This is a genomic window from Candidatus Schekmanbacteria bacterium (assembly GCA_016219965.1).
Taxonomy (GTDB): Bacteria; Schekmanbacteria; GWA2-38-11; order GWA2-38-11; family J061; genus JACRJM01.
Window position 1 is genome coordinate 230,686 of sequence record JACRJM010000007.1, and the last position, 115,343, is coordinate 346,028.

Annotated in this window: 99 protein-coding genes (2 of these 99 only partly in view); 38 read left to right on the forward strand and 61 right to left on the reverse strand. The window is 42.3% G+C overall.

What is annotated here, in order from left to right:
• A protein-coding gene (locus HZA77_09545) for an OsmC family protein (protein MBI5375668.1) crosses the window boundary here: on the reverse strand, positions 1-223 show its 5' portion. Its footprint begins 170 nt before the window's first position; the window shows 223 of its 393 coding nt (coding positions 1-223); its start codon is at positions 221-223; its stop codon lies off the left edge, out of view.
• A gap of 25 nt (positions 224-248) precedes the next feature.
• A complete protein-coding gene (locus HZA77_09550; GenBank protein ID MBI5375669.1) occupies positions 249-725 on the reverse strand; it encodes a ferritin family protein in 477 nt (158 codons plus the stop codon).
• A 202-nt stretch (positions 726-927) separates the two neighbouring features.
• Between HZA77_09550 and HZA77_09555 the strand changes: the two genes are divergently transcribed.
• The 3 genes from HZA77_09555 to HZA77_09565 all read left to right on the forward strand — a co-directional run bounded on the left by HZA77_09555 (position 928) and on the right by HZA77_09565 (position 4,776).
• A complete protein-coding gene (locus HZA77_09555) occupies positions 928-1,764 on the forward strand; it encodes a universal stress protein (protein MBI5375670.1) in 837 nt (278 codons plus the stop codon).
• A gap of 28 nt (positions 1,765-1,792) precedes the next feature.
• Positions 1,793-4,405 carry an ATP-dependent chaperone ClpB gene (gene clpB / locus HZA77_09560; protein MBI5375671.1) on the forward strand — a complete coding sequence of 871 codons (2,613 nt, stop codon included), beginning with the start codon at positions 1,793-1,795 and terminating at the stop codon, positions 4,403-4,405.
• Between the two features lie 119 nt (positions 4,406-4,524).
• Positions 4,525-4,776 (forward strand): translation elongation factor-like protein, encoded by a 252-nt coding sequence (locus tag HZA77_09565; protein MBI5375672.1) that lies wholly within the window; start codon positions 4,525-4,527, stop codon positions 4,774-4,776.
• 3 nt (positions 4,777-4,779) lie between these two features.
• On the opposite strand, the gene HZA77_09570 is transcribed toward HZA77_09565, so the two are convergent.
• The gene (locus HZA77_09570; protein ID MBI5375673.1) at positions 4,780-6,987 is read right to left on the reverse strand and encodes a hypothetical protein; all 2,208 of its coding nucleotides are present in this window, start codon (positions 6,985-6,987) and stop codon (positions 4,780-4,782) included.
• A 242-nt stretch (positions 6,988-7,229) separates the two neighbouring features.
• Between HZA77_09570 and HZA77_09575 the strand changes: the two genes are divergently transcribed.
• Entirely contained in the window at positions 7,230-8,924 is a 1,695-nt protein-coding gene (locus tag HZA77_09575) for a YgiQ family radical SAM protein (GenBank protein MBI5375674.1), read from the forward strand.
• Between the two features lie 37 nt (positions 8,925-8,961).
• Here HZA77_09575 and HZA77_09580 read toward each other — a convergent pair whose 3' ends face one another.
• From HZA77_09580 to HZA77_09600, 5 genes are all read right to left on the reverse strand, one after another.
• The gene (locus HZA77_09580; protein MBI5375675.1) at positions 8,962-9,699 is read right to left on the reverse strand and encodes a GGDEF domain-containing protein; all 738 of its coding nucleotides are present in this window, start codon (positions 9,697-9,699) and stop codon (positions 8,962-8,964) included.
• 314 nt (positions 9,700-10,013) lie between these two features.
• Positions 10,014-10,748 carry a twin-arginine translocation signal domain-containing protein gene (locus HZA77_09585; protein MBI5375676.1) on the reverse strand — a complete coding sequence of 245 codons (735 nt, stop codon included), beginning with the start codon at positions 10,746-10,748 and terminating at the stop codon, positions 10,014-10,016.
• 67 nt (positions 10,749-10,815) lie between these two features.
• Positions 10,816-11,523 (reverse strand): hypothetical protein, encoded by a 708-nt coding sequence (locus tag HZA77_09590; GenBank protein MBI5375677.1) that lies wholly within the window; start codon positions 11,521-11,523, stop codon positions 10,816-10,818.
• A gap of 21 nt (positions 11,524-11,544) precedes the next feature.
• Positions 11,545-12,456, reverse strand: a complete 912-nt coding sequence (locus HZA77_09595; GenBank protein MBI5375678.1) for a 4Fe-4S binding protein — start codon at positions 12,454-12,456, stop codon at positions 11,545-11,547.
• A gap of 125 nt (positions 12,457-12,581) precedes the next feature.
• Entirely contained in the window at positions 12,582-13,049 is a 468-nt protein-coding gene (locus HZA77_09600; GenBank protein MBI5375679.1) for a hypothetical protein, read from the reverse strand.
• A gap of 369 nt (positions 13,050-13,418) precedes the next feature.
• Here HZA77_09600 and HZA77_09605 point away from each other — a divergent pair, with 369 nt between their 5' ends.
• Positions 13,419-13,889: a hypothetical protein gene (locus HZA77_09605; protein ID MBI5375680.1), complete on the forward strand. Its 471-nt coding sequence runs from the start codon at positions 13,419-13,421 to the stop codon at positions 13,887-13,889.
• Here the strand turns inward: HZA77_09605 and HZA77_09610 are convergent.
• On the reverse strand, positions 13,886-14,644 hold the full coding sequence (locus HZA77_09610; GenBank protein ID MBI5375681.1) for a glucose 1-dehydrogenase: 759 nt from the start codon (positions 14,642-14,644) through the stop codon (positions 13,886-13,888). The genes HZA77_09605 and HZA77_09610 overlap by 4 nt on opposite strands.
• 184 nt (positions 14,645-14,828) lie before the next feature.
• Here HZA77_09610 and HZA77_09615 point away from each other — a divergent pair, with 184 nt between their 5' ends.
• Entirely contained in the window at positions 14,829-15,173 is a 345-nt protein-coding gene (locus HZA77_09615) for a winged helix-turn-helix transcriptional regulator (GenBank protein ID MBI5375682.1), read from the forward strand.
• A 33-nt stretch (positions 15,174-15,206) separates the two neighbouring features.
• On the forward strand, positions 15,207-15,917 hold the full coding sequence (locus HZA77_09620) for a class I SAM-dependent methyltransferase (GenBank protein ID MBI5375683.1): 711 nt from the start codon (positions 15,207-15,209) through the stop codon (positions 15,915-15,917).
• Positions 15,918-15,931: 14 nt separating this feature from the next.
• Here the strand turns inward: HZA77_09620 and HZA77_09625 are convergent, their stop codons facing one another.
• The 15 genes from HZA77_09625 to pdxA form a co-directional block, all read right to left on the reverse strand.
• Positions 15,932-17,029: an ABC transporter ATP-binding protein gene (locus HZA77_09625; GenBank protein ID MBI5375684.1), complete on the reverse strand. Its 1,098-nt coding sequence runs from the start codon at positions 17,027-17,029 to the stop codon at positions 15,932-15,934.
• Complete coding sequence (locus tag HZA77_09630) at positions 17,026-17,814, reverse strand: ABC transporter permease (GenBank protein ID MBI5375685.1); 789 nt, start codon at positions 17,812-17,814, stop codon at positions 17,026-17,028. The genes HZA77_09625 and HZA77_09630 overlap by 4 nt, the downstream gene beginning before the upstream one ends.
• On the reverse strand, positions 17,814-18,644 hold the full coding sequence (gene modA, locus HZA77_09635; GenBank protein MBI5375686.1) for a molybdate ABC transporter substrate-binding protein: 831 nt from the start codon (positions 18,642-18,644) through the stop codon (positions 17,814-17,816). The genes HZA77_09630 and modA overlap by 1 nt, the downstream gene beginning before the upstream one ends.
• 166 nt (positions 18,645-18,810) lie before the next feature.
• Positions 18,811-21,663 carry a transporter substrate-binding protein gene (locus HZA77_09640; GenBank protein MBI5375687.1) on the reverse strand — a complete coding sequence of 951 codons (2,853 nt, stop codon included), beginning with the start codon at positions 21,661-21,663 and terminating at the stop codon, positions 18,811-18,813.
• A 321-nt stretch (positions 21,664-21,984) separates the two neighbouring features.
• Positions 21,985-23,343 carry a serine dehydratase subunit alpha family protein gene (locus HZA77_09645; GenBank protein ID MBI5375688.1) on the reverse strand — a complete coding sequence of 453 codons (1,359 nt, stop codon included), beginning with the start codon at positions 23,341-23,343 and terminating at the stop codon, positions 21,985-21,987.
• A 34-nt stretch (positions 23,344-23,377) separates the two neighbouring features.
• Positions 23,378-24,556, reverse strand: a complete 1,179-nt coding sequence (gene chrA, locus HZA77_09650) for a chromate efflux transporter (protein ID MBI5375689.1) — start codon at positions 24,554-24,556, stop codon at positions 23,378-23,380.
• Positions 24,546-24,914: a hypothetical protein gene (locus HZA77_09655; GenBank protein MBI5375690.1), complete on the reverse strand. Its 369-nt coding sequence runs from the start codon at positions 24,912-24,914 to the stop codon at positions 24,546-24,548. The genes chrA and HZA77_09655 overlap by 11 nt, the downstream gene beginning before the upstream one ends.
• Before the next feature lie 34 nt (positions 24,915-24,948).
• Positions 24,949-25,881, reverse strand: a complete 933-nt coding sequence (locus tag HZA77_09660; protein ID MBI5375691.1) for a pyruvate ferredoxin oxidoreductase — start codon at positions 25,879-25,881, stop codon at positions 24,949-24,951.
• Between the two features lie 20 nt (positions 25,882-25,901).
• The gene (porA, locus tag HZA77_09665; GenBank protein ID MBI5375692.1) at positions 25,902-27,092 is read right to left on the reverse strand and encodes a pyruvate ferredoxin oxidoreductase; all 1,191 of its coding nucleotides are present in this window, start codon (positions 27,090-27,092) and stop codon (positions 25,902-25,904) included.
• Positions 27,093-27,125: 33 nt separating this feature from the next.
• On the reverse strand, positions 27,126-27,422 hold the full coding sequence (locus HZA77_09670; GenBank protein MBI5375693.1) for a ferredoxin: 297 nt from the start codon (positions 27,420-27,422) through the stop codon (positions 27,126-27,128).
• Positions 27,419-27,991, reverse strand: a complete 573-nt coding sequence (locus tag HZA77_09675; GenBank protein ID MBI5375694.1) for a 2-oxoacid:acceptor oxidoreductase family protein — start codon at positions 27,989-27,991, stop codon at positions 27,419-27,421. Before HZA77_09675 ends, HZA77_09670 begins: the two co-directional genes overlap by 4 nt.
• A 34-nt stretch (positions 27,992-28,025) precedes the next feature.
• Positions 28,026-28,625, reverse strand: coding sequence for a recombination protein RecR (recR, locus tag HZA77_09680; protein MBI5375695.1), 600 nt, complete (start codon positions 28,623-28,625; stop codon positions 28,026-28,028).
• A gap of 10 nt (positions 28,626-28,635) precedes the next feature.
• Positions 28,636-28,950: a YbaB/EbfC family nucleoid-associated protein gene (locus tag HZA77_09685; protein ID MBI5375696.1), complete on the reverse strand. Its 315-nt coding sequence runs from the start codon at positions 28,948-28,950 to the stop codon at positions 28,636-28,638.
• 20 nt (positions 28,951-28,970) lie between these two features.
• The gene (gene dnaX / locus HZA77_09690) at positions 28,971-30,698 is read right to left on the reverse strand and encodes a DNA polymerase III subunit gamma/tau (protein ID MBI5375697.1); all 1,728 of its coding nucleotides are present in this window, start codon (positions 30,696-30,698) and stop codon (positions 28,971-28,973) included.
• A 72-nt stretch (positions 30,699-30,770) separates the two neighbouring features.
• Positions 30,771-31,775, reverse strand: coding sequence for a 4-hydroxythreonine-4-phosphate dehydrogenase PdxA (pdxA, locus tag HZA77_09695; GenBank protein ID MBI5375698.1), 1,005 nt, complete (start codon positions 31,773-31,775; stop codon positions 30,771-30,773).
• A 41-nt stretch (positions 31,776-31,816) separates the two neighbouring features.
• Between pdxA and HZA77_09700 the strand changes: the two genes are divergently transcribed.
• Positions 31,817-32,647 carry an SAM-dependent chlorinase/fluorinase gene (locus HZA77_09700; GenBank protein MBI5375699.1) on the forward strand — a complete coding sequence of 277 codons (831 nt, stop codon included), beginning with the start codon at positions 31,817-31,819 and terminating at the stop codon, positions 32,645-32,647.
• Here the strand turns inward: HZA77_09700 and HZA77_09705 are convergent.
• The 6 genes from HZA77_09705 to HZA77_09730 all read right to left on the reverse strand — a co-directional run bounded on the left by HZA77_09705 (position 32,637) and on the right by HZA77_09730 (position 37,338).
• On the reverse strand, positions 32,637-33,569 hold the full coding sequence (locus HZA77_09705) for a methionyl-tRNA formyltransferase (GenBank protein MBI5375700.1): 933 nt from the start codon (positions 33,567-33,569) through the stop codon (positions 32,637-32,639). The two genes, HZA77_09700 and HZA77_09705, sit on opposite strands and share 11 nt — an antisense overlap.
• Positions 33,566-34,075, reverse strand: coding sequence for a peptide deformylase (def, locus tag HZA77_09710; GenBank protein ID MBI5375701.1), 510 nt, complete (start codon positions 34,073-34,075; stop codon positions 33,566-33,568). The genes HZA77_09705 and def overlap by 4 nt, the downstream gene beginning before the upstream one ends.
• Before the next feature lie 14 nt (positions 34,076-34,089).
• Positions 34,090-34,830: a DUF116 domain-containing protein gene (locus HZA77_09715; protein ID MBI5375702.1), complete on the reverse strand. Its 741-nt coding sequence runs from the start codon at positions 34,828-34,830 to the stop codon at positions 34,090-34,092.
• 279 nt (positions 34,831-35,109) lie between these two features.
• Entirely contained in the window at positions 35,110-35,289 is a 180-nt protein-coding gene (locus HZA77_09720; protein ID MBI5375703.1) for a hypothetical protein, read from the reverse strand.
• Between the two features lie 63 nt (positions 35,290-35,352).
• Positions 35,353-37,092: a carbamoyltransferase gene (locus tag HZA77_09725; GenBank protein MBI5375704.1), complete on the reverse strand. Its 1,740-nt coding sequence runs from the start codon at positions 37,090-37,092 to the stop codon at positions 35,353-35,355.
• Between the two features lie 6 nt (positions 37,093-37,098).
• A complete protein-coding gene (locus HZA77_09730) occupies positions 37,099-37,338 on the reverse strand; it encodes a hypothetical protein (protein MBI5375705.1) in 240 nt (79 codons plus the stop codon).
• A gap of 181 nt (positions 37,339-37,519) precedes the next feature.
• On the opposite strand from HZA77_09730, the gene HZA77_09735 reads away from it, so the two are divergent.
• From HZA77_09735 to HZA77_09760, 6 genes are all read left to right on the forward strand, one after another.
• Positions 37,520-38,833: a thiolase domain-containing protein gene (locus tag HZA77_09735; protein ID MBI5375706.1), complete on the forward strand. Its 1,314-nt coding sequence runs from the start codon at positions 37,520-37,522 to the stop codon at positions 38,831-38,833.
• Between the two features lie 69 nt (positions 38,834-38,902).
• Complete coding sequence (locus HZA77_09740) at positions 38,903-39,334, forward strand: Zn-ribbon domain-containing OB-fold protein (GenBank protein MBI5375707.1); 432 nt, start codon at positions 38,903-38,905, stop codon at positions 39,332-39,334.
• A gap of 102 nt (positions 39,335-39,436) precedes the next feature.
• A complete protein-coding gene (locus tag HZA77_09745; GenBank protein ID MBI5375708.1) occupies positions 39,437-40,393 on the forward strand; it encodes a diguanylate cyclase in 957 nt (318 codons plus the stop codon).
• Positions 40,394-40,458: 65 nt separating this feature from the next.
• A complete protein-coding gene (locus HZA77_09750) occupies positions 40,459-41,937 on the forward strand; it encodes a M48 family metalloprotease (protein MBI5375709.1) in 1,479 nt (492 codons plus the stop codon).
• Complete coding sequence (locus tag HZA77_09755) at positions 41,927-42,694, forward strand: sugar phosphate isomerase/epimerase (protein ID MBI5375710.1); 768 nt, start codon at positions 41,927-41,929, stop codon at positions 42,692-42,694. Before HZA77_09750 ends, HZA77_09755 begins: the two co-directional genes overlap by 11 nt.
• Before the next feature lie 86 nt (positions 42,695-42,780).
• The gene (locus HZA77_09760; protein MBI5375711.1) at positions 42,781-43,398 is read left to right on the forward strand and encodes a peptidylprolyl isomerase; all 618 of its coding nucleotides are present in this window, start codon (positions 42,781-42,783) and stop codon (positions 43,396-43,398) included.
• Between the two features lie 84 nt (positions 43,399-43,482).
• Here HZA77_09760 and dmeF read toward each other — a convergent pair whose 3' ends face one another.
• The 3 genes from dmeF to HZA77_09775 form a co-directional block, all read right to left on the reverse strand.
• Positions 43,483-44,526 carry a CDF family Co(II)/Ni(II) efflux transporter DmeF gene (gene dmeF / locus HZA77_09765; protein MBI5375712.1) on the reverse strand — a complete coding sequence of 348 codons (1,044 nt, stop codon included), beginning with the start codon at positions 44,524-44,526 and terminating at the stop codon, positions 43,483-43,485.
• A gap of 54 nt (positions 44,527-44,580) precedes the next feature.
• On the reverse strand, positions 44,581-45,270 hold the full coding sequence (locus HZA77_09770; GenBank protein MBI5375713.1) for a hypothetical protein: 690 nt from the start codon (positions 45,268-45,270) through the stop codon (positions 44,581-44,583).
• An 80-nt stretch (positions 45,271-45,350) separates the two neighbouring features.
• Positions 45,351-46,352 carry a methyltransferase domain-containing protein gene (locus HZA77_09775; protein MBI5375714.1) on the reverse strand — a complete coding sequence of 334 codons (1,002 nt, stop codon included), beginning with the start codon at positions 46,350-46,352 and terminating at the stop codon, positions 45,351-45,353.
• 148 nt (positions 46,353-46,500) lie between these two features.
• Between HZA77_09775 and HZA77_09780 the strand changes: the two genes are divergently transcribed.
• Together HZA77_09780 and HZA77_09785 are read left to right on the forward strand one after the other, a co-directional pair.
• Positions 46,501-49,449, forward strand: coding sequence for a bifunctional proline dehydrogenase/L-glutamate gamma-semialdehyde dehydrogenase (locus HZA77_09780; protein MBI5375715.1), 2,949 nt, complete (start codon positions 46,501-46,503; stop codon positions 49,447-49,449).
• Between the two features lie 17 nt (positions 49,450-49,466).
• Positions 49,467-50,168 (forward strand): Crp/Fnr family transcriptional regulator, encoded by a 702-nt coding sequence (locus tag HZA77_09785; GenBank protein MBI5375716.1) that lies wholly within the window; start codon positions 49,467-49,469, stop codon positions 50,166-50,168.
• 14 nt (positions 50,169-50,182) lie between these two features.
• On the opposite strand, the gene HZA77_09790 is transcribed toward HZA77_09785, so the two are convergent.
• Entirely contained in the window at positions 50,183-51,115 is a 933-nt protein-coding gene (locus tag HZA77_09790) for an NAD-dependent epimerase/dehydratase family protein (GenBank protein MBI5375717.1), read from the reverse strand.
• A 119-nt stretch (positions 51,116-51,234) separates the two neighbouring features.
• Between HZA77_09790 and HZA77_09795 the strand changes: the two genes are divergently transcribed.
• The gene (locus HZA77_09795; protein MBI5375718.1) at positions 51,235-52,005 is read left to right on the forward strand and encodes an AsmA family protein; all 771 of its coding nucleotides are present in this window, start codon (positions 51,235-51,237) and stop codon (positions 52,003-52,005) included.
• Between the two features lie 69 nt (positions 52,006-52,074).
• On the opposite strand, the gene HZA77_09800 is transcribed toward HZA77_09795, so the two are convergent.
• Positions 52,075-53,109 (reverse strand): uroporphyrinogen decarboxylase, encoded by a 1,035-nt coding sequence (locus HZA77_09800; GenBank protein MBI5375719.1) that lies wholly within the window; start codon positions 53,107-53,109, stop codon positions 52,075-52,077.
• A 58-nt stretch (positions 53,110-53,167) separates the two neighbouring features.
• Positions 53,168-54,787 carry a tetratricopeptide repeat protein gene (locus HZA77_09805; protein MBI5375720.1) on the reverse strand — a complete coding sequence of 540 codons (1,620 nt, stop codon included), beginning with the start codon at positions 54,785-54,787 and terminating at the stop codon, positions 53,168-53,170.
• 133 nt (positions 54,788-54,920) lie between these two features.
• Here HZA77_09805 and HZA77_09810 point away from each other — a divergent pair, with 133 nt between their 5' ends.
• The 4 genes from HZA77_09810 to HZA77_09825 all read left to right on the forward strand — a co-directional run bounded on the left by HZA77_09810 (position 54,921) and on the right by HZA77_09825 (position 60,179).
• Positions 54,921-57,242: a carboxypeptidase regulatory-like domain-containing protein gene (locus HZA77_09810; GenBank protein MBI5375721.1), complete on the forward strand. Its 2,322-nt coding sequence runs from the start codon at positions 54,921-54,923 to the stop codon at positions 57,240-57,242.
• Between the two features lie 258 nt (positions 57,243-57,500).
• Positions 57,501-59,186, forward strand: a complete 1,686-nt coding sequence (leuA, locus tag HZA77_09815) for a 2-isopropylmalate synthase (protein MBI5375722.1) — start codon at positions 57,501-57,503, stop codon at positions 59,184-59,186.
• A gap of 117 nt (positions 59,187-59,303) precedes the next feature.
• Entirely contained in the window at positions 59,304-59,951 is a 648-nt protein-coding gene (locus HZA77_09820) for a MerR family transcriptional regulator (protein ID MBI5375723.1), read from the forward strand.
• The gene (locus HZA77_09825) at positions 59,952-60,179 is read left to right on the forward strand and encodes a type II toxin-antitoxin system HicA family toxin (protein MBI5375724.1); all 228 of its coding nucleotides are present in this window, start codon (positions 59,952-59,954) and stop codon (positions 60,177-60,179) included. It begins immediately after the preceding gene.
• 121 nt (positions 60,180-60,300) lie between these two features.
• On the opposite strand, the gene HZA77_09830 is transcribed toward HZA77_09825, so the two are convergent.
• The 17 genes from HZA77_09830 to HZA77_09910 all read right to left on the reverse strand — a co-directional run bounded on the left by HZA77_09830 (position 60,301) and on the right by HZA77_09910 (position 82,560).
• Positions 60,301-61,716: a hypothetical protein gene (locus HZA77_09830; GenBank protein MBI5375725.1), complete on the reverse strand. Its 1,416-nt coding sequence runs from the start codon at positions 61,714-61,716 to the stop codon at positions 60,301-60,303.
• A 185-nt stretch (positions 61,717-61,901) separates the two neighbouring features.
• Complete coding sequence (locus HZA77_09835; GenBank protein MBI5375726.1) at positions 61,902-64,079, reverse strand: thioredoxin domain-containing protein; 2,178 nt, start codon at positions 64,077-64,079, stop codon at positions 61,902-61,904.
• A 2-nt stretch (positions 64,080-64,081) separates the two neighbouring features.
• Entirely contained in the window at positions 64,082-65,605 is a 1,524-nt protein-coding gene (locus HZA77_09840; protein MBI5375727.1) for a hypothetical protein, read from the reverse strand.
• Positions 65,602-66,207, reverse strand: a complete 606-nt coding sequence (locus HZA77_09845; GenBank protein ID MBI5375728.1) for a 4Fe-4S dicluster domain-containing protein — start codon at positions 66,205-66,207, stop codon at positions 65,602-65,604. Before HZA77_09845 ends, HZA77_09840 begins: the two co-directional genes overlap by 4 nt.
• Complete coding sequence (locus HZA77_09850) at positions 66,204-67,112, reverse strand: 4Fe-4S binding protein (protein ID MBI5375729.1); 909 nt, start codon at positions 67,110-67,112, stop codon at positions 66,204-66,206. Before HZA77_09850 ends, HZA77_09845 begins: the two co-directional genes overlap by 4 nt.
• Positions 67,109-67,669 (reverse strand): hypothetical protein, encoded by a 561-nt coding sequence (locus HZA77_09855; GenBank protein ID MBI5375730.1) that lies wholly within the window; start codon positions 67,667-67,669, stop codon positions 67,109-67,111. The genes HZA77_09850 and HZA77_09855 overlap by 4 nt, the downstream gene beginning before the upstream one ends.
• On the reverse strand, positions 67,653-68,561 hold the full coding sequence (locus HZA77_09860; protein MBI5375731.1) for a 4Fe-4S binding protein: 909 nt from the start codon (positions 68,559-68,561) through the stop codon (positions 67,653-67,655). The genes HZA77_09855 and HZA77_09860 overlap by 17 nt, the downstream gene beginning before the upstream one ends.
• A gap of 1 nt (position 68,562) precedes the next feature.
• Entirely contained in the window at positions 68,563-69,174 is a 612-nt protein-coding gene (locus tag HZA77_09865; GenBank protein ID MBI5375732.1) for a 4Fe-4S dicluster domain-containing protein, read from the reverse strand.
• 132 nt (positions 69,175-69,306) lie between these two features.
• Positions 69,307-71,970: a molybdopterin-dependent oxidoreductase gene (locus HZA77_09870; protein MBI5375733.1), complete on the reverse strand. Its 2,664-nt coding sequence runs from the start codon at positions 71,968-71,970 to the stop codon at positions 69,307-69,309.
• A gap of 27 nt (positions 71,971-71,997) precedes the next feature.
• Positions 71,998-74,562, reverse strand: coding sequence for a c-type cytochrome (locus HZA77_09875; protein ID MBI5375734.1), 2,565 nt, complete (start codon positions 74,560-74,562; stop codon positions 71,998-72,000).
• Between the two features lie 85 nt (positions 74,563-74,647).
• On the reverse strand, positions 74,648-76,204 hold the full coding sequence (locus tag HZA77_09880; protein ID MBI5375735.1) for a cytochrome bc complex cytochrome b subunit: 1,557 nt from the start codon (positions 76,202-76,204) through the stop codon (positions 74,648-74,650).
• 20 nt (positions 76,205-76,224) lie between these two features.
• Positions 76,225-76,683, reverse strand: coding sequence for a ubiquinol-cytochrome c reductase iron-sulfur subunit (locus HZA77_09885; GenBank protein MBI5375736.1), 459 nt, complete (start codon positions 76,681-76,683; stop codon positions 76,225-76,227).
• A 63-nt stretch (positions 76,684-76,746) separates the two neighbouring features.
• Positions 76,747-78,636: an FAD-dependent oxidoreductase gene (locus HZA77_09890; GenBank protein ID MBI5375737.1), complete on the reverse strand. Its 1,890-nt coding sequence runs from the start codon at positions 78,634-78,636 to the stop codon at positions 76,747-76,749.
• 20 nt (positions 78,637-78,656) lie between these two features.
• Positions 78,657-79,964, reverse strand: coding sequence for a hypothetical protein (locus HZA77_09895; protein ID MBI5375738.1), 1,308 nt, complete (start codon positions 79,962-79,964; stop codon positions 78,657-78,659).
• A 178-nt stretch (positions 79,965-80,142) separates the two neighbouring features.
• Positions 80,143-81,147, reverse strand: a complete 1,005-nt coding sequence (locus HZA77_09900) for a 4Fe-4S dicluster domain-containing protein (GenBank protein MBI5375739.1) — start codon at positions 81,145-81,147, stop codon at positions 80,143-80,145.
• Entirely contained in the window at positions 81,147-81,575 is a 429-nt protein-coding gene (locus HZA77_09905) for a CBS domain-containing protein (protein ID MBI5375740.1), read from the reverse strand. Before HZA77_09905 ends, HZA77_09900 begins: the two co-directional genes overlap by 1 nt.
• Positions 81,576-81,804: 229 nt before the next feature.
• Complete coding sequence (locus HZA77_09910) at positions 81,805-82,560, reverse strand: 4Fe-4S binding protein (GenBank protein ID MBI5375741.1); 756 nt, start codon at positions 82,558-82,560, stop codon at positions 81,805-81,807.
• A 299-nt stretch (positions 82,561-82,859) separates the two neighbouring features.
• On the opposite strand from HZA77_09910, the gene HZA77_09915 reads away from it, so the two are divergent.
• The 5 genes from HZA77_09915 to HZA77_09935 all read left to right on the forward strand — a co-directional run bounded on the left by HZA77_09915 (position 82,860) and on the right by HZA77_09935 (position 90,097).
• Positions 82,860-84,425, forward strand: coding sequence for an FAD-binding oxidoreductase (locus HZA77_09915; GenBank protein MBI5375742.1), 1,566 nt, complete (start codon positions 82,860-82,862; stop codon positions 84,423-84,425).
• Positions 84,426-84,455: 30 nt separating this feature from the next.
• Positions 84,456-85,745, forward strand: a complete 1,290-nt coding sequence (locus HZA77_09920) for a (Fe-S)-binding protein (GenBank protein MBI5375743.1) — start codon at positions 84,456-84,458, stop codon at positions 85,743-85,745.
• Positions 85,746-85,767: 22 nt separating this feature from the next.
• On the forward strand, positions 85,768-87,342 hold the full coding sequence (locus HZA77_09925) for an FAD-binding oxidoreductase (protein MBI5375744.1): 1,575 nt from the start codon (positions 85,768-85,770) through the stop codon (positions 87,340-87,342).
• Positions 87,343-87,612: 270 nt separating this feature from the next.
• On the forward strand, positions 87,613-89,133 hold the full coding sequence (locus HZA77_09930) for an Eco57I restriction-modification methylase domain-containing protein (GenBank protein ID MBI5375745.1): 1,521 nt from the start codon (positions 87,613-87,615) through the stop codon (positions 89,131-89,133).
• 10 nt (positions 89,134-89,143) lie between these two features.
• Positions 89,144-90,097, forward strand: a complete 954-nt coding sequence (locus tag HZA77_09935; protein MBI5375746.1) for a restriction endonuclease — start codon at positions 89,144-89,146, stop codon at positions 90,095-90,097.
• Positions 90,098-90,163: 66 nt separating this feature from the next.
• Here HZA77_09935 and HZA77_09940 read toward each other — a convergent pair whose 3' ends face one another.
• Positions 90,164-90,781, reverse strand: a complete 618-nt coding sequence (locus tag HZA77_09940) for a PEP-CTERM sorting domain-containing protein (GenBank protein MBI5375747.1) — start codon at positions 90,779-90,781, stop codon at positions 90,164-90,166.
• A 207-nt stretch (positions 90,782-90,988) separates the two neighbouring features.
• A complete protein-coding gene (locus HZA77_09945) occupies positions 90,989-95,344 on the reverse strand; it encodes a hypothetical protein (protein ID MBI5375748.1) in 4,356 nt (1,451 codons plus the stop codon).
• Positions 95,345-95,942: 598 nt separating this feature from the next.
• Here HZA77_09945 and HZA77_09950 point away from each other — a divergent pair.
• The 3 genes from HZA77_09950 to HZA77_09960 all read left to right on the forward strand — a co-directional run bounded on the left by HZA77_09950 (position 95,943) and on the right by HZA77_09960 (position 98,794).
• Positions 95,943-97,337 carry a hypothetical protein gene (locus HZA77_09950; GenBank protein ID MBI5375749.1) on the forward strand — a complete coding sequence of 465 codons (1,395 nt, stop codon included), beginning with the start codon at positions 95,943-95,945 and terminating at the stop codon, positions 97,335-97,337.
• Between the two features lie 448 nt (positions 97,338-97,785).
• Positions 97,786-98,373, forward strand: coding sequence for a nucleotidyltransferase domain-containing protein (locus HZA77_09955; protein ID MBI5375750.1), 588 nt, complete (start codon positions 97,786-97,788; stop codon positions 98,371-98,373).
• Positions 98,336-98,794, forward strand: a complete 459-nt coding sequence (locus HZA77_09960) for a HEPN domain-containing protein (GenBank protein MBI5375751.1) — start codon at positions 98,336-98,338, stop codon at positions 98,792-98,794. The genes HZA77_09955 and HZA77_09960 overlap by 38 nt, the downstream gene beginning before the upstream one ends.
• A 25-nt stretch (positions 98,795-98,819) precedes the next feature.
• Here the strand turns inward: HZA77_09960 and HZA77_09965 are convergent, their stop codons facing one another.
• The 3 genes from HZA77_09965 to HZA77_09975 all read right to left on the reverse strand — a co-directional run bounded on the left by HZA77_09965 (position 98,820) and on the right by HZA77_09975 (position 102,490).
• On the reverse strand, positions 98,820-99,578 hold the full coding sequence (locus tag HZA77_09965; protein MBI5375752.1) for a sulfite exporter TauE/SafE family protein: 759 nt from the start codon (positions 99,576-99,578) through the stop codon (positions 98,820-98,822).
• A 53-nt stretch (positions 99,579-99,631) separates the two neighbouring features.
• Positions 99,632-100,873: a phospholipid carrier-dependent glycosyltransferase gene (locus HZA77_09970; GenBank protein MBI5375753.1), complete on the reverse strand. Its 1,242-nt coding sequence runs from the start codon at positions 100,871-100,873 to the stop codon at positions 99,632-99,634.
• 117 nt (positions 100,874-100,990) lie between these two features.
• On the reverse strand, positions 100,991-102,490 hold the full coding sequence (locus HZA77_09975; GenBank protein ID MBI5375754.1) for an alginate export family protein: 1,500 nt from the start codon (positions 102,488-102,490) through the stop codon (positions 100,991-100,993).
• Positions 102,491-102,737: 247 nt separating this feature from the next.
• Here HZA77_09975 and HZA77_09980 point away from each other — a divergent pair, with 247 nt between their 5' ends.
• Positions 102,738-103,139, forward strand: a complete 402-nt coding sequence (locus HZA77_09980; protein MBI5375755.1) for a dTDP-4-dehydrorhamnose 3,5-epimerase family protein — start codon at positions 102,738-102,740, stop codon at positions 103,137-103,139.
• Here HZA77_09980 and HZA77_09985 read toward each other — a convergent pair.
• On the reverse strand, positions 103,117-105,048 hold the full coding sequence (locus tag HZA77_09985; GenBank protein MBI5375756.1) for an aldehyde ferredoxin oxidoreductase family protein: 1,932 nt from the start codon (positions 105,046-105,048) through the stop codon (positions 103,117-103,119). The genes HZA77_09980 and HZA77_09985 overlap by 23 nt on opposite strands.
• A 112-nt stretch (positions 105,049-105,160) precedes the next feature.
• Between HZA77_09985 and HZA77_09990 the strand changes: the two genes are divergently transcribed.
• Positions 105,161-106,105: an aldo/keto reductase gene (locus tag HZA77_09990; GenBank protein MBI5375757.1), complete on the forward strand. Its 945-nt coding sequence runs from the start codon at positions 105,161-105,163 to the stop codon at positions 106,103-106,105.
• A gap of 2 nt (positions 106,106-106,107) precedes the next feature.
• Here HZA77_09990 and HZA77_09995 read toward each other — a convergent pair whose 3' ends face one another.
• On the reverse strand, positions 106,108-107,025 hold the full coding sequence (locus HZA77_09995) for an SDR family oxidoreductase (protein ID MBI5375758.1): 918 nt from the start codon (positions 107,023-107,025) through the stop codon (positions 106,108-106,110).
• Positions 107,026-107,191: 166 nt separating this feature from the next.
• Here HZA77_09995 and HZA77_10000 point away from each other — a divergent pair, with 166 nt between their 5' ends.
• The 7 genes from HZA77_10000 (at position 107,192) to thyX (ending at position 113,851) form a co-directional block, all read left to right on the forward strand.
• The gene (locus tag HZA77_10000) at positions 107,192-108,082 is read left to right on the forward strand and encodes a hypothetical protein (GenBank protein ID MBI5375759.1); all 891 of its coding nucleotides are present in this window, start codon (positions 107,192-107,194) and stop codon (positions 108,080-108,082) included.
• A 1-nt stretch (position 108,083) separates the two neighbouring features.
• A complete protein-coding gene (locus tag HZA77_10005; protein ID MBI5375760.1) occupies positions 108,084-109,814 on the forward strand; it encodes a GNAT family N-acetyltransferase in 1,731 nt (576 codons plus the stop codon).
• Positions 109,811-110,380, forward strand: a complete 570-nt coding sequence (locus HZA77_10010) for a flavodoxin family protein (protein MBI5375761.1) — start codon at positions 109,811-109,813, stop codon at positions 110,378-110,380. The genes HZA77_10005 and HZA77_10010 overlap by 4 nt, the downstream gene beginning before the upstream one ends.
• The gene (locus HZA77_10015; protein MBI5375762.1) at positions 110,377-110,754 is read left to right on the forward strand and encodes a hypothetical protein; all 378 of its coding nucleotides are present in this window, start codon (positions 110,377-110,379) and stop codon (positions 110,752-110,754) included. Before HZA77_10010 ends, HZA77_10015 begins: the two co-directional genes overlap by 4 nt.
• Before the next feature lie 196 nt (positions 110,755-110,950).
• On the forward strand, positions 110,951-112,510 hold the full coding sequence (locus HZA77_10020) for a hypothetical protein (protein MBI5375763.1): 1,560 nt from the start codon (positions 110,951-110,953) through the stop codon (positions 112,508-112,510).
• A 157-nt stretch (positions 112,511-112,667) separates the two neighbouring features.
• A complete protein-coding gene (locus HZA77_10025) occupies positions 112,668-113,246 on the forward strand; it encodes a UbiX family flavin prenyltransferase (protein MBI5375764.1) in 579 nt (192 codons plus the stop codon).
• Positions 113,243-113,851 carry an FAD-dependent thymidylate synthase gene (gene thyX, locus HZA77_10030; GenBank protein ID MBI5375765.1) on the forward strand — a complete coding sequence of 203 codons (609 nt, stop codon included), beginning with the start codon at positions 113,243-113,245 and terminating at the stop codon, positions 113,849-113,851. The genes HZA77_10025 and thyX overlap by 4 nt, the downstream gene beginning before the upstream one ends.
• Here thyX and HZA77_10035 read toward each other — a convergent pair.
• Positions 113,848-115,343, reverse strand: partial view of a PAS domain-containing protein gene (locus HZA77_10035; GenBank protein ID MBI5375766.1) — the 3' portion only. The gene runs 685 nt beyond the window's last position; only the last 1,496 of its 2,181 coding nucleotides appear in the window; its start codon lies off the right edge, out of view; the stop codon is at positions 113,848-113,850. The genes thyX and HZA77_10035 overlap by 4 nt on opposite strands.

Here is a 115,343-nt window from a genome sequence, read left to right on the forward strand (position 1 = left end):
CTGACCAGTTTACATCTAAAGAAAGTCCCTTGCAGTTTATCCCTTTGGCATTGCAGTAAGACGTCACGTACACACCGATGCATGTCCCGAGCGAAGCGGCAAAAATCTCAGGAGGCGTAGGCCCCTCGTTCTTCCCCCCTTTTTGTTCCGGCAGATCCACTACAAATTCATGGTCCCGTGTCTTTACAGCGAATTGTTTCTCACCGTTATAAATAATTTTCATAGCGTTTCTCCTATGAATGGGAACATCAGCTTTTAATCTCGCTCAGTTTCTTTTCAAGATTCTTCAGGTGCTCTTTCTCAAAGGATATGAACTGGGTGCAGAAATCCCTTGTTTCCTTATCATAAGATATTGAGTTAAGCGCTTCATAAAACTTCACAGCGCTTTCCTCAAGCTTTATACCCAATGAAATCGCATCTTTTTCAGTCATTGCCCTTTTAAGGAACTCTTCTTTGGAAGGAAGTGTCAATCCCGGGAATTTCTCAGACTTAAAACCTGATATATCCCACTCTTCTCCGGAAATCCTTTCAATCTGCTGCTTAATAAGATTCTGGTGAATCTCTTCTTCTTTTGCGAAGTCTTTGAAAATCTTTTTTACGCTTTCGCTGGATGAGACATCTGACGCCCACCTGAAAAATTCCCATGCATACTTTTCAGCCTGAATAGCCCTGACAAGCTCCTCTATCATTTGTTCACTTTGCATTTGTTCACTTCGCTCTGTCACAAAAGACCCTCCCGCAGTAAATAACACTCTCCACAGTAAGTTCAGAGACATTCGCTCATTAAGCATTTCTAATAAGCATTTCCAATGTCTTCGAGCTTTAATGAAGTATATAATATATCAAACAAAAAAAACTTTACAATGAATATCTCAATGAGTATTGATTAGCAGATAGAAGTATATATTGTTCACTTAAGGAGACTCTATGTTTAAAAATATCCTGATACCTCTTGATAATTCTTCCTACAGCACGACTTCCCGCAAATTTGCACTCTGGTTCGCATCGAAGTTTTCATCAAGGCTTTATGGACAGCATGTTATTGATCTCATAACCCTTGAAGGACCTTTCTTGCATGACCTATCAGGCTCAATGGGATTCGAGCCATATCTTAACCTTTCCATAAAAATGAAAGAGGTTCTCGAATCAAGGGGGAAAGAGATTCTAAATGATTTTAAAGATGAATGTGATAAATCGAATGTGGCATCTGAAAGCTACCTTGACACGGGTATTATCTCTAACGAAATATGCAACAGGGCAAAAATGGCAGACCTTGTCGTGCTTGCCCAGAAGGGGATAAATGCCATGTTCGAAAGGGGGATGCTTGGCTCTATCACAGAAACAGTAGTAAGGAAATGCCCGAAGCCTGTGCTTCTTACTCCGGGAGAATTCAGAGATATAAGAAAAGCTCTCCTTTGCTATGATGGAAGCAACTATGCTGGTCAGGCGATGCAGACAGCAGCCGAGTTCGCTTCACAGACAGGGATTTCGCTTACCATATTAAATGCAGGGAAAGATAAAGAAGAGGGAATGAGAACCCTTAATGAGGCAAAGAAATATTTTGAATCATATAGTATAAATTCTGAGTTTGTCTTTGTAGAAGGACACGCAAATGAAGCAATCGTCGATTATTCGAAGAAAAACGGCATAGACCTCATATTCATGGGAGCATACGGCCATAGCAGGATAATAGAGATGGTCATAGGAAGCACCACAGAATATGTATTGCGCAATACAGATTGTGCTGTCCTCGTAAGGAGATAACGAGAGAAACGAGAAGGAGGGAAGAGAATTGAATTTCGATAAATTCACTATCAAAGCCCAGGAGGCAATAAGAGAAGCCCAGCAAATTGCGGAGAAGAACGAACAACAGCAGATAGAGGTGGAACACCTGCTTGTTGCGCTCCTAACCCAACAGTCCCAGCAGGAAGGAATCGTAATACCCATACTTCAGAGGCTTGGCGCTGACCCGCGGATTGTAATTGAAAGGCTTGAAGAGGAGATAAAGAAATTCCCGAAAGTATATGGCGGTGCCGCAGGACAGGTCTATATCTCGCCAAGACTTAACGCTGTTCTTGAGAATGCCTTTAAAGAAGCAGAGAGGCTGAAAGATGAGTATGTGAGCACTGAACATATCCTGCTCGCCATTGCAGATGAAAAAAACGGTAAGGCTTCAAAAATACTCGCATCCTTAGGCGTAACGAAAGACTCCATATTCAAAGTACTCGTAAACATAAGAGGAACGCAGAGGGTAACAGACCAGAACCCGGAAGACAAATACCAGGCAATAAAAAGATACAGCCGCGACCTGACAGAACTTGCCCGGAAAGGGAAGCTCGACCCTGTAATTGGACGCGATGACGAGATAAGGCGCGTTGTGCAGGTGCTTTCACGGAGGACAAAGAACAATCCCGTGCTCATCGGAGAACCAGGTGTTGGGAAAACTGCGATCGCAGAAGGCCTGGCACGCAGAATAGTCGAAGGCGACATACCTGAAGGGCTAAAGAACAAGACTCTTGTCGCACTCGACATGGGCGCCCTTATCGCAGGAGCAAAATACCGCGGAGAATTTGAAGACAGGTTGAAAGCGGTCTTAAAAGAGATCACCGAAGGCGAAGGAAAGATAATCCTTTTTATAGATGAGCTTCACACTCTTGTCGGAGCAGGGGCAGCGGAGGGAGCAATCGATGCATCTAATATGTTGAAGCCCGCGCTTGCCCGCGGAGAGTTAAAATGCATCGGCGCCACAACCCTTGATGAATACAGGAAATATATAGAGAAAGATGCCGCCCTCGAAAGAAGGTTCCAGCCTGTCCTTATAAAGGAACCAACGGTTGAAGATAGTATCGCTATATTGCGCGGTCTTAAGGAAAGATATGAGATTCATCATGGGGTAAAGATAAAGGACTCCGCCATAGTTGCAGCGGCAACCCTCTCAGACAGGTACATCTCTGACAGATTCCTCCCCGACAAGGCCATAGACCTCATAGATGAGTCTGCGTCAAAACTTCGCATAGAGATAGACAGCATGCCCACCGAGATAGACGAGATAAACCGCCGCATGACGCAGATGGAAATAGAAAGACAGGCGCTTAAAAGAGAGAAGGACCGGGCATCGGAAATAGCGCTTGAAAAACTTGAAAAAGAGCTATCAGAGCTGCGGGAAAAGATCGGGGTAATGAAACTGCACTGGGAAAATGAGAAAAAGAAGATAGGAAAAATAAGAGCGCTCAAAGAAAACATTGAAAGGGTGAAGACAGAGGCTGACAAGGCACAAAGAGAAGGCAACTTAGAAAGAACATCCGAGCTTAGATACGGAGAGCTTGTTAAACTCACAAAAGAGCTTGATGGGGAAAGCAGTGCGCTTGCAAAGCTTCAGGAAACACAGAAATTCCTGAAAGAAGAAGTGGATGAAGAAGATGTGGCGGAAGTCGTATCAAAATGGACAGGGATTCCTGTCTCCAGGATGTTAGAAGGAGAAAAGGCAAAACTCATCCATATGGAGGAGCGTTTAAGACAACGCGTCGTGGGGCAGGACCATGCCATAGAAGCAATATCAAGGGCTGTAAGACGTGCCCGCGCCGGTCTTCAGGACACTAACCGCCCAATCGGCTCATTCATATTCTTAGGACCCACCGGCGTCGGAAAGACAGAGCTTGCGCGGGCGCTTGCAGAATTTCTCTTCGATAATGAACAGAACATGGTACGGATAGACATGTCTGAATATATGGAAAGACATTCTGTCGCCCGTCTTATAGGGGCGCCTCCCGGCTATGTCGGCTACGAAGAGGGAGGAATGCTCACCGAAGCAGTAAGAAGAAAACCATACTCGGTCATTCTATTTGACGAGATCGAGAAGGCCCATCAGGATGTCTTCAATCTCCTTCTTCAGGTGTTGGACGAGGGAAGGCTTACAGACGGTCATGGCAAGACAGTGGATTTCAAGAACACAGTGATAATCATGACATCAAACATCGGAAGCCAGTGGATAGTGGAGCTTGGAGACAAACAATATGAAGAGATGTCGCGCAGGATAAACGAGGCTTTAAAACAGAACTTCAGACCAGAATTTTTAAACAGGATAGATGAGATAGTCATATTCCACTCCCTTACACGTGACAACATCTTGAAGATAGTCGACATCCAGGCAAGTCTACTCAGAAAACATTTGAAAGAAAGAAACATTGATATTGAGATTTCAGATTCTGCAAAGGAATTCCTTCTCTCCGAAGGGTTTGATGAATCCTTTGGCGCAAGACCGTTAAAGCGTGTGATCCAGCGCCGCATACAGGATGCCCTTGCATTAAAGATACTTGAAGGGGAATTCAAGGATGGAGATATTGTCAGCATAGACACTGATAAGAAAAAAGGGGAGTTGATATTTACAAAAACAACCATACAATAATAAATGTAAGGGAAAACCACAGAGTGTTCTGAGATTCTGCTGGTTAAATAATGTATATATTTCTCTCTGTGTCCTCTGTGGTTAAGATTGGTTTTTAACCATTAAAATGGGGGATAGTCATGGAAGAAAAAGAAATCGGATATATCACTGATTATTTCCACAAGATTGATGTTGCAGCAATAAAGATCACAGCAGAAGGGATTGCCGTGGGAGACAGGATTCACATAAAAGGACACACAACTGATTTTGAGCAGACAGTGGATTCAATACAGATCGAGCATGCCGCAGTCCAGAAAGCCAATAAAGGCGATGATGTAGGAATCAAAATCAAAGACCGCGTCAGACAGTATGACAAGGTTTATAAGTTATAAATCTTACTTAACCGTAACCTCCCCCGACACATCTACGTTATTGTTTTCATCTGCTTCGACTATGGCTTCGCCGCTGTCGCAGAAGGCTTTGATATAGTATTTTCCTTTTGCTTCTTTCTTTGGCACTTTCCATTTCAGGGTAATCTTTGCAGACTTTCCGGTTTTAAGAGCTTGTACGGATTTTGTCCCAATCAAAGTATCTGAGCTTAGTGAACCAGCATCTGTGTTATTATTGTCAGACAAATAGAAATTAATATTTGAAGTGCCTGCCTTAGCTTTGACTTTGTTCTTGATAGCAGCCGTTAAGAAATAACTGCTTCCTTTTATCACTGTCTTTGGAGATTTAACATTCGTCACTGTAAGATCAGGAAAACTTGTATCTATATTAGAAACTTCAATTATACGAAGTCCACCGTAACCATCAGCAATATAAACCTTGGAACCAGAGACAAATATTTTCTGTGCAGAATTGGGAGTATTATATGTTCCAAGAAACTTAGGAGAAGACGGATTTGATACATCTATTATGTGAAGCCCTGCTTCTCCGTCAGCTACATATGCCGTAGTGCCGAAAATAAAAATGTCATTAACCCACCAGCCAAGATTATCATACGAACCACGAAACACGAGCAAAGCAGGGTTAGATACATCAATTATCTGAAGACTATCATTACCAGCCACATATGCAGTTGTGCCGGAAACATAGACCGCTTGAGCAGAGCCATGATTACCAAAATATGAACCAAGAGGCAGAGGCGAAGATGAATCTGACACATCTATTATCTGAAGAGCTGATTCACCATCCACCGCATATACAGTTTTACCGGATACATATACGTCGGAAGCGGTCATATTATAGTATGCACTACTAAACACTAAAGATGCAGGTTTCAATACATCTATTATCTCAACCCCTGCATAATCTGCTACATACGCAGTATTACCGGAAACATGCACACTATTAGCCGAGATACGCGTAGGGTATTCCCCAAGAGACACTGGAGAAGATGGATTAGATACGTCTATCATTTGAAGACCGGAATCACCATCAGCTACATATGCTTTATTTCCTTTAACATATACCCCCTGAGCGTAGCCGGGCGTATCATATGAACCAAGTAACTCAGGTAACCTCGGTTTCGATACGTCAATTATATGAAGACCTGTATCTCCATCAGTTACATATGCCTTAGTTCCCGACACATATACATCATTTGCATTAATAGAAGGCTCATTGTATGCCCCAATCAATACTGCTGAAGAAATATCTGATACATCTATTATCTGAAGGCCCCCTGAACCAGCTACATATGTTTTCGTGCCTGATACATATATACCATAAGTCGAGAATGGAGGACCATATGAGCTAAGAAGAACTGGTGCAGCAGGATTTGAAAAGTCTATTATCTCAAGACCTAAATACTCATGAGCTACGTATGCTGTAGTGCCGGAAACGTATATACCATTAGCATAGCTTGCTGGTGTATAGTAGGATCCAAGAATCACTGGGGCGAATGGATCTGACACATCTATTATATAAATACCTTTGTAACTAACTACATATGCTACAGCACCGGATACATATACATTCCGGGCAACATATATATGCAATGAGCTAAGAAGCACAGGAGAAGACGGATTTGATATATCCATTATCATAAGGCCCAAACCGTCATCAGCTACATATGCTGTGTTACCCGATACATATACACCATTAGTCCAGTTGGTATCGTATGAACCGATAATTACCGGAGAAGATGGATTTGATACATCTATTATCTGAAAGCCTGAATAACCATCTGCCACATATGCCGTTGTACCGGAAACATAGACACTATCAGCGTAGCCGGGAGTATCGACTAATCCAAGTAGCTTAGGTGATGAAGGCTTTGATGCATCGATAATTATCAACCCTGCGGTCTGTGCTGCCAAATATACAGTCTTGCCGGAAATAAAAATATCTGCTGTTTCATTTTTGGTTCCATAGCTCCCAACCCTAATAGGTTCCAATGGATTTGAAACATCAAGTACAACGAAGCCGCTTGACGTTGCGACATAGGCATAGTTGTCTTTTACAACTACATCCCTATATGCACCTCCAAAAAAACCCAAATCTTTAAAATTAACCCCAGCACTCGGTGAATTAAATGCAAGAAAAATAAAAACAATCAGAAACAAAAAAAATCTTTTGGTTGGAAAAATTTTCCTCATCTCCTCCCTATTATAAATAATTTTATCACAAAGCAATATTAATAAAAGTTTCAAAACTGCTTAACGTAAAAGTTATTTATAAATACTATAGTTTCACATATACAAGCATAATTCAATAATCAATACAGCTATACCAATTTGTTTTTTTTATGTAGCAGAGAACAAAATTAATTAATATGGAAACAGCAGATAGCACTATTTTTTAAGTAGCATTAATGAGTTTACTGTAATAAAAAAAGTAAATGTTCCTGCCAACAACAAAAGAAGAAGTAAAGAAACTGGGATGGGAAAACCTTGATGTAATCATCGTAACAGGCGACACCTACATAGACAGTCCATTCATAGGCGCGGCTGTTATCGGGAAATGCCTTCTGAAATCCGGATACAGGGTTGGCATAATTGCGCAGCCCGATGCCTATAGTGAAATAGACATTACACGCCTCGGCGAGCCTCAATTGTTCTGGGGAGTGACAGCAGGCTCGCTCGACTCAATGGTAGCCAATTACACTGCCTCAAAGAAAAGAAGAAAGAGCGATGACTTCACGCCGGGAGGGATAAACGACAGAAGACCTGACAGGGCAGGTATTGCTTATACAAATCTTATAAGAAAATATTTCAAGGGCACAAAACCAATAGTGCTTGGCGGCATCGAGGCAAGTTTAAGAAGGATAGCCCACTATGATTACTGGGATAATAAAATCCGCAAATCCATATTGTTCGATGCAAAGGCTGATGTGCTGGTCTATGGAATGGGTGAAAAAGCGGTAATCGAGCTTGCAGAGAAATTAAAGGCAAAGAACGAATTAAAAGATATTCGCGGCATCTGCTATATATCAAAAGAACTTATAGACGGCTATATAGTTCTTCCCTCAGCAGAAGAGGTGAAAAAAGACAAAGATAAATTCACAGAGATGTTCAGCACTTTTTATATTAATAATGATCCAATAACAGGCAAGGGATTATGCCAGAAGCAGGACACAAGATATCTGGTACAGAACCCACCGGCACATTGGCTTACAGAAAAAGAGCTGGATAAAATTTACGGCATGGAATTTGAAAGGGAAGTCCATCCCTATTATCGAAAGCTTGGGAATGTGAGGGCGCAGGATACGATAAAGTTCTCGATCACCACCCACCGCGGATGTTTCGGGGAATGCAATTTCTGTTCAATCTCTGTCCATCAGGGGAAAACCGTAATATCAAGAAGCCCGCAGTCAATTGTAAGAGAAGCGGAGAAAATTGCGAAACTTCCGGATTTCAAAGGATACATACTTGATGTTGGCGGCCCCACTGCAAACATGTACGGCATCGAGTGCAGTAAAAAAATAAAATCAGGAAGCTGTCAGAATAAACGCTGCATGTATCCGAAAATCTGCGCATCATTGAATGTATGCCATAAAGGACAGATAGATTTACTGCGCAAGCTCAAAAAAGTGCAGGGAGTGAAAAAGATTTTCATCGCATCAGGGATAAGGCATGACATGGTGGTAGAAGATGAAAAATACGGAAACGATTATCTTCACGAAATAATCAGCTCACATACATCGGGACAGCTAAAGATCGCCCCTGAACATACAGAGGACAATGTCCTTGCCGCAATGGGGAAGACCGGAAAAAAATACCTCAAGGAATTCAAAGAAAGATTTTATGCCATCAACAGCAAGGCAGGGAAACAACAGTTTCTTACTTATTACATAATCGCCGCCCATCCCGGATGCGATGAAAAGGACATGAGAAAGCTCAAAGATTTCACGGCAAGGGAACTCAAAATAACGCCGGAGCAGGTGCAGATTTTCACTCCAACGCCTTCGACATTCTCGACACTCATGTATTACACAGGCAAAGATCCATTCACAGGTAAAACAATATTCGTTGAAAGAGATATCAAGAGGAAAGAAAGACAGAAAGAAATTATTGTCACCGGAAGAGCGAACTGATATTTGCGCGATTTCTTTTTACTGCGCACATTTACGGTCAACCGATATTTTCATCGATGTATGAGCCAAGAGCAATTTTTCTCAGTTCATGAAGGCTTGATGTATCATTAGGGTAATTAACGGTAGTCACTTTAAAATCTATCTCCCCCACGCCAGCGACATTTATTTTCGATAATTTTTCTTTTATCTGATATTTGAGGCTTTTTGTACCTTTCTCATCAACGGATGGAATGATGCATACATAGGTTTCAGGCGTATAGCGGAAAACAGTGTTGTTGCCTGTAATAAACTCCCTGAAAACTTTTGTTGCAGCACAGATTATTTCATTGCCGGTTTTATACCCAAATTCCTTATCTGTTTCGAGCAGGTCTTTTATCTCTACCACTACTATTGAAAAAGGAGCTGAAGAAGCCTGTGCTCTTTTAAACTGCATTGCAAGACAGTCTTCAAAATGTTCTCTGGCACCAAAAGAAAGAAGACTTTCCCTGATGGATTCTTCTTTAAACTGTTCAGCTACAGATCTTTCTTCAAGCACTTTCCTGCGGAATTTCTTTAGCATTGAGCGTGTTTCCGCAACGTAACCAACAAAAAGAACAGAGAGTATCAGAAATGAATAGAAATAAACTTTGCCGTAAGGAAGACCAAGTATGAGGGTATATTGATAAATTGTTATAAGTGAAAAGAACATGAAAAAGACAAGGAGGAAAAGCATCAAAGACAGAAGCTGCCAACTTCTTTTTTCTATGTCTTCAATCTTTTCTTCTTTTTTTGCCATCTCTCCCAATCTTAAAAAATATAAGGAGACTGCAAGATGAAGCTGCTCTATCTCAAATTATAAATAATTCTAACCTGACAGATGGCTTACAAGCAATAGATTCTTGAAGGATTGCAAAAAGCAGATGAGATCGCCACGCTCCCTGCGGTCTCTCGCGATGACAAAAAGTATGGGCAGTTTTTGCGAATGAGGGATTTGGATGTCAGGCGAGGAAGCGGAGGATTAGCATACCGGAGCGTACTTTTTGTACGTGAGGATTGCTAACCGAACGCTGACAAAGCATCACGCCAAATCCCTCATTCGCTACAAACTACTTAAATTCTTGCGTAGCAAGTCTCCCCCGGTGTCATCTTAATATCCACACCCATCTCTTTCCCAAATCCTGAGTAGAGAGGTATGCAGAGGTTATTGCAGACATCTTTCCACTCGATGCTGAACATCTTAAGAGGTTTGCAGACTTCAAGAATCCCTACATATGGGCAGGGGAAACTTCTCTCACCCGGCTTTACAGTTATTTCTTCAAAAAGCTGGACAGAACACATTGTTCCGTCAAACGTTGTCGTAAGCGCCAACTCAGGCCCAAAAGATGCTATCTGGACTTTTGCCCTGTGGAGTATGGGCATCATTGTGTTTATGTAGTGAGTAATAAACTCTTTCTGTATTCCTTTCTGAACGGCAAAATCTATGGAATTAAGCCATGATTTTGTTAGCGCATCATTGAACTTGTGCTGATATGGTCTTTGGTTCGCATATGTCTTGAAAAGAACTTTTAAGGCTTTCCCTATCTGCTCGGAATCAAATTGCGGGAGAGGGAGTCTCTCTCCTCCTTTGCCTCCACCCATTCCGGTTCCTGCTCCGGCGCCCATTCCTGTTCCCATACCTTCAGGCTTCTGTCCGCCACCCTGAGGCATTCCGCCTGCCTCTCCGACAGCCATAGCCAGAATAGGGTTTGTAAGAATGGCCGCACTTCCCAGTACACCAGAATACTTCAGAAAATCCCTGCGGGTACTATTTTTTTCTGAAGCCGTTTCATTTAACTCTTTTTTCATAACGTCTCCTTTTTATTAGTAACTGTTGTACGAGTAACCGTTAAAAAAGTTTTAAAGCTGTTCAATGTCAGAATAAAAGAGAAAATACAAACTCTGCTGTCTCATCGCCAAAGGCTTTCCTCAACGGACCTTCTCCGGGATCATTCTCGCGAAGCGTTGCAAACATGGCTTTTTTCCTGCCAGTCAAAAGCTCCATGTATTTTGGATCCTGTTTTTGAGCATCAGCCCAAAACTTTGTATAGAGATTTAGATAATCCGCTGTGATCTCAAGAGACTTGTCTTCTATGCCTTCCTGTTCATATTTGAATTTCCCGCTGGTGTAAAATGGAGACAACATTGCCCTGAACCAGAGATAGTTCTCCCGGCACATTCCATGAATATCCTTATACTTTTCCCACAAAGACTCCATTGGTTCCGCATACTTTGTGAGATAACCTAAATCGCGCCCGCAATCAGCAGTCGGAATAAGGTCAACCCTCAAGCTTACATGACTCGCAGCCTGGACAAGTTCGGAAGAGAATACGGGAAGGTCATACTCATCTTTGGGCACAACAGTTGTCGCCCATACGATAAGTTTCCCGCCGAGAATCGTAGCTTTCATCATTATGATCTTTTCAATCTTCTCAGCCTCGTAACAACGGATCTCCTCTTTCATCATATCTGATTCTATGTTTTCAAGGAATGTGATGTCTTTGCCTTTGAAGGTAGTCATCCGTTTCGGGTTTATGAGCTTTAGCCCCTCAAGCAATGTTTCAAAATAAGGAATATTTTTCATCTGAGTCTCCGGTAAAAAGATCTAACATTTGCATTTGTGCGGCGGGCTGGCAAAAACACGTCTTGTTATATAGTCAAGCCCCACCTTGTCAACGACCTGAGCAAGAAAATGCTCATCGCCCATTTTTTCCTTTATAAGGTTTACTACTGCATCAAGAGTTTTGAATATATCCTCTTTCTGCCCTATCCTGAATACTTCTTTGCCTACAGTCTGCATCCTGCCGAATGTGCCTCCAACAAGTATCCTGTATCCTTTTTCTTTTGATGATATCGTACCCGTTGGACATGCTTTGATGCACATACCGCAAAGAACGCAAAGCCTCTCATTGATAACAGGCTTTGCCTGCTCTTCGAAGCTGACTGCTCCGTCCCAGCAGACATGGTAACATTTCTTGCAGTTGATACATTCCACATTTTCATTCACCTGCGGTCTTTCTACTCCATGAATCCCGAAGTCCTTGGCTTCAGGGGCAGAGCACCCGCTGGCACAGCTTGAGATTGATACCGTGAACTTATTATGCGAAATTAATGGACCATGCGCCTTATCCGCCATTATCTCGGTAATCCCATATTCTTCCAGCTTCTCAATGATAGGGACAACCAGCTCTCTTACATCTATTATCTGGGCAGGACATCCGAAATATTTGGAATGGCAGGCTTCAACCTGATAGAGACAGTCTTTCCCTTCCTTTTCCGTAGGAGGGATTTCAGGCATGTCCCCGCTTGCCATGCAGGCGCAAAGCTTATCAACAAACTTCTTTCCGAAGAACTCGTCATAGTCTTTTATTGTCTGCTTCACATCTTCAACTATTACCTTTGCATGCTTTTCCCGACGGGCGATCTTTTCAGCATAGATTCTCCTCATAGGTATCTGAGGAGGACCTGCGACAATGTTATTATCAAAATATTCTACCGCTTCTTTTTCCCACTCCATTTAAAACCTCCAATATAATTTAAAAGCCTGTTTCTGTTGGTTACACACAATTTTCAACGTTAGTAAAAAACATGGCAAAAGTCCAAAACAGAAAAGCAGTGTAGCGCAACCGCTCAAAATACTTACTAATTGCTTTTCCTCTGGGCCAAAATAATTCCGGCACAGGCAATAAACGAGATCAGTGGGAATAGAAATTCAGGAACGTAAACACCGGGAATAAGCCTTCCTTCCGTTGAAAACCTCGCAAAGTTTTCAGCAAGTATATAGACCAGCGTGAAAAGGAAATTGGACATGAATGCCCAAAACTTTTTTAGTGCTGAAGTCTTTAATGGTTTAACAAGCACATAATAATAAAGGACTATGAATGCGACTGTATAAGTATTGATCAGGATACTGTAAAAAGGCGCCTTAAGAAAATAATGATTTATGATATAAAAACTTGCGCCAACAAGGGTTACAAGAGAATACCTCCATCCATCTAATTCAACCTTAAACCACTTTTTATACATATAAATTAGGAAGAGATAAGCAATCCAGGTACCGAAAGCCAGCTCATAAAACTGCACCTTCCCTTCCCAGCTTTTGTCTATCATATATGCATCCCGCTATATAAATTAATCATTCCGTAATCAATATGCTTTTGGCTTGTCAGTTCCCACGGCAGGCACCTGCTCTTCAGTGCCAGAGTGGGACTGGCAAGCCAACCTTCACACATCACGCCATATTAACCATACTCCGGAATGCCATTTAAGTATCAGGGTGAATAGACCATGTCAATGATATTCTGAATGATATTATTGTTTGTTCAATGTTTTTTATTTGTTTTTTGTTGCTTTTCTTTAAAAGGCATTTTAAAAACGACAAATTTATTAAATAAACCTTGAAGAGGTATATATTAATTAATATACATGTTTATGTTGAACACTTATCCTATATATCTGACTAAATTTCTGAGAAAAACGATGAACAATGAAAGCGGAAAAGTCAGTTATACTCTAAAAGAAAAGCAACCTTCCTCAAAAAAACTATTGCCTTTTCACGGAAAAAATTACATTCGCATTTCGCTTTACGCATTAATTGTACTTTTCCTTGGCAACCTTAATGCTATCGTTGATGCAGTATTGCATCCGGAGATTGAATATTTCGATCATGAACACCTGATAGTAGGCGGTATTGTAATGGTAGTAACGGCAGTTCTCTTTGGCGTTGCCTCTGTTTATCTTCTTCGCCTTGAGAAAACCATAGAAACACTTAACACGCTTAAAGGATTGCTTCCAATCTGCAGCAACTGCAAAAAAATCCGCGATCCTGAAAATGCGTGGCATGCACTTGAAAACTACCTCAGCGAAAGAAGCGATATTTTATTCACTCACAGCATCTGTCCCGAGTGCTACAAAAAACTCTACGGAGATTTACAGAAAAAGTTATTTTAAAGCCGTGCGCCGCCAGTCACCTCGATAACCTGTCCAGTAATAAACGAAGATTCTTCTGATGCCAGAAACAATGCACAGTTAGCAATATCTATCGGCTGACCCACTCTGCCGAGCGGATAACGGAATTCGCAGTCTGCCTTTAGAGCTTCCCATTCATCCTTTGATACATTGGATTTTATTGTCTCTGTCTCAACAAGAGAAGGGGCAATGGCATTCACATTGATCCCGTAAGGTCCGAGATACTGGGCAACAGACCTTGTAAAACCTTCCATTGCAGCCTTAGTGGCTGAATATGTGAGCTGTATGGGGTTCCCCCTCCTTGCGATAGATGACATATTTATGATTTTTCCATAGCGTTTTTCCATCATATACTTGCCTGCCTCGCGGGTACAAACAAACATTGATTTGATGTTAAGGTCAATGCTCTTGTTCCAGTTCTCCGAAGAGATCTCATCAAGCCCTTTCATTATTTCAAAATCATAACCTACATTGTTTACAAGAATATCAATTCTCCCGAGCTTTTCAATGCTTGCGCTTATGAGCTTTATAAGCTCCTCTTCCTTAAAAGCATCTGCATAGACAAAGAGTGCGCGTCCCCCTTTATCTTTAATGTATTTTACGCGCTTTTCCCCTGCTTCAGTGTTGATGTCGGAAAGTAAAACTATTGCCCCTTCCTCTGCAAACCTTTCTGCAATGGCACCTCCGATAGCACCGGCTGCGCCGGTTACAACTGCCGTCTTATCTTTAAGTCTCATAATCTCCATACCCCCATAATATTTAATTCTACCGAACCTTTTTAATAATAGTTCAGGAATCCTAAGCGACATTAACCCAGAAATCAAGCCATCATTTCAGATGATTACTTTCTTTTTTTAAATTGACTCTGTCTGCCAACCTAAAATACTATCTTTTACAACTTAACCGGTTTATTTATCGCATATGAAAAGATTGGTTGAAACATTCAAAGTCATTTCTGAGGAAACAAGGCTGAGGCTTTATAATCTACTTATAATTACTGAAAAAGAACTAAACGGGACAATACTTGCAGAGGCGATTCAAAAGCCTCAGTACGCTGTTTCAAAGCATATAAACTTCCTTGTGAGAAGCGGACTGGTAAATGCAAGGAGAGAAAGCCAGAAGATTTTTTATTCCATCTCTCCGCTTACAAAAAATGCACGTATAGATATTTTAAAGCTTTTTGATTCTCTCTGTGATGATGCATCGATTTTCAGGGAGGACCTTTCCCGCCTTAAAAATCTTGATGAAAAAACTGAGAGAAGTTAACCTTTCCGGAAAAAGACAAGAGAGAAAATATAAATGGCTAAAAATCCTGAGAACATCAATGCTTCAAATCCAGACCGTTTCAACATTGAGTCAGATGTATTTGACATAAAAATCCGCCAGGTCATCCCTGATTACGACAAGCTTATTGCTGAGATTATCAACGCCATACCTTTTAAACCTGACTCATCTATTTCTGCTCTCGATATAGGGATTGGAACCGGAGCAGTTACAGAAAAATTCTTCCGCAAGTTTGCCAATTCACAGGTGACCGGCATCGACTTGTCCCTTAGAATGCTGGGGAAAGCGGCAAACAGGCTCCGCAATAACATAGACAGGGTGAAACTTTTCAGGGAGTCCGTCGAAGGGTTCGAAGTTAATAAAAAATATGACTGCATCTATTCAAACCTCGTCCTTCATCATCTTAAAACAGATGAAGAAAAAATATCATGCTACCGGAAGATATACAGCTCTCTCAATGAAGGCGGATTCTTTGTTAATGGAGATATTATCCTTGGCAAAAACAATGAGGAGAACTCTGAATTAATTAAAAGATGGAAAGATTTTCTTTCCCGTACTTTCGGAGGCCCTGAGGAAGCACAATGGTGGATAGACAGACATTTTGAGGAAGATTTTCCGGCAACAGTTGAAAATCATATTCTCTGGCTCAAAGAGGCGGGCTTTAAAAACGTAAAAACATATTGGACCAATCTTAACTTCGCAGTCATTGGCGGGTTGAAAGAATAATCAAATATACAATTTTATCCTGCATGGGCAAAAACATTTATAGCATTCTTTCTTAAGGCAACCCTTATATCGGAACCATTAGTAAGGCTCAGTTTCATGAAATTAGCGGAAGGAATATTTATTTCAAAGTCAAATTCTTCCTCCCCGCCTAACGGCCTGATGATTTTAAAATAAAGCGTAAAGCTCACACCATGGGGAATAACATTGACAATTTTTCCCTCAAAGACATTATCCTCCAGCGATTTTCTTATCTCACGCCAGGATTTGATTATCTTGATTTCCTGCGGGAATACGCAAAATTCAATCTTCATCCCTTCTCTTATTCCCTCTCTCCAGGGGGTAACAATATCATAGGGACACTCTACTACTATCCTGTCAGTATTTTTATCAGCGCTTTTTACGGTACCTGTAAAGATATTCCTGATGCCGAGAAAGCCTGCAACCTGTTTATTCGCAGGACTATAAAAAATAGACTCCCTTGAACCGCACTGCGCAATTTTTCCGTCAATGAGAACAGCCATTTTATTGCTAAGTGTAAATGCCTCTTCAAGGTCATGGGTAATATGTATCACTGTTGTTGATAAGTCTTTGTGAATCTCTCTCATGTCAATCCAGAGCTTTTTCCTTAAACCTTCGTCAATTGAGGAATAAGGTTCATCGAGAAGAAGAATGGCTGGATTCCGAACAAGCGCCCTGACAAGGGAAACCCTCTGCTTTTCTCCTCCGCTTAACTGCTGCGGCATACGCTCTAAAATCCCTTCAATCCTGAAAAGTTTAGAAAGTTCATCAAGCTTTTTTATATTTTCAGAAGTTATATTGCCGCAGCCAAAAAAAATATTGTCCCGCACATTATGAAACGGGAATAAGACGTGATCCTGCGGGACATATCCGAATTTTCTCTGCTCAGGAGGCTTGTTGCTTATGTCATCACCATTTACCATTATCCTGCCGCTCTGAGTTTCTCTCAACCCTGCTATGCATTCAAGGAGCATGGTTTTGCCGGCACCTGTCGGACCCAGTATGGTAAAATACTCGCCGTCATTGACGGTAAAGCTCACGTCAGATATTGAATGTTGACCCGCCCGGCAGGAAACTTTATCAATTGCTATCATGAGATTTTTTCAGCGGTTAATTTCCGTATGAGGAGCAAAACAGAGAGCGCCATGGCAACAAGTATAAAAACCACTGCCATTGCCCTTTCAATATCAGCATTGGCAAAGCTTAAATAAATGGCAACCGGCAATGTCTCGGTTTTCATTGGCATTGCGCCGGCAAGCGTGACAGTGGCTCCGAATTCCCCTATAGCCCGTGCCCATGTCAGAATTGCAGATGCGATAAGTCCGTTCTTCGCAAGTGGTACTACTACCTTGAAAAAAGAGGCAGATGAGCTTAACCCCAAAGTGCGGCTTACTTTTTCGTATCTTGTATCAATGCTGTCAAAAGTTGATTTAAGAAGTCTCACTGCAAGAGCGCAGACAACTGTGAACTGGGCAAGTATGATTCCAGGAACTTCAAAAACAAATGGAATGGTAAATTTTTCAACTGTCTTTCCAGCATTGGTATTGAAGAAGATAAGGAGCATGGCGCCTATTGCTATGGGGGAAAGGATTATAGGCACGTCAAGTAACATATCTATAATTCCTTTACCGCGAAACTGAAATCTTGAAAGGGCAAATGATGCAGGAACAGCTACAAGCATTGAGAGTATGGTAGATACGGTTGCAGTAAAAATGCTGAGCTTTATGGCAAAGAGTATCTTTTCTGAAAACAGAATTGCTGTGAATCTTTGGAGGCCAACTGTCGCCGCTCCGCACACAAGAAGGATTATAAAATAAAGGAAAAGAGAGATAAGCAGACCGACGGCCCCTGTCTTAAATGCCCTGTCACTAAAATACATCAGTAATCTCCAACCTTATATTCTCCTCCAATGTTGGCGTATGGAGCTATTGCCTTGACATCTTCCAGCGTCGGACTGTACCCCATTTTTCGCAGTATGTTCAAAGAGTGATCGATAGAAAGGAAGTTTATAAATCTTAAGGCACTGTTTTTTTTCTCTGTAAAGGTAGTCAGTGCCGCAGGCACAAAGGCAAGCCTTTTTATATCTGCCTGCTTAAGCGGGATAGATTTTATTTTTTCATGATTCCACTTTTCAAAAACCGACCACCCTATTGCGGCATCTACGTTCCCCATGGCGACAATAGATGCCACTTTCTCGCAGCTTTCAGCATAGGTTATTATATTGGGTTTAACCTTTTCATAGATTCCGTTTTCTTTGAGTATTTCCAAAGCATAAACACCAAGACAGACTGATTCAGGGTTTCCGATGAGCACTTTGATTCCGGGACGTGCAAGGTCTTTAAGGCTTTCAACTTTTTGCGGATTTAGAGATGGAACAACAATTGACGGAATAAGATAGGTAATAACTTTGAAATTACCCTTTTCAACAACACCGTCTCTTTCAGCCTTCAGAAGAAAATCATTGGAGCCGGGAATATAAATATCGCCGCGCTTTGCAAGCTTTAACTCTGAGAGCATTACCCCGGAGCTTCCTATGTGCAGATTTACTGCAATGCCTGTATCTTCCTTAAATTTTGCCGCAATCTCTTCTATGGCAGGCTTTACTGCCGACCCGCAGAAGACTTCAATGTACGAATCATCAGCAGAAACCAGGAAAGGTATTGAGGAACAAAGTATAAAGAAGATTAAAATAGATATTTTAAACTTCATTTCTTTTCCTTTCTTCTCCTTAAAAAAATTGAAATCCTTAAATCTCGCATCAACTGACTTATTTATGCCTTTAGAAAGATTTTCAAACATCCTGATAAGACGCCTTGCATTATCTGTAAGAACCGTGCCTCCGCAGTTTGCTCCCCCCTTTGTCTTTTCAACGAGCTTATGTATCTAAAACTTCTCTTATCTTCTTCAGCAGATCTGATGGATTGGAGGGTTTCTGTATAAAATGCATGTCTTTGTCGAGGACACCATTCTGGCTGATAACATCAGCAGAATATCCGCTCATAAAGAGTGCCTTTATTCCCGGTTTGATCTTTTTTACTTCTCCGAACATTTCCCTACCATTTTTCTTAGGCATAATGATATCTGAGATAATAAGGTTGATTTTCTCCCGGTATTCAGAAAATACTCTTATGGATTCATCTCCATCTGTCGCCTCAAAAACTTTATACCCAAACTCTTCAAGCAATAATCTTATAACGTTTCTGACAGCTTCATTGTCTTCAACTAAAAGGATTGTCTCATTGCCTGAAGGAATGGCAGTAGGTGCTTTATCTTCCCTGTGGTGAAAACTTGATTCTGACAAGGGAAGATATATTCTGAATATCGTTCCCTCACCGGTTTCGCTGTAAACATTAATAAAACCGTCATGCTGTTTGATTGTCCCATAAACCATGGACAGTCCAAGTCCGGTGCCTTTGCCAACCTCCTTTGTAGTATAGAAGGGCTCAAAAATCTGCTCTCTTGTTTTTTCATCCATACCCACACCGGTATCCGTAACCGAAAGAACTGCATATTTGCCGGCTTCACCGTAATGATGGGCCTTAATAAACTGCTCGTCTATTTCAACTTCACCAGTAGCTATTATTAACCTTCCTCCGTTGGGCATTGCATCACGCGCGTTTGTTGCCAGATTAATAATTACCTGCTCTATCTGGTTTCTGTCAGCTTTTACTATTAAGTCAGTCCCGGTTGTGATGACTTTGATTTCAATATTTTCAGTAATGACTCTGTTTAAAATATTCTGAAGTCCAAATACTATATCATTCATATTGACAGGCTGTAGATCTATCATCTGCTTCCTGCTGAAGGCAAGAAGACTATGGGTCAGGCTGGCAGCCTTTTCAGATGAGACAAGTATATGGTTAACGTGCGCATGTAAAGGATCAGATACAGGTATCTTGTTTTTCAGAATGCTTCCGTAACCGATTATTGCTGTGAGGATATTATTGAAATCATGCGCCACTCCCCCGGCAAGATGCCCTATCCCTTCCATTTTCTGAGCCTGACGGAGTTGTTCCTCAATCTTCTTACGCTCAGTAATGTCAAGTATAGTCCCTGTAGTTGCAGGCTTCCCGTTATAAATTACTGTAGATCCGTAAACCTCAAGATTGATTATTTCTTTGTTTTTCTTTACCCCTCTGAAGCTGTAATTAACGAATTTGATTTTACCAGACATTCGCTTCCTCACCTGTTCTTCTACCATAGCTATGTCTTCCGGGTATATCAGGTCCAGAAACGATATTTTGTTCAGGCATTCCTCGACAGTATAACCGAAGATATCTGCGAACTTCGGATTTACATATTTGATAGATTTACCCTGTGCGAGATAAACACCGACAAACGCTTGCTCTGAAAAGCTCCGAAACTTGCCCTCCGATTCATGGAGTGCTTCCTCTATCCGTTTGTGGTCGTCAAGTTTGCTTATCAATTGTTCATTGACTCTTTCTAATTCGGCGGTCCGCTCTTTGATTTTTTTCTCCAAATTTTCATTGAGTCGTTGTAAAGCAATCTCGGCTTGTTTTCGTACAAAAGCCTCCCGATTCAGGTTTACATTGTAATCTACCATGTCCGGATAAGCGGCAAGAATCTCCTTGACCACTCCAGAGGCAGGAATATCAATCTCTTCAATACCTAGCCAGGGAAGAGGTTGTATAGTTCCGTTACTATCCCATAAAATCTCAAATTCTCCATCATTCCTTAACCGTCCGATATATGCAGGAAGCGGAACATGCCGGTTTGGACCGATTTTTAGAAGACCAGCCGGGCTCTCGAATTCACACCCAGAAACTCGTTGACTGATTAATGATGCATCGAAACTGCGTTCTGCCTGCACCAAATTTTTCCAAAGATAAATCTGGCTATAAGCTAAAACACCTGACGCTGAGCAGATACAATTCACACCGTACCGTTTTCTAAATTCGGTAAGAAACTTTTTATTTTCTTTGTTATCAAGGCTCTGGAAATAGTTCCAGCAGGCAAGGTGGCCTGTAGCCATTGATACTACAGGCTTTAACTCCAGTTCAGCAACACTTACCGCAAGAATCGGAATTTTATCAGAGGTAATCCCGGCTTCATGATACTGTCCATAAAAAATACTATTGCTTTCTCCGTTTATGGTATTGAAAACTGCATCTGGCTTTGCTTTTTGTATTTTAGCGATGACACCGGTAAAATCCATGCAGTCAAGTGAAATATACTCCTCACCTACTATGGTTGTTGAATTATTCCGTCGAGCCGTAAGGGCTCGGATAAGTTTATTGGCAGTGCGGGGAAATACGTAGTCAGAACCGACAAGGAATATCCGGCGTCCAATATTCCTGATAAGCCAGTCCAGTGCAGGTTCTATCTGCTGATTAACACAAGTGCCGGTATATACAATATTTGGAGACTCTTCGAGACCTTCGTATTGGACCGGATACCACAGGAGATGATTGTTGGATTCTACAACCGGCTTTACCGCCTTGCGTGATGCAGATGTCCAGCAGCCAAAAATGGAACTTACTCCTGCCGAAATCAGCTCATTTGCTTTCCGGGCAAATGTAGATGGAACTGAAGCGCCGTCAGCTATTAAAGGTTCTATTCTGCAGTCAAGTACTCCGCCTGAGGAATTGATCTCGTCTATGGCCATCAGCTCGGCATCCAGAAGCATGCGCTCGCTTACAGACATATTACCGGTAAGTGAGTGTAATAGCCCAATAGTAACTGTTCTGTGTTTATGACCAGCAGTCATAAGCTACTCTAACATATTTCATTATTAATTATTTTTAAAAATTAACATTTCTACCTACTAGTGTATATTTTATTCCAGTAAATTGGGAAATGCATCAAAAAGAAAAGTTTTGAAAAAACTGAGACATATTTCTAACAAACTATTGCCAAAATGTGAGGAAAAACAAGATTTTCATACAACTGCAGAGCAGCAATAATCCTGAAGCTCCGCTTTCCATGAATGAATATGATCAGTAAGTGCAATCCCCATAGTTCTCTATGAGGTTCGCGAGCGAATATAATAAAATGATGAGAAACCTTACATATTAAGAATCTCCTAAGCTCATGCCGGTGGAGCTTTAATCCTGCGTGTGCGATCCCCGCTGGAAACAGCTTTATTGGAGAGCTTATCCATCATTATCCCAAGCATTGTATTATCCACAAGCGACATTCCCTGTTTACTGATAGCGCTCAGATTCCAGATAGTTTCCTCAGCCGTGTTTCCAACAAAACCTTCTGCATGAGTAATCCCATGATTGTTCAAAGCCATATAGGCTGAACGAATCGCAGAATTGGTAGAACTTCCTACTTTCAGGGCACATCCTGCCTTTGCTCCGTCACAAAGCATTCCGCCCAAATCGCTTATCAGGTTATTCACTGCCAGTGTCATCTTTGGAATGTCTTTTCCTGCCTGCTGGTAAACTATGGCAGCAGCAGCGCCGACTCCTGCCGCAATCGCACAGCCGCAAAGGGGAGATAACTCTCCGGTAAAACATTTTATATAACTGTTAACCAGATGTGAAAGCGCAATGCTTTGAACGATCGTCTTATCTGCAATATCATAGCGTTTGCCTACAGCATAAGGAACAAGGATAGCAACAATCCCCTGGTTTCCGCTGCCTCCGCTTGACATTACAGGATAATTAAGCCCTGCCATTCTTGCATCTGCTGCCGAAGTGGTCAGCACTTCGCAGGTTGAAATCACATCATTCACAAGATACCCTTTAGTCACTAACTCTGAAACATAATGACCGACCTTCTTCAGCTTCTGACCCGCCTTTGCAATACGGAGATTCATGGCAACGCCCTGTTTGATGTATTTATAATCCTCTCTGTCCATATTTTGAGCCAGGTCAATAAGATCAGCTATAGTCAACTTTCTTAAGAGAGGCTTTAAATCCTCATGAGCCTTGCCTGACGTATGCGCTGCCATCGGCAGTTTCTTATTATTGTGCTCGAGACAAATCAGATTAGTATGGGAACCTTCAATAACCGACATGGAACTTTCTTTTCCTGCTTTAATGGAAACCTCTATATAGAATCTTTTCCGCGTTCTGTCGCAAATGATATGAGCTTTCTCCATCCTGATAAGCTCTTTAGCGCGCTTAAGAATATCCTGATTTACAGATTTCAGAATTTCCATCTTCAATTCAGGCTTTCGTATTAACGCCCCGAGGACTCCGGCAATGAGATTGCCATGCTCTCCGTCTGTGTTCGGGACCATTACGGCAAAACCGTTCTTGTAAATTCCCGGGTCAACCTTTATCTGTATTTCCGTAATCTCACGTTTGAGCACTTTGCCGGCAATGCTCGCAGCATAGGCAACTGCAATCGGCTCGGTGCATCCTACCGCAGGAAAAACCTCATGCTTTAAGACCGCCTTAAGAAGGTTGAAGTTCTTAGTCCTATGATTTTTTTTCATAAGTGTTTTATGTATCATTTTTATGTATAGTTGACTATCTAAATGCAAGTACTGAGATGACCGTTCCTGCCATGACTACCCAGAGAATATCCACCTTCATCAGGAGGGCGAAAAATGCTGTACAGGCAAGTATAATGTGAAATAAATCCCAGTGTACGTTTCCGGCAAAATTAAAAGTGACCGTGAGAAGTAGCCCTACAAAGGAACATAAGATGCCGCCGATGACTTTATTGAAATATGTTAAACTGCGTAATCTGTCAAAGTAGGGTGCTAACCCGACAACCAGCATAAACGAGGGCAGAAACACACTGATAGATGCAACCAGAGCCCCGGCAAATCCGTATAACCAATAACCTGCAAAGGTTGCTGTAATAACAATAGGACCCGGGGTCACCTGTCCTAAAAGAATTCCGTTAAGAAATGTCTTTCCATCCATCCAACTCCGCACGCCGACAATTTCGTGATACATGAGAGGAACCGAGGCGAACCCGCCGCCAAAGGCAAAGAGATCAATCCTGGACATGAGCACGGCAAGATCGAATAACCCCGGATGGACTAAGAACAGAAGAAGAAACCAGATGGCAGCAGCAGTGATGAGAAACAACAAAGGACGCATGGAATGAGGTGCTTTTTTCAGCTCTTTACCAGCTACTTCAATAGAAGTAACAGAAATTTGTCTGTCTCCAATAAGCGCGATTCCCAAAAGCGCAGCTATCAGGATCACAGCAATAGGATTTACTCCAAGCCCGAAAAGTATCGCAGCAATACCGGCAATAATAACCTGCTTCCATGTTTTAAGATATGCTCTGCCGAAAGACAGAGCCGCATTGGCCACAATAGCTACAATGACAGCCTGCAATCCGCTAAAAGCTGAAACAACTGTGGATAGATTATGTGTGTACCCATATAGCGCCGACAGAATTACCATCAGGAAAAAGGCGGGAAGACCAAAGCCGATAAAACTTGCGGCTGCACCTGCTGCTCCTCTTGTCTTTAATCCTACGTATGCCGCAGTCTGCATGGCAGTCGCGCCGGGGATTGCCTGACAGAGGGCAACGCCATTGCGGAAACTATCTTCATCAAGCCACTGTTTCTTCTCTACTGCCATTCTTCGGATATAATCCACCATGGATGGCCCGCCAAATGCAGTGGATCCTAACCGTAGAAAGGAAATGAACAAACCGCCTATTGAAGGTTGCTGATTAGATGGCATTATTCGCTGATTGCTCTTCTCTATCTTTTTTCTTTCCGGCAATATAGGCATCAACTATAGCAAAAATCCAACAGACAATGAGGAACAAAAATGCGAGATTGGACATTATGCTGTCTGAAGCAGAGGTTGCATCGGTTGCCGCTTTCGTAATTTCATTGATATCAATCCCGCCATCAGCGGTCTTGATTTTATCGAGAATGACAAGGGCTTTTTGAACTGCCTTTACTACAATTACCAGCAGGCTGATTGAAACCAAAATAATTAAGGCAGTCCCGCGCTTATACTTCTTCAATAAAACCTGACCCAGTCCCGGGAAAACCAACCCCGATAGGAGCGTCGCCTTTATGGAGTTTTTCATAGTTAACTCCATTCTTATTTTTTATGGTTGGAACCTAAGCTTCCAGCTTCTCCAGAGCAAGAAGATGTTCCCAATCATGGTCAACCATATGCTGGAGTTCTTCGACAACATGCTGGTTTTCCGGACGTTTGAGATGTGCGAACCTTCCCTGGTCTTTTATAAATTCCGTTATTGGCTTTTTTTCTTTCGGCTTCAAGTTGATCTTGAGCTTTCCGTTTTCGACCTCATACAATGGCCAGTAGCAGGTCTGCACTGCAAGCCTGCACATTTCAACAGCCTTGCCTGTGTCGTTCCTCCATCCGCGGTTGCAGTTTGCTATGACATTCATAAAGCTTGCTCCGCCGCAGTTAAGAGCTTTCCTCACCTTGGTCACAAGGTCATTCCAGTGGCTCGGAGATGCCTGTGCTGCGTATGGAATTTTGTGTGCAATCGCTATCTGGGTGAGGTCTTTTCTGTCCACGCTCTTTCCGAAGCTTTTCTTTCCTACCGGTCTTGTTGTTGTATTCGCTCCGTAAGGTGTAGCACTGGAGCGCTGAATACCTGTATTCATATATGCTTCGTTATTGTAACAGACATAAAGGAACCTGTGGCCGCGTTCAAGTGCGCCTGAAAGAGACTGAAGCCCTATGTCGTAAGTCCCGCCGTCACCGCCGAAAGCTATAAAATCTATTTTCTTCCCTTCAGGTATTTTCCCCTGCCTCTGAAGTGATTTGTACATCGCCTCGACACCGGATATTGTTGCCGCTGAGTTTTCAAAAGCGCTGTGAATGAAGCTCGGTTTCCATGCAGTATAGGGAAAAATCGTAGTTGCCACTTCAAGGCACCCGGTCGCAGATGAAACCACAACAGGATTTTCAGCGGCAAGAAGTATCTGCCTTACGGCTATGGAAACACCGCATCCTGAACAAAGCCTGTGCCCGGACGTAAGAAGGTCTTTCTTTTTTGATAGTTCTTTTAGACTTGCCATTTATATTTTATCTCCCTTTGTTATCTCTTGTTATCTTCTCTGACACCAATCCATTGATAGACGTTTCCAACTTTGCCTGTTCTCACTACATCATCAAGTGAGCAGAATATATCCTCAATCTCCTCGATGCTTATATCCCTTCCGCCAAGACCATAAATAATATTTTTCAATTTAGGACGTGAAGGAGAATCATAAAGCGCTGCAGTAATCTCAGGGAATAACGGCCCCTGCGCACCGTAAGATACTGCCCTGTCCATCACTGCCACAGCTTTTACATTCTTCAACGCATCTCTTATCTCTTCATAAGGGAACGGGCGGTAAAGTCTTATCCTCAGCAACCCTGCCTTTACCCCTTTTTCCCTAAGCTTGTTTACAACATGCTTGCCAGTCCCTGCGGCAGAATTAAGAACGACTATTGCCACTTCAGCATCATCAAGCTTGTATTTATCTATCAATCCATAGTCGTAGCCAAATTCTTTTTTAAACTCCTTTGCCACTTCGATGACTGTTTCTTTGGAATTCCTCAAAGCATCATCAAACTGCTTTTTGTGCTCCATGTAATAATCCTGAAGATCAAGCGGCCCATATGTCACAGGGTGATCCAGATCAAGGAGCGGAAGACGCGGTTTAAATTCGCCAATAAAGTCCTTAACTTTTTCATCTTCAAGAAGCTCGATGGACTCAATGGAATGGCTGATGATAAATCCATCAACACAGACCATTATAGGAAGCCACACGCCTTCCCTCTGGCTTATCTTTATTGCCTGTATGACATTATGGTAAACCTCCTGAGCATTCTCGGAATAGATTTGTATCCAGCCCGAATCCCTGCACCCCATACTGTCTGAGTGGTCGCAGTGGATGTTGATTGGCGCAGAAAGCGCGCGGTTTACGACTGTCATAACTATCGGGAGCCTCATCACCGATGCGATTGGAAGCATCTCCCACATAAGTGCGAGCCCGCATGCAGAAGTCGCCGTCATGACCCTACCTCCCGCCGCCGCCGCACCTATACAGGCGCTCATTGCACTGTGCTCGCTTTCAACAGTCACGAGCTCAGTATCAACAGCACCGTCAGCCACAAACTCCGAGAATATCTGCATTATCTCCGTTGAAGGAGTTATAGGATAGGCAGCAACTACATCCGGGTTTATCTGCCTCATACATTCAGCTACAGCCTGATTCCCTGTCATTGAAACAAGTTTTGCCATTTTATGCTCCTGAAATATCTGAAAAACAGTTTATTACTTATGGAATGTTACTTCCTCTACCATCGTAATTGCATTTATCTTCGTTGGACATTCATTGGCACAGACCCCGCATCCTTTGCAGAATCTCATATCTGCGCCTTTTACTTTTTCATTCTCAACTATTATGCAGGAATCAGGACAGCTAATCCAGCATGTAAGGCAATGGGTACATTTGTTGAAATCCCATATAGGCCTGTATGTCCTCCAACCCCCTGTCTCATATCCTTCAGCATTCCCTGCTTCCTCAATAGCACCGCCAAGAGCAAGCTCTTCTTTATTTTTTAATGTCATGCCACTTTTACCTCCGCATATGCTCTGTCAACTGCTTTAATGTTTGCCTCAACCACACTGCGTCCAAATTTTTTCCCGAAGCTCTTTTCCACCTGATACTTGACGCTGTCAACGGTTATAATATCTGTTGCACGGGCGACAACACCAAGAATGGGCATGTTCGGTATGGATCTTCCTATGGTTTCAATGGATATTTTGGTCGCATCCACTGCGTAAACCTTAGCCTTTGGCACACCGAGTTTCTTCTTAAGCTCTTCAGGGCTTTTTTCAGTATTTATTATATATATCCCTTCGTCAGCAACCCCTTCTGTGACATTCACTGTTGCAATCAGAGTCTGGTCAATTATTATCACAATGCTCGGTGATGTCACCTGGCAGTGTATCAGGATGGGATTCTCTGAAACTCTGTTATAGGCTTTTAATGGCGCCCCCATCCTTTCCGGCCCATACTCCGGGAATGCCTGAACATACTTGCCGCCGGCTGTTGCTGCGTCGGCAAGAGCTTTCGCCGCCGTAACAGCTCCTTGTCCTGCACGCGCGTGCCATCGGATCTCTACAAACTCGCTCATTTATCTCCTCCTCGCTATTTTTCCAAAAGAATTCTTAAAGAGCTCTTCTTCCTTCAAGAGCCCTCGATATAGTTATCTCATCTGCATATTCTAAATCACTGCCCACCGGAAGCCCGTGGGCAATTCGTGTAATCTTAATGTTAAGAGGCTTTAAAATCTTGGCAAGATACATCGCCGTGGCTTCACCCTCAGAATTAAAATTAGTAGCCACAACAATCTCCTCCGGGCAGAGCTTTTTTATCCGCTCAACTAACTCCTTTATCTTTAGGTCCGCAGGGCCTACTCCGTCAAGAGGAGATATTGCCCCGCCAAGGACATGATAAAGTCCCTTAAATTCCCCTGTCTGCTCTATTGCCACAAGGTCAAGATAATTTTCAACCACGCAGATCTCCTTTGACTTCCTCTCTCCGCAACTGCATATAACACATACTTCCTCTTCAGTTATATTAAAACATTCCCTGCAAAATTTTATGTTCTTCTTTACTGCCTTTATACTCTCAGAAAGTCTTTCTGCTTCCTCATCGCTCATCTTCAGTATATGAAATACCAGACGGTTGGCGCTTTTCCTTCCAATACCCGGAAGTCTCATAAGGGCTGAAACAAGCTTTTCAAGAGATGGAGAACCATATTTCATGGACACTTAATCAGAATCCAGGCATGTTAAAGCCCAGTCCTCCGGTAATCTTTTTCATCTCCTCCTCCATGAGCTCCTTTGATTTGCGCAGGGCTTCATTTACGGCTGCTGTGACAAGATCCTGCAACATTTCCTGTTCTTCAGATTTTATAACATCAGGCTCAATTTTTATACTAAGTATCTCCTGTCTTCCATTAGCCTGGACAGTCACCATCCCGCCTCCGGCAGTCGCCTCCACAGTCTTATGCACAAGCTCTTCCTGGACCTTGGCCATCTGAGCCTGCATCTTCTGTGCCTGTTTTACAATCTGGTTAAAATTCTTCATATTATAATGCCCCCGTATAATTATTTGTTAGCTAAACTTACGTCTGTTATTCTTGCCGGAAGGAGTTCAAGAATCTCGCTGACAACCTCGTCTTTCATAGCACGCTTAAGGAGAGCTTCCCTCTCGTCGCTTGTAATCGTTTCTTTTTTATAACTACCATTTTCATCATCTTTTTCAAGCTCTACTTTTAGCTCAATATCTTTCCCGAAAGATTCTGTCACAGATTCCTTAAGGATATTCAGGTTGTCACCCATCCGTACCATGCTTAAAGTGAATTCATCGCCAAGAAAAACTTGCAGTACTTTTCCATCTATAGTTTTCCTGCAGCCATTTGCAAATATGCTTTTTAGAAGAATGGATTTTTCATCCAGAACTTTTAAAAATTCATTCCAGCGGCCTTCAAAGTTTTCACCGCCAGATTTTATCCCTTTAGATGTATAGGCAGACGCAGCTGTCTTTTCTTTCACTTCTTTCGCTGAAAAATCCTTCTGCTCCGGGCTTGGATAATCTGAAGTTTTTTTAGAAAGTGCGGAGTGCTCTGATGTGCCAATTGATGCACCAGTTGTTATTGCTGAAGAACGAAATTCTCCTCCACCCGTACTTCCGCTAAACTTATTAATTTTATCAATTATATCATCCAGAGGAATAAGAAACTTTGCTCTCATGCACTTTAGAAGAGAAACTTCAAGGATCAGCGAGGGATTGTCTGCGCGCTTTACGCTCTTACAGCAGTCAAAGAAAAGGTTAAATAACATAAGCCATTCATCAAAATTTCTTTTTGCTGAGAGCTCCAGCTTTCTCTCATATCCCGGCAGATCGGATGTAGTTTTACCCTTCTCTGCAGATATGACCATGAGATCCCTTAAATACTGAAGCAGGGATTCGCAGAAAAAATTAACATCATATCCCCTTAAAATAAGTTCAGAGGAAAGTTTCACTATCCCTGTCGCATTCCCCTCAATGATTGCTTCAACCACATCACTGATAAATTTCGTATCAACTATCCCTAAAATCTCCTGGACTCCTGCAGCCGTTATCTTTTTATCTTCCGAGAAGGAGATTATGCTTTCAAAAACTGAGAGTGCATCACGTACACTTCCGGCAGCAACACGGGAAAGGAGCTTTAATCCTTCTTCGTCGATACTGATCTTCTCTTCTCCTGCAATCTTTGAAAGAAAAGCTATTATGGCATCATCGGAGAGTGTCCTGAAATCATAGCGCTGGCACCTTGAAAGTATGGTGGCAGGCAGTTTGTGCGGCTCTGTTGTGGCAAGGATGAATTTCACATGTGGCGGCGGCTCTTCAAGCGTTTTAAGAAGCGCATTGAAAGCTTCGGTCGTAAGCATGTGGACTTCGTCTATAATGTAAACCTTGAAGCGCGATGAAGTGGGGGAGAACCCGACTTTCTCACGAAGCTCCCTTATTTCCCCTATCCTTCTGTTAGAGGCTCCGTCAATCTCTATAACATCAAGAGCATTCCCTGCAGAAATGGACACACAGTTAGGGCAGACATTGCATGGCTCCTCTGCCGGGCCATTGTCACAGTTTAAAGCCTTTGCAAGGATGCGGGCACAGGTGGTCTTTCCAACACCCCGCGTTCCTGAAAAGAGAAAGGCATGTGCTATCCTTCCCGACTTCAGTGCATTTTTAATGGTGTTGGTTATATGCTCCTGCCCAACTACATCTGCAAATTTTTGGGGTCTTTTTTTCCTTGCAAGAACAAGGTAACTTTTCTCTGATATATCCATTTATAATAAGTTAATAAGAGGTGAATTATGCTTTCACAGCAGATGAAAAAATGCAAGCAGAAAAGCTTTTTTTTACCTGTTGTTCCTTGCCCACTTTCGAGCAAGTTTGATTGCAAAAAGCAGACTTCCCGGATCTGCCTTCCCCTTGCCTGCAATATCAAAGGCAGTGCCATGGTCAACGGATGTCCTGATGATTGGAAGACCGAGCGAGATGTTTACCCCTTTCCCAAAACAGTGAAGTTTAAGAGGCCCCATCCCCTGATCATGATACATTGCCACAACCACATCAAACTCACCTCCAACTGTGCGGGCAAAAAGTGTGTCAGCGCTGTAAGGCCCGAAAACTTTTTGACCTGATTTAACCGCCTCATCTACGGCAGGCTTGATTTCTTTTCCCTCTTCATCACCGAATATTCCCCCTTCTCCGCCGTGGGGGTTTAAAGAGCAGACTGCTATCCTTGGTTTACGTCCTTCGTAGCCTTTTAAATCATCAGAAATTATTCTGAAAGTTTCAACAAGCTTTTCTTTCTTAATCTTTGAAGGCACATCTTTCAGTCTCACATGAGTTGTCGCAAGGGCTACTTTTAATTTTCCTCCTGCAAGCATCATGACAACGCTTTTGCTCCCTGTAAGCTCCATCAAAAGCTCCGTATGCCCCGGATAATGATGGCCGGCAAGGTTTAATGACTCTTTATTTATGGGCGCAGTTACAATTGCCCCTGCTTTTCCATTCATGCAAAGTTCCACTGCTTTTTTAATATAGCGGTAAACTGCCTCGCCGTATTCCTTCTTCACAATGCCCGGGATAAGTTTGCCTGAAAGCGGAGATTCAACGTCCAGCACGTAGATGCTTCCTTTGCATGGTTTAATCTTTGCAATTTCATCTTCATTGATACTGCAAATATCTGCGCCAGTCCTGATTTTCTTATTGTAAAATCGGAGCACATCAGCACTTCCCGCAACAAAGGCAGGCAAAGCCTCTATCTTAGCAGCCTTCAATATTATCTCAGGCCCTATCCCTGCCGGATCCCCCATTGTGATGACAAGCGGTTTTTTCTTTGAAGTTTTAAGCTTCATTTTTTACCTCATGGTATGTAAAATAGTTTATAACATAAATCATGGAAAAGTTTAAACATAAGCTTAAGAGCCCGGTAATTTCTCTTCTCACTGACTTTGGCACCCGCGATTACTTTGTCGGGACAATGAAGGGGGTAATACTTTCAATCTACCCTGAAGCGAAAATTGTAGATATCACCCACGAAGTTTCGCCATTCAATATCATGGAAGCAGCTTTCATTCTCAAGAATTCTTATAATTATTTTCCTGAAGGTACTGTGCATCTTGTTGTGGTTGATCCGGGTGTGGGCTCTGAGAGAGGGATAGTGATTGTCAAAAGCAGAAAATATACTTTCGTTGCACCTGACAACGGAGTGTTGACCTACATCTATTTCACCGAAGAAGAATTTTCAATTTACCGCCTTAACGAGAAAAAAATTCTTTCAGAACAACCTGCAAGCAGAACATTCCATGGCAGAGACATAATGGCACCCATTGCGGCAAGGCTTGCTAAAGGAGAGACCCCTGAAGAATTTGGCGACCCAATAGATCGCTTCAAGGTTTTTAATTTTTATCCCTCATCCTTTCAGAAAGGCACAATAAACGGCGCAATAATATACATAGACAAGTTCGGAAACCTCATATCGAACATATCTGAAGATTTCTTTGACCGGATGTGCACAAGAACCGGCAGAAAAAAAATTAAAATAAAATGCGGCGATCATGAAGTTTCTGATACAGTCCCTTCCTATTCTAAAGGAAAAAAGAATGCCATCTCAGCCATCTGGGCAAGTCACGGGAATCTTGAGATTTTCGTAAGAGAAGGGAATGCTTCAAAAAAACTTAAAATAAAGACAGGCGATAAAGTTACAATAAGTTTTATCAGGAATTAAATCTTGCAGGTAGTTTATAACCTCTCAGATACTCTCTAGCTATCATCCTTCTTTTGTTCTCAGGCTGGACTTCAATGAGTTCAACCGCGCCGGACGATGCCTTTACGAATAGTCTTTCTTTTTCTATTAATATTTTCCCCGGCTCGCCGGCAATATCTATTTGAGCAGATGCTGCCATCCAGATTTTGAGTTTCTCTCCATTCTCTGATCCAAACTCAGCATAAGCTCCGGGCCAGGGATTTGTACCGCGCACAAGATTCACAATATCAGTTGCATTTTTATTCCAGTCAATTTTTCCGTCTTCTTTTTTCATGATAGGTGCGAATGTAACAAGGCTCTCATCCTGCGGGACCGGATTTATTTTTCCTTCATCCCAGAGCTTCACAGTATCAGCAAGAAGTATTGCACCTTTTATTATAAGCTTTTCAAGAAGTGAACCTGTAGTATCATTTTCAAGTATCACCTCTTTTTCCTGCATTAATATATCGCCAGCATCAAGCTTTTTTACCATCAGCTGCGTTGTAATGCCTGTCTCCTTTTCACCATTTATTATCGCCCAGTTTACAGGAGCAGCCCCCCTGTACTTAGGAAGAAGAGAGGCATGAAGATTTATGCATCCTTTAGGTGGAAGCTTAAGAACGCTTTCAGGAAGTATTTTACCATAAGCTACAACAACTATCAGGTCAGGGGAAAGTGCGGCAAGCTGACTTATAAGTGCATCGTCTTTTAACGTTTCAGGCTGGAAAACCGGTATATTATTTTCTACTGCATAAGCTTTTACCGGAGGGGCTGATACTTTCATTCCACGTCCGGCAGGCTTATCAGTCTGTGTTACAACTGCCGCTATATCAAATCCTTTCTTGCAAAGTTCTTTAAGACAGAAAAGGGAGCCTTCTGTGCTCCCCATGAAGATTATCTTCATTTATCCTGAAGGCCTTTTCTCAGTTTCATCTTGATGAGTTCTTTCTTTATTTTGCTCACCCGGTCTATGAACAATATTCCTTCAAGATGATCGAACTCATGCTGGATTACGCGGCTCAGCAGTCCTGATGTTTCAAACTCTATCTTTTTCCCTTCAGGTGAAGTGGCTGTTACAAGTATCCTGTCAGGACGTTTTACCGCCTCAGTTATCCCCGGAACGCTTAAGCAACCTTCTTCAATAATTTCCTCACCATCTATCATTTTAATAGAAGGATTTATAAGCTTGATAAGCTCACCCTCCTCTTCATCCCTTTTGCCTATATCGATTACCGCAACCCTGATATTTTTCCCTATCTGGGGAGCCGCAAGTCCTATACCCGGGGCATCATACATGGTTTCAGCCATATCATCGAGAAGCTTTAAAACTTCATCGGTTATATCTTTTATCTCCACCGATGGCTTCCTGAGTTTTGGCTCCGGGTATTTCAATATTTCTATTAAAGACATTTCCTGCTCACTCTTTAATTTAAGAACAAATCAATCCCTTCTTTTATATTCTGTACATTGATGCATGTATCCTTGCAATAACCAAAAGGCCGCTCATTTACAATACCGTAAACCGAAAGAGGGTAGCTGTCAATTATTCCTGAAATCAAATCCCTTTCGCATGCGACTGCAACAACCGCCCTCGGGTGAAGGCTGTTAATCACATTCCTTGCTTCAGTCCCTCCCCTCGCCATGGCAAACCTGACCTCGTCACAGATTCCAAGCGATAAAAGTTCGTTTATCACGCACCCTCCGCACCTTATGCAGTTATCAAGACGATAAGTAAGTTTTTTGTCACATTCAGACCTCTGGAGACAGTGAGGTAAAAGTATGAGGAGCTCATGGGGAGCAACTTTGATTTTTTTTGATAGAACAAGTTTATTATTTATTTCAATCAGAACCTGCTCAAGACGCTCCTTGGAAACCTTGAACAGTTTTCCGCACATCATTAGCATAGGAAATAAAAGCTTTATATAAATTTTCCTGAAGGCTGATGCAAAGGGGATATTGGTATCCAGAAAAATACCTGCGAGTAAGAACAACGTCATAATGCAAACGAATGTAATTCCTGATATCAACAGCATATTCAATGCAGCAAAATATTTTTCAAATGCAGGTGATGTAGAAAACTTAAAAATTCCCAGCGAAAGCAAAACAAGAGCAGATATCACTCCAATGCATAGCCATGAAAATAATCCTTTATTGCTAAGCTTCATATCGATCTTCCGAACCTCATTTGCAATACCTGCAATCCTTGTTGTTAATCCTTATACTCATCAGTTATTCAAATCATTGAGGCAAGTCAAGGAATTGCCTATACACTGCTTCTTAAAAAAACATAAAATTAATATCTAAATATCTATATGTTAAACAATCAGTCAGCAGATATGAAGGAAAATAAAGAAATTTTTAAAAAAGTGGCAAGAAAAAAATTAAGGGGTACAACGCATAACTATTATGCATTAGTACCCCTTTAAACTTAAAATCCCTCTAACTTAAAACAAAGCGTATATAAACGGAGCTACAGCAGAGCCTTCTGTAAAAACTATAAGAAGACCAAGCAGTATTAGAACAAAGACTATTGGTCCAAGCCACCATTTCTTACGCTCTTTCATAAAATACCAGAACTCAGATACTATCGATACGTTAGATTTGGCTTTTTTTACAAAATCCATTTTCATCACCTCACATTAAAAATTCATACCACATAATAATAATCGGTACAAATAATAAATAAATCAATCTGGTGCAAATATTTTTTTCCAGTCAACATCCCCTTCAAGGACTTTCATCTCTTTTTTATCAAGAAGGAAATCCCCCATGACAAGATAATCCATGTTGGTTCTCATAAAACACATATACGCATCATGAGGAGTGCACACAATAGGTTCTCCCCGAACATTGAAAGAAGTATTTATTATAACTGGAACTCCAGAAATTTTTTCATATTCAGAAATAAGATCATAAAAGATTTTATTTTCTTCCCTGTTAACTGTCTGAATCCTTGCTGAATTATCCACATGTGTGACAGCAGGTATCATCCTCTTGTTTTCCCTTACCTGTGCAACCAGCAGCATATAAGGGCTCGGACAATCAAGTTCAAAATATTCTGCACTTTTCTCTTCAAGCACAGATGGGGCAAATGGCCTGAAGCTTTCTCTGAATTTTATCTTGAGATTCACTACATCCCTGTTCGCTGCATTTGTAGCATCAGCAATAATACTCCTGTTGCCTAATGACCTGGGGCCAAACTCCATCCTTCCCTGAAACCATCCAATTACATTCTGCTCTGTAATAAGCCTTGCAGTTTTCTGGATGAGATCTTCAGTCTTAAGCTCATGATATTTGACATTTCTTGAATCAAGATAATTTCGGATTTCATCATTGCTAAACTCAGGCCCATAGTAGGCATGCTTCATGACATATTTTCTAGGATTCCCAAGCAATGAATGATAAATATAAGATGCTACTCCAACTGCTCCGCCAGCATCACCTGCTGCAGGCTGAACAAATATATTCTTAAACGGCGTTTCCCTAAGAATCCTTCCATTGGCTACACAGTTTAGAGCAACACCGCCAGCCATGCATAAATTGCTTAGTCCTGTTTCCTTGTATAAGTGTCTTGCCATACGAAGAACTATTTCTTCAGTGACCTTCTGTACGCTCGCAGCAATATCCTTATGTTTCTGCTCAAGCTTGCTTTCAGATTCACGCGGAGGACCGCCAAAGAGTTTATCAAATTTCCCGTTTGTCATGGTAAGCCCGTAATCGTAAGCAAAATACTTCATATTCATCATAAAGCTTCCATCATCTCTTAGATCCACAAGCTCTTTGAGTATAAGGTCGTAATACGTAGGATTCCCGTATGGTGCGAGTCCCATGACTTTATATTCCGCACTGTTTACCTTAAAACCAAGGTAATAGGTGAAAGCGCTGTATAGAAGTCCAAGCGAATGAGGGAAATTTATTTCTTTTTTAATTTCAATCTTGTTTCCCCTGCCAACACCGTAAGTTGCTGTTGCCCATTCTCCCACTCCATCGACTGTGAGAATTGCCGCCTCTTCGAAAGGAGAAACCAGAAAAGAGCTTGCTGCATGGGACTGATGATGCTGTATAAAAAGGATGTCTCCTTCGAAGCCTGTTTTTTCCTGTATCACACGTTTAGTCCAGAGCTTTTCCTTTAACCATACCGGAAGTGCCTTGCTGAAAGAGGGAAATGATTTGGGGAAAGTTGCTATGTATGTAAGAAGTATTCTCTCAAATTTAATGAATGGCTTGTCATAAAAACCTACGTGATCAAGGTCGGAAATCGTTATCCCGCCCTTCTCCAGGCAGTATTTTACTGCATTTTCAGGAAAATCAGGATCATGTCTTTTCCTTGTAAAACGTTCTTCCTGTGCCGCAGCAATAAGCTCGCCATCTTTTAGAAGGCATGCTGCTGAATCATGATAAAAACAGGATATGCCAAGAATATACATAGGATATTAGAATTGTCTCCTTGCTTCATCCATTGTAGTCGTAAAATGGGCTCCATCTTTCCAAAAAGAGGGGTTTTTTGATTTCTTCCTTGAAAGAAGATCTTTACCCATAATGAAACTTATAAGAGCAGATATCAAAAAAATAGTAAAATAGATAACAAACAATATAATGACAGTCTGCACCGCAGCAATCTTGCCTGCCACTATCTTCCATTTTTCAAGTAACTTTTTAAAAAAATCTTTCATTTGTCAAGCCAATTATAGAAGGTTAAGAGTAGCGCCCATTTCGAAACATTAAACATATACTTTATTTTTTTTCAATTTACACTTCTTTTATTATATGAGTAAACTATCTATTAATTAAAACATAGTCTTTATAATAATTATTTCAAATAGACAAAAATATTCCGGAGGTTATGATGCTGCCATGAAAAATGTTTATGCCATATCAGGAGGTGTAAGTAAATTCCGGAAATCCCGCACTGATATCACTTTTCAGGCAATGGTTAAAGAGTGTTTTGATTACATTCTGAAGGATCTTAATCTTGAATTCAAGCAGGCATATGAGCTGATAGATGGGAGCGTTGCTTCCTATTTTTCAGATCATTTCCAGAGACAACTGATGGCCGGAATAATGGTACAGGATTTTTTGGGGCTTTGTCCCAAGCCAGGGCACAGGGTCGAAGGAGGAGGGGCGACAGGAGGTATATGCTTTCAGGAAGCTTATAAAGCTGTAGCAAGCGGATACATGGATGTATGCCTTGCATTCGGTTTTGAAACAATGTCCCATGTCAAGACATGGAAAGGGAATGAATTCATCGCGCTTGCATCGGACACTAATTTTGATTATCCCGTTGGAGGGTTTTATTCAGGCTACTATGCCATGATGGTAATGCGGCATATGCATGAATTCGGAACTACAACAGATCAAATGGCTATGGTATCAGTAAAAAATCACAGGAATGCCTGTTTTAACCCATATGCACAACAGCCTGCGGAAATAACTGTCAAAGATGTCAGGGATTCAGAAATGGTAGCCTATCCTCTGACGCGGCTTGATATATGCGCAATGTCTGACGGAGCTGCCGCAGTACTCATAGCATCAGAAAAAGGATTAAAAAAAATTGAAAAAGCATCAGGAAAAAAATTATCTCCGATTCTTATAAAAGGTATAGGGAGAGGAACTGATGCAATGCGTATGTCAGACAGGCCGCATGGGAAAGTAATGCTTCTCCCCCATGAATCTGCTTCTGACTACAAGAAATTGAAATATCCGGGAGTCCACTCATTCAGGGCAGGAAGGGCAGCGGCAGCAGAAGCATACAGAAATGCGGGGATAAAAAATCCGATTGATGAGATTGATTTCGTTGAGCTTCATGATGCTTATACGTCAAGCGAGATACAGACCTATGAAGACCTGGGGCTTTGTAAGTATGGTGAGGGCGGAAAGTTTGTTGAAAAAGGCATCCCATTTATGCCCGGGATAAATTATGGCTTCAAACTTAAAGAACATGGAAAACTTCCGGTAAATCCTTCAGGAGGCCTCCTCGCATGCGGTCATCCTGTAGGTGCAACCGGACTTATGCAGGCAGTCTTCGCTTTATGGCAGCTTCAGGGCACAATAGGCAAACACTTTGGTTCAACTCAACTTCAGCTCAAATCACCGCGCAGGGGACTTATACACAGCCATGCCGGTACAGGCACTTATGTAACCGTATCAATTATGGAACGGGAGGAATAACCTGTGAAGAAAGACGAAACCATAATTTATGGAATACCTTTCCCTGATGAGCTTTCCAAGCTCAAGGGTATGTCTCCGATAATAATCAAATCCCCGTACCATATTGATTACATCTATAGCTATGGACAGGATTCCCCATTTTTTGCAGGACTTGCAAACAAAAAACTTCTTGGGACGAAATGTCCTGAGTGCGGTTACTCATACGCTACACCAAAAGCATACTGCATGTATTGCGGGACCTCTTGTGACTGGATAGAACTTCCAGCCAAAGGAAAAGTTCATACATATACAACTTGTTATTATGGAGGTGAAAGTTTCCTTGACGAGACACCTTTTAATCTCGTCCTCGTTGAGTTTGAGGGATTAGATACATTATTTCTTTCAAGACTTACCGGCGTAAAGGCAGAGGAAATTCAAATAGGCATGCAAGTAAAGCCGCAATTTGCGAAATTACCGAGAATAAGCCCTACTGATGTATGGTTCGTTCCTGTTAGAAAATAACAGCATTAATATAGCGTTAATAATTGATTGAATAAAAACCATATGTTAGCTTTAAAAATTATGAACAGAGGGAATTCACCCTATATTTGGGACATAATATAAATGTATATGCAGCCATCAAATATTCTATTGCTTGAAAACGATGAAAAATGGCGCGATTACATCAGTCGTGTTCTGGATAAAGATAAGTTTATAATAGAGCCTGCAATTGATTTAGAGTCTGCCCTCAAGTTTATGAGGATCAATATATACGACCTTATCATTTTTTCTGCTGACCTTCCCTGTTCAAATGATATGGAAGCACTCACATGTATAAAGAATGCAAATCCCGGATGTGATCTGATTATAACTACGTCTGCATCAAACGTTAATTCTGCAATAGATGCCATGAAGGAAGGCGTATACGATTTTCTCGTTAAACCCTTAAATCCTGAGCTTACAAAGATCATAATTAATAAAGCGATAGAAAAGCGTATTCTACATAAAAAAGCAGTAGAAGCGGAATACTACAAGAACCTTTCACGTAAAGATGGCCTTACCGAAGTTTACAATTATCGTTTTTTCAATCAGCTTCTGGAAACTGAAATATCAAGGGCTACCCGTTATAATAAGGAAATAGCACTCATGATGGTTGATCTTGATAATTTCAAAGAAATAAATGATATAGAAGGTCATCAGGCCGGTGACAGGATACTTAAGCATGTTGCAAATATCCTTATTAAGTCAACCCGGGATTGCGACCAGATAGCTAGATATGGAGGCGATGAGTTCACTATAATTATGCCGGAAACAAAAAAAGATAGCTGCTTGCCTATTGCAAACAGAATAAAGAAGGAAATCAGCCGGTATAAACTTGAATTAAAAAACCTCCATAGCTTTCATTTGACACTAAGCATAGGGGTCTCGGGATTCCCGGAGGATGGGGAAACAAGACCGGAACTGATAAAAAAGGCTGATAAGGCATTATATTTTGCAAAAAGCTCCGGGAAAAATACCATAAAGATTTATTCAAATGACTGCGAAAAAATTCCGGAGAACAAAGAGCAATCTGATAAATAATATTTCTGCCTTCACCTTTGTCAGTTCTCAGGGAATTCCTTCAAATGATCATGGGAGACAATAAATTGAGAAAAACAGTAGCAAAAAAACCGTTACTTCTATTGGCAGTAATAGCATCGCTGGTTTCCCTTCAATGCGCAATCAACCCTGTCACAAAGCAGTATGAATTCATGCTTATCAGCACCGAACAGGAAGTTGCTTATGGCAGGGAAGCAGATCCTGAGATAACAGAAAAATACGGATATTATGATGATAAAAAGATTCAGGACTATATAAACCGCGTAGGAGAAAAATTAGTATCCGTATGCGACAGGAAAGATATCGCATATCATTTCACTGTCGTTGACTCTCCAGAGATCAATGCCTTTGCGCTGCCCGGCGGCTATGTTTATGTAACAAGAGGTATCTTATCCCAGATAAACAGCGAGGCTGAGTTGGCTTCAGTGATGGGACATGAAATTGGACATGTAACAGCAAGGCACAGCGCACGCCAAATAAGCAGCTCAATGAGCTATCAGACAGTGGCTTCCGTAGCATCTATGATATATCCCCAGATTCAGCAATGGTCGCAGATTATGGACACTATATTCATGGGTATAGAAAATGGTTACGGGAGAAGCTATGAGCTTCAGGCTGATGATCTGGGAATTAAATACAGCTCAAATGCCGGTTATAACCCCACAGCATCCGCTTCATTCCTGCAGCACCTTGAGATGAATGAAAAAGGGGAGAATGTACTGCACGGACTTATGTCAACTCATCCAGAAACTGTAGAAAGGGTAGAAAAGGCAAAAGCTGAAGCAGAGCTGATTCTAAAGCAGAACCCGGGAAAACAATTCATTGATAACCGTGATTTCTATCTTACCCAGGCTGACGGGCTTGTCTATGGTCCGGGAGAAAAAAACGGGGTTTTTGACGGCAATACCTATAATAATGGTTTTTACAGATTTTCTGTCTCCATACCTGAAGGATGGAAGAAATTTGCAAGTCGTTATGTTTTTGCGTTCAAACATCCCGAACGTGAAATGTATGCAACTCTTCAGAGAATAAACCTGAGAAGCAATATAACAGCAGAACAGCTTGCTCAGAAATGGGAGAACAACAAGAAACTGAAAAGAATATATGGAAAAAGTCTGACGACCGGCTCAATCAATACATTTCGCGCTCTATATTCGGCAAATACAAGCAAGGGGAAAGTCACCTTGGATGTGATGTTCTTTGTCCGGCAGGGAAAAGGATTTGCCATTCTAACCTCAGCCCTTGATAGTGAATACAGACAGGGAAGCATTTATTTTAATAATATATTTAACAGTCTGAGGGAATTATCGGAAAAGGAGGCTTCCCTTTTTGGAAGCAGAACAATAAGGATTTACACAGTAAAAAGCGGAGATACAGTCCAGTCCCTGGCTGAAAGCTATTTCAGGGACAAAACTAAAGATGAAGAAATAGCTTTAATAAATGGTTTCGATAAAAACCGGAAACTCACTGCCGGAGAAAAAATAAAGATACCAATGCTAAAAGGAGGAACGAGCATTGGGTTTTAGAACTTTTTATCATGTCCCTTTCCAGTTCATAGAAAGATTTTTACACATCATAATCGAAAGGCGCTTAAATCTTGAAATCTATTTTAACGCTGAAATTTTAGATTCTACCCCACCGCACATATACGAAACAACAGCACGGAAACTTTCAGATGCAGGGATAGAAACAACCATCCATTCCCCTTTCATGGACTTAAGCCCGGGAGGCATAGATAAAAAAATAAGAGAGATAAGCCTTGAACGGATGAAACAGCTCATGGCCGCTGCTTCATTCTTTAATCCTGCATCAATAGTAGTGCACCCGGGTTTTGACAAGTGGAGATTTGGAGGAGCTGAAGATAAGTGGCTTGAAAACAGTATTTCCACATGGCAGGAAGTTTTGAATTTCATCCCGGGAGGAAGAACTATTGTCTGCCTTGAAAATGTATTTGAGGAATATCCTGACCCGCTAATAACGCTTTGCAAGTCATTGGGAAACCGCAAGTTTAAAATATGCTTTGACACCGGGCATTTTAATCTTTTTGCAAAGATTGCAATGGATGAATGGATTGAACAAATAATCGGCTACATAGGAGAAATACACCTTCACGATAACTCCGGAATAAATGACGAACACAATGCCATTGGCAGCGGCACAGTGAACTTCCAGAGGCTCTTTGAACTTATCAAAGGCAGGGAAGATATCATCCTTACAGTTGAAGCACACACCAGCGATAACGCCGTAAAAAGCATGGAACGTCTCAAAGAGCTCCTTCAATAGGTTCTTGCCTTAATATTACAGAAATAATAGTATAAAAATCTCAGTTTATAAAAACTTAACAAGTAAATTAAAAGGAGATGAATGACATGACTTTGAGCAACAGCAGCAGTATATCAGTTTACTTTACCGTCGCTTTATTTCTTATAATATTTGTTCCTGTTCTGCTATGTGCGGCTGACAGCGAAAAAAAAGCATCAGGAAATCCTATAGTAACAATGAAGACAACCATGGGGGACATTGAAATTGAACTTTATGCTGATAAGGCCCCTGAAAGTGTAAAAAATTTCCTTTCCTATGTTAACTCAAACTATTACAGCGGTCTTATATTCCACAGGGTCATACCCAATTTTATGGTACAGGGGGGCGGTTTCACTGCAAAAATGTTAAAGAAGGAAACCAAAGAACCAATAAAGAATGAGGCCGGCAACGGACTTACCAATGAACGGGGAACTTTAGCTATGGCAAGAACTTCGGAAGTAAATAGCGCCACAGCTCAGTTTTTCATAAACCTTGTAAACAACGATTTTCTTAATCACAAAGATGAATCTTCCCAGGGTTTCGGCTATGCAGTTTTTGGAAAAGTCATAAAGGGGCTTGATGTGGTTGACAAGATCGCAGAGGTAAAAACAACAAACATGGGACCCTATCAGAATGTTCCCGTTGAGCCGGTAACAATAATCTCCGTAACACAGCTGAAAAAATAAATAGAATTCTCCGAGCTATATCAGGATAGCCACAAAAAAACCCCCTAGCAAAAGCTGGGGGGGTTTTAATTTGTAAGGTTTTTGTTATTGATTTAAAACAATGCATGGTTCATCACCGGCGGGAATGACCTCGATTGTAACATGAGTAATGTCTTCGAAGCCGGAAAGCAGGCTTTTATAATACTCAGGCGGTTTCTCGTAGTGTGTAACAAGAGATATTATAGTGGCATAATGAGCAGGACCGACTTTCCATATATGAATGTCCACGATGCGGTTATCTGAATCAGCTTCTATCACTTTTTTTATTTTTTCCCGCGTCTTGCTTCCTATGCACTGGTCAAGGAGGATTGTGCTTGTGTCCTTTACCAGACCGTAAGCCCACTTCGTTATCACTGTAGCTCCGACTAATCCCATTATTGGATCAAGCCAGTTCCAGCCAAGGTACTTGCCGGAAAAAAGTGCGATTATGGCAAGCACTGAGGTGAAGGCATCGGCAAGAACATGCATATAAGCGGCCCTTATATTATGGTCCTGATGTTGGCCTTTATGAGTGCCATGATCATCGTGAGCATCATGCTCGTGCTCCTCATGCTCGTGCTCGTGGTCATGATCGTCATGGTCGTCGCCATCGTCGTGATCATGAGCGCCATGCGAATGGTCGTGGTCATGATCATGGTGATCCTGCAGGAGAAATGCGCTTACAAGATTAATCACCAAACCTGAGATAGCAACTATGATGGCTTCATTAAATCGTATTTCTGCAGGGCTTATGAGACGTCCTATAGATTCAAATGCCATAACAAGAGCTACAACAGATAATGCAATGGCGCTTGCAAATCCCCCGAGGACGCTCACTTTTCCTGTCCCAAAGCTGAATTCAGGATCGGATGAATGCCGTCTGGCATACCTGTAGGCAAAAATGGAAATTGCGAATGCCGCAACATGGGTGCCCATATGCCAACCGTCGGCAAGCAATGCCATGGAGCCGAAAATATTACCGGCTATGACTTCAACAATCATTGTTAGCAAGGTAAGAACAAGCACCTGCATTGTCCTGCTCTCACCCTTTTCATAAATAATCATGAAATCATGATTGTGCTGCCATCGCTCAAGATTATATATATGCATTCTTTCCTCCCCTGCTTCCGGCCTTAATGATTCTAAAATACCATTTTAGAAAAATTAAAACAATATGCTCAGGTGCCTTTCAGCCCAGTCTTTACCAAAAAGTTTAACAGTATGAACTGCACCCGGATCCTTTTCTTTGTAAACCTCGGTGTAGTGTTCCATGAATTTCTTAATGGCATCCCTGGTTTCAACTGATACCGGTTCAGCCTTTTCAGCAAAATCAAGATAGAGGTCCAGATGTTTCAGAAAAACCTCCTTTACACGCCCTTCATTTTTCATCTCGGTAATACAATGTATGCCGTAACCTGAACGGAATTCGGCAGTCCATGTTGATTTAAGGGGAGTTGCCGTCATATCATTATAAGAATCGAATAGCGGCTTTAAAGGTTCTATGTATTTTTTCTTATACTCAGGAGTTTGAAGTACGGGTTTAATATCCAGGACTATCAATATCCTTCCCCTCATCTCTCTTATGTCGTAGGCAAAGATCGGGAGATCATATTTTTCATCAGAGAAGATAGTGCCGGCGTAACCGTAGCCTTCGATGTCATTCCCCCCTTTGCCAAGACATATTTTCCTGAATTTTTCACTCTTCTTCAGATATGTATAGCTCGTATAATTCCCGCCTTCTGGCTGAGGAACGGTCTTTTCGAGAAGATCCGGGTCAATGCCTTTTATATCTTCAAGCTTAATCCCCCTTTTCCCCAACATTGACTTCACAAGTTCTGTACAATCATAATCCATAAATAATCCTCCTTAATTTTTTGTCGAGCAATTACTCGGATTTATACTAATAAAAAAATAAATTGCAATACAGCAAACAATTATTTTACCGCAGTTACAAGTTGAGACCACATGGGAGGGCCAGGTTCAATTAGAGATACTTTTTTAAACCCTGCCTGCTGGAGCCAGTCCTTCACTTCAATAAATTTATAACAGTTCCCCTTTGTAAAGAGGAGCATGGTAACTGCAAAGACCGCTCCATCGGAAGGCATAGTGCCGGTTTTGTCGAGGATATGATCTTTTATCATAATCATACCGCCGGGGTTCAATGAACTATAGATTTTCTTCATAAGTGCGCAATTATCTTTTTCATTTTCTGCATGGATTATATTTGAAAGAAAAGCGACATCATATCCTTCAGGGATTTCATCGTTGTTGTAATCGCCTGGAATCATCTTTATTCTTTTCTTCATTCTGAACTGCTCAATTACTTCTGCCGTAATTTTAAGGGTAGCGGGTAGGTCAAACACGGCTGCTTCAAGATCCGGGTTAGCAATGCAGAACTGAATCGCAAAAGTCCCGGGTCCGCCGCCGATATCAATAAGCTTCTTATGACCTTTTAGTTTAATCTTTTTTGCAAGATGCACAGCATCCCCTCTTGCCATTGCAATACTGTGCATCCCCATTATGAATTTTCTCACTTGCTCGGGATCAGCCTGAAACATGTCAGGGATTTTCGCGGATGTTCCGCTTACTACCGATTCTTCAAGCATCCCCCAGTACGGCCATTGCATTGCATCGAACTCAACCATATGCCCATAATATCGTTTTTTCCCCTTAACAAGGAACTCTTCAGAGCTAGGCGAATTGAAGAATTTTTCTCTCTTCTTTTTAATGAGCCCCATTCCGGCAAGCGCATGAAGCAAAATTGACGTGCCGCGTCTGCTGGCTTTTATCTTTCTTGCAAGGTCGTAAACTGTAGCGGGTTTTGAGGAAAGTTTTGAGAAAATGTCCAGATTCACTGCTGTATGGAGAATGGCAGACCGGCCATAATCATCTGAAAGTTCCATTATATAAGATGCATCAATTTTCTCTTTTTTCATAGTCCCTCTCCTGTTTTCTGGTCCGGTATCTCGCACTTTAAACTCTCCCCGCCTATTTGCTTGATTTGGATATATAAAAACAATTAGACTGAAAGTGTATATTATACACAAGACATTTTTTTATTATACAGAACTTAAGGGAAAATAGATGCAGGAGTTTATAAGAAAAATCGAGCCAGACATAAAAAGGCACGGTGAGCTGCTTTTTAAAAGGGTCAAGGAACATGCCTCTCATTCACATCGCGCCGAGATATGGGAAAACGAAATAATGGAATGGTGCATGAAGGATGAATATCTTAAAAAACAGGTACTCACTTTCATTGATGTCTATCCTTCCCTTAAAACTCCGGCACAGCTTGTAAAGCACATGAAAGAATATTTTCCCACCGGAGAACATCGCCTGCCGGTAAATCTCCGCCTTGCCTCAACTGCAGCAAAGGGGGGAGTTATAACATCAGGTTTTATTTCAGCGGCCACCCATTGGAGCATTGAAAGGATGGCAAGGAAGTTTATCGCAGGAGACAATATAGAGCATGCCCTTAATGCCATAAAATCCATAGAGGCAGAGGGAATGACCTTTACCTTCGATATCCTCGGCGAGGCGACAACAAGCGAGGAGCAGGCTGAACGCTATGTGAATTCCTACATAAACCTGATTGAAGGACTTTCAACGCACAATGAGTTCAGCACCGTAGAAAACAGGATAAATGTATCAGTAAAGATCTCATCACTCTATTCACAGTTTGATCCTCTAAACAGTACCGGTACATCATTGATTGTACGAAGCAGGCTGAAGAAGATTCTCGATTGTGCTCTAAGATTCTCCGCTGATGTCACCATAGATATGGAGCAATACTCTTACAGGGACCTCACATTGCGAATCATAGAAGATATGTTTGAAAATGGAGAAATTCCTGATTCATGCATTATCGGGATTGTCCTCCAGGCATATCTTAAAGATTCGAAATCCCAGCTTCAAAGGACGCTTGCATGGCTTAAGCGCAAGGGAAAAAAGCTCAATATAAGACTTGTCAAAGGTGCTTACTGGGACTATGAAACCATAATCTCAAAGGCTAACCGGTGGGAGTCTCCTGTTTTTGAAAATAAAGACATGACTGATGCGAATTTTGAGATCCTTTCTGCCATGCTGTTTGAAAACAGTGATTGTGTAAATGCAGCTTTTGCAAGCCATAATATTAGAAGCATTGCAACAGCCATAGCACTTGCTGAAGAAATGGGCGTTAATAAAGATGCATTTGAATTCCAGCTTCTCTACGGAATGGGCGACCCAATAAAAAAAGCTCTAGTTGATGGAGGATACAGGGTAAGAGTCTATGCTCCCTTCGGAGAAATCATTCCGGGCATGGGATATCTTGTAAGAAGGATACTGGAAAATACTTCAAACAATTCCTTCCTGATGAAAAGCTTCTTTCATGAAGAACCGGTTGCCAGCCTCCTTGAAAGCCCGCATGAAATTATTACTCCACAGACAGTCTATTCTAAAAAAGAAGAATCAACAGGCTTTCAAATAGAACCCCTTGCTGATTTCTCGATTCTACAAAACCGGGAAGAAATCTTAAAAGAAATCGGGCATGTAAAATCAAAAACAGGCAGGCACTATCCACTTATAATCGGAGGCAAAAGGAAGGAGACATCAGAGTGGATTTCCTCCTTAAATCCTTCTGACCCTGATATGGTTGTAGGATTTTCAGCAAAAGCATCCCGCGAAGATGCCGGGAGAGCTGTTGAAGAAGCGTCAAAAGCATTTGAGAGATGGAAAAAAGTTCCCCATGACAGGCGCTGCGAATATCTTTTTAACGCAGCCAAAATAATGCGCAGAAACCGTTTTGAGCTTGCAGCTCTTGAGATGATAGAATGCGGAAAGCCTGCAAGGGAAGCAGATGCTGATGTCTGCGAGGCGGTAGATTATTTAAATTATTATGCCTATGAGATTATGAGGCTTGGTTCTCCGCGCATCCTCGATCCTATACATGGCGAGACAAACACCTATTCCTATATTCCAAGAGGGGTGGCAGTTGTAATATCTCCCTGGAATTTTCCTCTTGCTATCCTTACAGGAATGGCATCAGCCGCTATTGCGGCCGGAAATACAGTCATCATGAAACCCGCAGAGCAGTCTCCAGTGATCGCATACAGGCTTATGGAAATTTTTGAAGAAGCAGGTATCCCGGATGGCGTCGTAAATTTGATTTCAGGTAAAGGTGAAGAAGCGGGCGCATATCTTGTAAGTCATCCGGGAATCGACCTCATAGCATTTACCGGTTCAATGGAAGTCGGGCTTAAAATAAATGAGACTGCCGCACAAACCGGAAAATTTCAGAAAAATATTAAAAAGGTCATTGCCGAGATGGGCGGGAAAAATGCCCTTATCATTGACAGTGATGCAGACATGGACGAAGCGGTAAAAGCCACAGTAGCGTCGGCCTTCGGTTACTCCGGGCAGAAATGTTCAGCCTGCTCGCGTGTCATAGTATTAAAAGACATATATGATCATTTTGTGATGAGATTAAAAGAAAGCACGGCAGGTATAAAAATCGGGTCTGCTGAAGAACCTTCAACATTTATAGGGCCCCTTATCGACGGCAATGCCCTCGACAAGGTCAGGAAATACATTGAGCTTGGAAAGAAAGAAGCGGAGACTATTTACGAAACCCCTTCAATATTTCTTCCTGAAAAGGGATATTTTGCAGGGCCTGCCATATTCGCATGCAGCGGCAATACATGTGCTATAGCAGGAGACGAGATATTCGGGCCAGTACTTTCAGTTTTCCGTGCAGACAACATAGAAGAAGCAATAAAGCTTGCAAACGGAAGCAGGTATGCGCTCACAGGGGGTATATTATCCAGAAGTCCTGCAAACATCCAAAAAGTAAAACAGGAACTGAATGCAGGCAACATCTATATAAACAGGAAGATAACAGGCGCTATCGTTGGAAGGCAGCCATTCGGGGGATATAAAATGTCCGGCACAGGTTCAAAGGCCGGCGGACCGGATTATCTGCTTCAGTTCATGATACCGGTATCTGTAACTGAAAATATTATGAGACATGGCTACGCACCAATTGAAGAAGAGTGATTTAAGGGGATAAACATATGGAAATCAAAGATGCCAATTTAATAAGCAGTATTCCTCTTTTTAAAGACCTTGACGGAGAGATACTTAAAATACTGCTAAGTATCATAACAAAGAAAACTTTTGATAAGGGTGAAATTGTTTTCAATGACGGCGATGATGCTGATGGTTTTTACATTGTGGAATCAGGGCTTGTTAAAGTCTTTAAACTTTCAAATGACGGGAAAGAGCAGATTCTGCATATTATTGAAAAAGGAGGAAGTTTCGGCGAAGCTGCAATATTCTCGAAAGAACCCTATCCTGCATATGCTGAAGCGATTAAACACTCAACGCTTATTTATATTGGAAGAGATAGGTTCATGACATTGCTCAAAAAATATCCGGAGCTTAGCCTGAAGATGCTGGCGTCAATGTCAAGATATCTGATGCAGTTTAACAGGATGATCGAGGAGCTTTCTCTTAAAGAAGTATCCTCGAGACTTGCAAGTTTCATATTAAAGGAAATGAAAAAGGCAAGGCACTTGAAAAAAAGCAATGTAACAGAGTTTGAAATAGAAATAAGCAAGGTACAGCTTGCCCGCCAGCTTGGCACAGTGAATGAAACCCTTTACAGAACATTCAAGAAATTAAAAGAACGAAAAATAATAGACTTTAAAGGGAAAAAGGTACTGGTTAAGAATATCGATGCGCTTCAGTCACTGGCAGAAGGGAATAAAGATTAGAGACATGATTAACATCAGCCGTTAACTATATCATCTATAATCTGACGAACAGTATATGCTGGTTTGCCGAGAACATTAACCGTTTTTTTAATGTCTCTGGTAATATCATAACCCAGCATTTTCACAAAAAGCGGAGGTATTGGAGAGATGCCAAGCTTCCAGAGAAGCCAGAGTATTGCAACAGCAGGCTTTTCCGGGAGAGTAATCGGAAATGGTTTTCGCCCGCCAAGCATTGCTGCCTCGGAAAATATTTCAGAAAGCGTCATCTTATCTTTTGCATAAACATCAAAAATCCCTTCCTTACCAACTGCATTCATAGATGCATTAATCACGTCATTTATATGAACAAGAGGGATTGGCGGATTCTTGCCTGAAAGTCTTATAAATCTACCGTTCTCTGATGTATTTTTAATCATGCCACCTATTCCTTCTCTTCCTCCGGGCAAGCACACTGCGCCAAGCCTCAAGATCGCAAGCCGAAACCCGTATTTTGCAGCAGCCTCTATAAAGATATTTTCCGCCTTGATTTTGTCATTCGCATAAAGGTCATCTCCGGGGTTTAAGTAATTGCCTTCCTTATCATAAATACCGCCCTTCTCTGCAGAGTTTCCGTAAACACGGCAGCTGCTTATGAAAACGATATTTTTCACGCCATTTTTTCCTGCGCACGCTGCTATATTTTTTGAACCATTAATATCAATGTCATACCTTGTTTTTGCATCCATCTTGGGTTTGGTGGAAAATGCCATATGGATTACTGAGCTAACCTTATTCTCTTTAATAAGGTCAAAAATGCTCCTGTCACGGACATCCATCTTTCTGCATTTATAAAGAGGAAGTTCAGGATTACACATATAGTCAATACCGATAAAATCGATACCATCATTAATAAGCCTCTCTGACAGCCTTTTCCCGATATGTCCTGCTGATCCTGTTACAAGAATCATGGAATCTCCAAATTACATAAAAAAACCTATTTTAAACTCGCTCAAACATACTATCTTAAGTATGTGATATAGTTTTTTTTACCATAAAAAACAATAATGATTAAAAGAGGAAATTTATCATGAAAAAATGGTTGATTATCTTCGGAATAATTGTAGTTGTCGTAATTGCCCTCATTTTTGCAGGACTCTCTAATCTTGGTCTAATTATCAAAAACGCCATTAACTCATACGGGCCCGGAATAACCAAAACTGATTTAAGCGTCGGAGATGTAAGTGTCTCTCTTTTTTCCGGAAAGGCAAAGCTAAAAGACTTCTATCTTGGCAATCCTGGAGGTTTCAAATCTCCTCAGGCAGTGAAGGTAAAATCCATAGCAGTTGATGTTGATGAAAAGTCCATAAATAAGGATGTGATAGTCATTGACCGGATTGAAATTCTCCAGCCTGAAATAAGTTATGAGATGAAAAACGGTACAGATAATTTCAAGAAGATATTAGACAACATGAAAAGGGATAATGCCCCGAAAGAAAAATCGTCAGAGATAAAAGATGGGAAAAAAGGTAAAGAACAAAAAATTATTATAAAAGACCTGCTCATAACTGATGGGAAGGTAAATGTTACAACTCAATTCCTTGCAGAAAAAAACATAAGTATACCATTGCCGGAAATCCATCTTGCCAATATAGGCAACGCTGAAAATGGTACAACACCGGAAGAGATAGCAAAACAAATTTTACAATCTTTGCAAGAGAACTTAACGTCAGCTGCAGTCACCGATGCCATCAACAGCCAGTTAAAAGATTTGGGAATCAATGTTGATGTTTTCGGGAAGAGAGGGCAAAAAGACCTCGATAAATTGACAAACAAGTTAAAAGGGTTGCTCGGTAAATAACTTGCTTCAACCCGCTTCACTTTATGGAAAGAGAAGCGGGTTGCAAATCTACTTTGCAGTTAAAAAAGCCTACAAGCTGTGCACAAGATCTACCAGAAACTTTGCCTTTTCAAATGGTGTGCTTCTGATTATCCATCCGCCAAGGCTAAAGATATGTGCAGGTGCGGCTTTTCCGGCTTCTACTATAGCCTTAACCTTCTTTTCTATGACTTTTTCCGGCGCAAAAAGGACATGGGGCTCCAGGTTTCCTTGAACAACCTGTTTTCCCCCAAATCTTTTTATTACCTGTGTTATATCAATAACCCAGCTTACACCAAGCACATCTGCCTTTAATTCTTCAACAGGTGAATCAAGAAAGCTTGTTCCGTCTGATGCAAAAAGAACAGGCAGACCGGTAGCTTTGGCAGCATCAGCCATTCTCTTCATATAAGGATAAGAGAACTCCCTGTAATCTTCAGGGGACATCACTGCCGGGGCATGAAGGTCAAGGAGCATCATTACATCCGCACCCGCTTTTGCCTGTGCAGAGATTGATTTAACGTAAAAATCAGTAAGCTTTGTAAGAAGCCCGTGAAGTGTTTCAGGCTCTGCATGCATCATCAGTTTCATCAGGTGATAGGCATTGATACCGGGCATTCTCCCCTCGATTATAAACGATGATGTGCTTAAAGGACCTCCTACCCATCCTATGAGCGGGACTTTCCCTGTAAGTTCTTTCTTCGCTATCCTCATTGCCTCGAGCCAGACGGTCATAGATTCTTCAGGTTCAGGAACTCTGAGTTTTTTTACGTCTTCCATGGTTCTGACAGCATTTTTAACGGTCGGGCCTCCCTGCTCTGAAACAGTAATATCAAGCCCCATTGCTTCGAGAGGAAGAAGAAGGTCTGAAACATGGATTGCCGCATCATAACCAACTTCTAAAATTGGGTTTACCGTGCATTGTGCGCTGAGTTCCGGATTCCTCATGACACCTTCAAATCCATACTTCTCTCTTATCTTCTTATTGGTCGGTGAAGTGACACTCTGGATTTCAACGACTATAGGAATAGTCTTGGGTCTCTTTCCTCTTGCTGCCTGCACATAAATCATTTCTTCGTTCTTCATATGGTATCCTTTCTTTTTTCAAAATCTGATAACTGAATAGTTGATCTTTTTTTAACGTTCATCTGCCAGCTTGTAAAGCTCTTAAATTTTCTTTTGCAGAAGATAAATCAGGGTTTAACCGCAGTGCTGCCTTGAAATGCTCTATCGCTTTATCCTTAAGCCCCATATCCCTGTAGGCAACTGCAAGATTATTATGGATGTAGAGATCATCTGGTTTTAATTTAAGCGCGATTTCGTACTCCTCTATTGCTTTATCCGTAAAACCTCTGATCTGATATGCAACGGCGAGGTTATAGTGGGCATTGCTGTCGCGAGGTCTCAATTCTATCGCCGCATGATACTCCTCTATGGATTTATCAAACATTCCTCTGCTTCTTAACGCAATAGCCAGATTATTATGAGGAGCTTCAGCGTCAGGCGATTTTTTAACAGCATCTGTCCAGAGTGTGAACTCATCCTTCCAGGCAGAATTTCTTTTGACCGTATCCAGAGAATAGAGTCCTGAAATGACAAAGAGCAATATTATGGGAATTATATTTTCTTTTCCGGGAAGCCGGAGACTGCGTAAATTCTTTATTCCTACGGAAAACAAGATCGCAAATCCAGCAGAGGGGAGATAAAGATATCTCTCTGAGAATACATTCTCCCCCACCGCAGGGATGTAAAGAGCTGGAAGAAGGGGAACGGCAATCAATAACATGCCAGTAAATACCGCACTGTTACGTCTCTTCGCAATATATGCAAGACAGACAAATGCGATGACTGCCATAATCCCTATCACGCTTTGCCATTTAAAGAGCGACATGACCGGATGGAAAACATGATAGACGTTAAGATTTACCGGCATGATGAGCTTTACAATATATTGCGTAAAAAGCGGGAATATATTTATAAAATATTCATAAGTATTAAGCTCCGGGTGATTCTTTAAAGGTGAATAACCGCTAAGAGCATACGCCCTCAAAATGAAATAGAGCACTGCAACTGTTAGATATGGAAAATATCTTTTAAGCAAATACCCAAAAGTCTTAATAGAGATAACAGGACTCGGGAGCTTATCTAGCGAGTAATCATAGAAGAATAAAAACAGAGGAAGCGTAAGAGCAGGTTCCTTGCAAAGAGAAGCGAAAAAAAAGAAAATAAAAGACAAAACATATTTGAAGTTCCAAGTCCCTCCTGCTTTCGCATAGAGATAAAAAGAAAGAAGATAAAAAAATGAAAATGACAGCTCCGGAAGCCCCCCTATCCATGCTACAGCTTCAGTGTGGATAGGATGAACGGCAAAGACAATGCCAGAAGCAAAAGCAGGCAGATATAATTGCTTACTTCCCATCAGCATCAAAACTATTAAAAAAACAAGCAGCGCAGTACCGGCATGAAACATGATATTAGTGATATGAAACCCCCATGGATTCATACCAAAGACATGATAGTCAGCCATATAGATAATGTACATCAGCGGACGGTAATAGCTTGAAGCATCCTGTCCCAGAATCCTCCAGACATCAGAAGTGAATATCCCGGGGATATATTTAATGTCCTTCACTAAGGAATTCTCAACAATAAGGGCCTTATCATCATAGACAAAATCATTTTGCAGGGAATTGAGATAGACCGCTGAAGAAATAAGCAGTATGGAAAACAGGAATACATATTTTAAATTTAATATCTTTTTCACAGCACTAGAAAATATATAAACTGTGACACAATGCAATACTTAAAAATAGCTTGACTCTTTAGATGCGACTTCTTAGGATTCACCTCAAAATCTGCCTGCTTAAACGAAGTGAACGATAAAGAGGAGGCTCCTCATGAAAATGAAAATTGCAGGTCTTGCACTTCTGATTTTATTGATTTTAACATCCACATTTACTTTTGCCTCAGACCCCATTGATACTTGGTATTGGAGAAGCGCCTTCCCCGACCCCGAGATTACATTCAAGGGAGTCGTCTATGGCAATGGCTTATTCGTTGCAGTCGGCAATGGAATTGCCTCATCCCCTGATGGAATAACATGGACATCAAGAGTATCGGGCGATGACGGCAGTATGCAATTCTATGGAGTCGCCTTTGGGAACAGCACATTTGCAGCAGTAGGAAGCTCCGGTCTTGTCATGATATCGGGAGACGGTTTAACATGGAATTCAGCTGACCCCGGGACAAGCAACTCCCTCTACGCAGTAACATTCGGGAATAATATATTTATAGCCGTAGGCTGGAACGGTACAATCAGGACATCTTCTAACGGCACTGAATGGTCTTCGGCTGTGTCAGATACAACCAATATGCTTGATGGCATAACCTTCGGGAACAGCACATTCATTATAGTAGGCCAGGGAGGCACAATCCTGTCATCTTCAGATGGAACAACATGGAATTCTAAAACATCAGGTACGAATAACCTTCTCTATGCAGCAGCCTATGGGAGCGGTAAATTCGTTGTAACAGGACTTGGAGGCACAATATTGACTTCTCCAACCGGGGAGACATGGACGCCGCAAACATCAAACACATCAAACCAGCTTTATGCGGTAACTTTCGGGAACAGTCTCTTTGTTGTGACAGGACAGTCAGGAGACATCTTTACATCATCTAACGGAGAGACATGGACGCCAACTTCTGCAGGAGTCTCGGAATTATTTTACGGCATAATCTACTCAAACGGAATCTTCGTGGCAGTCGGAGGCAATGCAAAGATAATAACTTCTTCTGATGGAAATATATGGACAGAAAGGACTTCCGGGAGAAACACAACCAATCTCAGCACAATTGCTTATATTAACAATGCTTTTATTTCAGTGGCACCTGACTCAACATTCACTTCACCCGATGGCGTGTTATGGACTGTCACCACGGACAACAACGTCAATAACGACTACGTCACAGGTCTTGCTTATGGCAGCGGCAAGTTTGTCGTTACTGCCGGAGAACAGGCAATAAATGTAGAGAATTATTCCAATACCATTTTCACCTCATCCGACGGCGTTACATGGGCGGATAACACACCTGAGGCAGGGACTAGGTTCTTATACAACATAACCTACGGGAATGGCTTGTTCGTTGCCGTCGGACGTGATGGAGAAATCCTCACCTCTCCAAACGGGGAAACATGGACTGACAGAGATCCGGGAACAACAGAAACTTTCAGGGCAATAGCTTACGGGAATAACACTTTTGTTGCAGTCGGGAATTCCGGGCTTGTCTATACTTCTCCCGATGGAATGGAACCATGGACAAGCAGTGATTCCGGAACAGGCAAAGACCTGCTTGCCATAACATTTGGAGGAGGAGTATTTGCCGCAGTAGGGACTGACGGAACTATAATCACTTCAGGAGACGGAATAACATGGACTGATAGAACATCGGAAATCAATTCATGGCTGAATGGAATAACCTATGGCAACAATACATTTGTTGCAGTCGGAAGGGATGGAATAATACTCACTTCATCTGACGGAGAAATATGGACGGAAAGGGATTCAGGAAGCAGTTCGTCATGGCTTAATTCTGTAATTTATTCCGGAGATAGTTTCGTCATTGTCGGCGACCAGGGAGATATTGTCCAGTCTGCCTCGACAAGCGCTGAGCAGACTTACAGCATTTCAGGTAAAGTCACATTGAATGGAAACGGGTTTTCAGGAGTAATAATAATAGCAGGCTCCAAATCTGATGTAACAGACATTGACGGCAATTTCAGCATCGATGACCTTCCGGCAGGAAGTTATACAGTAACACCAAGTAAATCAGGTTATACATTCTCTCCGGGCTCCCAGCCTATAAATATTACAAATTCAAATCAAACAGGAATAGATTTCACGGCGGCTATAAAAAAAGGGATAATCATCATATCTCCTTCTGATGGAGAATCCTTCACAGCAGGAGAGAAAAACACTATACGCTGGACAGTATCTTCCAAGATGCACCATTTCGTAATTGAGTATTCTGTAAACGGCGGAAAGAAATGGAAGAAAATTGCAAAGTCAGTAACCGGCAAAAAAACAAGCTATGAATGGTCTGTGCCAAAATCTAATACAGCTAAGACAAACTGTAAAATAAGAATCACAGGTTTTAAGACAGCAAAGAAAAAGACATACATGTCAACGAGCAAGGTTTTCACCATAGAACCTTTGTAACAAACTGAAGAATAACATATTGCTGTTGACATTCAGGGAAAAAATGATTTAGTAGTATCCATGACAATGAATAGAACTATAATTTCAGACGAACGACTTACAAACCTGCTATGGCATTTACAAGCCGTGGCTGGTGAAGGAAAGTACTATCTTATAGAAAAATAAAAACCTGAACCACTTATAAAAATAGAACTTATTTAAAAAGCCACGGACAAAAATCCGTGGCTTTTTCTTTTTGAGAAAGGAAAGAATATGAAAATGCCGGTTAACAAATACAAAGCATATATGTCCATTGATATGCCGGACCGCAAATGGCCTTCAAAAGTGATAACGCATGCTCCCCGCTGGTGCAGTGTTGATTTGAGGGACGGCAATCAGGCGCTTGTAATCCCGATGAGCGTCGATGAAAAAAAGGAGATGTTTAATCTTCTCGTTGAAATCGGCTTTAAGGAAATAGAGGTTGGATTCCCTTCGGCATCGCAGACAGAATATGACTTTTTGCGCTCTCTTATAGAAGGAAACTCAATCCCGGAAGATGTTACTATACAGGTGCTCACACAGGCGCGGGACCATCTTATCAAAAGGACATTTGAGGCACTCAGCGGAGCAAAGCGTGCGATAGTGCATCTCTACAATTCCACTTCAGAGCTTCAGAGACGTGTTGTGTTCCGCATGGGAAAAAATGAGACTATCGAGCTTGCAGTGCGCGGTGCCTCACTTGTCAGGGAAGAAGCTCAAAAAATCAGCGGAACTGAAATCATCTATGAATACTCGCCTGAAAGCTTCACAGGCACTGAACTCGATTTTGCAGTTGAGATTTCAGAGGCTGTGATGGATGTATGGGAACCTGCATCTGAAAGGAAGATGATAATCAATCTTCCGGCAACAGTTGAAATGGCAACACCCAACATTTACGCAGACCAGATCGAGTGGTTCTGCAGACATATAAAAGACAGGAAGAACGTCATCATCAGCTCTCATGCCCATAATGACAGAGGGACTGCCGTTGCTGCCACGGAATTTGCCATCATGGCAGGAGCCGAACGCGTTGAAGGAACCCTTTTCGGAAACGGAGAACGCACAGGGAACGTTGATATCATAACCCTTGCGCTCAACATGTTCTCGCAGGGGATAGACCCTGAGCTTGATTTGAATGATATAAACAGGGTCATAGGCATCTATGAGAAGTGCTCAAGGATTCCTGTTCACATGCGCCACCCTTATGCAGGAGAGCTTGTTTACACAGCTTTTTCAGGGTCCCATCAGGATGCCATAAACAAAGGCATGAGGGCTTACTATGGGGATAAACCTCAATGCTGGGAAGTCCCATATCTGCCCATTGACCCTTCTGATGTTGGAAGAACTTACGAATCTATCATCCGGATAAACAGCCAGTCGGGGAAAGGCGGCATTGCCTATATAATGGAAAAAGAATATGGTTTCAGCATTCCAAAGGAGATGCAGCCTGAGTTCGGTATGATAATCCAGAAAATATCAGATGAAAAAGGAAGCGAGATATTCCCTGAGACGATCAGTGAAGCTTTTTACAATGAATATCTCCACCCTGACTCACCATTCAAATTTAAAAGCTTCAGGGAAGAAGAAAGCGCATACGAGAACGGGAGTTCTGATAAATCAGGAAGTGAAATAAAAGCTGTAATAAATGTTGATGGAATTAAAAAGGAGATTTCCGGAACAGGAAACGGGCCTATTGATGCATTCAGCAATGCCGTAAAAAATGAGATGAAGATTAACTTCAGAATCATTTCCTACTATGAACATGCCCTTGAGCAGGGTTCTGACTCAAAGGCAGTGGCATATATCAGAATAGATGTTGATGGGAATAAATTCTGGGGAGCAGGCATTGATACCAACATAGATGTCGCTTCCTTCAAGGCAATACTGTCAGCTCTTAACAGAGCACAGATGGGGAAGAATGTATGATAATCTGTGTATGCAGCAATTAGAGTCTTTTTTTTAAAGTCAAATTACACTTGACAGTAACCTATATATATTTTTATAAATACATTAATGTAATTAAAATTTCTTTTAGGGGTTATTATGAATAACTTCAATTCAAAAACTGTATGCAAAATAATTGATATAACAAAGAGACAGATTGATCACTGGGACAGGACGCATCTTATAAAACCTTCTGTACAGGAAGCTTCCGGCTATGGCTCAGTCAGGCTTTATTCTTTTCAAGACCTGATTCAGTTTAAGGTAGTAAAAACATTAACTGACAAAGGGGTAAGTATCCAGAAGATCAGGAAGAGTTTAAACTATTTAAGAAAGCATCTTCCGGCAGTTAATAAACCATTAGCAGAACTAAGGTTCCTGACTGATGGAGAAACAATCTTTGTATTAACAGGAAATAACAAACAAATCATAGACACATTGAAGAGCGGACAACTGGTGTTTTCAATCGCAATAGGTGAATTGGTAGAGGAATTAAAAGATAAGATTGAAGTCGTTGTGAAAGAGAAAGGCTATTCTGTTTCAGTTTGCGGGAAGAAGTTTGATGTTGTCCTTCATCCTGATACAGAAGACGGAGGTTTCTGGATAGAATGCCCCTCTCTTTCAGGCTGTGCTTCTCAGGGTGAGACAGTTGAGGATGCCCTCAGTATGATAACGGATGCTATCGAGGGGCATTTAGAGATTGCAAAAGAGGATAATCTGAAACAGACAAGGAAGACAAAGGCTGCCTAAATGTCTGGGCTCAACAATCTTAAACCTGAAAGAGTTGTAAGAGCCTTTGAGAAAGCAGGATGGAAAGTAAGAGGACAAAAAGGAAGTCATGTCCACCTCACCAAAGAAGGCAATCCAAATATTCTCTCAATACCGGTCCACAAAGGGAGACCACTAAAACAAGGCTTGCTTCTTAATCAGATAAAAAAAGCAGGATTGACAATTAAAGAATTTATGGAACTTCTATAAACATCATAACCAAAGTTAGTGATTGCGAAGAAACTATTAAGTTTAGAATGAAATAATTAAATATGGCGCCCCGGAATCCTCCCAGCAGGGATTTACAATTTTAATACTTTGACTTTATATCTTAATCACTGCCTCTTTTAACCTGAAATGAACCTTCAATAGTGTGCTGCTCATTTGGATTATCACTTGATACAAGCACTCCATTAAACTTGCCTTTTATATATCCTCCGATAGCTCCATAACTTGTTACAGTTATTTCTCCACCTCCAGAACTGAGAGAATAATATGAATGATCTTTGTAACCTGAGGTAACAACTATTCTATTATTGGGATAACTTACATTTATAGGGTAATTCCTTTCCGATTGTCCTTTGAATGAGATAGATATAGATGGTTTGATAACAACAGGAAACTCTGGATCAGGCGATGTTTTGTCAGTCCCGGACAATTCTGTGTAACCACCCGAAGAAACCCATTTACCTACAACTCTATCAATTTTAAAATTAGAAAGTTTGTATGACTTGCCATCAAATTTAAAAGAAATATATGTCTCTGCAGCAGGCACTTCTATCTTTTTAGGAGATACTCGGTTACGATTTGTTAGTCCATCACCCAACTCACCCCATCTATTCTGTCCCCAAGTCCATAATGTCCCATCCTTTTTTATAGCTATGGAATGAGACCCTCCTGCAGCAACCTCTACCCAGTTTTTAGATTTACCTATCTGGACTGGAGAAAATCTATTTTCAAATGTTCCATCGCCTAATTGACCATTTGCATTATCTCCCCAAGCCCATAATGTACCATCTGTTTTTAAAGCCATAGTGAAACTGAAATTGTTTCCTGCACTAATTTTAGCCCACTTTCTGCTATTGCCTATCTGAACCGGCGAGGATTTATTCTCAAATGTCCCATTACCTAATTCACCGAACTCATTATTCCCCCATGCCCACAATGTACCATCTGTTTTTAAAGCTATACTGTGAAGACTTCCGGCTGCAACCTCTGCCCAGTCTGTATCTGTACCTATCTGAACTGGGGAATGTCGATCAGTTGTGTCTCCTGTTCCTAATTCACCATATTCATTAAATCCCCAGGCCCATAATGTTCCATCCTTTTTTATGGCAATGCCATCAGCATATCCTGCTGAAATTTTATCCCAATCTCTATCTGTTCCTATCTGAACCGGAAAGGATTTATTCTCAAATGTTCCATCACCTAATTCGCCTGCCTCATTATCTCCCCAAGCCCATAATGTTCCATTTGTTTTTAAAGCTATGGTATTTGACCTCCCAGCTTTAACATCCGCCCACTTCTTGCTCTTTCCTATCTGAACGGGAAAATATCTGATAGTTGTTTTTCCATCGCCTAATTCACCATTTGCATTGGCTCCCCATGCCCACAATGTGCCATCTGTTTTTATAACTATTGTATGGTCACCTCCTCCTGCAATCTGGAAGTCAAAAGCTTGCGCTTCAGGAGATATAACTAAAAACAAAATAAATGCAAAAAAGGATATAAATAGCTTTCTATTCATACCTGCGCTCCTGATAAGGATTAAAAATTTGGTTTAGTTATTTTTAATTTGATTAATACTATTTCCATAAGAACAAATAGTCAATGCAAAGTACATTGTGAAAAATATAGAATAGTATTGGAGTCAGGTATTTATTCTTGTCTCGTTATATTACAGACAGTTCCATCAAAGACTATTTTAATTTTTTATTTCTTTATTATCTCTTTGATTGAATCAGCAACCTTTGCCGCATCTGTCACAGACTTATAGCATGTAGTCCCTATGCATGGATACAGTATCGCTTTCTTATCAGGCGGGAGAATATACGTTTTTCCTGAAGCACCGCTTTCAATATAATTAATGAGCGTGCCCGGATAGTTGAATTTCAGAACCTCCTTCGCCAGGGCATCTCTTGCCGCAATGGAAGGACTATCTCCCTTTCTGTAAACAATCACTGCTTTTAATGGCGGAAATTCGTAATCATAGAGTGCGCTTGCCAACCCCGCTGTCTGAAAAGCATTGTCTCTTATTGCACCTTTTGTTGCGGAAAGAGCTTCTTTTACGATATTGGAATACTTTTCATCTTCAGTGAGAAGATAGATTTTATCAAGAAATGCGATTGCAGCAGCATTGCCTGATGGTCCTTCAATATCATCAATATCAACCGATGGCGCAGAGTAGAGTTGAGTCACATTTTGTATCTTAGATGAGATCTCAGAATAAAAAGATAAGAAGCCAGGCGGTTTTTTGCTGTAGAAGCGCTTAATAAGAATATTCGCAGTCTCCACCGCACGGTCCAGATATTTCCTGTCTGCCGTCACTCCATAACAATCAATGAGGGCAATTCCTGAAAGCGCCTGGTCTTTTAAAAAATATTTCCTTTCCGTTCCTGATGGTAATGGGAAATGGGAAAATCCTTTCCCTGCAATGAATGATTTTGAGATGAGGAAATCCATAGCCTTTAATGCCGACGATTTATATTCCTCTTTTCCTGTTCCCCTGTAACCATCAAGAAGCGCCAGAACTGCAAGCGCATTCGAATCAGTGTAAAATGACCTGTCAATATCCGGTTTGGCAAAAGTGTTTCTGAGAAGTTTAAGTTTGATCATGACCTTGCTTTCAAGTTCCGGCAATTCTGTGGATGAAGCATCATTATTTGCAAGCAAAAATCTTTTTCCATGTCCATCAACTTCAATAGGTATGAGTTTAAATCTCTTATTGAAATAATCTATTTCTTTTGGCGAGAGGGCTTTTTTTATGAGCTCTTCATCAAATGAATAATAGTCCCCTTCGGATTCGTTTCCTCTCACTGCTGCAATGCTCGAATAATACGCGCTAGTCTTGCTGTCTTTCATAAAAGATTCCATGAAATCTAATATTGTAACTCCAATCTTCATAAAATCATTCTTGCCGGAAATTCTGTAGGCGCGGAGATAAATTGAGGCAAGCATTGCGTTGTCAGTTAACATTTTCTCAAAGTGCGGTCTTGACCAGTCTGCTTTCTCGCTATATCTGAAAAAACCTCCCTCAGCATGGTCGTAAAGTGTGCTGTTAAACATCTTCTTAAGGGAAAGTGTCACAGCATCCATGCACTCGCTTTTCCCGGTTGCCATATAATGGCGCATAAGAAAGGCAAGTACTGTTTCTTGTGGGAACTTCGCACTCCCTGATGTGACAAATCCGCCATGTTCTTTGTCAAAACTTAAGAGTATCTCGCTTGCTGCATTATTTAATATTTCATCAGATTTAACCTTAGTGTCACCAGCTTCTGATTTAACTATCCTGTCAAAGAAAAATGCGGTCTGCGATTTTAGCTCCTTCCGGTTCTGTCTGTAAAAACTTGCTCCTTTGTTCAAAACTCCCTTTAATCCCTGGAGCTTATCCGTGTCATCGGGAGGTAAATAAGTTGCACCATAGAATGGAAGACCGTCTGGTGCCATGACAACAGTAAGAGGCCAGCCGACAGGAAACCCGAGCATGCTCATAAGCTCCTGATAGCGCGAGTCAATATCAGGCCTTTCATCGCGGTCAACTTTTATTGCAATGAAGTTTTCTTTTATTATCTTTGCAATCTCCGGATTTGAGTAAGTGTCATTATCCATTCTCCTGCACCAGTAACACCAGTATGCACCTATATCGAGGAGCACCGGCCGGTCAAGGCGCTTTGCCTCGGCAAGAGTTTCTTCGCTCCATTCCTGCCAGGGAACAGGCTCTGATGCAGCTTCGCGCAGATAAGGGCTTCGCGCATTTTTAAGATTGTTTGTTAAGAATTTGCTTTCAGCAGAAAAAGCAGGAGCAGGAATATATGTCAAAAACAGCAATGAAATAAATAAAGCAGCAATGTGCTGCTTTCGCGAATGCAAGATTTCATATATTTTATTCACTCTCACATTCGAGTCCTCATAGTCATACTTACCCCAAGAAGTCCGAGTGAGATTACTGTGAACAATGTTATAATTATGAGAAATGGCAATGCAATCAAAAATCTCCTTCTCTTTTCCTTCTCAAACCCGGCTGCTGTAAAAAGCGCAAGCCTTAATCCCCAGTACTGACCGATGGCAATCAGAGTTATCTGAAGAAACCATATGAGAGGCTGTGAAACAAAAGGTTTGAATGTCACCGCAGCAGTCCCGAATATGTCCGCTCCGCGTCCCAATGGGTCTGATACCAATGTGAGAACATTCTGCCCTTCAGTGAGAAGATGAGATATATTGTGGGCAAGGTGATAAAAGAGCGCTACAGGAAGAAGGGAATAGGAAAATTTTATGAAAATATCGCTAAAAGCCCTATCCTTGTTTCTTAAAAAAAACTTTGACGCAAAAGCACCTCCTGCCTGAACAAGAAAAGGTATGAGCAGAATAAAGATCATTCCAACAGTGAATGAAAGCACGCGGTTGTTATTTAACAGACTTTCGATAAAGCCCAAAACAGTGTTTTTTGAATCAGAGCGTTCCCATAAAGTTGTCATCGTAAGACCATGGAAAATTGTCATGGCAAGCATCACAATGGCAAGATAGGCTTCATCAGGTTTTCCGGTAATAGTTTTTTCAATATCTGCGCCAAATGGTCGGATGTTTACTGCAACATTATCATGGGGACAGCTTTTTATGCACTCCGTACACATTATGCAGTATGTATTATCCTCAAGCGTAGTGAGGTTTAAAGAAGTAGGGCACGGCATACCATTTTCATTCCCATTATAGCAGTCTTTTGTTCTGCATCCTAAGCAGACATTCCTGTCTTTGCTTCTCACTTCAACAGGTGAAAAAAGTGCATATAACCCTGATATCCTCCCTACAAGACAGGCATGTCTGCAATAAGGCTTCTTTTCAAAGATTATGGCAGGAACTGCAGAAAGAAATATCATAGCAATGGCAATGTAGGCTGTTGCACGGGGAGAAGATGTGACATTAAAGCCAAGCTCAAACCATGTAAGGGCAAGGAACAATAAAATAGCAGGATAAATGTTTTTTAATTTCACTGGCCATTTCCAGCCGAGTGTCAGCGGATTACGGGAAACTCCATAGGGCTTTAGCCTGACAAATAAACCCGCTATAAAATCCCAGGGGCAGACATAACACCAGGCTTTTCCTCCGATGGCGACAAGGAAGATAAGACCTGCCCACCAGATAGTCCATGTAAGAATCGGAGCGATGTTAATGATATAATGGCCTACAAGACCAGCATAAATTATAAAGGCAAATATGAGAAAAACCGGAAGCTGGAAACAAAACTGGATATATGGTTTTTTTAGAAATCTATTTAGCCATCCGGAAGAAAGAAGGTTAAAACGAAAAAAGCTTTTTTCTTTCTCAGTGACAAACCAGAAATAAATCTGCCCCATAGAAAAATATAGGATAAGGACGCCTGATGCTGTGAGAAGTTCAATAGGGATTTGAGGCATGTTCATGCGGGCGTTACTCTTATTGCCTTTCCGTCAACAGGACATATCTCTTCACATATTCCGCATCCGACACATTTTTTTTCATCAAGCTTCGGCCTGAGCTTAAACCCCTGTTCAATAGCATGGACAGGGCATATAACTATGCAGGCGCCGCAATATCCTCTGTCTATAAATGGAAGACACATGTTCTCTATTATCCGCGCCTTTCCCATATTGACTTTTTCAGGTTCAACATCGCAAAGTGCGCCTGTAGGACATACTTTAACACAATCCATGCAAAGATCGCATCCTTTTGCACCCGGCAGAATATAAGGAATCCCTGCCCGTACCCCTTCTTCCTTTCCATAAAACCTTACCGCGCTTCTCGGACACACTTCCCCGCAAAGAAAACATCTGATGCAGCGGCTTAAAAACTCCTCCTTATTTTCTGCCCCGGGGAGCATGACCGGAATGGGCTGGTAATAGGTCATAGCCACAGGATCAATCTTCCTGTCCGGAATCAGAAAATAATTTTTTACAATCATCCCTGCCGCAGAAGGGGCAACTCCTGCGAGTATGAGCTTATTTATTGCTTCCCTGATGAATTCCCGCCGCGATTCTTTTTTCATTGCCTGAACTTCCGCTTAAAATTAAGCGCATCTTTGGGGCAGTCAATGATACATTTCCCGCAGTTGTCACATTCCCCGACATGGTTTTTTGCAGGCGGATAAAACTCCATACCGCATGAATCAAGGCACACTGTACAGCCTTCCTTTTGAGTACAGAGATTCTTATCTGCGGAAATACCTATAAGCCTGTATTTTCCGAAAAACGAATATAGCGCACCGCCGGGACAGAAATACCGGCACCAACTTCTGGGGGAAATAAAAAACTCAAATATGATTATGCCAAATATGATAGTAAGCCCTGTAACAGGAAGCGAATAGACATACAGAAAAACCTCCTTTGAAAGAAGAAGCGGAGGATAAAAAACTGAAAAAACTGGCGCACCCGAAAAAAATGAAAATACTACCCCGAAGGCGAGGAGGTAATATTTTAAATCATAGGAGAAAGTTATCTTCTTAAACTTAACTCCAATTCTTTCAAGAAAAGCTCTCAACATCTGGACAATTTCAAAAATAAAATTGGCAGGGCAGAGCCAACTGCAAAAAACCCTTCCCATGAGCAGTGTAAGGAGTAAAAAGGGTATAGCAGAAAAAAGAAAAATAGCCGGCAGTTTCAACGCTGAAGCAAAAGCCTCAACTGCAGCAAGTGGCTCTGAGATCCTGTAACCTTTTATATCAAGGCTCCAGAGAGACCCTTTAATACCCGCAAGCTTTTCTTCAGAAATCCATCCATTTTCAACTGCAGAATGATAAAACCTGGTCAGAAAATTGCTGTCGAAATTTCCGATATCGCTGCCAACCTGCGACCTGATACTTACTTCAAGGGAATTAAGAGGTATGGCAATGAGAAAAAAAACTACCGTTAACTGGATTATCCTTCTTGATACTCTGAGGACAACTTTCTTCATTTCATATCCGCTCTCTTTTTTAAAACAACGATGCAGAAAAGCAAAAGAAAAGCACCTCCGGTAATTGCTATCCATTTCCAGTTTGTTCCTACTTCACCTATCTGCATTTTAAATTCTTCATTTATTATGCTGCCATCCTCATCAGCAAAGGAAACCCTCATAAAATATATTCCATCAATCTCGTATTTCCATCCTGCCCTGTATGTATTCCCCGTGGCAATATTCGACACATAGGGGTCTGTGTCTTCCGGATGCTGAGCTTCACTGTAAACAATAAATGTTACATTGCTCCCGCTATAAGGTTTCCCGGTTTTAATGTTTTTTATATAGACAACAAGTTCAACTGTATTTGTATTGTATATTTTGTAGTATGAGAAGGTGATCTCGTAATCCCCGGAGGTCCTTTTCTCCTCAACCTTGGAATACTTGGGATAGTTTTCCTGATATCCGTAATGTGGAAGTCCAGCCAGATGATGAGCTAAAACCTCCCTCTCCGCAGATACAAAAGCTGCCAATGCAATAAAAATTATCATGTATTTATTAAACCGTCTGCTCACTCTTACTCCCCGCTCTATTTAATTTATAGTCCAGAATTTTTTTGTCACATGCGCTTATGCACAAGCCGCATCTGTCGCATGTTCCGTCAAGATTACCATTATCAGGTGAAAGCGCATAGGGGCATACCTTCCTGCAGTCAAGGCAGTTATTGCATCCATCCCTCACAGGTTCAACATTGAGAAGAGCTTTGTTCCCGAAATAGGAATAAAGAGTCCCTCCCGGACAAATATTGCGGCACCAGAGGCGTCTTGAGAAAAGAAATTCAAAAGCAGTAATCGCTACTATAAACCAGACGCCGTATGTCAAAACAGACCCGAAAAGGATATCATGAATGACCATTGAAAAAAGACGTGGGGGATAGATGAACTGGAAATATTCTATGCCCGCAAAGATGCCGAGCAGTACGCCTCCTCCAAGAATAATATGCCTTGTAATCAGCGGAACGCCTATATCATAAGTGGGCAGTCCGATGCGGGAAAGAAACATCTTGAACTTGTCTGCAATCTCAAGAAGCAGATGCATAGGACAGAGCCAGCCGCAAAAAAACCTTCCCAGCAGCACTGTAAAAAAAACAGGAATGAGAAGCGAAAGAAAAAAAACAATATTCGCCTTCTTGGATTTTATAAAGTAACTGAGCACTGCAAGGGGATCTGATATTGCAAACCCCTTGACTTTCAATGACCATATATTGCCGTTAAAGAAATTGGTAATGGTGCTTCTGTCTTCCCTTTGCCCGAGATATTTATCAATGTGTAACAAAATAGCTGATTTTTTGATTTCCCAGTCGCCGTCCCGTTTCACCTTTGCCCCTTCATAGAGGTTAAGCGACAGCACAACTGCAAGAAAAATTATGACGAGGGCCTGAACCGTTCTTCTTGTGATCTGGAGCATGCTAAACCCTTTGTATTCCTGCAGGTTTGACCCTGATTGCCTGCGGTGCATGAATGCATATCTGCTCGCAAAGACCGCACCCCACGCAGGCTGCTACATTGACTACAGGCCTTTCCCATGTTTCAGCAGAAAGGGCTATGCCTGAATATGGGCAGGCTCTTACGCAAACACCGCAGGCGATCCCGTTGTAGGAGTTGCAGATATTCTTATCAACCTCGGCTGTCCCGATTTTCACTACTTTTGAAATAACATCTCCGTCATCGCTCTCAACCTTTACGAGCGCACCGCTGGGGCATATCTGGGTGCACTTCATGCAAAGCATGCAAGCTTTCTCTCTTGGGATAAAATAAGGGGTGCCTACCAGGGCAGGTGATGAGATCTCGTCAAAAAAATTAAGCGTATCATTTGGGCAGACTTCGCCGCATCTGCCGCATTTAATGCATGTGGAAATGAACTCTTTTTCAGGGAGTGCGCCCGGAGGACGCAAATATACCCTTCCTCTTGAATCAGTGATATCAGAAAGTTTTTCTAACCTGTCATTAACAAGCCATCCTGAAAGTCCAATAAAAGGCAGACATAATAACCCTGCTTTTACAAACTCTCTTCTTTCCATTTCGTGGCTTCCTTTATCAGCATCCGTGAAAAAAGATTTTTTTTACTACTATTACTCTAAAAACAGTTCCCCGCCTGAATGCATGAAGAGCCTTAAAACTCTCATTCACCGGGGCGGGGAACCCTTTAATAATTAGATTTTTTCTATTCTTGCCGCAAGCTTTTTATAATCCACCTGTCCTGAAACCGGATCAAATGCCCGGTGAGAAACTGCATTAACAAGCCATCTGTTTTTTGCAGGATCGGCAGAGTCTGCAACTGAAAGGTTCCACGGCGAGAATAAGTATCCTTTTGGAACTTCAGATCTTGCAGGTTTCACCTTGCTCCTTATGCCGCCTACACTTGCCCGTCCTTCATATGAGCCGCGTTTTGTAATAATCCTGATTTTATCGCCGTCCTGTATCCCGTTTTCCCTGGCATCTTCGGGGTGCATCTCAACATATTGTTCAGGCACAAGTCTTCTTGTCGTTGCACCGCGTATTGTCTTTGCCGTGTGAAAATGTTCATAAACAATCCCCAGTCCGAGCCAGAAAGGATATTTGTCCTTCGAAATTTTGCTCCAGTGCTTGCCCCTCACTTCAAAATCAGGAAGTTCCGGCGTCAGCGCCATGTCGCGTGCTTTTTCTATGACATCCATATGGTCGATCGCATAATAGCCCTTTTCCGTACCAAGCTTTGCGAGCTCCTTGTTTACTTCCTTTCTTTTCGAGTAGTCCTGGCGGCAAAGCTTCATAATCATCTTGCCATCCTTGTTCCTGAACATTCCGTAAGGTTTCCCGGGCCAGTCGCCTTCCTGTCCCATATAACGGCGCAGCGTGCCCCCTGCTTTTGCCGCTTCGTATGTCGGCGCAGGCCATTGAATTCCGCGCAGCATCCTTAACTGGTCATACAAGCCTATGCCATCCTTTTCTCTCACTTCAAGCATCCCGGAAAGATCAGCATCAGTCCCCTTTGATGCCTTCACTATCTCTTCAAAAACTTCTTCAGAATCATAAAGCTCCTGTCCTTTGGGATGGAATTTCTTCTTCTTATAAGGGAATATTTTCTTTCCATCGAGACCGAGAAGGTTTGCAAGCTTTATCCCCTTGTCTATTGCCATATCAAGGTCAGGCTTGCATTGTTCAAGTCCCTCTATCCCTTTTCCAACACCATCACAGATATCGAATCTTCTTTCCGAGCTTATGTATGTTCCTCCCTGCCACTCGCCCCACGTCAGAGCAGGCAGGACTACATCCGCAAATGCGAGATTAGGCGCGTGCCTGTATATGTCCTGGACAACAACAAACATCTTTTTCATTGCTGGCCTTATGAGATTGTTGACATCTGGCTGGTGAATATGGGTCGTATAGATGTAAAACATAGCTTTAACATCACCCTTTAGCGCTCTTTCAAAGAGCCCTATCATCATGCCGGGATTTTTCAATTCCGATGTTTTTAAAAGCCTTTCCTTTGGCAGGTTCCAGCACTGTGCTATCCAGTCCCGGTGCTTTTCATTGGGAAGTCCTTCGTTAAAGGGAAGCCTGTTGGTCAGGCCGCCCATAAGTCTTTCCCCCATAGCATTGGGCTGGCCTGTCATCGAGAATGGTCCTGCCCCTGGTCTGCAAATGTTCCCTGTAAGTGCATGGAGGTTGATTATACTGATGACATTATGCTGGCCGTGGATATGCTGATTATAGCCTATCCCCCAGAAGGAGATAACTCCGCCTTTTCCGCGCGCTCTTCCTTTCATTGTGGCATCAGCCCATTCTGAAGCTGTTTTCCTTATAAGCGCAGGCTCGATCATTGTCCTGTCTTTCACCTGTTCCGGAGAATACTCCTTCTTTATTACATCTATGTACTCCTGCCATCCGTTCACATTGTCTTTGAGGAACTTGTAATCGATAACCTGCGGATGTTCCGTTATAAGGCAGTGAGCTATCGCATTGAGGCAGGATATGTCGCCGTTGATCGTAGGGAAATGATAGCTGTTCCTTGGATTGACTGCCTCAAAAGCCTGTACAGTACCGGTTCTCCTCGGATCTGAAACAAGCGTGGGGATATTGTTCTTCTTCTTATGGTCAGCCACACGCCAGAACACTATAGGATGCGACTCGCGGGGATTATGCCCCCAGAAAGTAATCATGTCAGCCTGCTCGATATCATCATAGCAGAGTGGCGGAGTATCAGAGCCAAGTGTTGCTATGTATGCAGTGACTGCGCTTGTCATGCACATACGCGCATTCGCTTCGATGGAATTTGATTGAACAACTCCTTTCATCAGCTTGTTTTCCATCCACTGGGATTCCACTGTAAGCTGGCCGGAGCCGTATAAACCTATGGAGTTGCCTCCATATTTTTTGATTAGCGCAGCGGTTTTCTGCGCCACCAGTTCCTCTGCTTCCTCGTATGTCGCCTCTCGCCATACATCGTCGTCAAACCTCCCTTTTGTGGTTGACTCGTATCCTTTTTCAGGATCAGACATGTCTTTCCTTATGAGAACCTTTGTAAGCCTGTCAACGTAAGTGGGCTCGTCTGCATTAAGACCCTTTATGCACTGGACGCCTTTATTAGTGGGGTGCTGTTTGTCCGGCACTACACCCAATATCTTTCCTGTCGCAGGATCTGCCTTGATCACTGTTCCGCATCCCACTCCGCAATAGGGGCACTGGGAAAGCTTTTCAATCAACCCTGTGGCGCCTTTTTCTTCTGCAAGGATTTTCGTAGGGGAAAAAAGCATCCCGTCAAGCCCGAGGCCCACTCCCACAGCTGCCGTACCCTTAATAAAATTTCTTCGAGTTATGCTTCCCTTGTTTCCCATTTTATTATTCTCCTCTATTTATTTTATTTATTTGTTCAGTGTTCTTAAATACGAGATTATGTCATTTACCTCATGGGAGGTGAGCTCAACCACGCCTGACCCGCCTCTTATCATGGGCTTCATGAGGGTCTGATGTCTTCCAAGTGCCATTGTTGCCTGGAGATAACTGTCAGATGCTGCCGCAAGGAACTTGGCATTGCCAAGCTCAGGGGCAAAGCTGTTTCTTCCTTCTTCGCCGTGACACTGGGCACAGTTCCTTTCAAAGAGCATCTTTCCTGTAATCGGTGTCCCTACAAGGAGCTTTGGCTTCGGGTCTGTCAGCACTGCTGATCTTCGAAGATAGGCGATTATGTTGGCAAGCTCCTTTTCCTCAAGGCGTGCAAGTTCATCACCTGTTGCGGATGTCCCTGTAAAGGAACGCATCTCGGTACCGTCCCTTCCCCTTACTGCCATTGCCTCTATAAATCCGTCAGTCACGCTGTTAAGGAATCCGGATTTCCCTATGGCAGGACCGATACCTCCTTCTCCGCTTCTGCCGTGGCACTGTCCGCATACCCTTTCAAATCTTTCTTTTCCAAACTGCGCATCGCCGTCAATGAATGCCGGATTTAAGCTCTCTTCATCATCGAGGAAGGTTCTGATATAGGCGATTGTATCTTCAATATCTATTTCTGAAATTTCCACAAGTCCGCCTTTCCCCACAAGGTTCGCCCTCATCTGAGTGCCGCTCCTGCCGTAGATTGCCATTTCCTTTATAAATGCTTCAGATGTCTGCTTCCAGAAACCATTTCTTCCGATTCCGGGCCCCACACCCCCTTGCCCACGTATCCCATGGCATTGGGCGCAGATGCGTTTATAAATTTTCTCTCCGTTATATTCAGAGCCTCTGATCTTAATATATGGAAGCTGCTTTTCAGGACCTGCATAAAAAGACTTTATGTAAGACACTATATCCGAAATCACCTGCGGCTGGAGATAACTGAAAGCAGGCATTGCTGTTTCTTCGCGCCCTTCTGTTATTACCTTTTTAAGATAACCCCTGCTTGCGACTCTCAGGAATTCAGGTGATTTCAGGCTTGGCCCGATTTTTCCTTCGGCATTGATCCCATGACAGCCGGCGCAGTTCATCTTGAAATATTCTTTCCCGTTTGCAACAGAAGTTCCTGCCCCTCCCCTTCCGTTCGCTTTGCCGGCTTCATAGAGCTCTGCTTTCCATGAATTCAGATAACTTATAATATCAGCAAGCTGTTCCCCTCCGAGGAAGCTCCAGGCGGGCATAGCAGTTCCTTCCCTGCCTTTTGTAAGAGTGTCGTACCAGAAGCGCGGTGTCGACATAGACAGAAGCTGTGCATTGTTCAATGTAGGGCCAATAAGATCTATCTCGTGTTTGCCGTCGAATCCATGGCAACCGGAACAGTTTGCCATGAACAGCTCTGCGCCGTATTGCGGATTGCCTCCGGCTTCGATTATTTCCTGATAGGTTGGAGAAGGCACTCTCAATGACTTTATGTAATTTATGATTTTTTCTATCCTCTCCCTGTCCAATCCTCCGGCGGTCCCCCATGCAGGCATAGACCCGCTCCCCTTGGAGTTTGTGATTATATATTCAAGCATTGCCCTGTCTGCTATTGCGAGGAACTGCTGGTTGCCTATGGCAGGGCCTATCTTGTTCCCAAGTTCGGGAAGCTTTGTACCCTCGCCGTCCCTGCCGTGGCAGACCGAACAGAACTCCATGAAGAGCTCGCGTCCTGTCTCCTCTTTTTGTGCTTCAACAGGAATATACGAAGAAGGAACATTCGATTTTGTCATCCCTTTCAGATAAACAGTGACGGGAAATGCTTCTGCTTCTGTGAGATGAAAATCCACCATTGCTGAATCCGGAGGCTGTGCCTTAGGCAGAAGAACCGACTCATAGATAAAAGCCGTGTTGTAATTTCCTTTAAATCTCTTGAGATACTCATGCAGATTTGGCTCGGTAGCGTGTTTAAGATATATGCTTGCATCAGAAATTAAAGTGAGGTCAGGACCTAGATGACCTCCCACCCCTTTTATCTTATGGCAGTTCTGACATCCTTTTTCTCTGAATATTTTTTCTCCCCTTGCCGCAACATCTGCGCCTATGTCTCTAAGGTTCTCGTGGCACTTAAGGCATGATGACTGGACAAATGGCCCCGTGAGCATTGGTCGCTCAACATAAGGAACCCCTATGCCATGGGCATCTCTGGTTTTTGTCGCGATTCCCTGCCCTTCATGGCAGACGGTGCATCCGTATTTTTCTGTCGGATGTATCTTTAACAGATTTCCGGGATGGGCTGTGAAAGGCTGTGGAGCGTCCGACATAAAAGGATTTTCAATCCCAAGATGGCAGGCAACACACCTGTCCACTTTGCCGAATGATGATATGTAATTCTGTTCAAGGGAAATATCTTTATCGAGAATGATCTTTAAGATTGCCTCATCCTTGATTTTTTCCCTGGCAACTTTCTTATACTGCCTCTGATAATATTTCCATTCCGGACGGATATTAATAAAGGCAGCTATAAGCAGGAGAAGCAGTGCCGCAATACTTGATATTGCAAAAAATTTCCTCATTCTGTTAGCCCTTATCTCTTTTTATGATTTAGAGTCCGCATAGCTTTAAAAATAAATTCCCCTGAGATTTTTTAATAAACTGTTATCAGTCAAAATGTATCCCGGGCCACTGGGATTGAAGCCAGAAAAACTCCCAGTTAGGTCCTCTTAAGAAAGTACCAACATAAGTCAGCACTGCAAAACCTATTACAAAAAGTGTAAACGCCGCAATTGACGCCAGGCGCATAGACCCCGTTTCCTTTAATATTTTGAAATACCAGAGGGCAAAGAGCCCTATGATCACCGTTGCAGGATTGATGGCTATTATCACGATCTGGGGAACTCCGGGAAACCAGCTCCTGAGCCAGCCGAACTTTATTGTAAACGCTATGAGTACGACGAGCGAGAAGAATCCATAAGCAGCCGAGCGCTTTACAACGGAAATGCCCTTTGAACCTGAAAACCATACCCCTACGTCATGAAGCTCTCTGTCAAGGAATGGAATAAGCATAAGCCCCAGCACTGTAATGCTTGGAACAAGGATACCTCCCACAAATGCAGAGTAGCTTACAAGCTCCTGCAGACCGAGGAAATACCATGGAGCCTTGGCCGGATTCTCCGGGACAGACGGGTTTGCAAGCTCCTTGAGAGGAGCATCAAAGAACAAAGATAAAAGACTCATTGCCGCAAGGCAGAAAATAAATACCGCCCCTTCTGCAAGCAACACATTTGGCCATGTGGGCACTGTGTCGTCGGAGTAATTGCCTACCTGCGGAGTATTCCCCCGGATAAGCGACATGAGACCATAAGTCTTGTCCGGATTGGGGCTCTTTTCATCATCCGGGTTTACGGACTCTGTAAACTGCTTGTTGTCAAGCGGCTTTGAAAGCCCGCCATCCTTTGTAATCCTCCAGAGATGTACGCCTATGAAAATGCTGATGACAATGGGAAGAAATATTACATGGAGGAAATAAAATCTTATAAGAGAAGGTTCTCCTATGGTGTTGCCGCCTATGATGAGCTGTTTTTGAAGTTTTCCGGGATCAAAGAATTTTGTCACTCCGATTGCGTCAGTCAGCTCAGTAAGAGAGCCCGCTATGTTAGCGCCTATAGTCATTGCCCAGTATGCAAGCTGGTCATAGGGAAGAAGATAGCCGGTAAAACTCAAAGCAAGTGTAAGGGAAAGTAGTACCACTCCGATCATCCAGTTAAATTCCCGGGGTGCTTTGTATGAGCCTGTATAGAATACGCGCATCATGTGAAGGAGGACCACAAGAACCATGCCGTGAGCTGACCATCTGTGAACATTTATTACGAACTTGCCGCCGGTAACCGCATACCTTATGTTCTTTACAGAAGCATAGGCTCCGTCAACGTGGGGGATGTAATATATCATCAGCACCACACCGGTAACACCAAGTATAAGAAAAAGGAAAACACACATCAGTCCCAGCCCCAGCGTATATGTGGGCTTAACCACATGAGAGCTTACACGCGTCGGGTGAAGATGAAGAAAGAAATTCGAGAAAACCGCGGCAGCCTTTTCCCTTTCAGATTCCGGCGGAATATCATGGCGCGAAAAAGCGTCCCTGAAAGAAAAAGGTATGCGCTTAAAGTTCTCAATAAAAACCGATGCAGCTCCCTTCTTATCTGAAGTTGACATGGCCATTGCTCCTAACGTAATTATATTTTGAACTTCTCCCCGATGGTCACAGTAGCCGCTGTATCAACCATCAGGTATCCTTCAGGCGATAAATATATCTTGAACCAGGGGAGATTGCGGGGAGCAGGGCCTCCAGCCACAATTCCTTGCTTATCGAACCTGCTGCCGTGACAGGGACATGCAAACCCTGCTGGCGTTTCTCCCACTATACATCCAAGATGCGTGCATATGGCAGATATGGCATAAAGCCCTTCAGGATCTTTGAAAATCATGAGGTTCTTGTCTTCGAGCCTTGTCCCGCCGTCTTTTGTGAACTCTTCAGGCTTGCCAAGCCTGAAAGACGTTGACGGCTCGTCAAAAACATCGGGCATAAGGAATTTAACAACCCCTGCAACGCTTGCCGCCAGTGTGAGCCAGAATGAATAGAATCCCGCCTTCTCAATAAAAGTGCGGCGGTCTATCTTTTCTCCGTCATCCATTTTGCAGACTCCCTTTTTCAAAATTTATACGATAATTTTTAAAACAGCTTGGCTGTTCCAGACCTAATATTCTTTTACTGCAAGTTTTTCCTCGAATTTGAACTGCTCCATAGTGATAGCAAGAGCAGGGCACCTTTTGGCGCATAGCCCGCACCTGATACACTCTGTTTCATCTTTTATGACTGCACTCCCCTTCCTGGGAGCGTCTTCCCCGTATCTCTTTTTAAGAAGTGATCCCAGTTTCTCGTCTCCCTTTATCATCTCTACGCGCACTACCCGAAGGCACCTGCGCGGACAGACATCCTCGCAACCCGCGCAGAGTATGCACCTTTCGCTATGAAATATTGTCTGGATATCGCAGGAATAACAGCGGACTCCCTCAGATACCGCTATGGGAACATCAAAGCTTTTTTCAACAGATATCTTGGTAGATTTTTTCCTCTCGTCAGGATGTTCAGAAGGAGGATGTACACGCTTTATTTTGTCATAGGTTTTGTCGCGGTAATAATTTTCAAGAATGGTAAAAGAGGCTTTCCTTTCAAGGAGGAGTTTCTTCCCTGTTACATATTCAAAGATAGACCTTGCAGCCTTTTTCCCGCTTGCAATGGCATCTATCATGAGCTTTGTTCCATGGGCAACATCGCCTGCAACAAAAACATCAGGGGCTGAAGACTGAAGGGTGTCGGGGTCAACGATTATCTGTCCCCTTTCTGTGAGCTTTATATTGTCCCTTTCAGGACTTATGAATGAAAGGTCTGCCCTTTGTCCTATGGCAAGTATTACCGTATCAGCTTCAAGCGTGGTAAGCTGAGCTTCGTCATAAACAGGAGAGAACCTCTTGTTCTCATCATATACGGAAAGCACTTTTTTGAATACAACACCTTTTGCCCTGCCGTTCTCGGTTAATATCTCTTTCGGTCCCATGCTGTTGTAACGGCTTACCCCCTCTTCTTCGCCTTCCCTTATCTCCACGTCATCGGCAGGCATCTCGCAAAGGGACTCCAGACAGCAGAGCATCACTTCCTTTACCTGCGGCTGGCGCAGGGCAGTTCTGGATATGTCATATTCTTCCTGCCTAAGCACAGTCCGCGCAACGTCATAAGCAACATTGCCGCCCCCTATTACAACGACTCTCGCCCCAAGTTTTATAGGCTCTCCCAATGACACTGACCTTAAGAAATCAACTCCTCCGATGACTCCTTCCGCATCAACTCCGGGCAGAGGTATCTTGGCAGATTTCTTGGCGCCTACTGCGATTAAAGTCGCCTTGTGGAGCTGTCTTAATCCTTCAAGAGTTACATTTTTACCAACCTGCATATTGCATATGATGTCTGCTCCGAGCGCTTTAATCACCTCGACTTCAGCTTCTATAATATTCCGCGGAAGCCTGTATTCAGGAACACCAAGATAGAGCATCCCTGCAGGGACAGATTCCATCTCATATATCACAGGCCTTAATCCAAGGAGACATAGGTCATGGGCTGCAGCAAGTCCGGCGGGGCCTGCGCCTATGATGCCGATTTTCTCCCCCTGCGGTTTTGGTATCTCTTTTCCGCTTAAAAAACTTCTGAGCGAACTTAGTTCCTCTTCAGCCGTACAATCCTGCGGTGAAAGGAAATTTCTGACCCGGTGGAAGAATTTTTCTGCAAGGTTCCTGTCCGCTTCAAGGTTAAGGCTTTCGATCACAAACCTCTTCAATGCCCTTATGGAAACCGACTCATCAACAGAGCCCCTGCGGCATGCAGCCTCGCATGGAGCGCCGCAGATTCTGCCGCAAATGGATGCAAGAGGATTCGGTCCCCTTGCTATGAGATAAGCCTGCTCATAATTGCCTGCGGCGATTGCGCGGACATAACCGCCTGAGTCGGTATGCACCGGACATGCCTGCTGGCATTTTATCTGGTTTTTCCAGTATGAATAGTCTGGTATCTCTACCTTGTATGTATTCGCCATGCTCTTTAAGATTTAAATTTTTACTGGCCGTATCTTTCCTGATAGTATTTTTTAATCTTGTCTCTTTCTTCTTTTGAAATTCCCTTCTTCCATGCGTTAAAATCCATATCCATTACATCTTTCGTCACTCCGGGAAAAAGCGCTTCAGCGTCAGGGATAAACTCTGTATAGAACCTCTCGGCCACCTCGAAGAACCCGTGCCACTGCGTATAATCAGGCCCCATCATGGCAGCGCCATGCCTTGCCCTTCTTCCCTCATGGTGCCAGAGAAGATAATAAGTCCATTCTATCTTTTCATCGAACTGCGTCGGAGTTAGCTTTTTTGATTCTCTGAGCTTTTCCATTATGCTCTTTGCAGGGATCGCAAATTTGTTGTTGTAAAGATTTACAACCTCATCAAACTGGGTATAAAAGCCATCCACATATTTTGGAGAATGGCATTCGCCGCAAACCTTTTTCATATTGCCTCTTCTTACTTCCCAGTTATCAAGCTTCTTTGATACTTCAGGCCTTAAGGTCCAGCTTATCCTCATACCTATGTCGTGGCTCACAGGAAGCTCAGGTGTCGCGCTCATGTGGCAGGTCGCGCAGGTCGGGGCTGCCGAGTAATCTTTGCTCAGCACCCAGGGTTGCGCCTTGAGATTCATTCTGTCTTCGTTCGCATAAAATGCTATGCCGTGCTTTGATTCATCGTAGATTTCTTTCTGCGGATGGTCAGGTCCGAGATGGCATTTGCCGCAGTTGTCGGGGCGCCTTGCAATCTCTACTGAAAAGCTGTGCCTTGAATGACAGGCAGAGCATGAGCCCCTGCTTCCATCCGGGTTTATCCTTCCGATGCCGGTATTTGGCCAAGTTGCAGGGTCAAGCCTTCCCCCTTCAAGAACTTTTACTTCTGAACCATGGCACTGTTTGCAGCCGCTGTTTACCGCTGCAATCCCCTCTATTGATTCTCCAAGAAGATTGTCCAGGGAACCAAGTATATCCGCTCCTTTGGCATGATGGCTGTTCCCGAATTCTGCCGCCTCTCTCTGATGGCATCCGCCGCAATCCTTGGGACTTACGATAACTGATATGGTCTTGCCGTAATGGCTTACAGCATCAGGGTCAGTAGCTTCCGCTCTGTGGCAGTCATAGCAACCGACACTGTTTAGTGAATGGCGGCTCTGCATCCACTCATCGATAGTGGCACGCGCTACCTTCTCTTTTGTGTGGCATTCAATGCAGTCTTTGCTGTCTTGCGGGATATCTATAGCAAAGATTAATACTGAAGATGAAATAAAAAGGACAATAAACAACGGCAGGATCAAGGAACACAACTTTGGTCTCATAACTACGCCCCCCAACGGTTTAATATTTAGTTCTACTCAACTAATCTACTAACCTTAACAAAAAAGACTATGACCTAAGTCATAGTTTCTATTAGTTTTTTATAAGGACGTATTTCTTTGTTATTCTATATTAAGATTCTCCTGCTTAAATAAAAATCAACGGTTGTGTTCTTATTTTTTATTTTTTCTCAAAGTGGATTTCCACCGGAGTAGGCGGCAGCGGCGATAGAACCGCATTTTCCCCAAGCACAGGTTTCATAAAAGATATAAAATCTTCCCATGCGCTATCCTGTAAAAGAAGCGTGCATATCCTTTTTCTCCCTTTCCCCTTGCCGGCTTTTTTATACCATTCGAGTGTCCTGTCTATAATCGGTGCAAGCTTCTCATCAGAAACAAACTCAGCGATTTTTCTTCCAACAACAGGATGGCGTCCGTGCTTTCCTCCTACACGCACCATCCAGCCGCTTATCTCGCCCGCCCATGCGTCGGTAGGACATGTCCTTATGCAGTCACCGCAGTAAAGACACTTTTCTTTTTTATATATTGGATGACCTGTTTCTGCATCTGCTTCGATTGCGCCTTCAAGGCATGTAAAAGAGCAGAGCCTGCATCCTGTGCAGATGTCTTCAGTCCAAACAGGTTTCACAGCACCCTGAAACCCCATGTCCATCTCGGTGGTGCGCGCGCAGTCTATGGGGCATCCGGAAAAGGATATCTTGAATTTATGGTTTAACTCCCTGCCGAAGAAAGTGTCATTTACCATCTTTGCCATCTTCTGCGTGTCTGTCACGCCATTGGGATTATACTCGCATCCTGAGCAGGCTGTCGGGACCCTTACCCTTGGCCCGCAGGAGGCGATCTCCTGCCCGATTGCATCAAGGTCTTTTTTTAGCGCTGCAAAATCATGGAAATTCACATAGGTTATTTCAATAGATTGCCTTACAGATATATGGACATAATCACCGCCGTATTTCTTCGCTACCTGTGCAATCTTTTCAAGCCTGTCTAAAGGCACCCGCCCACCGGGACAGCGAAGCCTCACTGTGAAAAGGTCCTTCTGCCGCTGTTTTATAACACCGCCGGATTTAAGCGTATTGAAATCAAGCTCTCCGGTCTTGCCGTCTATGACAGCATCTATCTTTACCTTGTTTTCCTTGTCTTCTATATATTTGTCAGGCGCCATTAAATTCCCTCCAACTCCTCTAACTGGTTAACTAATGCTCTAAGGATATCTCTCCAGCTCACCAGTCCTATAGGTTTATAGTCATTGTCCACAACAGGAATACAGGATATGTTGTGCTTACTAAACAAATCTACTGCATCAATTATTGTGGCATCGGGTAGCAATGTAATAAGCGGTTTCCGGCTCATGATATGATGCACCTTTTTATTGAGCGTTGCCTCATCATCAGGAGTTTCCAACACGGTCCCGATTCTGGGGCTTAGCGCTTTTAGCAAATCCCGGTCTGACACAATCCCAAAAAGCTCATCTGAATCAACTACAAGCAAATGATGGAATTTCAGGTGATCAAATATCTCTTTCACTGTTGATAGATTGTCATCAAACCCTACAGTGACAATTTTTTTGGTCATTATCTGCTGGATAGTTATGATCTTTTTTTTCAAGCTCACATTCCTTTCCATTATTATTATACTCGCCTGCCAACCATATTTATAAAAAAACTCTGTAATTGATAAGAATTTATCAATGCAAAATAAAAAATTTGTGAAGAAAAAATATAGTTTATTATTTCATATGTAAATGAGAAGTTTCATTAAAAAGGGGAGGCGAGGTCAGCATATACATAACTGTCCCCGCTTCGGGGATAATTGATTTTCTTTACTGTCTTATATTTCCATCAACAGAGACAATGACCCTTTCAAAGGGAACGTCTTTCCCTGACTCCTGTATGGCGTTTTTTACTGCTGATTCAAGACCAAAACAGCAGGGAACTTCCATGTGGACGATTGAAACCTTTTTTATATTGCTATGCTTGAATATCTCAGTAAGTTTCTCCCTGTAAAATTCAATGTCATCAAGCTTTGGACATCCTATAAGAAGCGCCTTGTCCTTTAAAAACTTCTGGTGAAAATTCGCATAGGCAAAGGGAACACAATCGGCAGCTATCAAAAGATGCGAGTTCTGGAGGAACGGCGCTGAGGGAGCAACAAGACAAAGCTGAACAGGCCAGTGCATGAGTTCTGACTTTATCTCAGCAGTTGGAGCACTGGACGCGGCACTCTCCGACTCCCTGTTGAAAGTCCTTGTTGCTGAAGAGGGACATCCGCCGAAAGCATGGCCGCCCGCATGATGAGGCCGCACCTGCTCTGCCACAGGTACAAACTTCTTCCCCTGGCTCTCAAGAAGTTTCTTTACAGCCTTCTCATCGAAATCTTCAGAGACTTCCATTTCCTCAACTATTATCGCATCCATGGGGCATGTGCCCAAACATGCGCCAAGTCCATCACAGTATTTTTCCGCAAGAAGCTTCGCTTTTCCGCCTATAAGCTGAATTGCACCTTCCTGACAATTAGGTATGCACTCTCCGCAACCATTGCATTTGTTTTCATCTATTATAACTATCTTTCTTTTCATTTTTTCTCCCTTATGTAAGAAAATTTTGTTTTACTCTTTTTCATTATTCTATTCCTAATATAGGTAATTTAAACCTTCCCTTCTATGACTTAGGTCATAAGGTCATAATAAAAATTATATGCTTGCTTTGATATAGGTTCTTAACCTAAAAAAGACGGGACAAAGAGGAAAAATCAAGGTGGAAGTTTTGCTTGACAAATCCCCATTATTCGGACAATAGAACTTTGTGTTCGAAGATTAGAAACAGGCATACAGCAACTAAATAAAATAAATATAAGATATAACCCAGGAGGTAACAAATGCCCGCGAAGAATTTGAATCCTGCCAAAGTAGATTACATCAAGCCTTTAGAGGACAAGCCTTACAAAGAGGTTGTCGCCGAAAAGCAGAATTACAATGCAGAATTAAAGAAGAAACTCTCGGCAATTGTAGGAGACCAGAACGTAAAGAACGATCCTGAAACAATTGCCAGGTACTCGAAGGACAGAAGCCTCGAGCCGGAAGGGAGGCCGACCTTTGTCGTCCATCCCCGCAATACCGATGAAGTAGTAAAGCTTGTAAAGCTTGCCAATGAAACTCTTCTTCCTTTAATACCCGCAAGCTCAGGCACTCATAATTATGGATGTACCATACCGAGGATAGGCGGAGTTATCGTTGACCTGTCAGGATGGAAACAGATTTTCAAGGTTGACTACAGGAACCGTGCCACCCGCATTCAGCCCGGCGTCAATTACAACGAACTGCAGGAAGCACTTGAAAAGGAAGGTTTGCGCGCCATGATGCCCCTTCTTCCGCGCAAAGACCAGTCAGTGCTCACAGCTCATCTTGAAGCACATCCGATGGCTGTTGCAGAATTCGTATACAGCGAACCTATGTACACCGCAGAGATAATAATGCCCAAGGGGGACATATTCAGAACAGGCTCTGCCGCACCTGCGCCTCCAGAACTCATGGACACAACAAAAGACATTGGCACAGACCTTGTAGGTCCCTGGGGACCGGGCTTTGACTGGAACAGGCTTTACACGCGCGCACAGGGGACACTCGGGATAATCACATGGGCAAACATAATGGCAGAACCTCTCCCTGTAAAAGAAAGAATATACTTCACTTCTTTTGACTGCATAAAAGAAGCCAGCAATTTTACGCAAAAAGTCCTTCGCAAATGGATTGGCTATGAATGCTTCGTATTAAACCGCGCAAATCTCGCCGCAATACTGGCGGACAACATGCCTGATGATTTCCAATCCTTGAAAAGGAATCTTCCAAAGTATGTACAGGTCTTCGTAATAGGCGGATTAAAGAGACGCCCTGAAGAAAGGATCGCATATCAGGAAGCGGATTTTCTCGACACAGCACAGGATTTCGGAGTAAGGCCTACGCTTGATATAAAAGGCGCAGCCAAGGCCGCTCCGTTCTTTGCAAAGAATCTTAGACGCTGCTGGGATAAGGAAGTTTACTGGAAGGAAGCTTATAAGGGAGGAAGTTCAGACATATTCTTCCTCACCACGCTGGACAGGACAGTTGACTTTGTTGATGTCATGAAAGCAGAAGCAAACAGGCTCGATTATCCGGCCTCAGACATTGGCATCTACGTCCAGCCCATTGAAACAGGAAGGGTGGCGTACGTTGAATTCAGCATCCCCTTTAACCCCAATGATGCTGACGAATGCGCACAGGTAAAGAAACTTCACGAAGCAGCAAGCGAGGCGATGTACACAGAGGGCGCTTTATACACAAGGGCGTACGGGAAATGGGCCCAGATAGTTCATGGCAGAAACACCATTCAGTATAAGACGGCAAAAACATTAAAAGATTACCTCGATCCTAACAATGTAATGAATCCCGGGAAACTAGGATTCTAATTCTAAAAAAGAACAGGAGGAAAAGAGATAATGGGCTCCGAAGGACATAATAAATTAGAAGGACTTGAAAAATACAGATGGGATTTAGTCAACTGCGAAAGGTGTTCGACCTGCAAATGGGTCCATGCCTGGAGCGTAAAGAGCAAGGACAGAGCAAAGATCTGCCCCTCAAGCGGAATGTATCTCTATGATGCATATTCAGCACAGGGACGCTTCGATGTGGCAAGGGGGCTTCTCGAAGGTGAGATAGAGCTTACCGACAAGGCGCTTGAAGTTATTTACACCTGCACCCTCTGCGGCGGATGCGACGTTACATGCAAATTCTCAAGGGACATGGAACCTCTTGAGATATTCCATGAACTCAGGAAATATGTTGTAGAGATGGGGAAAGGACCTCTCCCCGCGCATATGCCTGCAGTCGAGAGCATACAGAAGAATGACAACCCCTGGCAGCAGCCCAAGAACAGAAGGGGGAACTGGGCAAGGAAGATGAAGGTAAAGGACTTGAATAAAGAAAAGGCTGAAGTCCTTTATTTTGCAGGATGCACATACTCATTTAACGCTGACCTCCAGAAGGTTGCACAGTCAACACTTCGTATAATGCAGTCAGCCGGAGTGGATGTAGGCATTCTCGGCAACAACGAGAGATGCTGCGCAAGCCCGGTTTTAAAGGTCGGCATGGAAGATGTTTTCAATGAATATGCAGTAGACAACGTGAATACATTCAACAAGCTTGGCGTAAAAAAGGTCATAACCTCATGTTCAGGATGCTACGGAGCATTTGAGGGACATTATCCGGGCGTGGCTAAGAGGAATTATGATGTCATGCAGAGCATGATGTTCATGGACCAGCTCATACAAGAGGGGAAACTCAAATTCAATAAAAAGGTCAACATGAGAGTCACCTGGCATGATCCATGCCATCTTGGAAGAGGCGGAGAAAAACAAGACCTCTGGAAGGGCGAAAGGGAAAAGTGGGGTGTTTCAAATCCTCCGAGGAAGAGAAACTTCGGCGCAGGCGGAATCTATGATGCTCCGCGCAATGTGCTGAATGCCATCCCCGGACTTGAGTTCGTTGAGATGGAAAGGATAAGGGAGTTCTCATGGTGCTGCGGAGCAGGCGGCGGCGTAAGGTCGGCATATCCTGAGTTTGCGGCATACTCGGCAAAGGAAAGGGTAGACGAAGCAAAGGATACAGGTGCTGAAGCGCTTGTCTCTTCATGTCCGTGGTGCGAATCAAACCTTGGCGATGCAATAAAGGCTGACGGCAGCAAGATAAAGATGCTGAGTCTCGTTGAACTAATCGAAATGGCTTTATAATAAAGCGGGGAGGATAAGGAAAATGAGTTTACCATTAGGCGCATATCAGGCTCTTGAAGATGCTTTAGGGCCAAAGAATGTTTGCGATGATCCGGCAGTAACAACTGCATACAGCTACATGTGGCTTCTTTACAGCACCCATGTCCAGTCAGGAAGATACAGGCCTGCGGCTGTGGCGCTCCCAAGCAGCACGGAGGAGATACAGGCCATAATCCAGCTTGCCAACAGATACGGTTTCAACTACATCCCGGTAGGAACAAATCTTCTTCCTCCTACAATCCCGGTTCGTCCTGACACGGTAATCATCGATCCCAAAAGGATGAACAGGATTCTGAAATTGGATGAAAAGAACATGTATGCAGTCGTTGAGCCCTACGTTACTTACGCACAGCTACAGGCAGAAGCGCACAAGGTCGGGCTTTCAATAACCACACCGGAAGCCGGCTCACAGGTTTCCGTAATGGCAAACAACCTGTTCCAGGGTATGGGAGGCATGGGGCACAAGTATGGTTTCAACAGAGGCATACTTGCCTGCGACTGGGTTCTACCCAACGGAGACCTATTAAAACTAGGTTCAAGGGGAAACAATGCAGCCGGCTGGTTCTGGGGCGACTGCGCAGGGGTGAATCTCAAAGGATTGGTACGGGCAGACACAGGGCACTGCGGCGGACTGGGAATGGTAACAACAATGTCAGTAAAGTTGTTTCCCTATCCGGGACCGAGAATATACCCTGTTAAGGGAGCAAATCCGGACTTCCATATGGATCTCCCGAAAGATCGTTTCTGCCTGAAGCTCATACAGTTTAAATCCAAGCATCAGCTTGGCGACGCAATGTATGACATCGGACACTCAGAGATTGCAGGCGCTGTCCATGAGGAAGGTGCAAACTGGATACTTGCAGACAACTGTCTGTCCGTTGAAGAGTTCTGGGAAAGATGGCCCAAATTCCAGCACCAGTGGAAAAATATTATGGCTGTATCGTTGATGGGTTTCTCATCACCACGTCAGCTTGAATATGAGAAGAAGGTTCTTGACGACATTGTAAATGACCATGAAGGGACTTACCTTGACGAAAACTCCGATCTTTACAAGACCGGCTCCCATGCAATAGGCGAAGCTTTGAGATGTGGAATGTCAAACAGACTTTACAGACCTGCGGGAGACTTCTTCGTACTCGGCGGTTTCGGCTTCGACTCCATAGACCACACCATCAGGACAAGCGAATTCATGTGGCCAATAATCGAAGACGCATACAAGAAAGGACATTTCGTCGAAGACTTGAGCCACAGCGACTGGGTGAACTCCTATCAGATGTGCCACTTCTCCGAGGTTGAGCCTATAATCTACTTCGAGCATGACATAGAAGCGGGTGCAACATTTATAAACGGTTATGTTGGAACAATCGTCGAGGCGGTAAAAAGAAAGATGATGCCGACATGGCCATTAGGACCGATGACATGGATAACCGGCCCTGCAATGTGCAACTATCATGAACTGGTAATCGGCATGAAGAAGCTGCTCGATCCGAGAACAACATCCAATCCGGGTTATCCGCTTCCGGAAGTAAACCCGTTCCCGCCACCGCCGGCACAGTAAGGTGTAAAGCGGCAGCAATCAGAAAATACAAGGGGGAAAGCAATATGCTTTTCCCCTTTTTTTATTTCCCAATATATCTCATTAACAAATGGTTTGGCAGTCCCGTGCAGGCTTAAAACTTCATGCGCCTGTTACGGAATTTGCCAAACCATTTATCAAAAGAGCTTTCAAAGTAAATTATCATTCGCTATACTAAATATTATTAAAATATAAACCATTTTAAAAAATAAAAATTTAGGAACTATAATTGCTTATTTACATAAATTAATTATGAAAGCTGAACTATCAAACACATTAGACATTACACGTAAACACATAAACGGCAATAGCTGTCGACAGGAACGGTCGAGAATTGGACAGTTCTTAACACCCGCTAAAATTGCACAGTTTATGGCATCATTATTTAAGCAGGATAGAGAGCATGTTAGGATTTTGGATTCTGGAGCCGGCGTAGGTGTTCTGTTTGCTGCTTGCATTGAAATGTTACTTTTGAGGAAACAGCGTCCACTTTCGATTAAGGTAGTTGCATACGAAAATGATAAATCTGTTTTGCCACATTTGAATGAAACAATGTTGAGATGTAAATCTATATGTAAAGAAGCAGACATTCCATTTTTAGGAGAAATACGCACGGAAGATTTTTTAACAAGCGCCATAGCACAAACAGAGGATGGACTTTTTGCAGTTCAGTGTGAACGGTTTACTCATGCAATTCTGAATCCACCGTATAAAAAAATCTCTGAGCAATCAGCGACACGCAGATTGCTCGATGCAGCCGGAGTTGAGGTATCTAACCTATATGCTGCTTTCGTATGGTTATCAGCCCAAATGTTAGAGTCTACAGGTGAATTAGTAGCAATTACTCCCCGGAGTTTTTGTAATGGTCCATATTTCCGCCGATTCCGCATTGCACTGCTGGATATGATGAGTCTGCAACATATTCACTCGTTTAAATCCCGCAAAAAAGCATTCGGAGATGATAATGTTTTACAGGAAAATGTGATTTATTATGCCATCAGAGGAGAGCGAAAACCTGATTGCTTGATAATCTCTTCATCTGAAGCCATGGATTTTGAAAAAGCAACGGAAAGATCTGTGCCATATGAGCATGTGATTTTACCGGGTGATCGCGATGCCTTTATTTATCTTATAATGAGCAATGGAGATGACAGAATAATGGAGCAAATGAGAAATTTTGCAACATCACTCGATGAGCTAGACTTGGATGTTTCCACAGGTCGTGTTGTGGATTTTCGAGCAGAGGATCATCTTCGTTTTCTACCAGAACATGGTACTGCGCCACTCATCTATCCATGTCATTTCGAAGATGGTTTTGTAAATTGGCCTGCTAAATCAGGAAAGAAATCGAATGCGATTATTATCACAGAGCGTACAGAAGATTTATTGATAGACAATAGATATTATGTCCTCACCAAGCGTTTTTCATCAAAAGAAGAGAGGCGACGCATTGTTGCTGCGGTATATGATCCCCACAAGATTAAAACTTCGCTTGTTGGGTTTGAGAACCACCTGAATTATTTTCATTCACGAGGTAAGGAGTTATCTGCAAACATGGCCAATGGTTTAGCCTTGTACCTTAATTCTTCGCTCTGTGACCAATATTTTAGACTGTTTAGCGGACATACACAGGTCAATGCCACTGATCTTAGGAAAATGCGTTATCCTACCCGCCAGCAGTTGTTACAGCTAGGGGCACACATAAAGCATCGAATGCCTGATCAGGAAACAGTGGATCTTCTTTTGAAAAAAATATGCAAAAATGATTGCTAAAAAAGCTGAGATAGAAAAAACAAAGCGTAAGATTAGGGAAGCTCTAAAGATTTTGGAACTGCTTGGTTTTCCTAAACAGCAACTGAATGAACGATCTGCTCTAACACTGCTTTCTTTATTAGACCTCAAACCTAACGAGAAGTGGGAATCAGCAAAAGATAAATTAATTGGAATTACACCAATGATGGAATTCTTTGCTAAATATTATGGTAAACAATATGCCCCTAATAGTAGAGAAACAGTCCGTCGCCAGACAGTTCATCAATTTGTACAGGCGGCGCTGATTGTTCCTAACCCGGATAACCCCTCCAGACCAACAAACAGCGGGAAAACAGTTTATCAAATTGAGCCGGCTGCTTTAAAACTTCTTCGAGAGTTTGGTAAACCAAGTTGGAATAAATATTTACGCGAGTATCTACGCACAGTAAAAACACTCAAACAACTCTATGCGCGGGAACGAGATATAAATCGCATCCCTGTGAAAATATCAAATGTTTTGGATATTAAGCTTTCACCGGGTGGTCAAAACGTATTGGTGAAAAAAATTATTGATGATTTTTGTCCGATTTTTACACCAGGAGGTTACGTCATATATGTAGGTGACACACAGTCTAAATGGGCATTTTTTGATTCACATGCACTTAAAAAGTTAGGGGTTGAGATAGAAGAGCATGGCAAGATGCCCGATGTCGTAGTGCATTACGTAGAAAAGAACTGGCTCGTTCTGATTGAAGCAGTTACCAGTCACGGGCCAGTAAATCCCAAAAGACGACAGGAATTACAAAAATTATTTTCAGGCTCTAAAGCTGGACTAGTATATGTAACTGCTTTTATTGATCGCCGGACAATGGTAAAATATCTTGATGATATATCCTGGGAAACTGAAGTCTGGATAGCTGACTCGGCTACACATCTAATTCACTTCAATGGGGAACGATTCCTCGGCCCCTATGAAGATTCTTGAATATATTTGAACATATTATATGCGCGCTGCATATAAGAAATAATCCATTAAAAAAACAAAAAAATATTATTTTTTTCTTATAGCAAAACCCATTCCTAAAAGTCCGGCTCCAACCAGAAGCATAGTCGATGGCTCAGGTGCAGGAACAGAGATAGGAATAATTTTTGTAGAAAAATAAGACTTGTTAGCAAAATACGAATTCCCGCTTGGGTCCCAGATCCATTCTGCAGTTGAGGATATAGGTGGATGATAACCCCATGGGCTCACACCGTTTAACCCGTAACTTACAGGGGCATTATATGCGTTGCCGAAACCGGTCGTATTTACATCCCAGTTGACCGTATCGGTGTTCAATGTATTAGTCCCGTTTTCAAACACGAAATTTGCATCATCTAATGTAAAAGTCCCAAGCAGTCCCTGGGGTCCACCCCAGTCAATACCATAGATGTGGATATAATTGGTAACGTTAGCTGTCAGCAGTGAGCCATAGCTGTAAGTTGCACCCCAATTACTGCCATAACCTACAAGTGTACCTGGTATTAAATCATTGGTACTGATATAGAGATAAAACTCGTTATCAGTTGTAAGGCTCGAATTAAGGACTGTTGCATTAAGCTGTGAAGAGGTAAAAAGGAATAACGCAACGCAACATAATAATATTAAAAGATTAACTTTAAACTTCATACTACCCCCTTTAAACAAAATAATTAATGCTACCCGGTTTATTTTTTCAGACGAGAACCATGCAATTATTATGCCTAGCTAATGGACAGACTTAACATATTGAAATATTTAAAATAGCAAAAAACCTGATACTTTCAATTTGTTCAGAATTTCGACACAATGTCGGTTTTTTGGACAAATTGGAAGTTATTTTCCACATCAAAACCATCACTTCAAAAAATGCAGATATGGGCGCAGAACCCTGTTCTTGTCTGATGTAGTTCCATCATAGGTGATAGACACGATGGGAATCCCTATATCCTTTTCCACCTTCTTGTATATTGCCTCGCTGATAAGGCCGGGACAGCAGAAAATCGGATTAACATTGACTATAAATTTCAGATCAGAACAGTTTTCATAAAGATAATAAGCCTTGAGAAGGTTTTCTGCGGTCTCTCCTCCGTGTCTTACGTTAAACCCGTATTTAATAAGATATTCCAGCGGGTCACGTTTCAACTGGCAGGTGCCATTCTGTAAAATCGGCGCCGCAATGCTGATTATCTTTTTACTGAAAAGCTGCAATGTATTGTAAGCGACCTTGTCCCTAAGCAGTTCAAAATACCATCCCCTGGTCCACTGGATTTTAAAATGATTTCCTACTACCAGATTGATGGAATCAACTAAAGGAACAGTGACTGCTTCTGCACCGGCTTTTTCAAGCACCCTGATGAGACCCTGATTGAATGTATCATTATCGCGCACATAGAGATCACCCACTACACCGACACCAGGGAGAGAACTTCTTTCAATTTCGACATTGAGAAAATCATCCACTATTGCTTTGAAAACATCCTCCTTTGATGCACCTCCTGCAAAACAATCAAATAGTTTGTCCAAAGATTTTCGGTAAATCCTGTCGGTCATACCATCATGCTTTTCACGGGGTCTGATCTTATGAGTTATCTTCTGCACCAGTCCTGCAATAAGATATGACATGTATATCTCATACACTAACTCGATGGAGAGGTCAGTGGGAGGAAACCTGCTTACCAGCACATCCACTTTTTCCATCCCTCCGGACAGCCTTTCGAGCATCTTCTTTATCATCACCGGGTATTGCGGAAGGTTGCATGATACCTGAGATTCAGTGTTGCTGAACAACGCTGTCTTTGCCGGGTCAAGACCATGTTTCTTTATGGTATGCTGGATACCCAGTGCCATTATGCTAACAGGAAGGCATTGCCCGTCATTGATCCTGAGGCTTCTCTGAAATATCTCCGGAGTCTCTTCAATCAGCATGGAATCGATACCGGCATTGATAAGTGCTCCCTGTATCAGCCTGCCGCTCAAAGGGTCATAGGATGGAATCAGATAGGTTTTCTTTTCAAATGTTTTTTTCAATCTGATCACAGGCCGCTTCGCTTTTAAATTAGAAACCGAATAATTACGAAAGGTCTCAATGGCAGCCTCAAGCCTTGTGTCATATCCTTCGCCTGCTTCATGGTCATCGATCTGCAAAATCAGATAAGGCTTCCCGTAATAATCCATAATCTCCCTGAAGTATGAGATAATAAATGAATCAGGGGAACATTTAAAGGCAGTGAGATAAATGGGAAAAAGCCCGGGAGTCTGCGCCACAATCTCAGCAGTCCTGATAATAAGGTTCCCGTAATACCAGTGATTAAACCGGAGAAAATCCTTTGCTAGATCCAGGCGCTCCTCTTCAACAGGAACCATGTCCATCGAAAACGACTGGATTCCCATCCCTGCAAGCTTGTCCGGAATTTTTTTATTGAGAGCATTATTGAGCACCAGATAAGGTCGTCCCATGAGGACTATGCCAATATCATTTGAAGCTCCAAGCTGGCTCCGAAATAAATCCCGCAAGTCTGCCCTGCGCTCCCGGAACCAGTCCCAGGCAAGCTGGAATGCTTCTTCCACGAGATTAAACGATGTTCTTTCCTTCATCTCTTCCGGAAAACTGAGATATAGCTCCCGGATAGTCTCGTCAATATTTCCATTCATTTTCAGAACAGGCGCAATGAGTTTGCCTTCAAGGTCAAACCCCGGAATGCTACGAATAATGGGTATTGCGTAGCTTGAATAATAGCAGTATGACTTTGGCTCCTCTTCCTGTTTATTGTCGGGCATCTGTGTTGTATTTTCAAAAAGCTGTGGATAGAAAATAAAATCTGCCTCTCCTTCAAGCTCTCTTACATGGCCATGGAATTCAGTGAGCGGTGCACAGTATTCAGCGCCGCTTATTTCTTTTCCCTCTGAGATGCGTGATGTATCAGCGGTACTGACAATGAAAGTAAAACCAAGGCTTTTAAAGAACAACTGCCATAGAGGAAGATATTCAATCATATTAAGAGTTGACGGCAATCCGATTTTGATTTGGGATGTGCTCTCTCCATTCTGATGTCTTTGCACTATGCCTGATGAAAACAATTCATTACGGATTTCAATTGCATTGAACTGTATCCGGTTTCGCAGGCGTGAAAGAGAAAATTCCGGTCTTCTTATAACTGCACGTATCCCCCCTTTCTGAAACTCACCAAAGATGCTCACATCAGCATGTTCATAATGAGAGCTAGACTTTCCGGAAACATCAAAAACCCTTCGATGATTCCGCAAAAGATCAAAGCCCGAAACCTCTTTTTTCCTGTATTCTATGTCATGCTCGACACGGCCGCACATATAGCCCCATCCAAGGGTTTCATCATCGAGCACAATGCTGTTTATTTTGCAGTGGTTCTTGCAGTAATCGCAGACATATTCATCAACAACAATCTGTTCTTTGTGAAGATCTCTCCTGAAACGGGAATCAAGCGAAAGTCCTGCATCTGCCATTTTCAGGCATACTCCAAGCGCACCTGTAAGATGGCAGAATTTCGAGACATAAATGGGTTTCCGGAGCTTTTGTTCAAATGCCATCACCAGTGCGTGATTTTTTGCTGTTGCGCCCTGGAAAGCAATGTGACTGCCGATCTTGTTTACATGGGCTACTTTTGAAAGATAATTATCTCTCACTGAATGAAGGGCTGCTGCCAGCAGCTCTTCACGGCTGTAACCGAGGCTAAGCATATGATTGAGATCTCTTTCCATGAACACCGTGCACCTGTCACTGATAAGCGGAGCCGGCGCATTCATGGCAAGTCCGGAATAATACTTAAGGTCAACTCCGAGGCGCCTTGCCTGTTCTTCGATGAAACTTCCCGTGCCTGCAGCACAGACATAATTCATCACAGAAAAAGTCACATTCCCTTTTTGCATCACCGTAAATTTTGCATCCTGCCCGCCGATTTCAATGATAGTGTCAATGTCGGGATTCAAATGATATGCTGCGCGGGCATGGGCAGTAATCTCATCAACAGCAAAATCTGCGCGGGTCACACGCTGGATAAACTTACGTCCGGAGCCGGTTGTCCCTGTTCCTGTAATACTGAACTTGACTGAAAGTCTTTTCTCAATTTCCTTTAAAGCCCGGGTAAGTTTCTGGACTGCGGGAATGGGTTGGCTCATAGTGCGGGTATAGAACCCTGCAAGCACTCTCTTATCCATACCCATAAGAATTGCTTTTGTGCTTGTTGAGCCGATGTCAAGCCCCAGATAACAGTCAATAGCCATCTGACTTTCAAGCTTTTCATATATATCAATCTCAACATCATTACTGATAAACGACTGCCAGCTTGAAAAATCTGTGAGAGATGTCTTTCCCTCTGCTAAGGGAGGATAAAAATATGACCTCGAAACCATTGCACCGGATAGAAGACTGCTCACCTCAATTAACGGCTCGCTGTCCTGGACAGGCTGATTTTCAGCCGCAGACAGGGCAGCACCGATTGCACCGGCGTATTCGCTGTCAGGAAATATTGTTAAAGGCTGATTCAGCGCTTCTTCCAGATACTGGACCACTTTCTTGTTCTTGCTGACACCACCTACTGCAAGAACTGGCTGAAGAATCTCGATGCTGTGGAAAAGAGTGTCACAGATATTCTGAGCTACACCATGGCAAAGGCCAGCGGCTATTGCCGGAAGGTCATAGCCCTGCTGCTGCATATGGACAAGGTCTGTTTTTGCGAATACTGCACAGCGGGTTGCAATCTTAGGAGGCTCTCCATGATATTTTTCAGCAAGGGCTGAAAGCTCCGTACTTCCTCTAAGCCCAAGACGTGATGCCTGCTGGTCTAAAAATGAGCCGGTGCCAGCGGCACAGGCAGAATTGGATATGTATTTTTTATATCTGCCATTTCCATCAAAGAGTATGAGTCCGAAAGTTTCTCCACCGATTGTAATGATCGAGCGTGCTTCCGGGCAAACGTTTTTTACGCCTGCGATGATTGCAACCTGTTCATTAACCTCAATGCCGGAAGTAAAGAACTCACGTCCTTTTTCAGCAATAACCCCGAAACTGGCAAGCTTTCGAACAGGGAGGCTCCCAAGCATTTCTTCGAGGACTGCATATATTTTTCCGTTGTGGGGGCGGTAATCTTTGTATGCGACTGCTCTTCCATGATCAAGAAGAACAAGTGCGATTGAAACAGAGCCAATATCTATTCCTGCTGATCTGCATTCCTTCACGTCTAACCACCATCACATTAATGTGGAATGTCTGAACATGGAACAGTATATATTTTTCAGAATTTATTTCTAACTTCTGTTTACTCCTATGAGCTAAATTTTAGATATAGGCAATAGAAAAAGATATTGAAAAGAGTCAAAAAATATATTCAGAGATTCCATATTTGTCATTGCGAGCAACGCGAAGCAATCTCGTAGTTACTGTCATTTCCTTATTTCTTCTTGTCATTCCCGTGCAAACGGGAATCCAGTCTTTTTTCTGTTCATTCTTTTGCGTGCCCAAAAGAATGAACCAAGAAAAGGGCACCCCAGAAAATTTCCGGACGGTTAGCTCAGTCGTCCTTCAGTAAATTTTTTCAACTCGCACGTCCTGCGCTCAAACAAGAAAAAATTTCTAACCTTCAGGACTTCCCTCGCTCACCTGAAATTTTCAATGGGGTTAAAAAAAAGAAGTAAGATGTCTCCAGAATTTAATATTGATATATGTAATAAAGCTAAGATATATTTAAAATACAAATAAATCATATCATAAATGAAAATACAGATTAACATCTATAAGCAACACCTAACCTAGATTGATGACTAAGGATTTGTTTCGATGACAGATTGGGTTCGCGTTACTAATGCCGAATCAAGCCAAGAACGTGAAAAGTGGCTTATAGTTCAAAGACAAGATATTCAATATTTTTGTAAGCCACAAAAAGAAGGAAGTTGTGACATTCACGATAAAGAATTTTGCTATGATTGCTATAAATATGCGACAGCCAATGAGGCAGTTTGCACAATTTTGGCTAAGCATATAGGATTGGCATCCCTCGAATATAAATGGATTGATTATTCTGGTTTACAATATTTCGCCATTGAATATCTTGGTGTCAATGCAAAGCTCCGCGATTACCTTAGAAGAGAGGGCAATGCAAATTCCCAAAAATTAATATTTATAAATGGAGTAGAGGTTGCTGCACAATCAGCCTGTTTCGATTTATTTGTAAATAACACAGACCGTACTTGTGGAAATTTCGTTTACCGAAGATTTTCTGAAAATGAAGCTAAACTTTACTCAATTGATTATGATGATGCGTTACTTGGGAAAGATATCAAATGTAAAGAGATGAAAAAAAGAATTGCTGCATTGGAAAATGGAAAAATTTATAAGCAGAAGTGTAAAAAGCTCTTAGAAGTTTTTAACTCGCCTGAATTGAAAGATATTATTGATAGTACCGTGGACTCAATCAAAAACATTCCAAATGAAGTTATTAAAAATGCGGTAAACGAAGTCCCTAAAGATTGGTGGATAGATGAAACAATACCAAAACAATTGGTTAATGCCTTAATAAACCGCAGGGATAGTTTTAATCAACATTTTAATATCAAAGCCAAATGCAACCCATGTATAACTGATAATTATCAGAAGACGTGTGAAGAATATAAATTCCCAGAAATGTTTCAAGGAGAGCAATATAATTTAAGCGCCACTATAGATACAAAGGATCAATCAATGATCACTTCAAAAGAAGATAAATTTGAAGCCATTAAGTTATCTTATGATTCCTTGTGGAAGGAAATAATGTTTAGAAGAGAAAAAGAACATCGGTCTACAAGGGATATACTTATTTTTTTTGGCGCTTTAGCTGTGTTCATTAACAATTATGAAAGCATAATTCCAATAAATTTTTTTATCGGTCTAATTGTTTTAATTATTGTTATTGGCTATTGTGGAATATTTTTTATATATGAAAATGCGATGCGTCACAATAAAGCAGCCCAGGTTATTGCAAAAATTAATAGAATTCTTGGTTTTCATGATAACAATATGTATGTACTAGACGGAAGGCTTTTCCCTGATAAATGGAGAAATTGGGGGAAAGAAAAAAACTTATTTAATACAATAAATCGTGGATGGGCATGGTTGTACCATATAATTTTTTTATTAATCGGTGGGTTGTTATTAATTGGGTTTGCTACAATGAAATATATAAGCAAGCTTCCATAACTACACAGATAAAATTTTAGGTGATTATAAAAGCGTGAGACTTTACTAATGGATGTGAAAGCGTATTAACTTAAAAAAGCAATAAATAGTACAGCTTTCAATCTTTATTTTTCATTTTTTTAGCCCCTTGAAAATTTGTATATTTCCACGCAGGAGTGTTGAAAATCTCCATATGTAATGTTTTGTCATTTTATTATATTCGCTCACTCACCTCGCAATCAAATTGCATGGTTGCACTCGCTATCATATTCAGGTGAGAGATGGAAAGTCTGAGGGTTAAAATTTCTGACTGTCTGAGCCCGAAGGTCGAGTTGAAAAAATTACCGAAGACTGACCGAAACGAGCCACATGGAATTTTTCAGAGGGCACCCAAAATCTAATATAAATTCCTTGAACACTATATGCACTTTGCATATAATTGTATGCAGTTTGCATATAAGGAATAGAAATGAAAGAACTGACAAAAAACAGGGCTGGGCTTTTAAGACTCTTCTACACGAATCCGGAAAGAGAATTTTATATTCAGGAAATCGGGAGAATCTTAGGGAAAAAACCGGGTGTTTTTCAGAGAATGCTGAATAACATGGAAAAAGAAAAGATTATATCCAGCGAATACAGGGCTAATGCCCGGTATTTCAGGGCAAACAAAACCTATCCGCTGTACAAAGAACTAAAAAGTATTGTTTTTAAAACAGTAGGTATCACGGGAAGTATAAAAGAAGTTTTAGATAAAATCGGGAATATAAAGTTGTCATTTATATATGGCTCATTTGCCAAAGAAAAAGAAACTATCCTTTCTGATATTGACCTTGTCATAATAGGCAAACCTGATGAAGATAAGCTTATTAAGCAGTTCGATAAATTGGAAGATACACTCAGGCGTGAAATTAATTATAAACTTTTCAGCCCTGCTGAATTTAGAAAAAATGTAGAAAAAGAGGAACCATTTCTGATAGAAATTATAAGAGAAAAAAAAATAATGATCACAGGGACTGAGGATGAGTTACGAAAAATTCTTGAAGTCAAACCTCATTAAGAAACAGCAGCCAGATTTTAAACAGATCAAATATCAGTTAAAACGTACAGAAAAGGACCTGAAAACTGCAGAGTCCCTATTATCAATCGACCTTACATGGGCATTTGCTGTTGCCTACCATGCTATGATGAGGGCAAGCAAAGCCCTCATGTTTTCCAAGGGATTTCTCCCCACATCAAAACAGTCTCATAAAACCATAATAGAGTTTACAAGGCTAATCATGGGCGATGAATACGAAAATATAATTAGCCGCTTTAACCGTATGCGCAGGAAACGCCATGATTTTATCTACGACTCACAAAACCACATAACAACGCAAGAAGCTGAAACCGCAATAGACACGGCAAAAAAATTAATCGAAAAAATAAAAGATTTTGTCACCAAAGAAAACCCTCAGAAGGAACTGTTCCGAAAAAAATAGTAAGAGGAAACCTCCATCTTTCCTTTTATCTAACCAAGTATATTATTCCTACAGCTACCCCGACACTAACCACAACCCAGCGAAGCGATGATGGTCTGACACGGCCGGCAAGTCTACCGCCCAATGACCCACCTATGATGGCTCCTGCTGCCATAACAAAAGCGGCAGGCCAGACAACCTGCCCTGAAAAAAGGAAGAATATGGAAGCTGAAACATTTACGCTGAAGGTGAATGTCTGCTTTAGTGCATTTAGCCTTGTAAGCGAATCTTCAAGTGCAAGACCGAGAACTGCAAGCGTAATGACACCAAGCCCTGCACCAAAATATCCGCCATAGATCCCTGCAATACCGACAGGCAGGATCACCCATTTATGCGATATTACGGAGCTTCCTTTATTGGCAGTCCTTAGTATAAGCCACCTTCGCAAAGGTTCCTGAACTGCAAGCAATCCTGATGCAATGAGGATGAGAAAAGGAACGAGTGAGCGGAAAAGTTTTTCTCCCGAATTTATGAGCAACACACCGCCAATTACTCCGCTTATGATGCCTGTCGGAAGGAAGAGCCAAAACCTCTCCTTCTGCCCGCGCAAATCATTTGACTGAGCAAAAGCTCCGCCAAGTTGTCCCGGACACAAAGCTATAGTGTTGGTAACGTTTGCAGCTATCGGAGGAATCCCTGCCGCAAGGAGCATTGGGAATGAAATAAGTGTGCCTCCTCCGGCAAGTGCATTCATTATGCCCGCTATCACACCGGCCAATCCTAAAAGTAAATATTCAAAAATCATATTCTTTATTTAACACAGCATATCAGTTGGCACAAAATAAATTGAAAAACAGATTAAGACCTTACAAGATTCCGCAACCCGCTAACAACCCAGCATATTCCATAGGCCTGAAGAAAGGCATTGCATGGCTGTAAAGGCAGATAGTAGCGCGGCCAGTCATGGGGCAGCCAGAGGATTATTCCTGCATAGGAGATAACAATCCATAAGAGTATGAGATCGAGTCCGCAGTAACGAAGCCTTTTATACCCCTGCCGGAATGACATAATACAGAATGCAACAATTCCCAGCAAAAGGATAACGCGGTCCACTGGAAGTCCAATATTGGCGAAAGGGGCAAATACACCTGTGTTTTTCCAGAGCGCGGAAATCCTCTCCGGCAATGTGCTAAGTGACTGGTAAGGAATATCAAAGACAATATCATTCATTTCGAGCATATGCTTAAATCCAGCCAGAGGCGCATGATAAAGAAATGGATTTGAAAGATAAAAAACCATACCTGCAACTCCAAGCACAATGAACATACACAGAAAAGCGGCATATGCTTTGATCCGACTTGAATAAATCGAAAGCAATGCTTCACCTGCAATTGAGATGATACACACAAGAAGTATAAGCAGTGCATTAAGCTTGGTACCGACAGCAGCGCCGGCAGCAAGCCCGGTGAGTATTGCACAATACACAGCGCTCCCTGTGTGATTGTCCCGCAGTGAACGCAGAAGATAAACCATTCCAATCAGAGTGAGCAATCCAAAAGTAAAAGCAGGAGTGTCAATCATTGCTCGGCGGCTCAAATCAAGCAGAAGCCTTGCACCAAGAAGATTGGCAAGGGCAAGGAGTCCGCACCATTGATTCGTTACAAGTGTAACAAGCCAGTAAAAAGAAAGACAAGCGATAACACCCATAATTGCTACAGGGAATCGGGCACGGGCAACAACTTTAGCAGGCGGCACAGTATGTCCCATATTCCATTCGCGGCTTTTTGACCACTGCCAGAGATATTCCCGGGGATCACCCCTAAAATCAGTTGTCACGGCACCAAGACCAATCAAGTATTTCCCTATCTGAGGCTGGCGTGAGCCAAAGGTGTTGAATTCCTTATACCAGTCCGGATCGCTAAAATTGCGCTCAAGCGCATAGAGACGGAAAAGCCTTTCCGATACCGTAATCCATGTAGATTCATCACCCTGGTAGTTGCCGAGGTCGTCAAGGTCTGAGAGAAAGATAAAACAGAGGAAAGGCAAAAGCACCAATCCGGCAAGGATCGACACAATCTTCTGTTTATTCTGGCAGGGCATTAAAAAGTCTGTTATTATTCATATGATTGCGGAAAATATCATACCCTTCAGATAAAATCAATTTAGAAGCCGGTGGCTGAATGATTTGTCTGAAAAAGTCAGTTTCCCTTAAAAAGCTCAGAAATGAAAATTCGCCTCCATGTAGAAATAATCCGCATCGCTCTTGCCAAGAAAAAGGTCGTTCATCACATCGCCTCCGAAAAAATGACCGTAATACGCAGTAACGTCAAGATACTTTGACACGTTCAAATTTGCAGAGATGTCTGCAAGATTTCCAACATATTGTCTGTCCATGCTCAGCCGCCCGATATAACCAAAGATATCACCTCTTTCCTGAGAAACCCCGCTACCAGAGTAAAGTCTGTCTTTTGCCTCATTAAGCCAGATAAAATGCCAGTCACTCCTGATTGTTAGATTGTCAAAAGGCTTTAATATGAGCATACCGAAAAGATCTTTATTGTTCATGGCATTGTAAAAGGGAAACCGTGCATAAAGCCACGAAGAAGGAAGAATCTGAAAAAAAGTCTTGTGGTCACTGTCTGAAGGATTTCCATCCCCCGAACTTACAAAATATCCTCCCCTTATCCACGGTTTAAGGGGAACCCCCGTCATCTGGTATCCAACTTCCGTGGCAACGGCATAGGCTCCATGATCTTGTTCATACCAGTCGCCAAACTGGAATGCAGACCACAAGACCATATCAATTTCTCCGGGGCCAAACCCATAAATCCCAACTGCATTGAACCCCAATGTATGTATTTCAATGTCTGCCTTTTCTGCGGGCAGCATAGTATTGTCAACTCTCTGTGATACCCTCCTGTCATCATCATAGTATATGTAGAAAAATCTCATCTCAGTATTTGGAATGAGAGAAGATTTTTTGATCGTAAAAGATGAATAGAAAAGATCAACATCTTCAATTGCCTCCTGGCCATCCACATCAAATCCTCCTTCTGTCGGATGGGTTATGCCGGCAAGTACATTTACCATTCTATTGTCATAGGAAATCTCCCCGCCGTCAAAACTTCTGCTGACAGCAGTCCAATCTATTGAGCTTATCAGCCTGTGCCCGATTCTTATGTTCTTGAGGAAATTGAATTTCGGGTTATCAGTCATAACTTCGAGCCCGTCAATATAATCATAGCGACCGAACTTAGCAGAAATTCCCACACCAAAAGGATCTTTCAGATTAATGTAAGCGTTCTTCAAAAATACCCTGTGCGGTGCCTCCCCCTGCGACTGGTTATGAGCATAATAAATCGCACCAAGTCCGAGCGGGCCATATGGCGCCGGTGCAATAGAGCGCTCGGGAAGGTTGAAAAGGTGTATATACTCTCCTTTTACAACAACATCTATTTTCTTAGTATCAAGTTTCAGCCCAAGACGAGTCCTTTGAAAGAAAAATCCATACTGATTGTCATACCCGGGTTTCGGGTCGAACCAATCCCTGTATTCATAGCGCCATAGCATTTCGCCTGAAAATGACAATTTCCCCATATCTCCGGGAAATTTATAAATATCGATTTCTGAAAAAGCTGGTTTCAGCGGAAACATTAGTAATAGGAAAACAATTGCTGCAGCAATAAAGGTTGAACTGAAGCGTATCAGTCTCATCATCACCCCCCATTTTGACTATCTCCACAGGATCGATAAAAAAAAGTTTTTGAACTTCGTAATCTTTTGGATAAGACTTCCCTCCAATTAAAAAGTTCCAGTTTTTTTATTCAGGTGAATTTTTCACTTAATTATGAAGCATATGATACTAATTTCATTTTTAATCTTCACTTCAAGGAAGTGGTAGGATAGAGTTTTACATGAAAAACAGAAATTAATAACTTTAGTAGTTAAAGAAGGAGGGAATAAAATGAAACTCATAGAAATACAACGGGTCAGCTCAGACTCGGACAACAGGGGGTTTGCTGCAAGACCTGTTGATGAAAAAGAACTAAAGGCAGGACAGGTTTCAAATATACATATTGTCAGCATGAAACCGGGAGTGGTGCGCGGCAATCACTATCACATAAAGCAGAAGGAGAAGATCTGGCTTATCGGCGGCCCGTGCAAGGTTATTGCAAGGAACAGGAATACAGGAGAGACCGAAGAAGAAGTATTTGACGGAAATGAACAGATACTTCTTGTTATTCCGCCTGACATAAGCCATGCCATAAAAAATATCTCTGACAGAACAACTTATTTATTCTGCTACAGCAATTTCTCCCCTACTCCGGATGATAAGGATGTATTCAGGGACGAGCTTGTGAAATAATAAGATCGCTTATGGATGGACATGTGCTGTCGGAGATTTTTCCGGCTTTTTCGAGAGCCTCTGCGACATCTGAAAGACCAACCTCTTCGAGCCTCTTCTTGGTCGGGATTCCGTCTTTCGAGCAACCTCGATAAAAATAATATTCATCAAGCATACCGGGATGGTCAATCTGATCCGTCTCGCCCCGCGTGGTTCCCTTCCGCAAGTCATCAGATCTCTTTAATCCGAGGAGCACATTATAACTTTTTTCCACCTGATAAGCCCTTTCAGCCGCCTCGAAAAGATGCGAAGGGTCAATCCCTGTGGCAGCCTCATAGATTTCCCCTATCTCTTCAAACATCATGAGAGGATCGCCGAATATGTTGGTTGAAGCAACAGGGACGAAACAGAATCCAAGAGAATCTATAAGCATCTTGAAATTCTCATGCCACCAGACAACGCGCCCTTTGGCAACAGGGCTCTTGTGGTCGCCTGCTTCCTCCGGGACATCTTTCCCGAATATCCTCTCCAGCATATCGCGCTGGTTTACAAGTGATGAGAAAGGATGCCCTTTCATATGGTCAGCTCCGCGCGGTCCAACAGCAGAGGCAAGCGCCATCGGAAGCATTCCTTTTCTCCTGTAAGGGAATGTCATTCCCTTTGTGTGGAATCCATATGGCTCGGCATCCGGGCCGATCCGTTTCACGGCATCAGGCATACTCTCTGCAAGCAGACCTCCAAAGCCTTCCCTTTTTGAAGTTTTCAAAATCAGATCTGATATGAGCTCGACATCCCCCCAGTTAAGCTCGACTCCGTCGGTGTCCTCAGTGCCGATGATGCCGCGCTGGAAACATTCCATTGCCATCGAGAGATTCCAGCCAAACTGCGTCACATCCATACCTGCGCGGTTCACAAGGTCTGCAAGGTGAAAGAGTGACGGGAAATCATAGACCCCGATAAGTGGCCCCAGATTAACGTAATGCCCGAACTCAATTTTATCTCCGTGCTCACCTTTATATTTTCCTTCATCTACCTTCCATTTCTGAGAACATCCGACAGGGCATCTGTAACAACTGGATTTGCCGTCTTTGTATTTTGTAATGAAATCACCGAGGTCGTATTTCTCAAGATTTTCCGGGCTGATTTTAAGCTGATCATTATTGGCTGCTGCCTCTGCCCCAGCCTGTGCTATGAGGATAAGCGTTCCATACTCTGCATTTGCACCTGTCTGCGGTCCTCCCGTCCATAGGTCCCCGTAAAATTTGGCAAGCTCATCAAACTTTTTCTTGTCCGCAACAGGTATATGTTCATTCCCTTTTACGATAACAGCCTTTAGTTTTTTTGAACCCATCACGCATCCCATACCTGCCCTGCCGTTTGCACTCACTCTTTGTGTGCCTGAAAAGATGCTTGCATATCTTACAAGGTTCTCTCCGGCAACCCCTATGCGGGCTGATTCGCACCTGCCGTACTTTTCCTGGATAGCATCATCAGAAACATAGGTATCAAGCCCCCATATATCTTCAGCATCAATAATCTCAGGTTTCTTTCCCCTTTCAATTAAAAGCGACACAGGTTTTTCAGACTGTCCTTTGATGACGATATGGTCATAGCCTGCCTGCCTCATCCTTACTCCAAAAAAACCGCCCGCATTTGAGTCGCCAAAGATTCGCGTAAGAGGGCTTTTTGACGTAACCGTGTAGCGCGTTGCGCAGGGAAATGTTGTTCCCACAAGAGGACCTGCACCGAAGATCAGAGGATTTTGAGGTGAGAGAGGATCAAGGTCAGGATTGCTGCGCACTATATCATAGAACAGGCGGGCATTCACGCCTGAGCCGCCGATATAGTCCCGCAAGAGCTTCTCCGGCAATTCTTCTTCATTTATTTTACCGCTTGAAAGGTCAACGTAGAGGATCTTGCCTTTATACATGAGCTTCTCCTATTTTTATTTGATATGACTGAAGATGTTTATTTATATAAAACTGATATATCATTATAATCAAGTAATCAAAAAAATATATTTTGAATAAAAGGAAAAGGCCATGAAATATAAAACACTTGGAAACAGCGGTCTTCATGTATCTGCGATAGGGCTCGGCACATGGGCAATCGGAGGGATGTTCTGGGGGAAATCAGATGATAAACAGTCAATAGGAGCAATTACGGCATCAATAGAGGCAGGTATCAATCTAATAGACACAGCGCCTGCCTACGGAGACGGCCACTCGGAAATAGTGGTCGGGAAGGCAATCAAAGGTAAAAGAGATAAGGTAATAATCGCAACCAAGTGCGGCATAGACACAAGAAAAGGATTTGCCTTTAACTTAAAGCCTGCAAGGGTGAGGGAGGAGGCGGAGGCATCTTTAAAACGTCTTGGAATTGACTGCATAGACATATACCAGTGCCATTGGCCGGATCCCAAAACACCGATCGAAGAAACCCTTGAAATGATGATGAAGCTCAAAACAGAAGGAAAGATCCGTCACATAGGAGTCTCAAACTTTGAAGTCCCGCTGCTTCAAGAGGCGGTCAAGGCTGCACCGATTGTAAGTCTACAGTCCCATTACTCATTGCTCGAGCGAAGCATTGAAAAGGAAATCATCCCGTTTTGCAGGGAGAACAATATAGGAATACTCACTTACGGCTCGCTTGCAAGCGGGATACTTACGGGTAAATATGACAAGCAACCAAAATTCAGTGCAGGAGATGCGAGAAACTTTTTCTATCCCTTCTACAAGGAACCCCTCTGGAGCAAAGCGCAGGCTTTAATAAGCGAGCTTAAAAAGATTGCAGATGAGCACGGTAAGCCTGTCTCTCATGTGGCATTGAACTGGCTTACCCAAAAGGCGGAAGTATCTTCAGCGCTTGTCGGGGCAAAAAACAAAGAGCAGGCGATAAACAATGCTGAAAGCTGTGATTGGGAACTTGGAGAAGCAGAGCTTAAATCAATAGAAAACGCTTACAGAAGAATATTTGCAGAGGGCTGATGCTATGCTTCTTTTGCTCCGTTATGGATTTGCATGAAGAAATCCTTCAGATGGTGGTCACCATAGAGAGGCGCTGATAGATCCGGGATTGAACCGATAGCAATGAAGAACCAGAGCATGTCGGCAAGATTTTTATTAATGGGTCTGGCAATAACGGAAATCACCTTAAGAAGCCATATAGGAATGTGCTTTATTTTAGGCGGCTTCGACTGGATATCAAATATCATCTTTGCAATCTGCGCATGGGTAAAAACTTCAGGACCTCCTATGGGAACATATTTATTCCACATGGACTCGTCTTTTATTGCCTGCACAGAGCCATTTGCAAGATCCACTCCGTGAATTGGATTAAGCTTTGTCTGGCCATTGCCAAAAACAAAAGCAGTGCCGCGCTGCATCACGCTGTCATAAAGTTTGCGCATGTCATCGAAGAAACCGGTAGGCTCCATAACTGTCCAGCGCATACCAGATTTTTCAAGTTCTTTTCCAATAGCCTGCTTTGCCTGGGCAATTTTTACGTTCTTCGCCATCTCATTGCAGCCAACTGTTGATGTATAGATGAAATGTTTTACCCCGGCAGCTTTTGCCCTTTTGAGGATGTTCATGTTTGCTTCGTAGTCAACCTCCCAGATGCTTGGCTTTTTCGCAAATGTCATAAAACCCACTGATGAAAAAACAACATCTATCCCATCACAGAGACCTTCAAGGGTTTCATTCTTGGTAGCTTCACCAACAAAGACATCATCGCAGAGAGCCCTCACCTTGAGGCGTTTTACATCTCTTGCAAGAGCGCGCACCCAAAATCCCTGCAGCTTGCAGGATTCAACAATGAGGCTTCCAAGATAACCCGTAGCTCCTGCAACAAGAACTCTGATGGGCTTGTCCCCGCCCGGTACGTTGTTTGTTTCTTTTTCATTCATAGTGCGTAACTTTTACCAAAAACCCATTCTGAATGCAATAGAAAATTGTTCAACATGGGAAATTTCCACAAAAAAAGTCAAATTGCAAAAAGGATATTTTAAAAGTCATTTATCATTAAACTATGCTGGTTGTGATTTCTGTAATATATTTATAAAAATGAATGACATGAATCGTAAAATAAATAAAAATCTGGCTACCATCATCGGAGACAACACCTCCGGCTCTGCTGCAATCAGAGAAAGTTTGGCAGGGTTGTTTAAAGAGATACTATTGATTGAATCAACATCTGACAGCGAAGCTGCCTCAATGCTGAGAGGTGCCGCTGAAAAAGCTTTTAAATCCCATCAGTCAATGGCTGCCATTTATCATTTATGCAAGTTTATAAATACGCAGTTAAAAAACAAAACAAAAAAAACTCCGTTTAAAGCTTCTGTGCTTGGAGCGCTTGGTGCCTACTGTTCTAAAATCAGGACAGATGAAAATAAACTTTTTGAGAATGGCGCAAAAATAATAAAAGATAAAATGGTCATCCTCACTTACAGCTACAGCACCGCTGTACTTCAAATCTTAAAGCTTGCTTCTTTGCAGGGGAAGAATTTCAGCGTCATCTGTCCGGAATCAAGGCCTGCCTTTGAAGGAGTAAGATTTGCAGAGGAGATTGCAAAACAAAAAATAAAAACCACTCTCATAGTCGATGCCGCGATTTATGGAGCAATAAAATCCTGCGATATGATACTTGTAGGTGCAGACACAGTGACAACGGATGGTATTATAAACAAGACCGGAACGGAATGGATCGCAACCTCGGCAAAGGCATTAAAGAAACCAGCCTATTCAGCATTCACAATTGAAAAGGTATTACCTTCTCCGCATTCAAAGAAAATAAAAATACTAAACAAGCCATCTTATGAAGTGTATAAGGGGAAAGTAAAATCAATCGAAGTGGAAAACAGATATTTTGATATAACTCCACTTCACGAATTCAGCGGATTTATAACTGAGATGGGAGCGATGACAGAAAAAGAGATTACCAATATTTTAAAAGGGCTAAAATAAATTGGCTCAACTGCCATTAAAAAATAATGCCAACATAGCAATAGTGGGCTCAGGTCCCGCAGGTTCAAGCTGTGCGATAAGGCTCCTTCAGCAGGCAAAGAAACGCGGTATCAATATTAATGTTACGATGTATGAAGGAAAGGATTTCCAGGTCCATCATAACCAGTGCGTTGGAGTCCTTTCCCCGCCGCTCATAGAGATACTATCTGAAGAGCTGGACATAGAGCTCCCTCCAAACCTTTTCAAAAGAACCATTTACGCATATATGCTCCATTATGATGAAAGCGAGATACTCCTCGTTGATAAAGGCGATGCAGGGCTTACCATTACAGTCCGCAGACTTGAATTTGACAGGTTTCTCCTTGAAACTGCACAAAAGCTCGGCGCAACTCTGATAAGGAGCAGGGTCAATTACATTGAATTCATGACACCTGAAGAAGAGGCAGGGAGTGTGAGGATTTACTGCGACAGCGGGTATCTCAAGGCGGACTGCATGGTTGCCGCCTTTGGATTAGACAGCATGATGCTTACCGTGCTTGAGGATGCAACAAGAGGAGCCCGCCAGTACCACCGTCCGAAAAAAGTCTTAAAAACATACATAACAAAGATTCATTCGAGCCCCGTAGTTATGAGGCAAAAAATCGGGAATATCATCTATGCCTATGTCAAACCCCGAGAGATTCCAAGAATAGAGTTCGGCGCCATCTCTCCCAAAGGGGACCATGTCATAATCAATATCGCAGGGGAAAAAGTCACGTCGCTCGACATGGATATGTTTCTTTCACTCGAAGAAGTACGGGAGCACCTGCCTGACATAAACTATGGAGAGCTCAACTACTTTGAAGGGAGCTTTCCCACTGCGCCATCGCAGAATCCATATGGTGACCGTTATGTCGCAGTAGGTGACACAACGGGATGGATGCGGCCTTTCAAAGGAAAGGGAATCAATGTTGCCGTTACCACTGGGATAAGAGCGGCAGATGCGATTATCAATTACGGAGTCGGGAAGGACTCATTTGACAAGTACGAGCTTAGCTGCAAGGACCTCCTTGATGACTATATTTACGGAGCAATGGTAAGGACGATATGCAACAAGGCAAGCGGACTATTCATGAGCTATCTCATGAATGTAGCGCTTGTAAACCCCATAATTTATGATGCGCTCTTTGATTCCGTGTCAGGGCAAAGGGCATATAAGGACATAATGAAAAGCATTCTGCGTCCTGAATTCGTAAAAAAAAGCGCTTCTATAATCTTAAAAAAATATATTAAAAGGGGGAGAAAAATGCATGAGATAATAATCCGGAATCTTTCCCGCGCAGATATTGACGCAATAAGAAAAATAGATGAAAGAATAACGGGAAAACCGCAGGAGGCTTACTGGACAGGGAAGATAACCAAATATCTCTCTAGCGAGCCGGGTGCATGCTTTGTAGCTGAGGTGGATAACAAGCTTGTGGGTTTTATCCTGGGAGATATAAGAGGATGGGAATATATGTCTCCTATATCCGGCTGGCTTGACATCATAGGTGTAGATATTGACTATAGGAGTATGGGAATAGGGAAAAAACTTATCGATGCCTTGTTCGATTATTTCAAAAAAGCGGGGATAGAAGAGATTATTACAATGGTAAGCTGGAATGATGTCGACCTTGTTGAGTATTTTCGCTCAACAGGATTTGAGAGGGGACAGTATATCAATATGATCAAAAAATTAGGAGATAAACAATGATATTAGGCCTTTGCGGAAGCGGAAGAAAAGAGGACAGCAACAGCGGTGCCATAGTTCAAGAAGTTTTAAAAGGAACAGGCGGAAAAACAGAACTTGTCTGGCTGATAGACCTGAACATCGGATATTGTACCGGGTGCATGCGATGCGCTTTCGAGGGAAACTGCTGGCAAAATGACGGAATGACTGAGCTTTATAAAAAAATTATAGATTGCGAGGCTCTTGTCATAGGCTCACCCTGCTATTACGGAGATGTCTCAGGGCTTGTAAAAAGCATGATGGACAGGAGCATTGCCATGGGCTACATGGGCATAGGGAAAGAGTCTGAAATGCCAATGCACGGCAGAAAACCTCTTGCCGGAAAACCTGCGGTGCTTGTTTCTGCTGTGGCAGGGCATGGTGTAGAGAGAGCTCTTCAAACAATGGAAGGTTATGTGACTTTCAGCGAGATGAAACTGGTCGGAAAAATAGGCGCCATTGTCGGAATGGGAGATGTTAGAGAAAAGCCTGATGTAATGGCAGAAGCAAAAAATCTCGGCGGGAAAATAAAGGAAGCACTGAAGAAATGACTAATAACTTTTCCATAGGAAGAGGAAGGGCAAAGTTAGATTTCTCTGTCATAATCCTTGGCAACGATATTTCCATATCGATTTCCGGAGGAACCAAACCGCATGTCGGAGCTGTTGCGTTAAGCATCCCGCGCCCAAGCTTAAAGAATAATGAAAAAATGAGCTCTACCACATCGCTCCTTGCAGTTACAGGGCACAAGGATGATGAAGTGGCAAAATCAGTAGCTGAAAAGGTTGCGTCATCGACAGGCAAAACCGTTGTGACCATCGCCGGCATCCATATAGACAACGCCTCGGTAAAGGAAATCGAGGCCATCAGGAAAAATGCAGAACTTGGAACTGGCAGGATAATTTCATCTTTCAATAATAAATAATAATCTATTTGTACTTATTATTTTCCAATCTCTATTTTCCTGCAGTTTATTTGCAACAATAAAATTCTTCTGATTTCTTTTTCCCTCTTTAGTTATTATCTTAATAATACTTTTTTAAATACTTTTATATTTACTATTTGAATTTAAGTATATTACTATGTAATAAATATTTAATATATTCAAATAAAATTTTTCCATGTCTAATATAAAAATATATTTATTGATAACTGCAATTATATTTTATGCGTTTAATGCATTAGGATTAGGGCTTTGCCTTCAGGATGATGCTTTTATTAGTCTTCGCTATGCAATGAATTTTTCACAAGGGAATGGTCTGGTTTATAACTTAGGAGAAAAAGTAGAAGGATATACTAATTTTTCGTGGACCATAATATCTTCTATCCCGTTTTTTCTAAATATAGACGGCGTGACATTTCTGAGATATTTAGGATTATTATCAGGATGTTTGGCAATTTTGGCAGTTTTTATATTAACAAGAATCTTTGTATCTAAGGATTCAATATCTCCCGGAATAAGTTCACTAATATTGGCTTCTATTCCATATTTCAGAGCAGAATCAATAATGGGACTTGAAACTGTATTTTATGGAGCAATGATCATCTTATCTGTTTCTGCATATATATATGAAGAGCGTAACTATTCAAGGATATGTCTTTCTGGTTTATTGCTCACTTTTACTGTATTAACAAGACCGGATGGTTTAATTGTCGCTGGAATAATTGGTTTGATTGATTTGTCATCAATTTTAAAAAAGAAAACATTTAATAAGAAACTTATTTTGCGATGGTCATTTTTTATACCCCCCGTTGTAACTCATTTTATTTTTCGTTTTTTTTATTATGGAGACATAGTTCCAAATACATTTCATACCAAGGTTGGAAATAGTTTGTCTGTTTTATTTAGAGGCATTAATTATGGAGTTGTTTACTTCCACAAGAATCTTATTTTAATTATAATTAGCATAATAGGCGCCACGATACTGCTAATGTCAAGGAAGCTTCCAACAAAAGAAAAGACTACATTATTTCTGATTCCGGCTATCTATATTTTATACGTTTGCTTTATAGGAGGAGATTTTAAGCCAACATTCAGATTTTATATAGTTATAACGCTTTATCTGGCATTTCTCTCTTCTGTCGCAATAGAAAAAACATCGCAGCAATTTTTATTGATGACAAAAAAACCTGCGCTTTTTATGTGCCTGATGGTTGGAATAACCGGTTTATTCTCCATGCCATTGAATGCAAATGACTATGCATTAAGAAGATTTACGTCAGAAAGAAAGCAATCTATCCAGTTTGTGCAAGATGCAGCATTCTATTTAAAAGCAATTTACCCGCCTCAAACTATAATAGCGACAGGAAATGCCGGAGGCATACCATTTTTTACAGAATTCACATCAATAGACATGTATGGACTTTGTGACAGACATATAGCCATGAGGATAATACCTGAGATGGGGAGAGGTTTTCCAGGTCATGAAAAGGGTGATGGGGTATATGTGCTAGACAGGAACCCTGATTTGATATTTTTTCAAGAAATTCAGTTTACGAAACAAAAAATCAGCATGGATGAGATAAAAAAAATGCATCTATCACTTAGTGAAACAGAAATCTGGGAAAACAGGTTATTTCATTCAAATTATAAGTTAGAAAACATAAGACTAAAGAATTACTATTTTAATTTCTTCAAAAAGAAAATCTCACCAATAGTTTTAGCGGAAATTAATCTTTAATATTCCTTTTGTAACATGATGTACACTTTGCTATGCTCATCTCGTTAATATAATCTGTATTGGGTTTAACAATTAGCTACTGAGGTACTCTCAAAATGATGAGCATTAGCGGAAATACATTGACTTTATAAGGATGATAAAGTTTATTTAAAACATCATGCAGAAAAAGAAACTAATTGTCGCTTTGACCGGAGCAAGCGGAGCTACCTACGCGGTAAGACTCATCAACTACCTTGCCGGCAGAAAAGATATAGAGGTATCGCTTATCGTAAGCGATACTGCGAGGATGGTAGTCCCCCACGAGACAGATCTGACGGCAGAGATGCTTTCAAAGAAATGTAAGATGACATTCCCTTTTAATGACCTTTCAGCGCCATTGGCAAGCGGCTCATTTAAAAGGGACGGGATGATAGTGATCCCATGCACCATAAAGACAATGTCATCCATCGCATACTCACTTTCCAACAATCTTATAGTGAGAGCCGCAGATGTGAATCTTAAAGAGAAAAAACCTCTTGTTCTGTGTGTCCGGGAAACACCTCTCCATGTAGGACACCTGAAAACCATGACGCGCCTTGCGGAAATGGGTGCAGTCATAATGCCGCTTTCTCCATCCTTCTACCACAGACCTAAGACAATTGACGAAATAGTGGACTTCACTGTGGGCAGGGCGCTTGATCTTATGGGTATTGAAAATGAACTTTCCCATCCCTATGAGGGGATAAAACAGAAATGACGAATAATCTGTTGACCTCTGAAGTCGAGCTGATTTCCATAACCGCTGATGCTGAAAAAGTCATAGAGGATGCGGGGAGGACTTGTTATTTATCCTTCGAAAAAAGCGGAGATGCAACTGCGGGTAAATTCATCCGCATGCTCATAAAGAGCGGCCACCATTCAGTCCTTGAACACGCTTATGCCACATTCCGCATAAGGGGAGGCTCAAGGGCTTTCACCCATCAGCTCGTCCGCCACAGGCTCTGCGCATTTTCACAGCAGTCCCAGCGGTACGTGAGCGAAAAACAATTTGATTATGTCGAGCCTCCTTCCATCTCTTCAAATCCTGAAGCTCATCGTCTTTTTCTTGATGCGATGGAATCAGCGCAGAGCGCTTACAGAGAACTTCAGAAATTAGGAATTAAAAATGAGGATGCAAGGTTCGTTCTTCCCAATGCGGTAAAAAGCGAGATAGTAGTCTCGGCTGACTTTCGAGAATGGCGGCACATATTGGAGCTTCGCCTAAAGCCCGACGCCCAGTGGGAGATAAAGGACATCTGCCGGGAGATTCTCAGAATATTAAAAGAAAAAGCTCCGTCAGTATTTGAGGATATGAATGGTTAGCAGACAGGAAGAAATATCTTAAAAACAGTACCCTCTCCGGATGTGCTCTGAAGCTCTATCCATCCTCCATGTTTCTTCGCTATGCCATAGACAACCGACAAACCAAGTCCAGTACCCTTCCCTGGATTCTTGGTGGTAAAGAATGGTTCAAATATCCTTTTTTTCAGCTCATCATCCATACCTACGCCTGTATCAGAAACTGAAAGACAGATATAATCCCCCTCATTTGCATCAGGAAAAGACCGGCAGTAATTCTTATCAACCGTGACATTCTCTGTCCTGATTGCAAGCTTCCCTCCGGACGGCATTGCATCCCTGGCATTCAATGCAAGATTCATAAGCATTTGCTCAATGTGGACTTTGTCAGCCTGCACAGTCTTCAAATCAGAGGCAAGGTCAATGTCGACGGATATATTATCACCTATAGAACGGCTGAGAAGGCGCATTGCATCATTAACCGAAGCATTGATATCAATTTCCTTTAATAGCGGCTGTTGCTTATTGCTGAAAAAGAGCAATTGCCTTATCAGCGCTATCCCTTTCTCAGTAACAAACTTTATTTCCTCCAAATCACCGCGCAGGGGATTTTCCCTGTCAGCCTTCTTTATGGCAATGTCAGAATAACCCTTGATCACCGAAAGAACATTGGCAAAATCATGGGCAATACCGCCTGTCATTGTGACTATTGATTCAAGCTTTTGCGTCTGAAAAAGCTGAGCCTGCGTTTTTTCCTTTTCCTCTTCCATTTTTTTAACTTTCGTAATATCCACCATCATCCCTCTCAAACGCGGAGGTTTACCTTCGGATGACTCTATTGCCACATTATTCCTGAACCATAATACTGAACCATCTGACGCAATCATCTTGTATGCGAACTGATAACTGCCGTCATGCTTTACTGTCTCAGAAATGAAATATTCTATTTTTTCACGATCTTCAGGATGCACATGGTTCCTCCAGAAACCCATTTCAGAAAGCCAGTCCCTGACCGGATAACCAAGGATCTTCTCAGCTTTCCGGCTTACAAATGTAAATTGAAAAGGATTGGTTTGAGCTTCCCAGACTATCGCGTCCAGTGCTTCGATAAGTTCCTGTTTCTGTTTTTCAAGTTGTTTCTGATTTTCCTCAGCGCCTTTACGGGCAATTATCCCTGCAAGAGTATCAGCAATGGTCTTCAGGAATTCCTCCTCTGCCGAACTCCTCCGATGCCCCTGCTTTGTATACAGGTTTATTACTCCCAATGCTTTTCTGTCGTAGGTTATGGGAACGCAATAATGACCATGCTCGGGAAGAGAGTGACAATCATATTCATGTCTTGCATCGGAATCCTCCGCAAAAAACACTTCAGTGCCCAATGCTGCCTTTCCGCACAGGCACCTGCCGAAAGGTATCTCGACACATGACCTTTGCGACTCTTCCGACAATCCATTATGCGCTGTCAATATAAGCTTTTTAGAATCTTCTGAAGCAAGGTAAATCCTTCCCATTGAAT

Excerpts from the sequence above, each read along its gene's own strand:
- HZA77_10010 (MBI5375761.1), top strand. The coding sequence starts at position 109,811 with ATGATATTAGGCCTTTGCGGAAGCGGAAGAAAAGAGGACAGCAACAGC.
- HZA77_09655 (MBI5375690.1), bottom strand. The coding sequence starts at position 24,914 with ATGAAAAACTCCATAAAGGCGACGCTCCTATCGGGGTTGGTTTTCCCG.
- HZA77_09675 (MBI5375694.1), bottom strand. The coding sequence starts at position 27,991 with ATGAGCGAGTTTGTAGAGATCCGATGGCACGCGCGTGCAGGACAAGGA.
- HZA77_09900 (MBI5375739.1), bottom strand. The coding sequence starts at position 81,147 with ATGGCGCCTGACAAATATATAGAAGACAAGGAAAACAAGGTAAAGATA.
- HZA77_09930 (MBI5375745.1), top strand. The coding sequence starts at position 87,613 with ATGAAAGCTGAACTATCAAACACATTAGACATTACACGTAAACACATA.
- HZA77_09760 (MBI5375711.1), top strand. The coding sequence starts at position 42,781 with ATGACTTTGAGCAACAGCAGCAGTATATCAGTTTACTTTACCGTCGCT.
- HZA77_09700 (MBI5375699.1), top strand. The coding sequence starts at position 31,817 with ATGGAAAAGTTTAAACATAAGCTTAAGAGCCCGGTAATTTCTCTTCTC.
- HZA77_09725 (MBI5375704.1), bottom strand. The coding sequence starts at position 37,092 with ATGTATATTCTTGGCATATCCTGTTTTTATCATGATTCAGCAGCATGC.
- HZA77_09950 (MBI5375749.1), top strand. The coding sequence starts at position 95,943 with ATGACAGATTGGGTTCGCGTTACTAATGCCGAATCAAGCCAAGAACGT.
- HZA77_09555 (MBI5375670.1), top strand. The coding sequence starts at position 928 with ATGTTTAAAAATATCCTGATACCTCTTGATAATTCTTCCTACAGCACG.
- HZA77_09705 (MBI5375700.1), bottom strand. The coding sequence starts at position 33,569 with ATGAAGATAATCTTCATGGGGAGCACAGAAGGCTCCCTTTTCTGTCTT.
- HZA77_09575 (MBI5375674.1), top strand. The coding sequence starts at position 7,230 with ATGTTCCTGCCAACAACAAAAGAAGAAGTAAAGAAACTGGGATGGGAA.
- HZA77_09875 (MBI5375734.1), bottom strand. The coding sequence starts at position 74,562 with ATGAGGAAATTTTTTGCAATATCAAGTATTGCGGCACTGCTTCTCCTG.
- HZA77_09610 (MBI5375681.1), bottom strand. The coding sequence starts at position 14,644 with ATGAGACTTAAAGATAAGACGGCAGTTGTAACCGGCGCAGCCGGTGCT.
- HZA77_09780 (MBI5375715.1), top strand. The coding sequence starts at position 46,501 with ATGCAGGAGTTTATAAGAAAAATCGAGCCAGACATAAAAAGGCACGGT.
- HZA77_09825 (MBI5375724.1), top strand. The coding sequence starts at position 59,952 with ATGTCTGGGCTCAACAATCTTAAACCTGAAAGAGTTGTAAGAGCCTTT.
- HZA77_09975 (MBI5375754.1), bottom strand. The coding sequence starts at position 102,490 with ATGATGAGACTGATACGCTTCAGTTCAACCTTTATTGCTGCAGCAATT.
- HZA77_09980 (MBI5375755.1), top strand. The coding sequence starts at position 102,738 with ATGAAACTCATAGAAATACAACGGGTCAGCTCAGACTCGGACAACAGG.
- porA (MBI5375692.1), bottom strand. The coding sequence starts at position 27,092 with ATGGCAAAACTTGTTTCAATGACAGGGAATCAGGCTGTAGCTGAATGT.
- HZA77_09985 (MBI5375756.1), bottom strand. The coding sequence starts at position 105,048 with ATGTATAAAGGCAAGATCCTCTACGTTGACCTTTCAAGCGGTAAAATA.
- HZA77_09910 (MBI5375741.1), bottom strand. The coding sequence starts at position 82,560 with ATGAAAAGAAAGATAGTTATAATAGATGAAAACAAATGCAATGGTTGC.
- HZA77_10015 (MBI5375762.1), top strand. The coding sequence starts at position 110,377 with ATGACTAATAACTTTTCCATAGGAAGAGGAAGGGCAAAGTTAGATTTC.
- HZA77_09970 (MBI5375753.1), bottom strand. The coding sequence starts at position 100,873 with ATGCCCTGCCAGAATAAACAGAAGATTGTGTCGATCCTTGCCGGATTG.
- HZA77_09790 (MBI5375717.1), bottom strand. The coding sequence starts at position 51,115 with ATGATTCTTGTAACAGGATCAGCAGGACATATCGGGAAAAGGCTGTCA.
- HZA77_09795 (MBI5375718.1), top strand. The coding sequence starts at position 51,235 with ATGAAAAAATGGTTGATTATCTTCGGAATAATTGTAGTTGTCGTAATT.
- HZA77_09600 (MBI5375679.1), bottom strand. The coding sequence starts at position 13,049 with ATGATAGACAAAAGCTGGGAAGGGAAGGTGCAGTTTTATGAGCTGGCT.
- HZA77_09565 (MBI5375672.1), top strand. The coding sequence starts at position 4,525 with ATGGAAGAAAAAGAAATCGGATATATCACTGATTATTTCCACAAGATT.
- HZA77_09640 (MBI5375687.1), bottom strand. The coding sequence starts at position 21,663 with ATGACTGCTGGTCATAAACACAGAACAGTTACTATTGGGCTATTACAC.
- HZA77_09850 (MBI5375729.1), bottom strand. The coding sequence starts at position 67,112 with ATGAAGAAAGTTGTCCTCAGAGTATCAAGAAGGATAATCCAGTTAACG.
- HZA77_09590 (MBI5375677.1), bottom strand. The coding sequence starts at position 11,523 with ATGAAAAATATTCCTTATTTTGAAACATTGCTTGAGGGGCTAAAGCTC.
- HZA77_09860 (MBI5375731.1), bottom strand. The coding sequence starts at position 68,561 with ATGCTCCAGATCACAAGAAGAACGGTTCAGGCCCTCGTCATAATTTTT.
- HZA77_09585 (MBI5375676.1), bottom strand. The coding sequence starts at position 10,748 with ATGAAAAAAGAGTTAAATGAAACGGCTTCAGAAAAAAATAGTACCCGC.
- def (MBI5375701.1), bottom strand. The coding sequence starts at position 34,075 with ATGTCTTTAATAGAAATATTGAAATACCCGGAGCCAAAACTCAGGAAG.
- HZA77_09840 (MBI5375727.1), bottom strand. The coding sequence starts at position 65,605 with ATGAACATGCCTCAAATCCCTATTGAACTTCTCACAGCATCAGGCGTC.
- recR (MBI5375695.1), bottom strand. The coding sequence starts at position 28,625 with ATGAAATATGGTTCTCCATCTCTTGAAAAGCTTGTTTCAGCCCTTATG.
- HZA77_09955 (MBI5375750.1), top strand. The coding sequence starts at position 97,786 with ATGAAAGAACTGACAAAAAACAGGGCTGGGCTTTTAAGACTCTTCTAC.
- HZA77_09745 (MBI5375708.1), top strand. The coding sequence starts at position 39,437 with ATGTATATGCAGCCATCAAATATTCTATTGCTTGAAAACGATGAAAAA.
- HZA77_09615 (MBI5375682.1), top strand. The coding sequence starts at position 14,829 with ATGAAAAGATTGGTTGAAACATTCAAAGTCATTTCTGAGGAAACAAGG.
- HZA77_10000 (MBI5375759.1), top strand. The coding sequence starts at position 107,192 with ATGAATCGTAAAATAAATAAAAATCTGGCTACCATCATCGGAGACAAC.
- HZA77_09645 (MBI5375688.1), bottom strand. The coding sequence starts at position 23,343 with ATGAAAAAAAATCATAGGACTAAGAACTTCAACCTTCTTAAGGCGGTC.
- HZA77_09920 (MBI5375743.1), top strand. The coding sequence starts at position 84,456 with ATGGGCTCCGAAGGACATAATAAATTAGAAGGACTTGAAAAATACAGA.
- HZA77_09870 (MBI5375733.1), bottom strand. The coding sequence starts at position 71,970 with ATGGGAAACAAGGGAAGCATAACTCGAAGAAATTTTATTAAGGGTACG.
- modA (MBI5375686.1), bottom strand. The coding sequence starts at position 18,644 with ATGAAGTTTAAAATATCTATTTTAATCTTCTTTATACTTTGTTCCTCA.
- HZA77_09965 (MBI5375752.1), bottom strand. The coding sequence starts at position 99,578 with ATGATTTTTGAATATTTACTTTTAGGATTGGCCGGTGTGATAGCGGGC.
- HZA77_09960 (MBI5375751.1), top strand. The coding sequence starts at position 98,336 with ATGAGTTACGAAAAATTCTTGAAGTCAAACCTCATTAAGAAACAGCAG.
- HZA77_09580 (MBI5375675.1), bottom strand. The coding sequence starts at position 9,699 with ATGGCAAAAAAAGAAGAAAAGATTGAAGACATAGAAAAAAGAAGTTGG.
- HZA77_10020 (MBI5375763.1), top strand. The coding sequence starts at position 110,951 with ATGTCTAATATAAAAATATATTTATTGATAACTGCAATTATATTTTAT.
- HZA77_09810 (MBI5375721.1), top strand. The coding sequence starts at position 54,921 with ATGAAAATGAAAATTGCAGGTCTTGCACTTCTGATTTTATTGATTTTA.
- pdxA (MBI5375698.1), bottom strand. The coding sequence starts at position 31,775 with ATGAAGCTTAAAACTTCAAAGAAAAAACCGCTTGTCATCACAATGGGG.
- HZA77_09720 (MBI5375703.1), bottom strand. The coding sequence starts at position 35,289 with ATGGATTTTGTAAAAAAAGCCAAATCTAACGTATCGATAGTATCTGAG.
- HZA77_09660 (MBI5375691.1), bottom strand. The coding sequence starts at position 25,881 with ATGGCAAGTCTAAAAGAACTATCAAAAAAGAAAGACCTTCTTACGTCC.
- HZA77_09625 (MBI5375684.1), bottom strand. The coding sequence starts at position 17,029 with ATGATAGCAATTGATAAAGTTTCCTGCCGGGCGGGTCAACATTCAATA.
- dnaX (MBI5375697.1), bottom strand. The coding sequence starts at position 30,698 with ATGGATATATCAGAGAAAAGTTACCTTGTTCTTGCAAGGAAAAAAAGA.
- HZA77_09820 (MBI5375723.1), top strand. The coding sequence starts at position 59,304 with ATGAATAACTTCAATTCAAAAACTGTATGCAAAATAATTGATATAACA.
- chrA (MBI5375689.1), bottom strand. The coding sequence starts at position 24,556 with ATGCCATCTAATCAGCAACCTTCAATAGGCGGTTTGTTCATTTCCTTT.
- HZA77_09570 (MBI5375673.1), bottom strand. The coding sequence starts at position 6,987 with ATGAGGAAAATTTTTCCAACCAAAAGATTTTTTTTGTTTCTGATTGTT.
- HZA77_09925 (MBI5375744.1), top strand. The coding sequence starts at position 85,768 with ATGAGTTTACCATTAGGCGCATATCAGGCTCTTGAAGATGCTTTAGGG.
- HZA77_09990 (MBI5375757.1), top strand. The coding sequence starts at position 105,161 with ATGAAATATAAAACACTTGGAAACAGCGGTCTTCATGTATCTGCGATA.
- HZA77_09865 (MBI5375732.1), bottom strand. The coding sequence starts at position 69,174 with ATGGAAAGAAGAGAGTTTGTAAAAGCAGGGTTATTATGTCTGCCTTTT.
- HZA77_09630 (MBI5375685.1), bottom strand. The coding sequence starts at position 17,814 with ATGTATTTTAGTGACAGGGCATTTAAGACAGGGGCCGTCGGTCTGCTT.
- HZA77_09830 (MBI5375725.1), bottom strand. The coding sequence starts at position 61,716 with ATGAATAGAAAGCTATTTATATCCTTTTTTGCATTTATTTTGTTTTTA.
- HZA77_09915 (MBI5375742.1), top strand. The coding sequence starts at position 82,860 with ATGCCCGCGAAGAATTTGAATCCTGCCAAAGTAGATTACATCAAGCCT.
- HZA77_09995 (MBI5375758.1), bottom strand. The coding sequence starts at position 107,025 with ATGAATGAAAAAGAAACAAACAACGTACCGGGCGGGGACAAGCCCATC.
- HZA77_09880 (MBI5375735.1), bottom strand. The coding sequence starts at position 76,204 with ATGTCAACTTCAGATAAGAAGGGAGCTGCATCGGTTTTTATTGAGAAC.
- HZA77_09620 (MBI5375683.1), top strand. The coding sequence starts at position 15,207 with ATGGCTAAAAATCCTGAGAACATCAATGCTTCAAATCCAGACCGTTTC.
- HZA77_09670 (MBI5375693.1), bottom strand. The coding sequence starts at position 27,422 with ATGACATTAAAAAATAAAGAAGAGCTTGCTCTTGGCGGTGCTATTGAG.
- HZA77_09685 (MBI5375696.1), bottom strand. The coding sequence starts at position 28,950 with ATGAAGAATTTTAACCAGATTGTAAAACAGGCACAGAAGATGCAGGCT.
- HZA77_09740 (MBI5375707.1), top strand. The coding sequence starts at position 38,903 with ATGTCTCCGATAATAATCAAATCCCCGTACCATATTGATTACATCTAT.
- HZA77_09800 (MBI5375719.1), bottom strand. The coding sequence starts at position 53,109 with ATGAAGAACGAAGAAATGATTTATGTGCAGGCAGCAAGAGGAAAGAGA.
- HZA77_09895 (MBI5375738.1), bottom strand. The coding sequence starts at position 79,964 with ATGAGACCAAAGTTGTGTTCCTTGATCCTGCCGTTGTTTATTGTCCTT.
- thyX (MBI5375765.1), top strand. The coding sequence starts at position 113,243 with ATGACGAATAATCTGTTGACCTCTGAAGTCGAGCTGATTTCCATAACC.
- HZA77_09845 (MBI5375728.1), bottom strand. The coding sequence starts at position 66,207 with ATGAAAAAAGAATCGCGGCGGGAATTCATCAGGGAAGCAATAAATAAG.
- HZA77_09775 (MBI5375714.1), bottom strand. The coding sequence starts at position 46,352 with ATGAAAAAAGAGAAAATTGATGCATCTTATATAATGGAACTTTCAGAT.
- HZA77_09715 (MBI5375702.1), bottom strand. The coding sequence starts at position 34,830 with ATGAAGCTTAGCAATAAAGGATTATTTTCATGGCTATGCATTGGAGTG.
- HZA77_09770 (MBI5375713.1), bottom strand. The coding sequence starts at position 45,270 with ATGGATTATGATTGTACAGAACTTGTGAAGTCAATGTTGGGGAAAAGG.
- dmeF (MBI5375712.1), bottom strand. The coding sequence starts at position 44,526 with ATGCATATATATAATCTTGAGCGATGGCAGCACAATCATGATTTCATG.
- HZA77_09785 (MBI5375716.1), top strand. The coding sequence starts at position 49,467 with ATGGAAATCAAAGATGCCAATTTAATAAGCAGTATTCCTCTTTTTAAA.
- HZA77_09940 (MBI5375747.1), bottom strand. The coding sequence starts at position 90,781 with ATGAAGTTTAAAGTTAATCTTTTAATATTATTATGTTGCGTTGCGTTA.
- HZA77_09885 (MBI5375736.1), bottom strand. The coding sequence starts at position 76,683 with ATGGATGACGGAGAAAAGATAGACCGCCGCACTTTTATTGAGAAGGCG.
- HZA77_09890 (MBI5375737.1), bottom strand. The coding sequence starts at position 78,636 with ATGGCGAATACATACAAGGTAGAGATACCAGACTATTCATACTGGAAA.
- HZA77_10025 (MBI5375764.1), top strand. The coding sequence starts at position 112,668 with ATGCAGAAAAAGAAACTAATTGTCGCTTTGACCGGAGCAAGCGGAGCT.
- HZA77_09595 (MBI5375678.1), bottom strand. The coding sequence starts at position 12,456 with ATGGAGTGGGAAAAAGAAGCGGTAGAATATTTTGATAATAACATTGTC.
- HZA77_09735 (MBI5375706.1), top strand. The coding sequence starts at position 37,520 with ATGAAAAATGTTTATGCCATATCAGGAGGTGTAAGTAAATTCCGGAAA.
- HZA77_09605 (MBI5375680.1), top strand. The coding sequence starts at position 13,419 with ATGAACAATGAAAGCGGAAAAGTCAGTTATACTCTAAAAGAAAAGCAA.
- leuA (MBI5375722.1), top strand. The coding sequence starts at position 57,501 with ATGCCGGTTAACAAATACAAAGCATATATGTCCATTGATATGCCGGAC.
- HZA77_09730 (MBI5375705.1), bottom strand. The coding sequence starts at position 37,338 with ATGAAAGATTTTTTTAAAAAGTTACTTGAAAAATGGAAGATAGTGGCA.